This window comes from Streptomyces sp. A5-4 (assembly GCF_051131715.1).
In the GTDB taxonomy this organism is placed as follows: domain Bacteria; phylum Actinomycetota; class Actinomycetes; order Streptomycetales; family Streptomycetaceae; genus Streptomyces.
This window is the reverse complement of the sequence record NZ_CP178591.1, coordinates 8,914,210-9,027,296: the sequence shown is the minus strand read 5'-3', so window position 1 is coordinate 9,027,296 and position 113,087 is coordinate 8,914,210. Positions and strand designations below refer to the sequence as shown.

Genomic DNA, 113,087 nt, shown 5'->3' with positions numbered 1-113,087 from the left:
ACGCCGGCCCGGAGGGCGTATTTGTTCTTCCAGGTGTCGGTCTTCTGCTCGGCGCGGGCTCTGGCGAGGTTCTCGTGGAGTTCCTCGGGCCGCAGGGTGAGCATGCGGCGCCCGGTCTGCGAGGTGGTGCACTGCTTCTGGAAGGGGCATTCCCGGCAGGTCAGGACGCTGAAGGTGATCACGATGGCGTCGGTGCCATGCTGTTTCACCGGGTTCCAGTGGGAGCTGGTCTTGCCGGCGGGGCAGCGGACCTGACGGGTCTTCCAGTTGATGGTGAAGGCGTTCTTGTCGAAGCCCTCGGCGGCCTTGGCCTGCGCGGAGCGGTCCAGGAGGACCGGAGTGACCATGCGGATACCCTGGCCCAGGGCCTTGGTGATCAGGTCCGCGGAGGGGTAGCCGGAGTCGAGGTAGTGCTCGGTCGGCTTCACCCCGTGCGCGGCGAGCTTGCGCTGGATCGGGGCAGTCGCCTTCACATCGGGCACGGTCGCGTCGGTGGTGTGCACATCGGTGATCAGATTCGGCATCACCCCAGCCGCTGCCTCCGCCCCAGCTACGGCGTCGGCGTCGGCGTCGGCGTCGGCGTCGGCGTCGGCGTCGGCGTCGGGGAGAGTGGAGCAGGTTTCCGTGAGGTGGATCTTGTAGCCCATCCAGAACAGGTCATCGCCCTTGGCTGCCCAGCGTGCGTCCGCGTCGTAGGGGGAGGCCAGGCGGAGTTGACCGGGCGGGACGCCGTCGTCGGCGTCCCGCTTCTTGATCACCTGCCGTCCCCGGCTGTCGCTGCGGATGATGTAGGTCTGAACGAGGACCTGCCGCAGCAGGTGCACGGCCTCGATCTGACGGATCCATACCGGGGCGTCATCGGCCCAGGCGGCCCGGCACAGGGCGAGGGCGTCCTGGCCGAAGACCTGGGCGAGGCGGTCGCGTTTCGTTTGCGAGGGCGGCATGCGCCAGCCGTCGACCCGCGGCCCGTACCGCTCGGCGAACTCCGTCACGTCGATCTGCCCGGCCAGCCAGAGGGGGGCCGCGACCGCGAGGGCCTCCAGGGCAGCGCGCACGCTCTCGCCGGCCAGCTCCAGGCGGTTCAAGTCCCGCACCGCGCTGATCACATGGGTGGAGTCGGTGCGCTGCTTGCCCCCGGCCGCCACCAGACCGGCGTCCTTGCAGTGCTCAAGGAGCCGGTCGAAGACCACCCGCTCCATGCCGTTGTCCGCGAGCCGGGCCCTGAACTTGCTGAGCACACTGGCATCGAAGCCGGTGTCGGTGAGCTCCGCCCCGAGCGCGTACTTCCAGTCGATGGCCCGCACCGCCATCGCCGCGGCCTGCCGATCGGTGAGGTCCTCGGCGAACTGCAACACCGTCACCAGCGACAACACCCCAGGCGACAGGCCCGGCGCCCCGCGCACCCCGAACGCCTCGACGAACGGCTCATCGGCGAAGACCTCCGCCAACTGGTCCCGCACCCGTATCGCCAGACTCCCCTTCGGGAACGCCGCCCGCGCCACCACCACGGTCTGCTCCGGGATCCCCGGGAGTCCCACCGGCCGCATCGACATCCGTACCGCCTCCACGGCCGCACGACGGAGAAGCGACCTCAGGAACGATCATCGCGGACCCGCCCTCACCCCCGCAGTGAATTGGGCAGCAGAGTCAACATCACTTCCAAAACCACGTCAGTGGATCAAGGCTAAGGCGGCGGTGTCCATGCTGACCGTCCAGTACGCCCGCGCCTACCCCAACCTCCGCATCAACGTCGTCGACCCCGGCCCCACCGCCACCGACCTCAACCGCTTCCAGGGGTCCCAGACCGTCGAGCAGGGCGCCGCACCCATCGTCGAGGCAGCACTGACCACCCGCCAGGGCCCCAGCGGCACCTTCGTCGACGGCGCCGCCATCAGCCCCTGGTGAACCGCGCTCCTCTTGGAGGTCCGAAAGAGGCGTCGGACGTGTCGGTTGGTGAGAGGGCAGATGACGAGGGCGAGAAAGGCTTCATGGTGTCGTCGTGTCGTTCCCAGCAGACGCGGAGACGAACGATAGCTGTGCAACCAGGCGATCGTGCACTCGACAACCCAGCGGTGACCGCACAGGCCGGAGCCCCGCGGGGAACCTGCGGCGGGCGATCATCGGTTTGACACCCAGGCCCCGAACCGGACGGCGGTCGTGGTCGTGGTCGTGGTCGTGGTCGTAGCCGCGGTCGTGATCGCGGTCGCGGTCGCCGAGCAGGGCATCAGGCCACCGGCGTGGTCGTCCCGTCGGTTACCGACGGGATTCTTCGCGGCAAGAGCATCACCTGGGTAACGTCACCGGCAGATTCCGCAGGTCAGGGACACCGCGAGCGGGATGCTCCGCCCGTCGACGAGGACGTGGCGCTTGCTGCCCAGACGCGCGGCCGACCGGTCTGGGGCAGCTTGGGGCCCCCGAGCGGCCCTGACGTGGGAGGAGCCGATCACGGCCTGCGACCGATCGAGCTCCTTCGCCGTCCGAAGTCACGACCCGGACCTTCGTGGCCAGCGCGTCCAGTGCGTCCAGCGTCGAGAGCGCCGGCTCCAACCCGACCTCCGACCTCGGGGCTGGCTCTGCACATTTTTTGCAGTGCCGATATCCAAGGCCGCGCAGGACAGCGGTTCGCCGCCGGTCCAAGTCCCGCGTCACCAACCATGCGGTGGTCCAACTCAGGGGCCCCGAAGTTTCCGGACAGTGACCCAATAGGGTTGCCCTGTCCAGGAAATGAGGAAGCACGAAGTGGCACGCGTTCCGTACACCCCGGAGTTTCGCCGAGAAGCGGTCCAGTTGGCGCTCCAGTCAAACAGGCCGATTTCCCAGACGGCTCGGGAACTTGATGTGAATTCCGAGACGCTGCGTACCTGGGTTCGCCGGTATGAGCGCGAGCATGGGAAACAGACCGGGCCGCTGCCCGTCGATGAGCGTGCCAGGCTCAAGGAACAGGACCGGCGTATCCGCGAGTTGGAGATGGAGAACGCCTTCCTGAAAAAATGCGCTGCGTACTTCGCGAAGGATCCCCGGTAGGGAGCAAGTACGAGTTCATCGAAACGATGCGACTCGACACTGCGGAGTACGCGTTCCCCGTTGAGTTCATGTGTGAACGCCTCGACGTGTCCAAGTCCGGCTACTACGAATGACGGGTCTTCGAGCTTGGTGGGGGTGCGGTGAGTGCCAACGGCCGCGATGGCTACGCAGCGTGACGTTTAGTCGGGTGTGGCGCCCCCGATGTGAAGAGCCCGCAGGGCTTCGTGATCATGGTTGGTGTCTAGACAACGGATCAAGAAGAACCTGCGGGCTCGACCATCAACGATACAGAGATCAACGCGGCGGCGACGCGCCTGCTGGGGGTAGAGGGGGTGAGTGTGGTGAACGTCGTGGACGACGGGGCGGGCGGCAGCCTGGTGCACGTGGTGACCGCCGACCCGGCCGCGCGGGCCTGTCCTGGCTGCGGGGTGTTCGCCACCCGGCTCAAGGACTACCGCACCACCCGGCCCAGGCACCTGCCCTGCGGGGGCCGGCCCGTGGCCGTCCACTGGCGCAAGGCCCGCTGGTACTGCGCCGAAACCCGGTGCGAGCGCGGCTCGTTCACCGAGCAGATACCGCAGGTTACTGCCGGAATGCGGACGACGATCACGTTGCGCCGGGCGGCTGGGGCGGCGGTGGTCGACGGCGGCCGCACCATTGTCCAGACCGGCCGCGATCTGGGGCTCTCCTGGCCGGTCGTCCACCGCTGCTTCATCTCCTTCGCCGCCACCGCCCTGCCTGCCGAGCCCGAGGCCACCGAGGCGGTCGGGATCGATGAGACCCGGCGCGGCAAGCCGGTCTGGAAGCAGAACCCGGACACCGGCAAGTGGGAACTCCTCGCGGATGCCTGGCACATCGGCTTCGTCGACGCCATCGGCGGACGCGGCCTGTTCGGCCAGGTCGAGGGACGCAACGCCGCCTGCGTCGCCGCCTGGCTCACCCTCCAGCCCGAACACTGGAAACAGCACGTCAAGTACGTCGCCATCGACCTGTGCGCGACCTTCCGGGCCGCCGTGCGCACCGCACTGCCCGATGCGGTCGTGGTCGTCGACTGCTTCCACATCGTCCAGCTCGCCCAACGGTGTTGTCAACTTGGGCTGAGGGTGGTCTGACTGTCATGATCATCGGGTTGGTCGTGGCTGGTGAAGGGGCAGGTTGTGGAGTCGGTACAGGCAGCGTCGTACCGGGGTTTCCGCTACCCGCCGGAGATCATCGCGCACTGCGTATGGCTGTACTACCGCTTTCCCCTCAGCTTCCGTGAGGTGGAGGAGATGATGCTGGAGCGCGGCGTCGTCGTGTCGTACGAGACGATCCGTCAGTGGACCCGCAAGTTCGGCCCTGCCTACGCGGGCGCCCTGCGCCGACGCCAGCCGCGGCCGGGCGATAAATGGCATCTGGACGAGGTGTTCCTCAAGATCAATGGCGAGCTGAAGTACCTGTGGCGGGCCGTCGACGCCGACGGCAATGTCCTGGACATTCTGGTGACCAGTCGCCGTGACACGGTTGCGGCCAGGCGTTTCTTCAAGAAACTGCTGAAGGGGACCGGGTCGGTGCCGCGGGTGGTGGTCACCGACAAGCTCCGTAGTTACGGGGCCGCGCTCCGGGAGGTGCTGCCGTCGGTCGAGCACCGCGCGCACAAGGGATTGAACAACCGGGCGGAGAACTCCCATCAGCCGACCCGGCAACGCGAACGCGCGATGAAAGGCTTCCGCTCCGTCGGCTCAGCCCAACGGTTCCTGGGAGCCTTCAGCCGGATCTCCCCACACTTCCGACCCCGCCGACACCGCCTCACCGCACCCGGCCACCGCACCGAGATGACCGACCGTTTCACCACCTGGAGGCAGATCACCACCGGTGCCGGCCTGCCCGCTGCGGCCTGACCCAGGGACCCCACCGCGGCCAGACACATCCCGAACCCGATCACGCCACCGCAGGCTCCAACAAGTTGACAACGCCCGGTCGTCCTCACTCTCGCCTTGGACCTCTACACGCACTCGTGCTGCGCTTTCCGCCTGACGATGGTCTCGGACACCTCGGTGGACATCGCGATGCTGCTGCGGGACGTGATGATGCCGCTGCCGATGCGGGAGGGCTGGGGCGAGGAGATGCAGTGGCCCTACCCCGGGGTCCCGGCCGACATCATCGCCGACTTCGCCGGCCACAAGGTCGCGGGCCTGCCGTTCTTCGCCCCGGAGACAGTCACCACCGACCACGGCGCCCCCTACAAGAACCACCAGATCGTGCAGGCCCAGGACGAGATCGGCTGCAACATCCTTCCCGCCCGCACCTTGCGGCCGTCGGACAAACCTCGGGGTTCATACTGCGCCTCTTTCGGTTGATGCGGCGGGTGTTGGGTTGTCGACCAGTTCGTAGGCCGGTGGTCGGCCGGTGCGGGGGCGGGTGAAGTCGGGGTCGGGCAGGTGGTATAGGTACTCGCCCTTGTCGTTGGCCAGGCGGCCGCTCAGCAGTCCGTCGTCGCGCCACTTCTTGACGGTCTTGGGGTGTACTTCCAGGCGGCGGGAGATCTCGCGCAGGCTGACCATGCCCAGGTCGGCCAGTCGTTGGGGGTGGCTGAGGAGACGGTGGGCGGTGCGGATGTGCTGAATGATCCGGGCCTGGAGGGGGTGTCCGCTGCCGCTGAGGTGGCCGCGGTCGGTGAGGATCTTGGCGATCTGGCCGTCGGTGTGGTCGTCCAGGAGCTGATCGATGGCGGTGACGACTTCCGGTGGAGTCTGGCGGATCTGCCAGGACGCCAGCGGAACGGGCATCGTCAGGGTGTGTTCCTGGCCGCCACGGAGGCGGACGTGCGCGGTGATCTGCTCGGCGCGGGCCAGGGTGACGTCGGTGATCAGTAGCCTGACCAGGCGTTTGCGTTCCCGCACCGGGGTGGCCGGGTCGTTCCACAGTTTCGGGAAGTCGCTGGCCAGAGCGGTGATTCGGGCCCGCTGAGTGTCATCCAGGGCGCCGATGCCGGAGGCTTTCGTCTTCTCATAGGTGTCGGTGGCCTCGGCGAGTTCACGCAGACAGGCGTTCCAGTCGGCCTCCAGACTGGTGGCGACCAGGCGGTTGTCCGGGTCGACCGCGAGATAGCGGCGCCGGGCCAAGTCGGCTTGGTAGCGGGCACGTTCGACGGTGGCGGCCCGCAGCCGGTCGGCGTCGTCCGCGCGGGTGGCCAGTTCCTCGGCGACGGCCAGGGCGGCCTCCAGCGCGAGCGGGGTCAGTGCCTGTACCAGCAGATGTCCGACGGCGGCGTCGACGCCGGCGCCGTGAACGCGCTGGCAGACGGGGTTGCCGTGCTCGATGCCTCTGGCCTGGCAGACGTACTCGGGCTCGACACGGTCTTTGCGCTGGTGGTAGCGCACGGTCATGCGGCGTCCGCAGATCCCGCAGACCGTGATGCCCTGCAGCAGGGCGGGGCCCTCGCGCGGCGGGCCGTGCCGTCGGTCTTTCCCGTGAGCGGTGGCGTTGGCGACGAGTTTGGCCTCGTTGGCCTCGTACTTTTCGAAGGTGATGAAGCCGGGGTGGTGGCCTGGGAAGAGCGCGATCCACTCCTCGCGTGGTCGCAGCTGTGGCCCGCTCTTCCCGCTGCCGGGGCTGCGTTTGTGCTGGTAGCGGCCGTAGAAGAACGCTCCGGCATAGCGCGGGTTGTGCAGGATCTTCAGAATCCGTGAATGCGCGGCCGGCGCCCAGACGACCTTCCCTTTGTCCGGGCCGTGCTTCAGTCGCCGGGGCAGTCGCAGACCGTCGTGGTTGAACGCCTTCACCACAGCGGTGGCCGAGCCGGTGGCGTCGAAGTAGTCGAAGACCGCGCGGATCGCGGCGACGATCGCGGCATCGGGGTCGAGTACGACCTTGCCCGAAGGGTCGTAGACCAAGCCGATCGGAATAGGACTGATCAGGTCCCCGCGCCGGGCTTTGGACAGCTGTCCGCCCCGAAGACGTGCCTTGAGCAGGTGCAACTCCGCCTCTGACATTGATCCTTTGAGACCCAGCAGCAACCGGTCGTTGAAATCACAGGGGTCGTAGAGGCCGTCCTCGTCCAGGATCAGCGTCCCGGACATCGCGCAGATTTCCAGGAGCCTGTGCCAGTCGGTGTTGTTGCGCGCGAGGCGGGATACCTCCAGGCCGAGCACGATTCCGGCGTGGCCCATGCCGACCTCGGTGACCAGACGCTGGAAGCCCTCCCGGTCGGTGGCGGTGGCGCCGGACTGGCCCTGGTCGGTGTCGATGACGATGATCCGGTCGGCGGGCCAGCCCAGCGCGATGGCCCGGCTCTTGAGCCCGTACTGCCGCACCGTCGACTCGGTGTTGTGCAGGACCTGCTTGATCGAACTCTGGCGGACATAGAGATACGCGTCCCGGGTCAGATGATCAGCAGTCACCTTGAGCGCGGGCCCGAACAGTTGCTCATCCATCTCCCACTCCAGTACGTGAATCGCGCAGGTCAAGGGGCATGCGCCAGGACCATTCGGGACCAGACACGGATGATTTCCGGCTCCACCGGTCCCGGCAGGCTCGGTGGCGCCGCCGAGACCGGAAGCCGTCGCGGGACGGCGCTCACCAGGGCGGCGGTCACCCGCAGGAACGTGACCAGACCCTTGGCGGCCAGCACCGCGAGCCCGTGCCGCGGCCCAGCGGACGCCCCGCGCAGACGCTCGTAGTTCTCAACGCCCGCGGCAACGTCCGGTTCAGGACCGGACTATGGGCTCCTCCGGGTCGCTGGACTCCCGCCGACGAGCCAGTGCCCGTTCCACCGACCGCGGATGGACCGGAAAGCCGAAGACGGCCTCCACCCGCTCGGCCAGCTCCCGGGACTTCAGGGCCGGATCGGTCGCCAGCCAGCCCTCGACCTGCACCATCACCGCCTCGGTGAGCTTCAGCGGACCCTTAGGGCCCGGCTTCCCGGCGGCCAGGGCGCTCGGGCCGCCGGCGTCCAGGGCAGCGGCGACCTCATAGAACGCCTGACGGCAGTACCCGAAGGCACGGGCCGCCTGCGTGACGGGCACCTTGTCGATCCGCACCCGGCGCACCATCTCGTACTTGACCTGCACCACGTCCCTGGCGTCGCAGAACCGCGAGGCCAGAAACACCACGTCGGTCACCTTCTCCGGGCGCGGGTTCAGCGACCGGGTCGCCACCAGCGCCGCCACCTTCGGGTCCTCCACCATCGTCGTCATCAGTCGCCTCTCTGCCCAAATTCCTGTCATCAGGTTCGCGCCGACCCCGTCGGCGGCCAAGGCCGCCGACGGGGCGCACGGAGGCAAACCAGCAGGTGAAACGCGCTACCGCCGACGAGTTTCGCGCGCCCCGCCTTCCAGTGAAGCCCGGTGACGGCGTGGATCAGGCGACGCTCACGGCGCCGATCCGCCGACACCTCGAACCTTCAGGGCATCCAGGTGATCCGCGACGGCGAGCAGATCCGTGATGCGGAACGGGCAGCGTCCCGCGGCCAGCACCACGAACGGATCGACAGGGTCAATATCGGTCCACGCCGCAGGCAGCGAGGTCACCGCCCCGTCCTCACCGACCATCGAGACCCGGTCCTCGTCCCAGGTATGCCGACGATCCACGAACGCGAACTCCTTCCCGAACCACGGGTGGAACCGGTGCGTGACCCGCACAAATCCAGGCCGACTGTCCCGATCGGGTGCAGTCGACGACTCGCGATAAATTCGCGGTCGAGCGGGCTTTCAGCTCGCTGAAGACGATGCTTCTCGAGCACCTGCTGGGGTTCACGGGGACCGACGTCGCCGACCGCGGCGCGGATCCCGAGGCCGACGCGGTGCTGACGATCGGGCAGATGGAACACGTCATCGCGACCTGGATCGTGAAGATCTGGCAGAACCACGCCCTCGGTGAGTACGCCCCCAGCTGGGAGCCCGGCGGGCAGCACAGCCCGAACTCACTGTTCGCCGCAGCGATGCACCAGGGTGGCTGGGCCATGCAGATCCCGACCCCGGACCTCTACTACAAGCTGCTGCGCAAGCACGACGTGATGATCCATCCGCGTCGCGGGGTGAAGATCCTCGGGCTCTACTACTACGACCCGGTGCTGGACGAGCCCCGCTTCCAGGGCCCCTCGGCCCGCGGCGGCCGACACGGAGGGCGATGGGCCGTCCGGAGCGACCGGCGCGATCGCCGCAAGGTCTTCCTCCAGGACCCGGACGACCACGACACGTGGCACGACCTGCGCTGGACGGGACTCTCGTCACAGGGCGAGATTCCTGCCTTCTCGGACAAGACCGTGGAGGCCCTCATGGCCGACGTCCGCCAGCGCAAGCTCAAGCCCCTCGGCGACGCCGAGCTTCTGCCCCTGCTCCTGGAAATCCTCCGGACGGTGAACCCGGTCGATCAGTGGCCCAGCCAGATGACCCGCAAGGAGAAGGTCGCCCGGTCCCGCCTGACCGCCCAAGGCCGGGCAGCGGAATCCGACCGCCCCCCACCGAAGGAGACGGCGGCTGAGGAGGTAAGTCCGTACGTGGCCGCCGAGGAATTGGCCGAACCGTCGTGGTCGCGGGACGTGCGAACCGTCCAGGCCGCCGTCGACGCGGAACTACGCCGGCGCCGCGAAGACCTCGGCCGGCCACCGGCCGCTCCTCAACTGCTCGATGACGCCCTGCGGAAGCGGAGCCTGTTCCTGCTGCCCGATCTGGATGACGAACCGGGGGACGACGCATGACCAACAGGACGGTGGCACGCGATCTGCTGGCTGGTCTGCCCTCCCGGAGGAGGATCGCCGAGTTGATCCTGTCGGACACACCCAGCCGCGACACGTTCGCCGGCTGGCAGCACTTCCGGGCCACCCGCGGTCTGCTGGTGCCGGCCCAGCGGTTGTCCGCCTTGGACTGGGCGACGCTGCCGCTCAGGAGACGTGACGACTACGACACCTTCCGGCAGATGACCAACGTGAATCTGCCGCTGCAGGAGACGCCGATGGAGGCGAAGGTGTCCCGGCTGATCGACCGCCGGCTCACCGCCAACACCCGCAAGAAGGGAGACCCGACTCTGGCCGGGGCCATGGTCAGCGGCTGGGGCCAGCATGGGAAGACCGCCACCGTCTGCCGGGTCGTCGCCGCGTTCGAAGACCGGTGGCTGAAACTTCACAAGTCGGCCAACCCAGCGTCCGTGCCGGGCACGGTCGACCTGCACTCCCCAGTCGTCTACGTCCAGGCTCCGGTCACCGCGACACCCAAGAGCACCTGCGTCACCATCTTGAACTTCTTCAGGGCCCCGTCCCGGAGCCTGACCCTGCCGCAGCTCGTCCGCCAGGTCGCCGAGTCGCTCAGAGACCACGGGGTGAAGGTCTTGATCATCGACTTTACCGACCGCCCGTAGTCCTGCCAGTGATGTCCGTCTGGGACTGTGATCAGCACGTCCTGGGCTTGTTTACCGACCGTGTCCGGGACGTCAGTCATGTTCTGGAGTCGGTACGGAGGACAAGTGGTACGGCACGTCATGGTCGGGGACCTGAGGGTCCAGCGGATCGAGCGGAAGGACGGGCAGCGGTCGTGGACGATCGTCTGGCCCGAGGGAACACTGCACACGGAGGCGGACCGGTTCCTGCGTGAGCACGAGGGCTCGGGCACGCAGAAGACCTACGCGTACTACCTGGTGGACCACCTGCGGTGGCTGGAGCGTGAGTGCCTGACCTTCGGCACGGTCCAACTGCGGGATCTGGAACGGTACATGGGCATCGTCGGCGCCGAGGTTCGCATACCGCTCGGAGAACCGTGGCGGGTGGGCAAGCGCCCCTACGGCCGCTCGGCGCTGTCGACCGCGGCCGCCTGCCTGAAGGGCTTCTACCTGCTGCAGGCTTCTCGCGGCATCAACGGCGAGCTCGGCAAGAAGCTCGACAAGTCCCGCCTGCCGACGCGGGCGGACAGGCGCCGCTCGTTCCTCGGGCATGTGAAGAACACGCTGCCGACCAACCCCCTGGCGCCGAAGGGGCCGCACCGCCGGCACCCGAAGATGCTGCCGGAGGGGGCCAGGGAGAGGCTGCTGGGGACGGTGAACACCGCCCGTGACCGGCTGGTCGTCGACTGGCTCGCCGACGGCGGGCTTCGGATCGGCGAGCTCTGCGGGCTGCACCTCGTCGACCTGCACCTGCGGGAGAACGCGGCCTGCGGCGAGTGCCGCACCCCGCACCTGCACGTCTGCCACCGGCCCGGCAACCTGAACCGGGCCGAGGCCAAGACCAAGCACTCCTGGCGGGTCGAGCGCGGGACGGTGACCGGCGGGCTGATCAAGCGCGTCAGTCCCGCGATGGTGCACTCCTACTTCGAGTACATGACGACCGAGTACCCGCGCGGCGCCGGGCACGGCATGCTCTTGGTCCAGCTGCACGGCGCTGATACCGGCCAGCCGTGGGCGCCGGTCGGCGCCCGGCGGATGCTCGGCCGGGCCGGGAAACGCGCCGGGTTGGGGCTGGTGAAACCCCATGCCTTCCGGCACACGTTTACCTCGGCGGTTCTCGATGCCGCGGACGGCAACACCCTGATCGCCCGCGACGCAGGTGGCTGGGCGTCGGCCGCGATGGTCGATGAGGTCTATGGGCATGTCGATGTCCACGACCCGGTGTTCGATGCCGCACTGCGTTCGGTCTGGGGTGAGACGAAGTGACCGCGAACTCGCTGCTGCCGCTCTACACCGAACGTCCCGACCGCGAGGGCCGGGACCGGCTGGAGATCCTCACCGCGTTGATCGGTGCCCCGTTCTTCGATCCTATCTTCCGTGGAGTACTCGTACGGGTTCCCCAAGACCACCCCGTCTACCAGTGGGGATGCGTCGTCGGCGCCTGCGAACGCGTCCGGTCCGGAGGGACGGACCTGTGCTCCAACCACCTTCATCAGTGGGGAAAGGCGCGGGAGTCGGGCACGACGCGGGCGGAGTTCCTCACCGCGGCACAGCCGCTGTCCCGGGCCGAGTTCGAGCGCGAGGGCCCGTGCTTGATCTGCCCCGATCGGCCGGCGGAGCCGCGAACCGACCTGCGGTTGTGTCGCTACCACTACAGCTCTTGGAAGTACTACGTCGCCCCGCGCGATTCCGCGGCGGACTTCGAGCAGTGGGTTGCCGAGCAAGCGCCCCGCGAGGGTTACGGAAACTGCAAGGCCACGGTCTGCCCCGGGCAGGCAGAGTCGCCGCTGGGTTTGTGCAGCTGGCACTGGCACCGTTACAAGCGCGACCGCCGCCCCGGCGGGGCGGCTCTTCCGGCCAGCTGGTGGCAGCGCTATGAGAGCCAGGGACACTCCGTCCCGGTCTCCTGCACGGACGAGGATGCCTTCCGCGGATGGTGCGCGACGGTCGATCCGGCCCCGCGGCCGGGACTGGTCAACCTGCGCGGTCTGCGGCCGCTGCTGCGAGCCGAGATCCAGTACGCCCTGTTTGCCCATACCCAGCAGGATCGGCACAGCATCTGGCGCCTGGACTGGATCCAGAAGCTCGTCAACCTCGCGCGTGAACGCGACGCCGGCTCGCTGACCGACCTGGACCTGGACGACTTCCCGCGCTTCCACACCTCGATCGTGAAGAAGATGCTCCACTACCTGCGGCTGGTCTATTTCACGCCCGAACAGACGCGGGATGCCGGGTTCCTTGAGACCGACCACTTCGGCATCCGCTTCCCTCACCGGGCCAGCCACATCGACCTGACTCGCATCACTCAGCGCTGGCTGCGTGACCTGCTCTGGGACTACACCGCGGAGCTCATCCGTTCGCCCCACCGCCCGCGCACCGCGGTGCCCATCGACGGCATTCGCCGGGCCTGCACCGAGCTGAGCGCGTTCATGGAGGTCGATGCCCCGGGCGGAGGCCATGACCCGAGCTCTTTGCGGGTGGAGATCATGCACCGCTTCATCGCCGATCAGCAGCACCGTGAACGCCATGGGCTGCCCTCGCTGGTGATGAAGGGGCTCTACGGCAAGCTGTCGACGGTCACCTCCGTCACCCGCACCGACGTGTTCAACGGAGTCCGCAAGCTGCTGCGGCACGCGCTGGAGAACGGCGCGGCCGAACAGCTCGGCCTGGATCGCGAGTTCATCATCGCCATGCCCTTCGCCGGGGGCGAGCCGCTTCGGGCCCGGCGGCCCTTTCCCGACGAGGTCGCCCGGGCCCTGGCCGACGAGGCGAACCTCGCCCACCTCGCACAGACCCACGATCCCGATGACCAGGGGATGCGGGACGTCTGGGAGACCATCGTCGTGACCGGCCGCCGCGTGAACGAGGTCCTCAAAGTGCGCTGGAACTGCATCGGCCGCTACGGCGGTCTGGCGATGTTCTGGCACGACCAGACCAAGGTCGGCAACTACGACACGGCGATACGTATCCCCGACAGCCTCTACGACACTCTCGCCGAGCGGCAGCGCAAGACGCTGGACCGCTTCGTCGCCCGGCACGGACGTCGCCCAACCAGTGCCGAACGCGCCCAACTCGCCCTGTTCACCAGCAAGGTCCGCAACCCCGACGGGTCCACCGCCCTGTCCTACCAGTGGTTCCACCGACGATTCCGGCAATGGATCACCGAGCTCGACCTCGGCCAGCTCGTTCCCCACCAGGCCCGCCACACGCTGGCCACCAGCCTGCTTCGGGCGGGAGCCACCCTGACCCACATCCGCCGCTATCTCGGCCAGGTCTCGGACCGGATGGCAGAGCACTACGTACATCTGACCAGCGAAGACCTGGAAAACGTCCTCCAGCACGTCTGGGTCGCCGGCCCCGGCACCGCCCAACCCGGCGAACTCCTTGCTGGTGACACCACCCCGCTCACCCGCGAGCGGGCCCAGGCCCTCGCCATCGACCTCGCCCGCCGCAGCACCCCCGCCGAGGGCGGGTTCTGCACCTTCCAGCCCGTCGTCGACGGCGGCGCCTGCCCCTGGAACCTCGACTGTCACAACTGCGACAAGTTCGTCCTCTCCGGCGCCGACCTCCTCTACTGGCAGCGCAAGCGCGAACAATGGCGGCTGCTGGCCGAGGGCGCCCCAGACGACGCCACGGCCGACTACCTGCACCGCTACTTCGAGCCCACCGCCCGCGCCATCGACGGCCTGGAGAAGGCCCTGGCCGGCCTCGGCCTACTCGACGACGCTCTCGCCCTGGACCTGCGCAAACCCCAGGACTACTTCCACCGCGTCTGGTCCACCGCCTTCCGCGCCGCCGACCTCGCCGACGCGGGCGACGAAGAGCAGAACGAGTACAGCGATACGTACATAACCGACGACAACGACCCCGAGCAGGACATCGCATGAAGACCGCTGCCGTTCCCGAACCCCGCACCGCCGCCGCCCTGGCCGCCCGCCGCCACAAGACCGAGACCGCCCTGAAGCGGGTCAGCGAGGCCATCACCCGACTCCGGCGCGAGAAGGCCCAGGTCAGCGTTGCCGCCGTCGCCCGTCGCGCGGACGTCTCCCGCACCTTCCTCTACGACAATCCCGAGGCCAGAGCCGTCATCGCCTCCGCGATGGCCGAGGCCGGAGACCGCCGGACCCAGTTGCTCGCCGACCAGGACGAGGAACGTGAGACGACCTGGCGCGAACGCGCTCTGAATGCCGAAGACGCCCTCAAGGCCACCCACGGCGAGATCCTCACCCAGCGGACCCGAATCGGTGAACTCCTTGGCCAGATAAGGGACTTGGAAGCCGAATGGACCGAGGAAGCCATTCAACGGATCACCACCGAGAACACCACCCTCAAACAACGAGTCCGTCAGCTCACGGCCGACAACCGCACCCTCGACGAGCGCCTCAAGGCCGCCCGTTCCAACCTCCGCTTCCAGGACCGCCGCGTCGCCGACCTCGAAGCCCGCATCACCGACCCGGGATCGGCGACCTGATCCTGTTCCTCTGACCAGATCGCGGCCCGTCCACCATCCCGGTGGATGGGCCGCCCCATGAGACCACCCGGACAAACTTCGGCAACGGCCCCAACTCCCCGTCGCGGACATGTAGTCTATGAAACATCGCAGTTCAGAGCCGGTATCCGAGCTCCTGCGGTCGGTAATATCGACGACATCACACGTCTGCGCATGCACCGGGCCGACGACCAGGACACCCTCGACCTGATCCGGGCGTTCATGAGCATGCACGTCACCCTCGTCCTGGTCGGCGTCAACATCCAGGCATCCGGCCTGCTGCGCGAGGGCCTACGCGACGCCGCCACCGGCCAGTGGACGCTGCCGCCCGCCTCGTCGCGCCGGGTCAACGGCCTGGAGGCCACCCAGACCGAGCGGCGCTTCGACCTGGTCGAACTCGGCCCTTTCCGCTACGACAGCCCGGCCAACATCGCCGCTTGGGTCCGTCACCTGACCGGCGTCGAGAACACGCTGCGTCTGCTCGACGCCGGCCCCGGCATGCTGAGTACGGGGACGATGCCCGAGTACCTCTATGAACGCGCCAGCGGAGTGGTCGGTCTCCTTGAACGACTGATCGAGGACGGCTGCCGCGAGGCCATGGACTGCGGGCAAGAGCACCTGACCGAGGCTCTTTTGGACACGATCGCCATCGATCTTGACGGTTCACCCGCCCGCGATGCCGCCGCCGGCGAGATTCCATTCGTCCCGTCCCGGAAGCGGGCCACCAAGCAAGGCCGGAACACGGTCTTCGATGACCGGGGGCCGACCGGGGAGGTGGGATGAAGCACACCAGGATCACCCCGTTGCCGCGCAGCCTGGCTCCCCTGCCCGGCGAATCTTGAGGTTCCCCCGAGATGCGGAAGATGGTGACAGAGGGTCAGATGGTTCTCATGAGAGGAACATCGGCCATGGCTGCCCCCAGAAAGTACTCGCTGGAGTTGCGTGAGCGTGCGGTGCGGATGTATCGCACCTCGGATCCGAAGCCGCAGATCAAGAAACTGGCCGTCGACCTCGGCGTGCATCCGGAGGCTCTGCGTGGCTGGATCCGCCAGGCCGAGGCGGATGCCGGCGAGCGTGATGACCGGCTGACCACCGACGAACACGCCGAGCTCATGGCACTGCGAAAGGAGAACGCCCAGCTCAAGCGGGCGAACGACGTACTACGGACGGCCTCGGCGTTTTTCGCGGCGCAACTCGACCCGACCCGGCCCAGGTAACCGCGCTCCTCGACGAGCACCCCCACCTGGGAGTCGAGTGCGTACTTCGGGAACTCTCCATCGCCTCCTCCACCTACTACCGCTGGCGCCGCGCCGAGAAGGAGCCCTGCGAGCGGCGTCGCCGCGACGTCGAGCTCACCGAGCAGATCAAGGAGATCCACACCGGGTCCGGTGGCGTCTACGGGTCGCCGCGTGTCCACGCCATACTGAAACGCGAGGGCGTCCATGTGGGCCGCAAGCGGGTCGAACGGTTGATGCGCGAGGCCGATCTGGCGGGTCTAAGCCCACGCCGCAAGGGCTTCACGCGCCGCGATCCCAAGGCCACGCTCGCCCCGGACCTCGTCAACCGGGACTTCACCGCCGAGAGGCCGAACCGGCTGTGGGTCACCGACCTGACGATGATCGCGACCAGCGAGGGCCCCTTGTGGCTGTCCGCGATCCGCGACGCGTTCTCCCGCAGAGTGGTGGCCTGGGAGACCTCCGCCCGCGCGGACGCCGACCTGGTCCTGTCCAGTCTCGAGTACGCGCTCGCCTCCCGCGAGGTTGAGCCCGGCAAGCTCGTCCACCACGCCGACCACGGCTGCCAATACACATCCATTAAGCTCACAACCCGCCTTCTACGGGCGGGCGTTGAGGCTTCGATGGGTTCGGTCGGGGACAGTTACGATAACGCCCTCGCGGAGAATCTGTGGATGCTGACAAAGACCGAGTGCGTCCGCGGCCGTGTCTTCGCCACGAGGGCCGAAGCGAACCTCGCACTCTTCGAGTACTTCGACGGCTTCTATAACAGTCGGCGCATCCAGAAGCGGCTCGGCTACCTCAGCCCGATCGAGTTCGAGGAGAGGTACTACTCCGATCAGGCAACGACCAGAAGAGCGAACCTGAAACCCCGTCAACCCTCCCTGACCAGCTGATCAGCATCTCCCGAGTAACGGGGGAACCTCATCTCTCCCTGGGTTCCTGCTCAGGCTGAGTTACCGCCTCGCAGTGCCCCCGGCCGATCTGATCCGCCGAACAGGGCTGGGCCAAGGGTCCACCTATGTCAGTCCAGTCCTTTCCACCGAACTGCCGGCCAGCATGGCGGAAGATTTCGCCTGGCCACCCGACTTTCCCTCGCGGAAGTTGAAGCCCTAACTCTCCGGCCCCTCGCCTCCCGCTTCCCGCCGGTTCGGCAAGCACTTCAAAGAGCAATGTATCTGCATTGGCTCTTCGGGAAGGCCGCCCGGTACTGCCCGCATTGCCTGGCTGGCGACAGCTCCCTTATTCAGCGACGTTTCGGAGGGACATGGAATGCGCTATGGCGGTTGCCCGACGTATTCCTCTGCGCCGAGCACCGATGTTTTTTGGAACACCTTTGTCCTGCATGCTGGCAGCCCGTCACGGGCAATAAGCACCGACGTTTGATCTCACGCAGCGCCAAGGTCGGGTTGCACCCAGCGCAGTGCCGATCCTCTGTGGTATCTGCCTCGGCGCCCTCTCGCGGTCAATTCATCGCGATCTGCGGCGCACGACTTGATCGGTCAACACGTGCGCAGGACGCACCCAGGCAGCAGCATGTCGACTTGCAAGGCCGGATCTTCGCAAAACTCGATCCCCACCACCCAGCGGAGCAGTCGGCCAGCTACTTCACTGAACTCCACCTGCTCAGTTCACTCATCATCGCGACATGGCCGGCAGCCCACCCCAACGTCTCTGACCCGACGACTCTGGCCGCTGACCGGGTCCTGACCCAACGGCGCAGGGGAGAAGCAGCAGGCACCGCCACTTTCACTTCCAACTCCCCTCCCGTCGATGCGCGGGCTTGCGCCGCAATCCTCCTGACCGCAGACACCATGCTCAGCTCCCCCGATATGGCCACCGCATTTGCCCCGCTCATGCCGACCTCTGAACCAGGCATCCGGAGGGCGCAGCTCTACAACACCTGGGAAGTGGCCTTCAAAGGCGTCAGACAGGAATGCTCGCCGGAATTCCAACAGGCGGCAGACACAGTCCTCACCAGATATCGATGCACCGGCCAGAAAGGCCGGAGGCGCCCTCACCCGAAAGCAAAATTCCTTCCTCTGCACGTCCCCGCCTTCCTGCTGGACGACTGGGCAGCCCGCCACCTCGCCGAGTTCCCAGTCGTCAACCCATGTGCATTGCGTCGCTCATCTGCCATTCTGCTCGTCCAGCGAGTCAAGGGCGGCTCAGTTGGCGAGGCTTCGCAGTTTCTCGGCATGAATCAGAGCGGCAAGCGTATCGGGGCAATCCGAGATCTAGTGAACCGTCTGCGCTCAGCGGATCTGATCGATAAGTTCGACGCAGCGATCGACTGCTTGGCAGGAGAGCTCGAAAGAACACCGTCGATCAACTATCACCGACGACGAGAGGCCCTGCTCGGCTGGTCGATCCCCGTCGATACCTGGCAGCAATTGCTTGAACAGACGTCCACGTCCCGCGCGCGGCGCGGCATCGCCAGTGACGACGGCAAACGGCTGGCCTCTTCCATCTACGTCTGGGCAGAGGTCACCAAAGGCGAGCAGCGATTCGCTCCCTTTCCACCGACGGCCAGAAGGGATCCAGGTCGGCACTTCCTCCTACGCGGAGACGAGTACCCCACCTACACGGCCCTCAGGGCGGTTGCAAGTTCCGGGATCGCGTAGATCGTCCGCGCCCAGCGGGAGTTGACGCGGCAACAGCACAGGCACGAGACCGGTGATCATCAGGGTGTCTACGCCAGCTGATCACTTTGAGGTCCCGTGCCTGCCGCTCCATCCTTCCCGGTGCCTGCCGTTCTGGCGAAACTGGGTCCCCTCCACGAGCACGACACCGGTCGCCTGTGCGCCCACCTCCGGCGCGTACCCGATCCGCGTTCGCGTCGCGGTCGGTGGTATCCCCTGGTCGGCTTGCTGCTGATCTGCGCCTGCGCAGTCGTCTCCGGCGCCCGGACGATCACCGAGATCACCGAGTGGGGACAGCGCGCCACCACCACGGTGCTGGAACAGTTCGGCATCCGCCGCCACCTGCCCGGACGTCGGCGAGCCCCGTCCCATGCCACCCTCACCCGGCTCTTGGCCGCCCTCGACGGCGATGCCCTGGACACTGCGATCGGTGCCTACCTGGCCGAACGCGACCACACCGATGTCGGCGGCACCGTCTCGTCGCCGCGGCCGGCGATCGCGGTGGACGGCAAGGCGCTGTCCGGATCCGCGCACCGGCAGCAGCGCCACCGGCACCTGCTGTCCGCCGTCACCCACGCCCCCACCGTCACCCTGGCCCAGCGGGAGGTGGGGGCCAAGACCAACGAGACAGCCGCCTTCCGCCCGCTGCTGGAACCACTCGATCTGGCTGGCGCCGTGGTCACCTTCGACGCCCTGCACAGCGTCAAGGACCAGGTGCGCTGGCTGGTGCAAGAGAAGAAGGCCCACTACATCGCGGTGATCAAGGGAAACCAGCCGACCGCGTCGGCCCAGGTCAAGGCCCTGCCGTGGGAGCAGGTGCCCGTGGCGCACACGGTCTCCGGGACCGGGCACGGGCGGCGGGAGTCCCGCTCGGTCAAGGCCATGGCCATCGCTGAGAACCTGGGCGGGATCGCCTTCCCGGAAGCGCGGCTGGCCTTGCGCATCCACCGGCGCCGCCAGGAGAGCGGCAAGCGGCAGACCCGGGAGACGGTCTACGCCGTCACCAGCCTCGATACCCACCAGGCCAGCCCCGCTGACCTGGGCGGATACGTACGCGGGCACTGGGGAATCGAAAACTCCAGCCACCATGTCAGAGATGTGGTGTTCGCCGAGGACGCCTCCACCGTCCACACCGGCAGCGCGCCGCGGGCGATGGCCGCTCTGCGGAACCTGGCCATCGGCAGGCTGCGACTGCTGGGAGCGGACAACATCGCCAAGACCACCCGAGCGATCCGGGACGCACCCGAACACGCCGTCTGGATCTGGGGCATCACCGACAGCCCGCTCCTACCGGGAACTTGAAGCCGCCCTGCACGGCCCTGAGGCACACACTGGACTCCTACGCAGACCGCCTATCCGTAGCGATCGACACTGGGCACTCAACTGGCCAGATAGCCCGCTCATTGGACAACTAGCACGCTCAGTCACAGGCGGTCACTCGTGCCGGGTGCGGCGTTCGCGCAGCGCGGTACGGGCCTGTGTGATGCCGAGCAGGAGCCCGAATTCCTGGAGCGCAATGTGCTGGACGTCCTCGGCCGTGGCGGGCCGGCCCGCGCTGCTGCGGGCGTGGGCGAGTTCCGCGGCGCCCAGGGCGAGGAGCTGTTCACGGTCGCGCTCGTCGTGCTGGTCGGTGGTGTACGCGGCCAGGACCTGCCGCCAGATCCCGCTCACCGCTCGCTCCCGTCGCGCGGGGCGGGGACAGCAGTGACGTACGCGTCCTGCGCCGGCTCGTCCGTCTCATCGTCGGGCCTGTACACACCGAAGGGGCCGGGCAGTCCGGGGACGGCGCCGAGGACCGGGCAGCCCTTCAGGCGGTGCGGGAAGTCGTAGATCACGGGTTCTACCAGGGCTTTCATCGAGCGGTCACAGTCGCGGGCCGACAGTACCGGGCGTCGGCCGGGCCGGGGTCTGGAACCGGGCCGGGTCCGTCACATCCTGTCCCCGGCCCGGGGCCTGTGTCAGCGGTGTCCGTGTTCTCAGGTCAGGGATACCCCGCGGCCGCCGAAGAACTCGGCGAACTCGGCTGCGGGCAGGCTCGCGTTACGGGCCTGTTCGGTGTGGCCGGACGGGTTGCGGAAGTGCACCGTGTCGCCCTGGCGGCCGGTGACGAGCACGAGGTGCCCGCCCTTGCCGGAGGCGGGGTTCTCCGGGCGGCGGATCTCCTTGTGCACGGAGGCCATCACCAGCCGGCCGGCGTCGAGGAGGTCGAGGAGACCGGGCACGGTCAGGTGCGGGTGCACCTCGGCGCCCAGCGGGTGGACGTCGAGCACGTACTGGACGAAGGGGGCGTAGATCAGGCCGCGGATCGCGCCGGTGTCCGGGTCTTCGGTGTAGGCCCCGTACTTCCGGGCGCCGTCGAGGAGTTCGAACATGGTGGGTGCGTCGCCGGTACGGGCCAGGAGCGCCATGCGCAGGCAGGCGATGCCGCACATGTGTCCGTTCCATCGGCCGTAGGTGTCGCGGTCGGGGGCGCCGGACTCCTCCCAGCGGGGGTCGTCGTCGTGGGCGCGGCCTTCGTAGGCGAAGGCGGTGATGAGGTCCGCGCTGGCGTACTGCGTGATCGTGGGGAACGGGTGGTCAGACACGTACGGGTTCCTTCCGGGAGGCAGCCTGGCTGATCAGCCGGTGGAAGGTGGGCAGGTCCACGCCGCCGCCGGAGATCACCACCCCGATCATCCCCGACTCATGGGGGACGAGGCCGCCGAGAACGGCGGCCAGGGCGCAGGCGCCGCTGGGTTCGGCGACGACTTTCAGGTGCCGGAAGGCGAATGCCATGGCGGTCGTGATGTCCTGGTCGGTCACGGTCACCACAGCGTCGAGGAGCCGGGAGTTGACGGCCCAGGTCAGCGGCGAGGGGCTGGTGTGCCCGAGGCCGTCGGCGATGGTGGTGGGGACCTCGGGCAGGGCGATGCGCCGGCCGCAGCGCATCGACAGCAGGGTGTCGGCGCCTTCTTGCGGTTCCACGCCGATGACCTTGATGCCGGGGTTCAGGTGCTTGGCGATCGTGGCGGTTCCGGCTGCGAGTCCGCCGCCGCCGACGGGGACGACGAGGGTCTCGATCTCGGGGTGGTCGGTGAGGAGTTCCAGGGCGGCGGTCCCGGCCCCGGCCATGATGTGCCGGGAGTTCGCCGAGGGGACGACGGCCAGTCCGTCACGGGCGGCGATCTCGGCCACGAGGGCGTCGCGGTTCTCGGCGTCCCGGCGGTAGGTGACGACCCGGCCGCCGAGCGCGCGGATGCCTTCGACCTTCGGGGTCGGGGCGTCGGCGGGGATGACGACGGTGGCCGGCACTTCGAGGAGCCTGCCGGTCAGGGCCAGGGCCTGGGCGTGGTTTCCGGAGGATGCGCCGATCAGACCGCGGGCGCGTTCCGTGGTGGGGAGGGAGGAGGCGTGGTGGTAGGCGCCGCGGAACTTGAAGGAGCCGGTGCGCTGGAGGCTCTCCGCCTTGCACACCACCGGCCAGCCCGCCGCCTGGTCGAGGGAGAGCGCGGACAGGGCCGGGGTGCGGGCGGCGACCAGGGCGAGGTTGGCGGCGGCGTCCTCGACGTCGCGCGCGGTCAGTTCGCTCACGGCCGGTACCCATCACTGGTGGTGGCGGTGGCGAGGATCATGCGGATGAGCTGGTCGTAGTCGATACCCGCCGCGCCTGCCATGGTGGCGAGGTTCCCGGTGTGGGAGAGGCCCGGCAGGGTGTTGACCTCCAGCCAGACCGGGCTCCCGTCGGGCGTGACGATGAAGTCGGAGCGGGAGTATCCGGTGCAGCCCAGGGCGCTGTGCGCGGTGAGCGAGGCGGTGGTGATCGCGTCGAGGGTGGCGCTGGGGAGTTCGGCCGGGCACCGGTAGTGGTACTTGGTCTTGTCGCGCTTGGTGGCGTAGTCGTAGAACTCGGCGTCGGTGGGCAAGGTCTCCAGCGGCGGCAGGGCCACCGGGGAACCGTCGACCTCCAGGATTCCGCAGGTCACCGGTGTGCCGGTGGTGAACGGCTCGGCGAACCACCCGTCGGCGGCCTTCACCGTGGGCAGAGCGGCGGCGAGCTCGGCGGTGTCGTGGCAGACGCTCATGCCGATCGAGCCGCCTTCGGACAACGGCTTGAGGATCAGCGGGAACGCCATCGCGTGGGTGATGACCTGGGTGATCGTGTCGCGGTCACGGGCCGGGACATTGACGGAGGGCAGGACCGCCACGCCGGCGGCGGCCGCGACGGTCTTGGCGAACGTCTTGTGCATGCCGATCGCCGAAGCCGTCACGCCTGAGCCGGTGTAGGGGATGTTCAGGGACTCCAGTAACCCCTGGAGTTTGCCGTCCTCGGCGTACTGTCCGGCGATGGCCAGGAACGCCGTGTCGGCGCCGCGGACCTGGTCGGCGAAGTCCTTGTCGGCGGCGTCCAGGAACACCGTGGTGTAGCCCTGCCGTTCGAGTGACTCCAGGGCGGCGCGGCCGGACATCAGGGACCGTTCCCGCTCGGTGGACCTGCCGCCGGAGACAACGGCGATCCGGCCGGGTTCGAGAGATTGCGTCATCAGTTGGTGCTCCTGTTCGTGGGTGCTCTGGCCGGTCTCGGATGTGCCGGCCCGTCAAGGCGCTACGGTCGAAAAGCCGAACCGGTGGCCTGCTGGCCGTGCCGGGCAAGCCCTGCTGATGCGGAGTTCGTCTCGTGATCCCCCTCTCGCTCGAAGCCGTCGCGGCCGCCGTCGGCGGCCGTCTGTGCGACGTGCCGGACCCGTCCGTGCTGATGACCGCGCCCGCGGTCGTCGACTCGCGCACGGTTCAGCCCGGTGGCCTGTTCGCCGCGCTGCCCGGTGAGCACGCCGACGGGCATGTCTTCGCGCCGAACGCGGTGAAAGTCGGTGCGGTGGCGGTCCTGGCCACCCGGCCCGTCGGCGTCCCGGCCGTGATCGTCGACGACGTGCTCGACGCGCTCGCAGCACTGGCCCGCACCGTGCTGGCCGCCGTACCGGAAGCAACGGTGATCGGGCTGACCGGCTCGGCGGGCAAGACCAGCACCAAGGACCTGATCGCCCAGGTCCTCCCAGAACTCGGGGAGACGCTCGCCACGGTGCAGTCGTTCAACGGCGAGATCGGCATGCCACTGACGATCACCCACCTGGACCAGGGCGTCCGCTACCTCGTGCTGGAGATGGGCGCCCGCGGTATCGGCCACATCGCCCACCTCACGCGTATCGCCCCGCCCACGGTCGGGCTGGTCCTCAACGTGGGAACCGCCCACGTCGGCGAGTTCGGCGGACGCGAGCAGATCGCGAAGGCCAAGGGTGAACTCGTCGAAGCACTCCCCGCGGACGGCCTGGCGATCCTCAACGCCGACGATCCTCTGGTCACCGCCATGACCTCGCGCACCCGCGCCCGGGTGCTGACCTTCGGCATCGAGGCCGAGGCCGACGTACGCGCCCTGGACGTCGCCCTCGACACCTCGGGCCGGGCCTCCTTCACCCTCGCCGCCGAGGGTGCTCAGGCGCGGGTCGATCTGACCCTGCACGGCGCGCACCACGTCTCGAACGCGCTGGCCGCCGCTGCCGTCGCCATCGGGCTGGGCGCCGGCGTGGAGAAGACGGCCGCCGCTCTGTCCCGTGCGGTCCTGGTCGCGTCGGGGCGCATGGAGGTCACCGACCGGCCCGACGGGGTGCGGATCATCAACGACGCGTTCAACGCGAACCCCGATTCGATGAAGGCAGCGTTCACGGCTCTTGCGGCCATGACCGGCGAGCGCCGGACCATCGCGGTCCTGGGCGAGATGAAGGAGCTCGGCGACGGTGGCAGCGAGGAACACCGGGAAGTCGGCCGTCTGGTTGCCGCCGCCGGCATCGACGTGCTGATCGCGGTCGGCGGCGACGACGCTTCTGCGATGGCCGCCGCCGCCCAGCAGGACAACCCGCAGCTGACGGTGGCCAGCGCCCGCGACCGGGACCACGCCCTGACCCTGGCCCGCGACCTGATTCAGAGCGGGGACATCGTCCTGGTCAAGGGCTCCCACAGCGTCGAGCTGGAACACACGGCGGAGCGCCTGGCCCAGCCCGACACCGTGGCCGTAAGCCAGTAGACGCAGGTCAGGCACTGGAATCACTCCTGCCACCGTGGGGTGCAGCGGGCCGCAGCACATTCCGTCGTGCTGCGGCCCGCTGCCGTGGGGAGCCGCCGTTGGCGACTAAGACCAGTCAACGGCCCGACCGGGTCGGTAGTCGGCTGCCAGGCTGTATGCCAGGGTGTAGGCCAGTAACGAGGGGACGCCCGCGATGGAACAGGCATACACACCAGGGCAGTTGATCAAAGAGGCCAGAGACGCCCGGCACATGTCGCAGCAGGACGTGGCGGACGCGCTGAACACCACCGCGGGGACCGCGAGCCTGGGGCGGCACAGCGTCTACCGGTGGGAAGCCGGGCTGCGGCTGCCCGAGGAGTGGTGGCCCCTGCTCTGCCGGGTCCTGGGCATCAGCGAAGACGTCATGGAAGCGGCGATGGCGCGCGCGGTGGCGCTTCGCGGCGGGAACCGGGCCCCTGTTCCCCTGGTCCTGGCCGGTGGCCTCTGGGACCGGGCTGACGCGGATACGCTCGCGGTCATGCTCGACGGAGACCAGGCGGTGACGGCGGACAACGCGGCCGCCATCGCCCACGCCTGGCTCGTGACGCCGCCGCCCCAGGTCGTGCACCAGCGCGCCGGCCGCCGGATCGGCACGGAGCTCCTCGACGAGCTCGACCAGCGCACCGTGCGGCTGCGGCGCCTCGACGACTTCGCGGGCGTCACCGTGCTGGCCCCGGCGGTGATGCAGGAGCTGCGGGAAACGGTGAAGCTCGCCCGGGAGGCGTCCTACACCGAACAGACCGGACGCCGTCTGCTGGCACTGCTCTCCGAGCAGGCCCAGCTCGCGGGCTGGGTGGCCTGTGACGCGGGTCGCGTGGAGCAGGGCGTGAGCCTGTACCTGGCCGGGATCAAGGCCGCGCACGCCGCCGGGGACCGCACGCTGGCGGCACTGAACCTCGGGTGCGCGGGATACGCCTACGCCAACAACGGCCGGGCGGCCGAAGGACTACTGATGGCCCGCTCCGCACTGACGGGATGCGAGGGGAGCGCGAGCCCCCTGGAGCGCACCCTCCTGCTGGACAAAGTCGCCTGGACGGCCGCCAGGGCGGGCGACGCCCGCGAAGCACAGTGGGCGGTCGGACGCTCGACCGCATCCCACGACCAGGTCGACGACGACGCGGAGCGGCCCGACTGGCTGTACTGGTGCTCACGGGACGAGTCCGACGTGATGGCGGGCCGGGTCTTCACCGAGACCCACCGGCCACTGCGGGCCGTGCCCCTGCTGACGGCCGCGCTGGAGCGCTACGACACCACGCACGTGCGGGAAGTCGCGCTGTACTCGTCGTGGCTGGCACAGGCATACGTCGACGCCAACGAGATCGACGAAGCCGCCGCGGTCGCCTCACGGGTGTACGACCTGGCCGCCGCCTCCGACTCACCCCGGGCCGTCCACCGCCTGGACACCGTCCTGAACGCACTCGCACCGTACCGGGACACTCCCGCGGTGCGCGACCTCCTGGAGCGCGCCGCAGCGTAGCGGGAGCCGCCGCGCCAGTTCGTTCATCGCCGACTTCGTCGCCACCGCCCTGACGACCCGGATCACGACCTGTCAAAACTTCTGACAGCAACACCGGTTTCCTGGTCCGTTCCTACTCGGACCCACAACTCTTCCGGCGGTCGGAGGGCCTGCAGCCCATCCGGTACGTCAGGGATGCGTGGGCAGGGTGCGCAGTCGGGCGGCGACCTCGCCGATCTGGTCCAAGGTCTTCGCCCCGCGCATCTGGTCCATCAAGGCGCCGGCCTGGCGGGCGTCCACACCTCGCGCCAGCATGTACACGGCCCCGCCCCCTTGTCCGCCCCTCCCTGCCATCTGCAGTGCGGTCACGACCGCGGTGGGCTCGGTCCAGTCGTCGTTGCAGACCGTGGCGCTGGGCACCTGGATGGAGAGTGCCCACTGTCCGCCGGTCTGATCGGGAAAAGTCCCTTCCACACTGGCCAGGGAGGCGCGCGGGTGACGCTCGAGGAGTTCTTTCCTGGCCGCTGCGAGATCACGGTGCTCCCAGGCGGCGTAGAAGGCTTCGGTGTCGGGGTAGAGGGCCGGCGGGGCGTGCCAGAGGCTCAATCCGCCGTCCAGCCACAGGTCGTAGAGCGGATCGGCGGAGGCGTGGCGGGCGCGCCAGGCGGTGAAGGCGGGTGTGGTGGCGAGTTCGTCGAACAGGGCCCGTGCGCGCTGTGCGAGCTGGTCGAGTTCGATGGCGAGGTACCGCTCGCCGGCCTGCCCGATCCGCCGAACCCCGCCGACGCCGCCCCAGCACAGGTCCCTGCACCGCTGGTGCGCTTGGTCAAGCTCTTCGCGCGCGGCTTCCAACTCCCCCTCCTCCAGGCGGTCCGGGGCGGTGCGTGCCCTTTCCTGGGCGGCCTCCAGTCGGGCGCGGGCCGCGCTCTGCCGCTCGGCGGCCGTCAAGGCGCCGCGCAGCAGGGCGGCGCGCTCCGCGCACAGTGCGGCCTCGGCTCGCAGGCAGCACACCACGTGAGCCCAGGCCAGCGTGCCGAGCCGGGCCGGCTCGGGAGCCGAGCGCGCACGTCGGCGTCCCGGGCGTTCCTCCGTGTCGTGCCGGTCGTCGATCGCGCGGGCCAGCACCGCGTCGGCCTGACAGGCGCCGTAGCCAACCGGCTGGAGTTGATGAATCAGGTCCCGATAGCGCTCCTCGATCGCCGACTGCTTCTCGTGCTCCTCCCTCCAGGCCAGCTGGAGTCTGCCCGCCACCTGACGGGCATCCCGGGCCAGGTCTTGGATCGCGTAGAGGTGAAGGAGAGCCTCCGGCAGCAGTGGTCCGTTGTCGTCGTCGCCCGGCAGGCTGCCGTTGCGCGAGAGGAGTTCCGCCGGCAGGCGCATCTCGACGGCGCGTTCGTCCGGCGCGTACGGGGAGGCATCGGGAAGCTCGAGGTCGGCGATCCCGCGGCTTCGTGGTTCCCGCCGCAGCGCAGGAACGAGGCGGACGTCGGTGTGGCCCACGATGCGCTGCACCTCGGCAAGCGACGGTTCCCGCAGCCCGTTCTCGTACCGGTTCAACGCGGCCGGCGAGATGTCGGCCGCTTCGGCGAGCCGGGCCTGAGTCAGTCCCTCGGTCCGCGCCCGCGCCATCTTCAGCAGCAACGAGGCGGGCACCGTCACCGATGGATTCGGATAGCGCGCCACAACCAGACCTCCAGAGTCGGAACCAACCAGCCTAGCGAAATTACCATTTCGGTAATCGCCTTGGGAAGGGGCGGGAAGAGAGGGGCCAGGTCCGTCGCGCCGCACCGTACGGGTCGACTGCGCGACCCGGCCCGCCGACGTCATACATGGGTATGCTCATCTGTATGACTACTCGTATGCGCACCACGGTCACCCTGCCGGATGATCTCGTCGCCCATGCCCGCGCCGCCTCCGGTGGCAACCTGTCGGCCTACGTGGAGCGCGCGCTCAGGGCCCAGCAGCTGCGCGATGCGGCCCCCGCCGTACAAGCCTGGCGCGAGCAGGCCGCGAACGACACCGAAGAACTCGCCGACATCTTCGGTGAGGACGTCGCGTGACGCCGCTGGCCCGCGGCCAGGTCTGGCGCGTCCAGCTGGCCACCAAGAGCCGCACCGTGGTCATCGTCGAGTCCAACGCCGCCCTGGACGCCCTGCCCAGTACCGCCGTATGCATGATGATCGACGAAACCCAGGGCGCCCCGGACACCGTCGTCACCATCCCCCTCACCCACCCAGTGCGCGGCACCGCCGTCGCCGTCGACCTCACCGCCCTCACCGACAAGCGCCTGGCCTCCGGCGAGTTCCTCGGCGCTGTCGATTCCGAGACCATGGACCGCATCTCCGCAGCCCTGCGCGTCACACTGGACCTGACGTAGAACGCGGACAAAAGGGCCGGATCTCAGCGCGGGCGTCGGCTCATCCGCCCCTTCTGGCCTCCGGTCGGAGTGCTGATCGGCCATGTGCTGCAGATGCCCACACCTGAGCCTCACGCACGCTCCGCGCTACGGAAGTGTTCGATCAGACTGGCGGGCGCCGCGTGCCGCCGCCGCTTCCGTTAAGCGGGATCAGCGTCGCCAGATGGGCGCCCTTGACCCAGGAGCCGAGCAGGTCGCGGTGCAGGGCCACGATGTCCTGCCGCACTGCCAGGCCCAGGGCGGCCTTCGTGAACGCGCGGCAGGTGGTGACGAACAGGGCGACATCCGCGCCGTGTTCGAGGCGCGCGGTGCCGACGAACTTCTGCATGTCCTGCGAGGACACGCTGCGCTCGGGCGCGTACTTCTTGACCTGGACGACCAGTTTGCGGCCGTCGGCGAGGTAGCCGACGACGTCGGCGCCCAGGTCGCCGCTCTTGCCGCTGACGACGACCCGCGTGCAGCCGTCCCGCCGGCACAGCTCGGCGACGTAGCGCTCGAAGTCCTGCCAGGTCAGTGCGTCGACCTCGGCCATCGACAGTTCCCGCGCCTTCGCCTCCTCCTGCGCGCGCCACTGCCGGTCCCGGTCGACCGCGATCCGGTGCGCCCGCCACAGCCCCCACCCGGCCCCGCCCACAACAGCGATGGCGCCCGCCGCCACCAGGACGGGCCACACCATCGCCCAGTTGCCCGCCACCCACACCGCAGCGAGCACCGCCACCACCGCGCCCCAGCCCTGTAACTGCCTGCGAGTCCGCTTCCTCATGCGTCGGCGCCGTCGTCGTGCTGCCACCACTCCCCCACTCCCCACGCTCGTGATCCGCAGTGTGAAAGCCCTGATCGGCCCCGGCAAGAGGGCCTCGCCACCCGACGCGGGTGCGGTCGTACTCATCGGTCGAACCGGATCGGGTACGAGACGGTCGTCCGCGGCGCGGGCTTCGGGTTGTCCCAGCCCTCGAAGTGCACCGGGTAGGTGACCGTCGATCGCGGCCGGGGCGCCGGCCCCGAACTCCCGCCGCCGAACAGCGTCGCGTACGCGCCTCCGACCGGGAGTACCTCAGCAAAGACGGCGCAAACTGATCCCGCGTGCAGCAGTGCGACCCCGGGCCGGGTCGGCGCCGGACCAGATGATGACCGGCAGTAAAGCGATCCCATGGCCGGGTTCCGCAGGCGGCCTCTGCACGCCGTATCAACTCGGGTGATGCGGGTCGCCGAACTCCTGGTCGGTGAGCATCCCGAGCAGCCATCTTGAAGCACCCCGGAAAGCTAACAGAGAAAGCCCCTGACCTGCGAAAATGGCTCAGTTAGTTCGGTCAACAGGCGGTAGCGGCCGACGTGGATGCGCAGGACGTCGGTGCTGCCGAACGCGCCCTCGGGGCGCGGTTCCCCGCCTGCAGCCGGGCCAGTTCCTCGTCCCGGCTCTCCGCGCTCTGCTCTCCGCGGCTGTGACCGCGGCCCGCGTGTTCGTCGACCTGGCGCACCCAGCTCCGCAAGGCCTCGCCAGTCACCCCGACGTCCGCCGCGACCGCCGCGGAAGTACCCGGCGGCAAGGCCGGTGCCCTCGAACTCCCGACAGCCCACCGCCCGGCACGGCCTCCGACCTCACGTTTAGCTCAAGTATTCGATAAACAGTGAGTAAATCGATCATGGCGGAGGGTAAGATCGACATCAGGCCGGGAGGAAGTAGGGACCAAGCTTCTCGCTGCCCAGACCAACGGGGACTTACGGGGGGGGAACAGCCGCGGACCGCAGACGTGCGGGCCGCCGCGTGCCGTGCAATCGTACGAACACGACGCGCCTCCTCCTGTTGCTGCCCATAACGCACCAGGAAGGCAATCCAATGATGACGCTTCACTTCCGCAAGGCTGCCCAGGCAGTAGCCGTCGCGAGTCTCACGGTGACCGCCCTCGGTACCACCACGGCCGCGACCGCAGCGCCCACGGCGCCGGCCGCCGCGACTCAGAGCTGCCCGAGCAATGGGCACCTGCAGCGTGGATGGAGCTGCACGTCGCTGTCCAACGGCCAGCTCCACCACCGCAAAGGCACTAACCACGTAGCGAACACGTACTACGAGAAGACCAGTGGTGGTAAGACGAACGTCAAGCTCGGTATAAACGCCGGCGCGGGCAACAAGTACAAGGGATCCGTCTCGATCAAGTCCGGACAGACCAAGACGGGTAGCTGGAGTGTCGACTACTGCAAGGTCAGCCTCGGTTTGATGGTGTCGGGTGGCACCTACCAGACCCCGCCGACTCACTGCAACACCTGATCCACACCTAGTCCGTGCCGCTGCCCCCCACTCCGGGGGCAGCGGCACTCGGCACTTCCGCACCCCTTCCGAACGGGATATCAGCTTCGTGTTCTCCGCCATCTTCCAGGACCGTTTCGGCTTCCTCGCAGCCGCCACCGCAGCGGCCCTCGTGATCGCGTTCGGCGCCTACAAGGTCGCCCACCGCAAGGGGCAACGCCCTTACGCGTATGCCGGCCTCGCCGCCGTACTCACCTCCGAAGCGGCGGTCACCCTCTTCATGCCGGGCGGCGGTTACACCAGCCGGAACTGCGTCATCAACCACAATGTCGCCGAACCGTTCTCCACCACCCAAGGCCTCCTGAACCTCGCCATGTTCCTGCCCATCGGCTTCCTCGGGGTGGTGGCGCTGCGCGCTGTCGTGCCCGTGATCGCGGGGGCCGCGACTCTCTCGCTCCTCACGGAAATCGCCCAGACTCTGGTGCCCGGGATCGGCCGCGGCTGCGACTCCAGCGACTTCCTGATGAACAGTCTGGGAGGCGCACTCGGCGCGCTCGCAGCCTGGGCATATCTGCGAGCTTCCAAGCACAAGGTCGACCCTCGCGCCCACATGCGCACCACCACGATCGCCTGCGGCGGCGTTCTGGCTCTCGCTGCGATAGCAGGCGCCACATGGATCACTCCACAGCACCTCGATTCCACCAGCCTCCAGCTCGCCGGCAGCACCGAGAAGCAGGCGGCACAGAAGGCCATGGACAACGCTTTCGGCGCGCGCTACACCGTCGCTGACGTGCAGGTCCAGCCCCCATGGGAGAACTCCCCCGGCAGCCTCCTCATCGAGCTCGCCGACAAGAAGGGCAACGCGTCACTGACCTGGCCCGACGCCAGGGAACTGACCGTCTCCTTCGAGAACTCCGACAAGACGACCAGCGCCAGCTTCCCTGTACCGGGAGCGGACAAGAAGCCCGCGAACGCCGACGACGCCTACGCGATCGCTCAGACGTACGCCCGCCGCTACTTCCCCGCAGCCCTATCCAAATCGAAGCACTTCGCCGACCCGGTCGGCGACCAAGCCGAACTGGGATGGATGGTCAGCTGGCGACGTAAGAACGCCGACGGCGTCCTGATGCCCCTGCGCCTCGACGTGCAGATCAACACCGCAGGACGCATCTCCCAACTGCTCACCGCAAACGCAGAGGACCCCGAGGGACTGCCTAAACCCAGGATTTCCAAGGCGACAGCCGAGACCACCGCACTGAAGTCGATCACGGCAGAAGTGAAGGGCATCAAGCTGAAGGTCGCCAACAGCTCCCTCATGGCGGTGGAAATCTCCGGCGAATGGCGCCCGGAATGGTCGGTCACCTTTGAAGACCCGCAGGGCGAAACGTTCCTGACGGCAACCTACGTCGACGCTGTCACTGGAAAAGCAGAGAACCGCTGACCAGCCGAAGGGCGGCGTAATGTAGCCCAGGCAGCCGCCGCCCGCAAGGGCACCCACCCCGAGATCGCCGCCATGCTGCGCACGGTGATCCAGGAGTGGGACGAGCGGGACGCCCAGCGCAGCGGACCAGGCACCCCGCAGCCGACCACCGCCTGAGCGCGGTCGACTACCGGCGCCGGCGGCCACCGTTACCGCTGCGGTAGCGGAAGAGGATGTCCAGCCGCGCCTGGTGGGAGCCGGCGGGCAGGGTGCACTCGGCATCCGGCTTGGCGTGGCACACCGGGCAGGAGATCTTCATCAGCCGGTAGTGGGGCACCATGCTCGCGCTCCCCCGCTGAGTGCGCCGGTCCTCCGGCTCGCGGGCCTTCTTGGCCTTCGTCGCCGCCTCGCGTTCCCTCACGATCGGTTCGATCCGCTCGTCATGGCCGTGCTCACGCCGGACTGCGTTGCCGCCCGGCGCGCCCGGGTCGGTGCAGTCCTGGCCGGCCTTCGCGTCGCAGAGCGGGCAGTGGCGGCGGATCCAGAACCGGCGGGCGACCTTCTCGTGCAGGGGGACCGTCCGGCCCGTCGGATGCGGCTGGACCGGCCGCACCGGCTTCGAGGCGCACTCGCCGGGCAGGTGCCGCCACGCGTCGTAGGGGTGCCGTTAACGAACGGCGAACTAGGTGACAAGTAACCCGCCAGTAGCCTTCGCAACGAAGGCGCCTCTTCGCGTCGGGTGCAATTGGCGGCGGTTGGGACATCGGTACAGCCGTTGGCGCTGAGAAAGATCTTGTTCTTCTAGCACACGGGCTCGCGATTGTGGGGCCTTGTCCTGGCCTTCGGTAGCGGGGCGCGGTCTGCGGCTATGGTCTCCGGGGTCTTGTATTCATATGAGAGGAACCGCGCGATGGCTGAGCGGATCTGGCACCCCATCAGCAAGCTGGCTTTCTTCCGTGAGCACACCCAGAGGTGGCTGGCTGACGTACAGGCCAACGCCGACACGCTCGAAGAGGCCCGCTCGAAGCCAGAGGGTCCTCAGCGACGCGGACGTGCCCCACATCAAGAAGGTGTACACCGAGCAGGCCGGCGACCTGGTGCTGTTCGAGGACCAGGCCGACAAGTGGGCTGAGCTGCCCGGTCTGACGTTGCAGCAGCGCGAGGGCCTCGCTGACCTGAACACGAACCTGGGCGATCTGCGCCTGCTCAACAAGCAGGTCCTCGACCTGGTCGAGGACCTGTCCAAGGCCACCATCGACAGGGTGATGGCGGCCTCGGACGTGGAGCTGGGCCTGGCGGTGCTGCTCGGCGAACGCGGGGGCAGGCCCTGAGCGGCCGAACTTCCGGGCGCTGACCAGCGGGGTTATGGGGTTACGCCGTCACTTCTGCTTCCTCGGCTTCGGCGAGGGCGCGGTAGAGGGAGGCGACGGAGGGGTGCTTGCCCGCGTTCTTGCCGGTCTTGATGGTGAGCTTCTTGGCGATCTCGGGGACCGGGGTGCCCTTGTCCTTCAGCGCGCGGGCGAAGAGGAGCGTGTCATCGTCGATGACCTTCGGCCGTCCGCCGTGGTTGCCCTTGGCGGCGGCGGTGACTTGCCCTTCGAGGGTCTTCTCGCGGATGTAGTTGCGGTCGAGCTGGGCGGCGACCGCGCACACGGCGAAGAGCATGGAGCCCATGCCGTTGGGGTCGTAGACGCCGGTGAGCGGGCCGGTGAGGAGTTCGAGCTGGATGTCGCGGGCCTGGAGGGTCGCGGACAGGACCATGAGCTCGGCGGCGTTGCGGGCCAGGCGCTTCATCTCGTGGACGGTGAGGATCACCGTCTGCTCTGGCGCGGTCTCCTTGATGTCGCCTGCGAGCTTGAGAGCCTTCTCCAGCTCGGGGCGGACCTTGATGCGGGTGCTGATCTTCTCGGAGAAGATGCGCTTGCACTCGGCGCGCTCCAGGGCGTCGAGCTGGCTCTGGAGTTCTTGCGTGGCGACGGAGCATCTCGCGTACCCGATCCGGATCGGCTTGCCCGCGCTCGGCGCCGGGGCCGCCTCGATGGGCGGGCCCTGCGTCCAGGGCCGGCCGGGGCCGCGGTCAGCGGGCACGGCGATCTGAAGTTCTTCGCGGAGCGCGGGCACGAGGATGAAGCGGGCGGTGTGGTACTTGATGGCGGTCTTGCCCGCCCGGGTGCGGCACGGACTCCCGGCGGGTGCTTCACACTTCGGGCAGTCGTGGCGTTCTACCGCATTGGCGGATTGATCGGGCGTCAGCTCCATGCGATCAGTCTCTCAGAAGTGCTTCTCAGAACGCCTAGGTTTTGAGAGGTCTTCTGCGAGCGATCTCCAGGGCAAACCGGACACGATCCGGGGGCTTGCAGAACCTCGCGCATCTGGCCATTTGTGAGAATGACACTGCGTTACAGCGGCTACGGACAGACACGATGCGCGTCGCGGGCAACTTCGCATGAGACTCGGCCGGACGTCCGCGCCGCCGTCGTACGGTGGTGCGATGTTCTCCAGCTATCACCGAACGAAGGGCGGCGCCGCACTGCTCGGCGTCCGGGCGGCCGGCGAGGTCGGCCCCTTCGGACCGTACGGAGCGATGGGCGACGCTGGAGGCATGGAGATCGAGATCCTGGTCGTGCCCGACTGCCCGAACGGGCGGCCCGCGGCTGAGCGGTTGCGGCTGGTGCTGGACTGCACCGGGCGGGGTAACACCGGTCTCGCCATCCGCGTCGTCGCCGACCAGGCCGAGGCCGAGCGGCTCGGCTTCACCGGCTCACCAACCATCCTCTTCGACGGGCGCGATCCGTTCGCCGAGCCCGGCCGCGTACCCGGGCTCACCTGCCGGGTGTACCGGACTCCGGGCGGCCTCGCGGGCGTTCCCACCCTGGACCAGCTTCGGCAGGCTCTCCGGGCCGCCGCGCGGTAGAGCCGGGGCGGGGACCGTCACAGCCTTTGCCTTCCCGCCCCGGAGATCAGTTCGACGGCTGACGCTACAGCTGCCGTCGCGGGACCTGTGCAGTGGCGTCTACTCGTCTGCGGCCTCGGTGTCTGGGGCTTCGGTCACCCACTGCTGTGCGGCAGCCAGGGTCGGCGCGGTGCCCGTCATCTCGTAGGCGAAGCCGTTCCACACGATCAGGGCCCGTGCCTCGTCGGGCTGTACGTGGCTGCCGCCGCCGTGCAGCGGCCGGTGCTTGCGCCAGATGTCCATCGGCGGGCGTCGCCGCTTGGTGTACGCGGAGAGCGGGTCGTCGGCAGCGACCGGCGGCACCGCGCGGGACGGCTGGTTGGGTGGTCCGGGACGGGAGTGCTTGCCCATGCCTCGATGGTCTCAGGCGGCGATCGTGGTCGGCCGGGCGGCGGCGAGATCCCGCGCCCGCGTGCGTACGTCGTCGACCGCGGTGGTCTCGTACGGGCGAGCGGCGTCCAGCAGCGAGTTGAGCCGGGAGGCCACGAGGGTGGAGTCGACGCGGGCGGCGTCGTCGAGCGCCTGGTGGGCCGCGGCGGCGCCCCGCTCTGCTTCGCCCTCGTCGAACAGGGCGGCGGCCAGGCCGACGCGGTCCATGACCTTCACCCGGTCGAACCCGGGCTTGCGCAGGGCGAGCGCGTCCTCGAAGTGGAGGCTCGCGGCCCGTCGAGGGCCGCCGAGTCCGGCGAGGTCGCGGGCGGAGACAGCGCGGGCGCCGGCGTGCTCGGCGGCGTCGAAGTAGCCCACCCACTCGGGGACGTCGTCGCCGAGCCCGTCCGCCAGGAGCTCGTCGGCGGCGCCGAGGTGCCTGTCTGCCTGGTGCTCGTCGCCAAGGGCCGCGTGCACCCGGCCGGTCTGCGAGGCGACCAGCGCCCGGGTCGCGGGCATCTTCGCCTTCTGCGCGGCGACGCCGAGGAGACCGAGGGCGTCGGCCGGATGGCCGAGGTAGATCATCTGGTGCGACATGCGGGTGACGATCTCCACCCCGCGATCCCGCTGCCCGGCCTCACCCGCGGCATAAATCCCGTAACTCCAGAACCGTTGTGCCACGGGGTATCGGCCTGCGTCGTGGCTGACCCACCCGGCCAGGGCCGCCAGGTCGGCGGTCGCCGCGAAGACCCGGGTCTTCAGGCTCGGCGAGACGCCGTCCTGGATGCGGCGGGCGACCTCGGCGAGCTGGGCGACGATCGCCGAGCGGTACAGGCCGCCGCCCTTGGAGGCGTCGGCCGTGGTGAAGAAGGCGGTCACCTCTTCCAGTGCGGTGACGGTGTCCGCGTCGAAGCCCTTCGCCCGGGTGTTCAGGGCTTGGGCGGTGCCGCCGAGCATCCGCTCGGCGGCGAGGATCAGCGGGGCGCCGAGGGCGAGCTTGAGGGTGTCGCGGCGGTTCATGAACAGGTCCATCTGCGTCCATCCGGCCAGGGCCTGGGCGGCTGCCTCGGTCAGCAGCGGGAGCTGGATGCTATCCAGCTCCGGACCGGCGGCTGTCAGGCCGAGATCACCGGGAGTGAGCGGCTGCCCGACGACGTCGGAGAGGACTTCCGCGAGCAGGGCGGGTACCGGCGGACGGGGCTTCTCGCCGTCGATCCAGCGGCGAACACGGGTCGCGTCGGGTGCGATCTGGCGGTGACCTCGGGCTTTGCCCGCAGCGGCGATGCGCCGGGCGATCTCTCCGTGGGACAGGCCCGTCGCCGCGATCCACAGCTCCAGGTGTGCATTGCCGGACCTGCTGGCCATCGCTGCCTCGCCTTCTCTGCCCGCATATACGGAGCGTGGCATTTTCGCCACGCTTCGCGACCTCTACGGTACTGGTCAGGGTGGGTGCGGGGCACCGATTCTTCTCAGGCGGCAGTCGCTCGGCTGACGTTCGGTACAGGGGAAGGGATTTCGCATGACGACGCTTGCACCCCAGGTTCCGTGGGCGATGCGGCTGGTCACCGACCGGCTGCCGGTCGGCCCGCCGCCGTACGCGGCGGTGGCGCTGGATGCGTCCACGCAGACGGCCCGCTACACCGACACCGCTGGCCAGGTCGTCGCGATGGGTAAACACGGTACGTCGAAGACGACCGGCACCGCGTCGATGTCCGGGGGCGGCGACGGGAACAACCCGCAGCCGCAGACCCAGGACGACAACACCACCGACTACGAGTCGGACTGACCGATGGCCTCCACCGTCCTGGTCGTCACCGCGCTGGAGGACTTCACCGCGGACAAGGTGATCGCCGCGCTGAACGAGCGTGACGTGCCCGTCGTACGCCTCGACCCCGCGGACATCGGGCCTGGCCTGGCCTTCGGGTTCCGTGTCGGCGAGGACAGTCCGGCGTGGGGCGGGCGGCTGCGTACCGGCAGCCGGGAGGTGGAGCTGGGGGAGGTGGCGGCGGTGTACTACCGCCGCCCCACCCCTTACACCGCCCGATTCGGGCATCTGCCGCCCCAGCAGCGGGACTTCTGCGTCGCCGAAGCCCGGCACGGGCTCGGCGGTGTCCTGAACCACCTGCACGGCGCGGCGTACGTGAACCATCCCGCCGCCGTGACCGCTGCGGACTTCAAGGCCGCCCAGCTCCAGCGCTTCGCCGAGCTCGGCCTGACGATCCCCCCGACTCTGGTCACCAACGACATTGAGGCCGTGCACAAGTTCGCCGCCGAGCACGAGCACATCATCTACAAGCCCTTCCGCGGCCTGCCGGCGGGCGAGGACGGGCACGCGGGGGCGATCTGGGCCCAGCGTGTGAACCCCGACAGTTTCGACGACTCCCTCGCGGTGACCGCGCACCTCTTCCAGGCCGAGATCCCCAAGACCGGCGACGTACGGGTCACCGTGGTCGGGCAGAAGGTGTTCGCCCAGCAGATCGCCGCCCCGGACGGTGCGCTGGACTGGCGCCGCGGGGACTGGGACGAGTTGATCCACGCCCCCATCACCGTCCCGGCCCCCGTCGAGGCCGCACTGCACAGCTACCTGGCCTCGTTCAGCCTGGTCTTCGGCTGCTTCGACTTCGCCCTGACCGGCGACGGCGACGATCCCGGGCACTGGACCGCGATCGAGTGCAACCCGAACGGACAGTGGGGCTGGCTCCCGGACGCCGAGCAGATCACCGAGGCGTTCGCCGACATCTTGAGCAGAAATGGAGGCGGCAGGCCATGACCATGCCCGCCGACTGTGAGACCGACGCCGCAGCGCTGCGCGCAACGATGGCGAAGACCCTCGCCAAGGACGTCGTCCTTGGCGATCCGGCCTGGCGGGCGGCCATCGAGGCGGTGCCCCGGCACCGGTTCGTGCCCGGCTTCTACCTCCCCGCCGAGGAGCGCGGCAGATCGGTTGCGCCGGGTGCCCAGGCGCCGTCAGGAGCGCGCTTGGGCAGGAGCGCCGCCAGGTTCGTCAGGAGGTCATCCATGGCCTTATGTATCTCGGCGTCGTCGGGCCTGGTGTAGTCGCCCGCCCCGAGGTGCTCTTGGCGCTTCACTTTCTGGCCCCTGTGACGCTCGTTGAGCCAGGCCGGTGGATGGCCTTGCCCATCAGTAGGCGATCACACAAAGCGCGAGTAGCCAGGTAGTCGTTGATCTGCGCGCGGTCGCTCGTCGGCTCGAACGGATCCAGCCCCAACACGACGGCGACCGGCCCGCCGTTCAAGACGAACTGCGACCAGGCGGGCGCGGGAACGGGCACGCGGAGGACTAACCCTGACCCAGGCAGGCACAGACGAATGTCGGCGTCGTGGGCGACGAGACGGGTGCCGATGTCCGGCATCTGCGCACTGGGTGCAGCGAGACCGAGGTCGGCGGCCAGCCCCCGCATTTGTGCTTCGAGGTGCTCCTGCGGATCGCTGGGGCAGCTGCTGGGGGGATGGGTCAAGAGGAGAAATGCGACATGGCCGCTGGTGGTGTCGTCGATCCACTGCAGAGCCGAGATCGCCGTCAGCAGATCGGAAGTGGGCTTGGTCAGAGGTGATTCCGGAGTGGTCAGCACTGGCTGCTCCCCTGCTGCTTCGCTGCGGGCTGGGTCTGGAGTTCGGTCCATACCGACTTGCCGCCGGCGCGCGGCTCCACCCCCCACCTCTCTGAGAGTTGTTCCACCAAGAAGAGTCCGCGGCCTTGCTCGTCGAGGCGGCTCCGGTGCTTCATAACCGGAAGGCGTTCGGAGCGGTCGTGCACCTCGATGCGTACGGCCTGGTGCCCACTCAGGTGTGTGAGGCACAGCAGGAAATGGGCATCTGCCGTTGCGCTCGCATGGCAGAGCGCGTTTGTTGCCAACTCCGAGATACATAAGAGCAGTTCGTCGAGACGGTCAGTGATTTCCCAGCGGGAGAGGACATTGGACGCGAAGGTGCGTGCCTGCTGCACGGCGCACGGATCGGCGGCGAAGGACCGGGCTGCAGTCCGCACGAAGGCCGGGCAGACCAGACCGAGGTCAGACGGGAGTATGGAAGAGGGCGCTTCGTAGACGGCCTGGATGTCCTCGGTGATGTGCTGCATCGGCCCCTCCCGGATCAGATCGTTCCAGCGACCAGGCAACCGCCAAAGGGGCTCCAGCGGTACCGTGAGAGGGGGTGTTGAAAGGTGTTACTTCCCCATCCCGCGCGTGAAGGGCGAGATCGCAACGTGAAGACGACGCCGAACAGCAAGTTGGCGCACTGGCTCCGACGGTCCGGATTGAGCCGCACGGAGTTGGCCCGTCGTGTCCGCGCCGCAGGTCAGGCATGGGGACAGCCTCATATCTCTACGGATGCTTCCAGTGTTCGCCGATGGCTGGAAGGGGACATTCCGCGCTCTCCTGTGCCGGAGATCTTGGCCGACACCTTCTCTGCGGTAGTCGGCTACCGGGTCACCACGTACGACCTTGGCCTCGGTGATAGCCAGACTGTGGACAACTCCCTCGTCTACAGCAGTTCGTTCGCCACTACGGTGGCATCTGTTTCTGACCTGGGGAGAGCTGACGTGGATCGAAGGAAATTTCTTGCCGCCGCACCGTTCGCTGCCGTCGCGGCAGTGGGGCCATCCCGCGACTGGCTGTTGAACACCTTGGATCAAGAGCCTGAGCCAGGCCCGCGCGTACGTCTCGAAGACGTCTCCAAGGTCAAGAACATGTTCGGCACCTTCCAGGACATGGACGTCTTGCAGGGCGGTGGATCCGGCAGGCTCGCGCTCGCCATGTACATGAACGTGCACGTCTATCCGCTGCTGCGCCGAACCCATACTGACGAAGTGCGCCGCGCCTTGTGTGAAGCCGCTGCCGAGCAGACCTACCTCTTGGGGTGGATGGCATATGACAGCGGTGAGCACGGCGTAGCCCAGCGATACCTCGTGCAGTCTCTGCGACTGGCGGAGGAATCACGCAATGCGGCTCTGGGCGCACACGTCCTTGCTGGCATGGCCGACCAGGCAACCCTGCTCGGCAACCCCACAGAAGGGCGCCGACTGGCGCAGGCTGGTCGAGCCGGCCTCTCCAAAGAGACGTCGCACGCGTGCATGGCGGACCTGTGGTGCTTGGAAGCGAGGGCGCTGGCCAAGGTAGGGGACAAGCGCGCCGCCGCGCACGCTGTGGCCAAATCCGAAGACGCCTTCAGTCGTGTCCGGCCCGAAGAAGAGCAGGAATGGGCTGAGTTCATCGACCACGCGTACCTCAACGGAGAGCATGCCAACACCTTCCGGGACCTCGGTGAAGCGGATCAAGCCGAGGCGCACGCCCGAGAATCCATCGCCCACGCGCAGCGGCAGAAGCGCGCACGCCGCGGCGCGATGTCGCAGGCTGCTCTCGCAGTGTCCTACCTCCAGCGCAAGGAACTGGAAGGCGCCTACAAGGCCGGACTGCGGACGCTCACCCTTGCCGGACAGGTGCGAAGCTCTCGCGCAGTCGAGGCGGTACAGGACCTCCAGCGGCGCATGCGCCCCTTCGGAGACCACAGGCTGGTCGCTGACTTCAACGAACGAGCGCGAGAGCTCACTGCAGCCTGATCTCTGCGCTCACAGGCCGTTGCCAGCATCCGGATGCTGGCAACGGCTTTTCGCGTTCTTGCCCAGGCTTCTCTAGTAGGGCAGCCCAGGGCTTCCGCTCCCCCCGGCGGCCTTGCACCAGTACCGTGAAGGCATGCCCAAGGAGATTCGGATCGAAGTCACGGATGAGGTCTACGACCAGCTGCAGCGGCTCGCAGCCGTTGACCATGTAGAGGCGGACCAGTACGCCGCGCAGCTGCTCACCGCTGATCTCCAGCACGCGCGTTTCCGCGAGTCGGCCGCGGCCTTTGCCGAGCAGTTCGGTCCGGCCTTCGCGGAGCGCTTCGGCGGCGCGGCCGGCACGACCCGCGCCGCCTGATGGCCGGAGTCCTCCAGATCGACGACCGGTGGTTGCTCGATCTCGCGCAGAATTATGTCCCTGGTGATCCTGACGTGCTCGACTACGGGGCACTCCGGGCTGCCGCTGCGCGTCATTGCCACGACGTCATGGGAACGCTGGTGTACGCAGAGGCTCGTCACCGGGCCGCAGCGCTCCTTCATTCCCTGGCTCGTGTTCCTGCCCTGGAGCACAGCAACGCGTTCTTCTCGGCTCAGGTCGCCTACTCCTACCTGCAGGCCAGTGGTCTGCAGGTGACGGTCAGCGTGGAGGAGGCGGTGGGCCTGGTCGCGAGCGTGGTCGAGGGAGCTCTGGACGTGCGGCAGATCGCGACTGCTCTGAAGACGTGGACTGCTTCGTGACACCGGTGCGGCTCTGAGCCGGGGGGGAGATAGAGGTCATGGTTGTGGAGGACAGCTCGATGGGGCACCCGGTGGCGGCTGCGGTGAAGGGTCACGCGCGGCGGCGCGCGCAGTGGGGTGCCGAGACAGCCATCAGGGCTGTGGTGTCTGACCCTGGAGTACGCCGCCTGGCGGAGGAGATCGGTCGGGAAGAGGCACGCCTCGGTCTGGAGTTGCGGCCCCGCTTTCAGGCACTCCAAGATCAGCGGGACCGGGCGGTACGGGACCTGGATCATGATGTTCTCAGCAAGACCTGTGCGGGGAAGCACGGCCGGTGGGGGCGTATCTGTGTCCTGGTGGCGGGGCACGATGCGACTGAAGTGCACTGGGGGATCACAGCCGAGGGGCAGCCCGTCGCATGGGTCGGCAGTGCCCCGGATGACGACTGAGCAACGGAAATGCGAAGGGGGGCGGCCATCGGGTCGCCCCCCTTCGCCATGCTCGGCTGCGGTTGCTCAACCTCCGGTCCTGCCCACAACCTTTCGCGCCGTCTTGTTGGCGTCGGCCAGGAGCTGGGCAGTCTGGTCCGGCGCTGCTTCGTGTGCCTGCTTGATCTTTGCGGGTGCCAGAGCGCGGTGTGCCGCCTCCAGCTGGCTGACAGCTGCGCGCAGACTGTCGAGCGCGGTTGATCCGCTGCCCACCTGGTGGCTGTCACTCTGTGGCGCGGATTCGGTGGTCTGGCTCTGGCGGGTGGCGATCTCACGGGCTAGGGCAGTGAGCTCTTCTTCGGTGAGCTTGTCCTCAGCCTTGCGCGGCAGCTTGCTGACGATGCCGCGCAGCTCCTTGACCGGTACTTTCTTGCCGGTGGCGTCCTCGATGGTCTCGATGACCGCGACGGACATTTCCGCGCCGTAGTCCTTGGTGACCTTGTTCAGGGCGCCGGCCGTTTTCTTGTCGATTGGAGGAGTGTCTGCACGTGCAGACACATCGTTCGAATCGTCTTCGAACACTTTGTCTGCGCGTGCAGACATAAGCTCACCGACGACGTACGCGGTCATTTCCTCGTACGCAGTCGCCCTCGACTTATCCATGGTGTCTTTGACCCAGGCCTCGAAGGACGTGTGCGTTTTGCGGTAGAGGCGCCGGGAGTTCATGTTGGCCATCGACTTGCCCAGCACCCACCACGCAGTTCTGAACTCGTCGACCCCTCGCATGCAGAGGTTGTAGAGGTCCTCTTCCTCGGCGGAGAGAGGGCCCGTGGCGTCGGTCTCCTTAGGCTCGGGAAGATCCGCCAGGCGCAGGGCTGCCCGTGGGCGGCCCTGCGCGATGACTACCGGCTCGGGAACTGCGGCGAGATTTTCCGGGCCGGCAGCCTGCTCGGGCACCCCGCCGGGGCCCCCTTCGTCCAGGTCGTCGTCGTCAAGGTCAGCAATGCTGTTGCGGGGAGTCATGGAAGCAGCCCCCTGTCCTTCATTTCGGTGACTAGTTCGTCCAGGTGCGTTCCGGCGCCCTTGACCGGAAAAGGCATCGCCTGTGAGTACTGCTGGATGAAGGGGACTGTGGTGGTGAAGACGTTCCACTTCCTTTTGGCGAACCAGGTGCGGGCCTCGGGCACGGCCTTGCTATTCGTCTGGGGCGGCACACGGTTGAGCAGTACCCAGGTCTCGGGTGGCTTGGAGTCCACGCGCAACGGTGCGACGTCGTCGATGATCTTCCGCATCGGCAGGTCTCGGATGCGGTGAAGGTCGGCGGTCGACGGCGAGCTGTTGACGATTGCGAGGTCCGCGCAGCGCAGCACGGAAGAGGTGACGTCCTGATGGTCTTCGGCGTGGCCGCAGTCGACCATGCCGTAGTGCCCCTCGGGGACCAGGGCCGGCATCTTCATGTGGAAGACCCCCGTTGCGGCGCCGACGACCGTGAACGGGAAGTTCGCCTTCTCGTCCCACTGCTGGAACTGGCGCGAGTGGTCGGCGTCGAAACCGATCATCGGGTAGCCGCGCTCGTGCATGGCATGGGCCAGGAACGCCGCGTTGGTGGTCTTGCCCATGGTCCTGGGGCTTACGTGCGCGATGAGCATGCGGCGAGCGTACCGACGACCGACTTCTTCCCTGCGTCGCTGGTCGGATTTGGTGCGGAAACTCGTCGTGGTCAATCCCAGTCTGGGGCAGGCGGGGTGACTTATTCAGTCCACAGCAGGTACAGCCCGATGGGTGTGATGTCGGGCTCGGCTCCGGTGATGACCCAGCGGTAGTAGTCGTAGGCCGCGGTCAAGTTGAGGACGATGTCGCCTGCGCTGTCCTGGTACGGCTCGCTGACGGCGCGCAGGTCCCAGGCGAAACCGAGGGGGGCGACCTGGATGATGCGCCGGCCGTGCAGGTGCGTGATGCCGCGCGCCGGGACCGGGGTTCGCACACCGGGCATGTCGGGGCGCGGTGCGAGGCGGCGCAGCAGGGACGCAGGATCCGCGGTGGCTGCGGGAGGGGCGACAACGACGTCGGCGGCGGGCGGGTCGTACGCCAGGCGGTGCTCGATGTAGATCTGGTCGATGGGCAGGCAGCGGGTGGCGACCGGACCGGGGCTGATTTTGGTGCGCCAGTAGTCGAGCTCGGGCACGACGTCGAGCCAGGTGACGCCGTGCTCCTGGCGGGCGCTGCCGAGGATCCGCAGATCGTGGAGGATCCCGATGCCGGGCTCGGAGATCACGGCGCGCTGGCCGTGCAGGTCTACCGGCATCTGGGCCGCTGGCATGGGGACGGCGGACGGGGGCACCGCGCGGTACCAGGTCCCGCCCTCGACCTCCAGCTGCGGCAGTTCATCCATGCCCGCAGTATCCCCCGTGCGGCCCCGCCTGAAGAGTGCCGGGCCCGCTGTCCACGGACAGTGGGACATCCGGGTGAGCGGACAGTTCAGGTCCTCGTGTGCGGACAGCTGATCTCCCTGTCCGGTATGACTATTTGTCCCTCGGTCGGGCTCAGGCCAACGGGGTGACACCCTGGCCTGTGGTGGCTTGGGTGAGCCGAAGCGAGGAGCCCTCGGTGAGGATGATGTGGGCGTGGTGCAGGAGCCGGTCGACGGCCGCGGTCGCCAGGGTTTTGGGCATGATCGAATCGAATCCCGAGGGGTGCAGGTTCGAGGTCACGATCACCGAGCGGCGCTCGTATGCGGCGTCGATGACACGGTAAAACGCTTCGGCGGCGGCCTGTCCGGACGGGAGCATGCCGATGTCGTCGACGACGATCAAATCGCACCGGGTGATCTTCGCGATGGCCTTGGTGACGGTGTTGTCGACGGTGGCCCGCCCCAGGTGGGTGGTCAGCGATTCCAGGGTGAACCAGGCGACCTGCATCCCGGCGTCGATGGCCTTGTGGGCCAGGGCCTCCGCCAGGTGGCTCTTGCCCGTCCCCGACGGCCCGGTGACAGCCAAATTCTCCGCGCGGCCGATCCATTCCAGGGTCATCAGTGCGTGCTGGGTGGGCAGCGGGATCGAGGAGTCGGCTTCCTTCCAGGACTCGAAGGTCTTGCCGGAGGGCAGGCCGGCCTGGCGGTGGTGGTTGCGGCGGGTGGCCTCGTTGCGGCCGTGGGCCTCGGCCTCCAGCAGGATCCGCACGACCTCGGCGGGGTCCCAGCGTTGGGCCCGGGCGGTGGCCAGTACGTCGGGGGCCGCCGCGCGGAGGTAGGGGAACCGCATCCTTCGCAGCACCGCGTCCAGCTCGGCCGGGATCGGCGGCGCGAGAGGCGCGGGCGGGACCGGGGACGGGGCGGGGATCAGCTCGGGCGGATCGATGACGGCTGTGGTGGCCATGGGCAACTGCCTTTCCTTGCTGGATGGTTCGGGACTGTCCGTTCCCGGGCCGCTTCGCGGCCCGGGAACGGGGGATCAGGTGGCGGGGCGGCCGAAGTCGGACCAGGCGCCGGTGCCGGGCTGCGCGGAGTGTGCCTCGTCGGCGACGACCAGGTCGGCGGGGCGGGCGGCCTCTTTGCGGTGCTGGACGATGGACATCAGGTCGCCCTCGGCGAAGCGCCGGTTGATGGCCGCCAGTCCGAGTGAGAGGTCGACTTCGGCGGTGCCGACCAGGGCGGCGAGCTCGACGGCGCCCGCCATCTTGACCCGGATCCGGGTGGTTCCGGCCGCGGCGGCCTCGATCAGCCAGGACTTCGCCCCGGGGCCCAGTGCCAGGAAGGCTTCCTCGGCGTCGTTGCCGGGCTTGACCTTGGGCGGGCGCGGGGACCCGTCCATCTCCTGGGGGTGGTCGGGGTAGTGGGCGGTGTCGATGACCGGACGCCCGGGCAGGGCGATCTGGTGCCGGGCGACCTCGGCCAGGCCGGCCGGGCCCTGCATCCACTCGGGGCGGTGGGCGAGCTGGGACAGGTCGCAGACCACGACGAGCTCGTCGCCGTCGACGCGCACCCACGCTTCCTGGCCGACCAGTCCGGGCGGGGTCGAGTAGCGCACCGACCCGAAGCGCACCGTCTGGTCCCGCAGCACCTGCCTCGACTCGCCCAGTGCGAGGGTGTGCGGGCCGGCGGGCAGCGCGTGCAGGCGGGTGCGCTCGATGTCGAGCATGGTGGAAGGGGCCCGGCCGGTCTCACGGTGGACCCGGTTGTTGACCTGTTGGCAGAAGATCGCGCAGGCCCCGCGCAGTTCGGCGAACGAGTCGTAGGCGGGCCGCAGGTTGGCGTCGGTGGGCACCAGGTCGGCCTTCGCGACGCGGACCGTGGCCTCGCTGCCGCCCTTCGATTCGGGGTCGAACGGCACACACGTATGTACTTGAAGGCCGTAGTGCCGTCCCGCGGCCACGATTTGGGGGTGGCGGACCGCGACACCGGCGACCCTGTCGATGGTCACCGTCTTCTCGTTGTCGGTCAGCGCATAGGTCGGCACTCCGCCGATCGCCCGCAGCATCGAGTCGACGCAGGAGATCAGCGTGGGCAGGGTCCGGTCCCAGACCGGGATCACCACCCGGAACCTGGACCAGGCCAGCCATGCGCAGAACAGCAGTGTCACGCGGGGCGCACCGCCGCCGGGACCAGGGACTTTCGGGCCCCATCCCCAGTCGAATTGGACCCACAGCCCCGGCTCGGTGATCCATGGGCGATACGTTCTGCGGTGCCCTGCGTCCCAGCGGCCCTTGGCGACCGCCACCGCCCGGCGCGTGGTGCGTTCATCGCCGGTGAACCCCAGCAGCACCAGGCGCTCGTGGAGCTTGTCCGCGCGGGCCTTGCCTTGCGAACGTTCCACCCATTCCTCGATCTTGGGAAGGAACGGGTCGATCAGCTTCGGCCGCATCACCGGTGCGTCAGATGGCTGACCGGTGTCCCTCATCCGTGCGTACCTGCGGACGGTCTTCGGGTCGACCCCGGCCAGTTGGGCAGCCGAATGCGCACACCCGGTGGCGTCCAGGGCCTCGTAGATTTCCATGATCTCCCTGCAAGACTTCTTCACGGTCCCTCCGGCGCGGTCCAGCTCGTTGTCCTCACACCAGCGAGCAAACCCCCGGAGGGATCACCAGTTCGGTACCTGGGTTCGAAAACACACGAACGGCCGTACCGACAGGGAGATCAGCTGTCCGCCAAGCGGGATCCAAAATGTCCGCCTACAAGGATCTTGCGCTGTCCGCTCTCAGCCCGCCGGGCCCGCCTGCCCGCCCCTGGCCGGGGCGGGAAGTCTGGTGGTGTTCAGCCCTCGGTGAGGGTGCGGTGGTCGGCGACGATCCACTCCGTGCCGCCGCCCTCGGGACGCAGGAAGATCGCACATGGGGTGACGCGCCGGGTGGCGGGGTCTTCCCACTCGCCGATGAACTGCACGATGCCCCGGCGGCCGTGGCCGTTCTGGTCGACGGCGGCGGCGCCCTCGGCGAGCCAGCCGGGCAGTCGGCGGTGGGAAGCGGGCCGGTGTGCGGTGTTCATCGCGCAACCTCCGTGTTCGGGCTCCCGCAAGGGTGAACCGTGACGAGACCGCCACGGAGGGGCATCTCGGGGGGCATCATGTGCCCATGCCGATCGGACAGTTGATCCGTGATCTGCGATTACTCAGACAGTGGACACAGGCCCGGCTCGCCGAGGAGCTGGCCATCTGTGCAGGTGACCCCACCGGTGCCCCGGGCCGGGACGCGGTCAAGCGTTGGGAGACGGGCAAGGTCATCCCGGGCAGGCACTGGACCGGGTACCTGTCCCGCGTGCTGGGCGTCCCTGACGGACAACTGGCCGCGGAGGCTACCCTCGACCGCGTGAACCGACGAGGCTTCCTGGGACTGTCCGCCTTGGCGCTCTCGCACGGCGCGCTCGCCACCGAGATGGCGGCCAGCATCGCCGGCCGCGACCCGGGCCCGCTGGCCCACGTGCAGACCAAGCACGGCGCGGACATCGTCACCGCCTCGCTCGCGGACAAGGCGTCCACCGCGAACCTGCGCCGGTGGATGCTCGACGGAGACGTACCGATCCTGCGCGTCAACGCCGCGGGCATCCTCGCCAAGCTGCCCGGACAGGGCCAGGCCGACGACGTCGCCCGCGTCCTGGCCCACGACGAGGAGGTCCGCCACCTCTACATGACGGCCGCCACCTCCCGCGTCTGCGCCGTGGACTGGACACCGCCGGCCGGATCGCCTCCCAGCCGACCGCGTACGCCCGCCGCGCGGACTTCCTCGCCGCCCGCTTCGCGAAGGAAGCCCTCAACCCCCGGGACTCTGGCGCACGCTGGTGCTCCTCGGTCATGCTGCGGGAGCTGAGCCCCATGATCGGACGGAGTCCCGCATGATCGTCTTTGAAGTCCCCGCCGGTGAGCTCGTCGACGAGCTGAACCGCCAGGCCGCCGAGGCCGGCGTCACGGACGCGGCGATCGTCTCCCTGGTCGGGGCCGCCGACTCCTTCACCGTCTCCACCATGCCCGCCGGTGACGCGCTCAAGGACACGATCACCAAGTACGACCTGCCCGGCGAGATGACCGGCACCGGCGAGATCCGCAACGGCTTCGTCCATCTCCACGTCGTCATGGGCGTCGAAGGCGACCGCGCGATCGCCGGCCACCTCCACGAAGCCCACATCGGCACCCACTTCGCCCGCGCCTACGTCATCCCCGCCACCTGACCGGCCACCGCATTAGAGTGTCCGCAACCGGCCCCGGCGCCGCCCTCCCCCCGTTATCTTTTTCGTGGCCCCGCAATGGGGCTCCTGGCCCCCGGGTCCGGCATGACTGTCTTCCCCCTGCCGAACGGATGGCCTGGGGGGTGGTGTCACCGGGCCTGGGGCACCGCTTGACCGCTGATGAGGGGCCTGATCGCCACCGTGTCCGGCGCAACGCCGGACGTGCTCGGGGCAGATCTGCATAACGTGGTTGCCGGCGCGCGGTGCCGTAGGGATAGCCGGGACGGATGCTCACCCGCCCAAGGGGACGCGGATGTTCGACACAAGCGGCATAGGCGTATTCCTCGGCATGGACGTCGGCAAGGGCGAACACCACGCCCACGGCCTGACCCCGGCCGGGAAGACCGTGCACGACAAACGCATGCCCAACAGCGAGCCCAAACTGCGAGCCCTGTTCGGCAAGCTCAGAGCGAAGTTCGGCACCGTCCTGGTGATCGTCGACCAGATCGCCAACATCGGCGCCCTGCCCGTCGCGGTCGCCCGCGACACCGGCTGCCAGGTCGCCTACCTGCCCGGCCTGTCCATGCGCCGGGCCGCCGACCTCTACCCCGGCGAGGCCAAGACCGACGCCCGCGACGCGTTCATCATCGCCGACACCGCCCGCACCATGCCCCACACCCTGCGCTCCATCGAGCTCACCGACGAGACCACCGCCGAGCTCGCCATGCTGGTCGGCTTCGACGACGACCTCGCAGGTGAGGCCACCCGCGTCTCCAACCGGCTGCGCGGCCTGCTCACCCAGATCCACCCCTCCCTGGAACGCGTCCTGGGCCCCCGCGTCCACCACCCCGCCGTCCGGGCCCTGCTGGAACGCTTCGGCTCCCCGGCCCAGATCCGCAAGGCCGGACGCCGCCAACTCATCACCCTGCTCAGACCGTTGGCGCCACGCATGTATGAGCGCCTGGTCGACGAGATCTTCAACGCGCTGGACGAGCAGACCGTGATCGTGCCCGGCACGCGGGCCGCCACCACCATCGTGCCCTCCCTCGCCGCCCAGCTCACCGCCGTCCTCGACCAGCGCCGCACGCTGGAAGGGCAGATCAGCGCCCTGCTGGAGGCCCACCCTCTTTCGAAGCTCCTGATGTCGCTGCCTGGCGTGGGCATCAGGACCGGAGCCGCCCTGCTGATCACCGTCGGCGACGGCTCCACCTTCGCCACCGCCGGGCACCTCGCCTCCTACGCCGGCCTCGCCCCCGTCACCAAATCCTCCGGCAGCTCCATCCGCGGCGAACACGCACCCCACCGCGGAAACCGGCAGCTCAAGCGCGCCATGTTCCTCTCCGCGTTCGCCGCCCTCCACGATGCGCCCTCCCGCACCTACTACGACAAGCAGCGCGTCACCGGCAAAACCCACACCCAGGCACTCCTCCGCCTCGCCCGCCAGCGCATCAACGTCATCCACGCCATGCTCCGCAACGGCACCTTCTACGAACCCCGCGAGCCCAAGAACGTCGAACTCGCCGCATGAACCCGACACGGACGAACCGACTCGAAGGGGACAGTCCAGGGTTGACGAAAGACATAGGGGCACCCCCCCCCCCCCCCCCCCCCCCCCCCCCCCCCCCCCCCCGTGGGTCGGCGCCGGGGCCGGTTGCGGTTACAGGCCGGCGCCGGGCTCGTCGGTGGCCACGGTCCGCAGCGGCCGGTGACCCTTGTCGTCGAGCTGGGCGAGTTCTCGCTCGTAGTCGACGGTGATGGAGCCGTAGTAGTTGACCGCGGAGCTGCGGGCCGGGGAGATGTGCGCCAGGACCTCGGCGTCCACCTCGCGGCCCGCTTCGCGCAGTTCGCCGACAGCCAGGCCCAGATACTCGGTGTGCCAGCAGACCACCGCATTGGTCACCACCGTCAGGCACCATGCCTGCTCGTTCTGCTGCTCGGGCTGGCGCCGGGTGACCTTGCCCTCGCGGGCGTAGTGGAGCTGACGGCGCAGCGAGTGGAGCGACTCGCCCTTGTTCAGCTGCCGGGCGATCTTCCGCCGGTACACCGGATCTGACAGATACTTCGCCGCGTAGATCGTCCTGCGGATGGCCCCGTACTCCTTCAGCGAGGCGGTGGCCTGTCCGTACTTCAGCGACCCCGCGAGCCGCAGCAGGTCGTCCCAGTGGTCGGCCACCAGGTCGAGGTTGGCCTTCTTCGTCAGCAGCGGCCCCGCCGTCGGGAACCGTTCCTCGTACTCGGCCTTCGCGCCCATCCGGTACAGGGTGATCTTGCCCAGGTCGCGGATGCGCGGCGAGGGCGTTGTCAACTTGGGAAGCTGATGTTGATCTTCGCGGGAAAACGTCCGGCCGACCGTCCCACCCGAGCGTCAGATCTCTCGTCGGAGACCGTTCAGAGGGTCGGAAACCCGAGAATTTTCCCGTCGCGGGCATGACATTCTTCCCAAGTTGACAACGCCGTCCTCCAGGGTTTTCAGCCGCAGCCCCGCCCGGTCGGGTACGGCGAACCCGCGGGCCGCGAGGAGCGGACGGACCTGACGGATGGCCTCGGAGACGGTGGAGCGGTCCACGTCGAAGAGTTCGGCGAGGACCGCGTGCGGCAACTGGTGGCGCAGATGGACCAGCGTGACCAGGAGCCGGTCGAAGAAGACCAGCTTCGGTTTGCGCCCAGCCCCTTCCGCCCGTCGGCGCGAGCCACCGCGTGCCGCACGCAGCGTGGACTGGCGGGCAGCTTCCCACGGTCCCGCGAGTTCGGCGAACAACTCGCCGAAATGTGCGCGGGAGATACCGGACAGGGCAGGATGGGAACAGGCCGCACGGGGGCGTTGTCAACTTGGGAAGAATGTCATGCCCGCGACGGGAAAATTCTCGGGTTTCCGACCCTCTGAACGGTCTCCGACGAGAGATCTGACGCTCGGGTGGGACGGTCGGCCGGACGTTTTCCCGCGAAGATCAACATCAGCTTCCCAAGTTGACAACGCCTGGAGGACGTCTTCGCCTATGCCGAGGCCGAGGGCGTCGAGCTGCGGATGGACGGGGCCGAGACCCAGGTCCGCCGCCCTCAGGCACGGCGCCCGGGCCGCCGGGCGTTCGTCTCCGGCAAGCGCAGGCAGAACACCATCAAGACCACCACGTTCAGCGACGGCCAGGGCCGCATGCTGCTGTCCGGCGTGGTCCGCCCGGGCCGAATGCACGATCAGACTGCCCTGCGAACCGAGGGCATCGCCGAGCAGTTCCGAACCCGTCCCACAGTCAAGGCCCGGGTCGACTCCGGGTACCAGGGGCTGGCCAAGGAGTTCCCCGACCAGGTCAGCGCACCGCCGAAGAAGCCCGCGGACGAGGCGTGCGATGGCGACAAATACGCCTGGCAGGAGGCCAGGCGCCGTCAGTCCTCGGCCCGGATCTGCGTCGAGCACAGCAACGCCGAGCTCCGCCAGTGGGCGCCCCTGCGCAGGTTCACCGGACGGCTCGACACCTACGTCGAGACCCACCTCGCGATCGCCGGTCTCGTCTCCGACCGATCCGCCCAGCGGGCCACCCGCCGACAGACCAGCACCGAACTCGTCCCCGTCCGCGACACCACCTGCTGATCACCCACCAGCCGAACCGCCAGGCCAGCACGCCCCGACCTCAATTTCCCCCGAGGTCGTAAGCCCGGACCACCGGGCCCCGTGCAGGCACGTGCCGGCCGGTCAGTGTGGCGTGGCCTGGAAGATGTACAGGGCGCGGCCCCGTTCGTCCTTGCCGAGTTCGTAGCGACCTCCGGGGACAACGACGACTTCGGGGAACCGCTCTCCCTTCACGCCGATGTACGTCTCGGTCTCGCGTGGCCCCCCGAGGTACTTGGCGATGCGAGAGACGGGGGGCGGGCTGATCGGATACCGGGCGGGCTCGTCGGTCATCGCTTCCCTCAGACTGTGAACTGCTGAACGCTGTCAACCACTGCCAGGACTGATACCCCTCACGCTACGCCGCCAGACAGACCGGGACCGGGCGGGCCACGGGAGGGGCGGCGCACCTGCGGGTGCCGGGGTGGTCAAGGGGTTTCGGCCTTGATCGTCCGGGGTGGTCAAGGGGCGGTTTCCTGCGATTCGTAGGCTGGGTGTCATCGGCGCAGGACCACCAGCATGAGGCCAGCCAGGCCCACGCCGGCGGTGGCGGCCAGGGTGAGCGGCGTGGCAGCGCCCGGGTGCTGCCACGCCAGGTAGCCGAGTCCCCCGGCGATCATCAGCACCACGAGAAGCGAGAGCACGGCGAGGTGCGGGGAGGATGTGGGCATGACCACGCGCCCGACGCTGACCCAACGGGAGGCCGCCGCGTGCGGCGTCAGCCGTACGACCATCCGCCGCCGCCGTGAGGCCGGCGACCTGCCGGGGGCACTCCAGGATCCGCAGCGCGGATGGGTGATCCCGGTGGACGACCTGTTGGCAGCCGGTTTCCGGCTGAACACCCCAGCCCCGCCAGAGGCGTCAGCCCCGGCGGCCGGGGACGTCGCGCGCGACCAGGAGCACGGCCAGGTCGAGGACGTCGCCGCGCTGCGTGCCGAGCTGGAGCGCGCGCGGCACGGCCGGGAACTGGCGGATGCGGAGGTGACGCATCTGAAATGCCGGCTGACGGAGCGGGGCGAGCACATCGCGGATTTGCAACGGGCGATCGCGGCGCTGATGCCCGGGTGTGCGCGGACTCGATGACCTTCCTGACCATGGGGCTGCCCAGGGCCCACAGGATCTGGACGCTGCCCGGTGCGCGGAAGACGAGATCGCCTCCGGACCACTTCTGGACCGCGTAGCCGAGGCGGGTTGCGCGCTCGGCTTGCGCGGGCGTGTCTCCGGCGGCGAGACGTTCCGTCACCCGGGTGCCCACGGTGATGCCGACTGCGGGCAGAGCCCGGCCCATCCACACGCCGGGCAGGACGCCTGCTTCTTCCTGCGCCTGGTCCAGGTTCTTGCCCCGGGGCCGGCGGCCGTCGCCGACCGCGACCTGGCGCAGGTAGTACCGGTACGCGGAGCCCTTGCTGACTTGCTTGAACGTCATCATGCAACCCAGCTCAGCACGTCAAAAGCGCTGGTCAAGGTCCTGTTGCGCGTGCTCCCGCAGGGTGGGAGGGAAACGTCGACAAGATGCGTGGCCGTCCCGTACAACGGGCGGCCGGCACGCGAACTTCCCACCCAGGCCCCGACCGGCAGAGCTCCGGTGCGCAGGACACCGCCCAGCGAACCGACACACGACAGGGCCACTACGAACACGTAGCAGCCCATCGCTTGGCGGGGCCAGGACACGCTGTTCCGCCGCGGGCTCTACGAACGCCTCTGCGCAGCCGACGTCGACTACCCCGACGACATCTCCATCAGCTGGGCCCCGGCCAACCGGTTCAACGGCCTCACCGACGAAGACATCGTCTCTCTCGCCGTCGTGACCGGGGCCGGCTTCGACGACGTCCGGGCCGCCCACAAAGCGGACTTGGCCGAGTGGGCCCGCGAGCAGCCGCTCCGCGACCATCCTGATCTCGCCGTCCTGGACGCCGACCTGGACCGCATCGCCCGACGGCACTGAGAGTTCCGGCCGGCCCATGACGTGGTGAGCGGCCCGTCGTTCCGGTCCCCGCTCACGACCGGGACTGTCGGATCAAGGGATCAGTACGCAGTGGTTCTCGATGACCCTGCCGCTGCGGTTCAAGCCCCCACAGACGGCCAGCCGTCCAGATCCAGGCTCCCCGAGCTCGCGGTTGACGACGAACCGGTGGTGGTCGTCGTTGAGCTTCTGCTGTGCCCAGCTGCCCGCGAAGGCCCGCAACGTCCCCGGCAGTCCGTCCCTGGTCCAGACAGTGATGTCCTGGACATAGCGGGTGCCCTGGTAGGCGGTTGCCACGCAGATATGGGTGCCGCACGTGGACTTCACCGCAGCGCTCGCCGGTGCTGCGGTCACCAGCCCCACGGCGAGGATTGTGGCGAGGCCAGCCGCGGTCGCCGCCAGCCGTCGCCGTACGGTTGTTGTCAGCTGAAACTTCTCCTGACGCGTGTACATCATGAGACCCCTTTGATCATCTTGTATTGACTGGCTGTGCAACGTATTGAAGTTGTCACGTTCAGTCACGCATGGTGCCCGTATCCGGTGGTGTCACCCCAAAGGGTGACCTCACCGATGACGGGTCGATCCTCGTGCAGTCAGCAGGCTGGTTCCCGCATCGGACCACTTCCAGCGCGCCATTGAGGTTCCCCCGGTGTGTGGGAGGTGCTGATCAGCTGGTCAGGTACGGGGGTGCCTGTACCGAGTCTTTCGCCAGCGACGACCTAGCCGATGATCATGACAGTCAGACCACCGGGAACCCCTCCAGGTCGCCAAAAAGCCCATATGGCCGCATTGAATATCAAACAGCTACAGATCGGGATACACCTGATACGCGACCGACACCCGGCCGCAGAAACGCCCCACAGGAGCCGATCATGAAAACACGCACCACAGCCCGCGCCACCGCAACAGCACTCCTCGCACTCGCACTCGCCATCCCCGCCACCGCAGCCCAGGCCGCACCCCCGACCCCGCCCAGCCCCTGCCCCGCAGAAGCCCAGGCCTACGCCACCATCGCCGGCACCAGCAGCCCCGCCGGGACCCACGGACCCATCCCCGTCGTCCCCCCCGCCTCGGCAGCAGGCGGCCTCCTCGGCCTCGCCGGCCTCCTCCAGCTCGTCCTCAGCAACCTCAACCTCGCCGTCCCCATTCAGGCCCCCACCGACATCAACATCCTCGGAGGAGGAGGCCTCAGCGGTGGCGGTGGCGGTGGCGCCAACAGCGCCAACGGCGCCCCCGGCACCGTCGACCCCACCACCGCCGGCAGCAACGTACGAACAGCATTCACCAAACTCATCACCTGCATCAACAAAGCCACCCCCACCACCCCGTAACACAGCCACCGGCCCGAAAGGGACCAACAGCGCCCGGAGCCCCAACCACCCCACTGGCCTTAACGACGCCATCGGCCCCACCCCACTCGGCCTCGGGTGACAGGTCGTTCGAGCTCCCCGGAACCGGGCGCGGCCCTTTCAAGATCGCCTGAGGGGTGCGGGGTTGGTGATGAGCCGCGTGCCGGCGTGCTGAGCAGGGCGGAGCTCCGGCCGGACGAGGGTTCTCACACCAACTCACCTATGCCGGAGCTCCGTTGCTGATCGAGCCTGCCATCCCTGACTGACGCCCTGCTGCCCGCGTCCGGTTCAGTCCGTGCTGGTGTCCTTGCCGACCAGACCGGACAGCAGCTCGATGATGCGGGCGCTGCCGGTACGCACCTCGTCGGTGAGGGCGTCCAGGCGGGTGTTCACCGCGGTGAACCCGTCACGGACCTCACGGCGCAGCGCGGCCTGGCCCTCGATGACGGCGGCAAGGCCAGTGGCGTCGGTCACCGGGCGGGGTTCGTGCCGCGGAGGATGGTGAGGATCTCCGTCAGCATCTCGCCGTGCTGATCTAGGTCCTGTCTGGAGTCCAAATCATGAGTTCGGTAGATCGCCTGCGCACGGAGGCCCGGTCTTGATAGGCCATCAGTCATGGCGCGAGGCGATCTCACCGACGAGCAGTGGACTCTGATCGAACCCCATCTCCCGATCGCTGCGGTCGGGCCTATCCCCGATCTGCGGAAACACTTCAACGCGGTGATGTGGCGATTTCGCACCGGCAGCCCCTGGCGCGACCTGCCGACCGAGTTCGGGCCCTGGCAGAGTGCGTACGATCGCTTCCGGATCTGGGCGAGGCAGGGCGTCTTCCAGCACCTGATGGAGGCGATGATCGCCGAGGCCGCCGCCCGTGGCCAGACCGATATGGGCTTGGTCAGCGTGGACTCGGCGACTGCCCGGGCCCACCACCACGCTGCCGGGATGGCCCTGGACCCGGAGCAGTTGGCGGCCCTGGAGGCTGCCGTCGAGCCCGAAAAGGGGGCGGCACGAAGGGACAACAGCCGCAGGACGGACAGGTCGAGGACGATGCCCGCGTCGAGCGGCGACGGGTCCTGCGACGACACCGGGCCCGCTTGAAAGCCGCTGAACTGGGACGTTCCCGGGGCGGACTGACCAGCAAGATCCACGTGGCGGCCGACCGGCGGTGCCGCCCACTGGCGTTCGTCCTCACGCCCGGACAGGCCGGCGACAGCCCGCAGTTCACCCCGGTGCTGCAGCAACACGGCCACCACGCAGACCCACTGCCCGTCCGGCTCGTCGACCCCAGCGAACTCGCCGCCTACGTCATGCACACAACATCAACGACAGGCTGACGTGACACGCTCCATCAATTAATCGACGCCCCCTATGACCAGCCGTGCAGCCGTCCGACTGCATTTGCGCTTTATGTATGATCCGATTTTCTTTAGCGGTCTTGCCACGGCACCCGCTGATGCGGGTAGCTAGGGCGCGCACCCGCTTCCTTGTTCCGGGCTTCCGATGAGCCCTGGCGGGGCGGCTGTGAACCGGCCTCCGGTTCACAGCCGCCCCGGGAGGCGGTCGTGCACACCTGTACGTGAGGGAGACGTCATGAAGAAGGCTTACGAAGCGCCGACGCTCGCCAAGCTGGGGACGTTCCGGAAGAAGACCGGGCTCCTGCAGCGCTCCGGCAACGACCGGCTCATCCTGAGCAAGAACTGACGGCCGACGGTTCTGACTCGACGTCATGACTGAACTGCACGAGAGTGCGGGGGCGGGCCCCGGCGACGCGCGCTTCACGGTCTTCACCGACTGTGAGCGCGCGGCCGCCGCGGCCCGCTCCTTCTCCCGCCCCCGGAAGCCGGATCCTCACACATGCCTCGGGCCGTCCCTGGCCCTGCTCGCCCGCGCGGACCGGGGCTTCGCCCGGTTCCTCGCCCAGCGGACCGAGGATCAGGACGACAGGAACGGCGACGGCGAGGAAACCCCGCGGTGACCGCCGGCCACCCGCGCGAGACCGCCCCAGCAGCGAGGCCCGCCATGCACACCAGCACACACACGGTCCTGTACGACCCCGACGGACTGATCGAAGCGGAACTCCCGCTCGACCGCGAACCGTACGAGTGCCTCATCAAGGCCGTCCTCGCGTGGACCGGCCCGGACGCGCTCACGACCCGCGACTACGAGCAGATCGCCCTCCAGCTGACCGGCCACGCCCGCGCGGTCGCCTCCGACGTCCGCCGCCGCGCCGACCAGCTGCCGAAGAACAGCGGGCCCAAGGCGCTCGCCGACGTCGTTCTACGCGAGGCGAAAGGCCGGCTGTCCGCGACGCTGGAAGGCACCGTGCACTGCGTCCAGAACCGCGCCCGGATGGTGCGCGCCCTCTACGAGCGCCTGGACCGCCTCACGGAAGCCGTCCCGGCCGCCCACCCCTGACCCGGCAGCGCACCGCACACAGCGACGGGCTGCGACTTCGAACGCCCGCCCGTCACCCGCCGAGGCCGAGGAGGAGGGGGAGGATGCTGCTGAGGCCGCCGCCGCCGAGGCCGCCGAGGCCGCCGTCGCCGTCGCCGAGCGTGCACTACTGGCTGACGGTATTGCGGGCAGCGATCAGCCGCTGTAGGAGGATTTCCCTCTGCTTCTCCCCCATTTTTTCGATCACGATGTCAGCCACCTTGGCTCCGTCCCGCCAGGGCATCTTGACGACGGCCTGGCGGGGCGCCAGCAATTCCTGGTTGGCCGGGGCGTCGGCCTGACTTGCCTCTTGGAGCATGTCCGGGGGAGTCAGCGCCTCTGCATCGGGATGCTCTGTGGCAGGGGGGGTGCTAACGGCGTTAGCACCCCGATCCTTCTGGCGCCGCAGCTTGCGTTGCGCACGGGATGCCATCGCTTCTTCAGCGGCGTGGTGCTGCTGCTGGGCCGGAAGCTGACCGACGTTGCGGGCGACTTCGACGGGGAGGCTCTTGGCCTCGACGGCTTGCTGTAGTTCGGGGGTGAGCTTGAGCAGAGCGATCCGTTGGGTGACCCAGGGGCTGGATTTTCCGAGGGCGCGGGCTACGGCGCGCTGCGAGCCGTGGACCTCTACGAGGCGTTGCAGAGCCTTGGCCTCATCCAGGGGGTCGAGGTTCTCGTGCTGGACAGCCGCGGTGAGGGCGGACTCCAGCAGGGTGTCGGCGTCTTCGGCAAGGGAGTCGTCGATGTGGACAGGGACATCGTCCAGGCCGGCCATGGTGGCACCGGCGAGACGCCGGTTGCCGTCGACGACAACGAACTCGGCAGATTCGAGGGCCGCCTCGTGGCCGGGGTGCGCGCCGAGGAAGGCGGCGCGGGTGACGACGGTGAGGGGCTGGATGACGCCTCGTGCGGTGAGGCTGTCAGCCATCTCCTCTACCGCTTTGAGTTCTTCCCTGGGGTTGAACGGGTTGTGAGCGATGCGGGTGAGGGACAGGCGTGGTGACGTTGCCGGATTGTCGCTGCCGGCTGCAGGCGTGGGGTCGTCGCTCTGTCCGGCGTACCGGGCGAAGGACGCGGCGCGGCTGCTGAGGGGGTGAGCAACGGCGTCGAAGGTGGCAGATTTTCCGAGGGAGTCAGCCTTGCTCATGCCAGCCCCCGCACAATCTGCCGCATGCCGTGGGCTTGGTCGCACTCAGGTGCGTAGTCCAGCAGTGGCCGCTGCACGCGGACAGCTTCGCGCTGTTCCTTGACGTCAGGGATGACGGACAGTACCGGCGGGCTGCCGAGCGCTTTCCACTTGTCGAGGGAAGAAGTGGCGATGAATCCGCGGCGTGAGTCGTACTTGTTCACGACCAGGCCGAGTTGTTCGACGTCAATGTCGTAGTCGCGGACGAGGGAGCTGACCTGATCGATGAGCATGCCGTAGGCCTGAGCGGAGGTGTCTTCGGCTTCGACGGGGATGACCAGGCCGGAGGAGCCGGGCTTCTCACCGTCGCGCTGGCGGCCGTAGACGAGCCCGGCGTCCATGGCCAGGCCGAGGCTGGGTGGGGAGTCGACGACGATGACGTCGAAGTGCTCTTCGACGGTGACGAGCGCCCTTTCAAGGGCTGCGTGTCGGGGGCCGCGGAAGATGGTGAGGCCGGAGTCAAGGAGGAACGCGTCGAAGGCAGCGGGCAGCACACGCAGCCGGTCGCCGAAGCGTTGTCCCTCTATAACGACGGTGAGGTCGATCAGGGGCTGCTGGGTGTCGTCCCGGTGGAGCATGTGCGTGACCAGGCTTTCCTGCCCGGCGGGGATGGCCTTGAGGCCGAGCTGGTGGGAAAGGTGGCCCTGGGGGTCGTAGTCAACCAACAGGGTCCGGCTGCCCATCTCTGCGAACGCCTGGGCAATGCCGGCAGACACTGCGGTCTTCCCGACGCCGCCCTTCTGGTTGCACACCACCAAGCGCCGTACCGTCTGGGTCTCGTCGGCGGGGTTCTGCTCCAGCCACAAGGCGACGGCTTGCGCGAGGCCTTGGATATAGGAGATGCCGCGGTCGCGGGAGTCGCTCTTGAATGAGTCGTAGAGCCCTTCGGGGAGCCACGTGCCGAAGGACTCCGCGCCGGCGGTCTCGATCTGGGGCAGCGGTGCCGGGTGAGCCTGCCACGCCTGGATGCCGACAGAGACGGCGTCCTGGAGATCTGTATTGAGCTGCGCTGCCCGGACTTTGAGGGCCTGTCGGAGGTGTGCGGGCAGCTTGGAGACGAGCTTCTCGCGCTCACCTCCAGGTTTCGGAGATGACATGACGGCAGCATACTGCCGCAGGGGCAGCCTTGGCCGCGCGCAACGCGCGCCTTTGCACGAACACCGCGTTAGCTGTTGTGGGGTGCTAACGGCGTTAGCACCCCACTAAATCCATTCTTCGTCAGAGTCGTCGGCGCTCGGGGCCGATGAGGAGATCCGGGGGAAGTGGGGAGCGCATGGTGGGGGTGTCCTTGTTCGTGGAAGGTTTGGGGTGCTCCGGGGCGGCTGGCTGGCAATCGTGCTGGTGACGGAACAGCCCGCCCCGGGGCATTGCCGTGATCAGGAGTGCTCGCGCTTGGTACGTCGGGGCTGGGCGTCGGAGACGAACCGCACCTCGGTCGCGTGCGGGGCTCATGTTGCGGTGTTCACATGTGCGGTGCCGGGCCGGCCTTCGCGGCGGCCATTGACGCTGCGTGTGTGAGCGTGGTGGGGGCGGGCCTGAACAATGACGCCCTTGTGTTTTCCCTCGTACATGGCAGCGCCGGCTGCGCGCAGAAGGACCGGCAGGTCTGCCGCGCCGACAGCGTCCGGGGTGGCGGCGCCGGCGGACACCGCGACGGGCAGTTCCTCGCCGTCGAACGTGACGGGTTCAGCGAGCAGCTGCCTCAGGTGGCGCAGGCGCAGAGCAAGACGACGCGGCCGGATGCGGGTCAGGGCGGCGAACTCGTCTCCTCCGAGCCTGCCGACCGCGCCGCGCTTGCCAACCCATTCGGTGAGCCGTGTGCCGATCGCCGCGAGGGCGGCGTCGCCGGCGGCGTGTCCGAAGGTGTCGTTGAGGGCTTTGAAGTGGTCGGCGACTCTGCTGCCCAATTCGTTCAGGCGGAGAGTCGGTAGTTGAGTCGTTCGAGTCGGCTGTGGCGGGTGCGGTCGAGGGGGCCGGTGGTCCAGTGGGCGTCGAGTCGGATCACGTTGAGCGCGGTGGCGGAGAAGGCGTGTTGGAGGCGGACTTTCGGGAGGCCGCGGTAGCGGGCCCGGCGGATGCCTGTGACGTCGAGGGCTTGATTGATGGTGCCCTCGACGCCGGCCCGGAGGGCGTATTTGTTCTTCCAGGTGTCGGTCTTCTGCTCGGCGCGGGCTCTGGCGAGGTTCTCGTGGAGTTCCTCGGGCCGCAGGGTGAGCATGCGGCGCCCGGTCTGCGAGGTGGTGCACTGCTTCTGGAAGGGGCATTCCCGGCAGGTCAGGACGCTGAAGGTGATCACGATGGCGTCGGTGCCATGCTGTTTCACCGGGTTCCAGTGGGAGCTGGTCTTGCCGGCGGGGCAGCGGACCTGACGGGTCTTCCAGTTGATGGTGAAGGCGTTCTTGTCGAAGCCCTCGGCGGCCTTGGCCTGCGCGGAGCGGTCCAGGAGGACCGGAGTGACCATGCGGATACCCTGGCCCAGGGCCTTGGTGATCAGGTCCGCGGAGGGGTAGCCGGAGTCGAGGTAGTGCTCGGTCGGCTTCACCCCGTGCGCGGCGAGCTTGCGCTGGATCGGGGCAGTCGCCTTCACATCGGGCACGGTCGCGTCGGTGGTGTGCACATCGGTGATCAGATTCGGCATCACCCCAGCCGCTGCCTCCGCCCCAGCTACGGCGTCGGCGTCGGCGTCGGCGTCGGCGTCGGCGTCGGCGTCGGGGAGAGTGGAGCAGGTTTCCGTGAGGTGGATCTTGTAGCCCATCCAGAACAGGTCATCGCCCTTGGCTGCCCAGCGTGCGTCCGCGTCGTAGGGGGAGGCCAGGCGGAGTTGACCGGGCGGGACGCCGTCGTCGGCGTCCCGCTTCTTGATCACCTGCCGTCCCCGGCTGTCGCTGCGGATGATGTAGGTCTGAACGAGGACCTGCCGCAGCAGGTGCACGGCCTCGATCTGACGGATCCATACCGGGGCGTCATCGGCCCAGGCGGCCCGGCACAGGGCGAGGGCGTCCTGGCCGAAGACCTGGGCGAGGCGGTCGCGTTTCGTTTGCGAGGGCGGCATGCGCCAGCCGTCGACCCGCGGCCCGTACCGCTCGGCGAACTCCGTCACGTCGATCTGCCCGGCCAGCCAGAGGGGGGCCGCGACCGCGAGGGCCTCCAGGGCAGCGCGCACGCTCTCGCCGGCCAGCTCCAGGCGGTTCAAGTCCCGCACCGCGCTGATCACATGGGTGGAGTCGGTGCGCTGCTTGCCCCCGGCCGCCACCAGACCGGCGTCCTTGCAGTGCTCAAGGAGCCGGTCGAAGACCACCCGCTCCATGCCGTTGTCCGCGAGCCGGGCCCTGAACTTGCTGAGCACACTGGCATCGAAGCCGGTGTCGGTGAGCTCCGCCCCGAGCGCGTACTTCCAGTCGATGGCCCGCACCGCCATCGCCGCGGCCTGCCGATCGGTGAGGTCCTCGGCGAACTGCAACACCGTCACCAGCGACAACACCCCAGGCGACAGGCCCGGCGCCCCGCGCACCCCGAACGCCTCGACGAACGGCTCATCGGCGAAGACCTCCGCCAACTGGTCCCGCACCCGTATCGCCAGACTCCCCTTCGGGAACGCCGCCCGCGCCACCACCACGGTCTGCTCCGGGATCCCCGGGAGTCCCACCGGCCGCATCGACATCCGTACCGCCTCCACGGCCGCACGACGGAGAAGCGACCTCAGGAACGATCATCGCGGACCCGCCCTCACCCCCGCAGTGAATTGGGCAGCAGAGTCAACATCACTTCCAAAACCACGTCAGTGGATCAAGGCTAAGGCGGCGGTGTCCATGCTGACCGTCCAGTACGCCCGCGCCTACCCCAACCTCCGCATCAACGTCGTCGACCCCGGCCCCACCGCCACCGACCTCAACCGCTTCCAGGGGTCCCAGACCGTCGAGCAGGGCGCCGCACCCATCGTCGAGGCAGCACTGACCACCCGCCAGGGCCCCAGCGGCACCTTCGTCGACGGCGCCGCCATCAGCCCCTGGTGAACCGCGCTCCTCTTGGAGGTCCGAAAGAGGCGTCGGACGTGTCGGTTGGTGAGAGGGCAGATGACGAGGGCGAGAAAGGCTTCATGGTGTCGTCGTGTCGTTCCCAGCAGACGCGGAGACGAACGATAGCTGTGCAACCAGGCGATCGTGCACTCGACAACCCAGCGGTGACCGCACAGGCCGGAGCCCCGCGGGGAACCTGCGGCGGGCGATCATCGGTTTGACACCCAGGCCCCGAACCGGACGGCGGTCGTGGTCGTGGTCGTGGTCGTGGTCGTAGCCGCGGTCGTGATCGCGGTCGCGGTCGCCGAGCAGGGCATCAGGCCACCGGCGTGGTCGTCCCGTCGGTTACCGACGGGATTCTTCGCGGCAAGAGCATCACCTGGGTAACGTCACCGGCAGATTCCGCAGGTCAGGGACACCGCGAGCGGGATGCTCCGCCCGTCGACGAGGACGTGGCGCTTGCTGCCCAGACGCGCGGCCGACCGGTCTGGGGCAGCTTGGGGCCCCCGAGCGGCCCTGACGTGGGAGGAGCCGATCACGGCCTGCGACCGATCGAGCTCCTTCGCCGTCCGAAGTCACGACCCGGACCTTCGTGGCCAGCGCGTCCAGTGCGTCCAGCGTCGAGAGCGCCGGCTCCAACCCGACCTCCGACCTCGGGGCTGGCTCTGCACATTTTTTGCAGTGCCGATATCCAAGGCCGCGCAGGACAGCGGTTCGCCGCCGGTCCAAGTCCCGCGTCACCAACCATGCGGTGGTCCAACTCAGGGGCCCCGAAGTTTCCGGACAGTGACCCAATAGGGTTGCCCTGTCCAGGAAATGAGGAAGCACGAAGTGGCACGCGTTCCGTACACCCCGGAGTTTCGCCGAGAAGCGGTCCAGTTGGCGCTCCAGTCAAACAGGCCGATTTCCCAGACGGCTCGGGAACTTGATGTGAATTCCGAGACGCTGCGTACCTGGGTTCGCCGGTATGAGCGCGAGCATGGGAAACAGACCGGGCCGCTGCCCGTCGATGAGCGTGCCAGGCTCAAGGAACAGGACCGGCGTATCCGCGAGTTGGAGATGGAGAACGCCTTCCTGAAAAAATGCGCTGCGTACTTCGCGAAGGATCCCCGGTAGGGAGCAAGTACGAGTTCATCGAAACGATGCGACTCGACACTGCGGAGTACGCGTTCCCCGTTGAGTTCATGTGTGAACGCCTCGACGTGTCCAAGTCCGGCTACTACGAATGACGGGTCTTCGAGCTTGGTGGGGGTGCGGTGAGTGCCAACGGCCGCGATGGCTACGCAGCGTGACGTTTAGTCGGGTGTGGCGCCCCCGATGTGAAGAGCCCGCAGGGCTTCGTGATCATGGTTGGTGTCTAGACAACGGATCAAGAAGAACCTGCGGGCTCGACCATCAACGATACAGAGATCAACGCGGCGGCGACGCGCCTGCTGGGGGTAGAGGGGGTGAGTGTGGTGAACGTCGTGGACGACGGGGCGGGCGGCAGCCTGGTGCACGTGGTGACCGCCGACCCGGCCGCGCGGGCCTGTCCTGGCTGCGGGGTGTTCGCCACCCGGCTCAAGGACTACCGCACCACCCGGCCCAGGCACCTGCCCTGCGGGGGCCGGCCCGTGGCCGTCCACTGGCGCAAGGCCCGCTGGTACTGCGCCGAAACCCGGTGCGAGCGCGGCTCGTTCACCGAGCAGATACCGCAGGTTACTGCCGGAATGCGGACGACGATCACGTTGCGCCGGGCGGCTGGGGCGGCGGTGGTCGACGGCGGCCGCACCATTGTCCAGACCGGCCGCGATCTGGGGCTCTCCTGGCCGGTCGTCCACCGCTGCTTCATCTCCTTCGCCGCCACCGCCCTGCCTGCCGAGCCCGAGGCCACCGAGGCGGTCGGGATCGATGAGACCCGGCGCGGCAAGCCGGTCTGGAAGCAGAACCCGGACACCGGCAAGTGGGAACTCCTCGCGGATGCCTGGCACATCGGCTTCGTCGACGCCATCGGCGGACGCGGCCTGTTCGGCCAGGTCGAGGGACGCAACGCCGCCTGCGTCGCCGCCTGGCTCACCCTCCAGCCCGAACACTGGAAACAGCACGTCAAGTACGTCGCCATCGACCTGTGCGCGACCTTCCGGGCCGCCGTGCGCACCGCACTGCCCGATGCGGTCGTGGTCGTCGACTGCTTCCACATCGTCCAGCTCGCCCAACGCCACCTCGCCGACCTGCGCCGTCGCCTCACCTGGAAACAGCACGGCCGCCGGGCCCGCAAGGGCGATGGCATCTACACCGTCCGCAAGCTGTTGCGCCGTAACAAGGAAGACCTCAACCCCGACCAACTCACCATTCTGAACACCGAGTTGGACCAGATGGGCACCTACGGGCGGCAGATATACGCCGGCTGGCAGGCCAAGGAACTTCTGCGCGACCTGCTCCGCCTGGCCTTCAAGCACACCCACACCCACCCTGACCGCTCCGCGATCTCCGCCGCCCGCCACCGCTTCAACACCCACATCGCCGACCACGCCCACCTCCCCGAACTGGTCACCCTCGCCGAGACCATCGACACCTGGTGGGACGGCATCGAGGCGTACATCACGACCGGGATCACCAACGCCGCCAGCGAAGGCAACAACCGCCTCATCAAGCTCGAAGCCCGCAACGCCTTCGGCTTCCGCAACCGCGCCAACCAACGCCTGCGCTCACGTTGCGCTACAACCCGGCGAGCCCGACGGGAGCAGCACCCCCACTAAATTCGAAGACCCAACAAGCCAGACCGTGCCCGTCCAGGTGTTGGCCACATCGCGCAGTGCGGTGTGGCAGCCTCGGCGGGGACGGAAACCGTGAGAGGAGTTAGAAAACGTCGGCTCGAAGTACGCCTCAAGTAGCAGACGGATCACTTCGCCGACGAGCTTGTCACTCCACGGAGGCAGGCCGAGCGGACGCAGTTTCATGCTGTCCCGCCCTTTCGGGATGTAGACCCTACGAGCTGGGCTCCACCGGTAGCGCTCGTGGCGCAGCGCGTCGATGACGTGCTCGATCTTGCCCAGCGACATGCCGTCCACGGTCTCCCCAGTGACTCCGGGCGTCATCGCTCCTTTGTTGGAGTACAGACGCCCGTAAGCCATGAGATACAACTGCGGATTGAAGAGTTGTCGATACAGTTCATTGCACGGCAGGCCACGCCTGCCGCGTTCACGGAGGACACCCAGTACCGTTTCGGCGCTCTGCATTTCGCATACCTCCCGAGTTTTGAGTGTCCGATCACCTGGCCCCCTTCGCCCGATGTGGACGGCTTTCCCGTCCTCCTTGGCCGGTCGTGACTCCGGCGACTACTACGGGGCCTCCGTCGCCATAGGGAGATCTCACCCCTTAGGCGATCCCATGTTCGTCCTTGTCGTACGTCCTAGCCGGTGACTTCGCACATGGGGCTTTAGGTCTCCAGCCAGCGGGGCCGGGTTTCGTCGATGCCGAGGAGTTCGAGTAGGTGTGCTTGGACTCCTCGGCTGATGAGGATGACGGGTGGGTCGGTGGCGGTGCCGGGGCGGAGCATGAGGCCGTCGAGGTGGTAGAGGATCATGCGGCCGGTGGGTCGGACCTTGCGGTTGTCGGGGTAGAGGCCGGCCATGGTCTGCTCGGGGCCCAGGGCCTGGCGGACCTGGCGTTCGATCAGGCAGTAGACCAGCAGGGCCAGGCAGATCACGGTGATCAAGGCCGTGATGCGGCGGTTGTGCTCCAGGAACAGCGGCGCGACGGCCAGGGGGCCTTTGAACTCGCCGTAGCGGCGTTCGACCACTCCCTGGCCTTTGTAGCGCCGGAAGACCTCGGCCGTGTCGGCCTGCTCCGGAGTCAGAGCGGTGACCAGGGAGTACCAGCCGTCGGCGGCGGCTTCGGCGGCCAGGACGTCCTCGTCGAAGTGCCAGGCCAGAGTGGGTTTCCCGTCGGGGCCGGCGGTGACGGTGGTACGCAGGCAGCTGGCGACCCGGCGGGACTTGGTGATCACCCCGATCCGGGCCTGGACCTTCTCGGCGGTGGTGTAGTACCGGCCGCCGGCCGAGTTTTGCAGTTTCTCCAGATCCTCGGTGGCTCTGGCCAGACGCTTGGCGCGTGCTTTGCGCTGGCCCTCCGCGTTGCCGGTGGAGTGGACCAGGATCCGGCGCAGGTGGTGGACCGGGTCGCGCTTGCGTGGTCCTGCCATGGCGTGGACGTCTTCCAGGACCCGGTAGGACTCGCGCTGGTCGGCGGGGGTCTCCCGCTCGCGGTCGCGGTCGTTGACGTAGTCGACCAGCTCGGCGGCCCCGAGGTCGGCAGTGGCGTAGAAGCCGGCTTTGACCTGGGCCGCGGGTATGGGGGCGACGAATCCGACCCGGGCGTCAAGCAGGGCGGTGACATTCGGGTAGGACACCAGTTTGGAGTCCGCGACGAGCAGGAAGTCCTTGCGGTCGGCGATCTTCCGCAGGGCCTTCATCGCGCCGACGACCTGGGCGACCTCGCCCGCTCCGCCGTCGTAGGCACGGTGGAAGACGGGGATGCCACCGTCGCGGGTGACGGCCAGCCCGGCCTGGACCTGCTTCAGGTCGACCCGCCGGTCCTTGGGGTGACCGTATCTGACTTGCGCGTACTCCTCTTCCTGGTCCGGGTAGGCGCCGAACATGGAGATCGACGTCATGTCCCAGTGGATCTGAGCGGTATCGATGCCGAACTCCGCGATGGCCTGCGCGCCGACCGAGCCGGTGATCTCCTCCAGGTGCGGGGCGATCGCGTCCAGAGCGCGGGCGATACGGTCGTCGTTGAGCAGGTCCGGCTCGATGCCGAAGACCTCCTCGACAGCCCACTTCCGCGCCCAGTCCTCCACCCGCACCATCGAGGTCGGCGAGGACAGCCGGTTGGCGATCAGCGCCTCGACGACCTGCCCGTGCGTCAGATGAGCCACCTCACGGACAGGACACAGCTCGTCGATGATCCCGGCCACGTCCAGCCGGCGCAGAAACTCGGCAGAGGCAGGCAGAGCACCCAGACGCCTCTCCACCACAGGCGCCAACTCCACCGACATGCGGGGGCGCTGGACCCGGGAACGACACGAACGAGATATCGGCACGTCCAGAACAACGACCCGCACTTATCGAAGTACCGGCCAACTCATCAGTTCATCCGATTCAGCTATGTGCGGAGGATCGGCCTAGCGTGATGTAGGTGCCCCACTCATTCCCTTGAATGCCCTCGCTGGGCATCGCTCCGCACTCCGGAAGGTGCGTCGACCCTTCCACCAAGTCATCGCAGGATGCGGCGTCGGTTACGGGCAGTTTTCCGGGGTCTTCGAATTTAGTGGGGGTGCGACGGTGACGACCTGACGGTTGGTCACCGTCCGTGATGGGCCTGCAGTGCGGGTGCCCCGGACGCGAGAAGCCCGCAGGTCTTCGTGATCATGGTTGTTCTCTACGCAACCGATCATGAAAACCCACGGACTTGAGCACTCACGATACCGAGATCAACAGGGACGCGACACGACTGCTGAGGCTGGAGGGGGTGAGTGTGACCAAGGTCAAGGACGACGGAGCGGGTGGATCGACGGTGTACGTCGTGACGAGCGAGGACTCCGCGAGGGCTTGCCCCTCGTGCGGGGTTTTCGCCACGCGGTTGAAGGACTACCGCACCACCGCCCCGAGACATCTGTCCTGCGGCGGGCGCCCGGTGAGTATCCGCTGGCGCAAGGCGCGCTGGCACTGCACCGAAGTAGCCTGCGCGCGCGGCTCGTTCACCGAGGCGATACCCCAGGTGCCCGCCCGGATGCGTACCACTGCCGCACTGCGCGAAGCGGCTGGTGCCGCAGTGGTCGACGGCGGCCGCACCGTGGTACAGGCCGGCCGGGATCTGGGCCTGTCCTGGCCGATCGTCCAGCACTGCTTCGAGCACTACGCCGCGGAGGTTCTGCCCGAGGACCCGCCGGTGACCGAGGCGATCGGGATCGACGAGACCCGGCGGGGCAAGCCGGTGTGGAAGCAGGACCCGGACACCGAGAAGTGGGAGCTGGTGGCGGACGCCTGGCACATCGGGTTCGTCGACGCCATCGGCGGACGCGGGCTGTTCGGGCAGGTCGAGGGCCGCAACGCGGCCTCGGTCGCCGACTGGCTGAGCGCCCAGCCCACCGCCTGGCGCGAGCGGATCTGCTACGTCGCCATCGATCTTTGCTCCACCTTCCGCGCCGCGATCCACCGCGCACTGCCCCACGCGAGGGTGGTCGTCGACTGCTTCCACATCGTGCAACTCGCCCAGCGCCACCTCGCCGACCTGCGCCGACGCCTCACCTGGAAACAGCACGGCCGCCGGGCCCGCAAGGGCGACAGCATCTACACCGTCCGCAAACTCCTGCGCCGCAACAACGAAGACCTCACAGACAAACAACGCGACCTCCTCAAGGCCGAGTTGGAGTCCATGGGCACCTACGGGAAGCAGATCTACGCGGCCTGGCAGGGAAAGGAACTCCTGCGCGACCTCCTGGGCCTGGCCGTCACGCGCCGGCACGTCACCCCCGACCCCTCCGCGATCTCCACCGCACGCCACCGCTTCTTCGCCCACGTCGCCGACCACGCTCACCTGCCCGAACTCGTCACCCTCGCCGAAACCGTCGAGCAGTGGTGGGACGGCATCGAGACCTACCTGACCACCGGCATCACCAACGCCGCCTCCGAAGGCAACAACCGCCTCATCAAGCTCGAAGCACGTAACGCCTTCGGCTTCCGCAACCGAGCGAACCAACGCCTGCGCTCACGCTGTGCAACCACGCGCCGCAGCCGACGGGAAGCACACCCCCACTAAATTCGAAGACCCGTTTTCCGACGGATTCGACCTTCAATCTCCTGGGAATTAGGGTTCAGGCAATTCAGCTTTCACCGTGTCACGCGGGTCCCTCGACGCGTCGCCCTCACTGCCTGAGGTCGGCCGTCGGTTTTCTGGCATGCTCTGGTCCCGTCACCGTTTCCGGATCGGGTAAGCCATCAGACCCAAGAATCTCCTCCCGAATTCATCCCGACTGGGTCGGGGATACGACAAGGCGCCTCATGGCGCACTGCCAGCGGTCGCTGACCTGCACCGCGTCAGGCAGGGCCCGTCGGATGGCCTCGGCGTAGGTGGCCGAGCCGTCCCGGCACACGACTTCGATCTCCTTCTTCCCGCGCAGCCATGCCTCCAATGTGGCGGCCTCGCGGTCGGGCAGCACGTCGAGGCGTTCCCCGGTCTCGGCATTGATGATGATCGTGGCGTAACGGTGGCGGCGCCGCAGGGCGAAGTCGTCGACCCCGATCACCCGCGGCATCGGCACCGCCGGCGGGGGGATGCGCCGCAGCAGGCGCAGGGCAGTGGCGTATGAGACGGGCGTCGCCAGGAACCGGGTGAGACGGGAGGCCGCCCGGCCACATAACTCCTTGACCACCCCCGAGAGCTGGCTGGTCAGACGCGTAGTGCGACGCTGAAGGCGCTCGATCAGCCCTGGGACCTGCTCGCGGAAGGTCTGCCGCCGGCAGCCCCGGACCGGGCAGACCAGGCGCCGCACCCGGACCCGGGCCACCACCTGCCGACCGTCCACCGGCACATCCGCCACCGTCCGGACGTGATACCCGTGCACCTTCGCCGTCGCCACCCCGCACACCGGGCACGGCACAGAAACATCCCGGGTCCGGGCGATGACCCGGATCACCCCGCCGTCATCCGCCACATCCTCGATGACCAGCGCTGAAAGACCCGAAAACACCATTGCCACAAGGGAGTTGACATCTCGCATACAACATCAACGACGCCCGTCACCTGCCGTCACCACCGACTACGGAACAGAGCCAATTTACACTCCCGCCGGCGCCCCCGGAGAGCCGCCGGAGGCTGTAGCGGGACCGGCATACTCACAGGCCAGCCGAGCCGTCGTGGCGGTGTGAATCTGCTGTCTTCTGTTCGGCGTCGGTGGAGGGCGGCTGTCGATGGTCTTGGATCCGCATCGTTGGCTGGAGTTGAGGCGTTTCCGCGGGCTGTACGAGTCCGGTGCGATGAGCCTGCGGCAGATCACGAAGGAGACCGGGCTGAATCGCCGTACGGTCGCCAAGTACCTGGCCGGGCCGGTTCCCATTGCGCCGCCGCAGCGAGAGGTGGGTCTGGGCAAGCCGCCCCCGAGGGCGGCTTGCCCAGGCTCCTGTGGGGCGCTGGAGGGCTCCCGGGGGTGCTTCACCTGGTTTTCTCGTCTTGTGGTGTCGTTGCCGGGCGATCGTCATTGCGCGCGGTGGGTACGGTCACCGGTGGCAGTGCCGGGGCCGTGGGTGCGGCTCGGCGCTGGTGCCAGCGTGCCAGGGGCGCGGGAGCCCACCAGTTGGCCCGGCCCAGCAGGCACATGACCGCAGGAACCAGAATGCCGCGTACGAGGGTGGCGTCAACGAGGACGGCGAGTGCCAGTCCTAGCCCGAGCATCTTCAGGATGGTGAGCTGGGAGGTGATCAGGGGGAGCAGGGCGAGGGCGACCAGGAGGGCGGCGATGGTGATGACGCGTGAGGTGGCCGCGACACCGGTGACGAGGGCTTCTCTCAAGGGGCGGCCCCGGGCGTGCTCTTCGAGGACGCGTGTGAGCAGGAATACCTGGTAGTCGATGCCGAGGCCGAAGGCGACGCAGAACATGAGCAGCGGGACGGGGAGGATGAGCTCGCCGCTGGGTGGGCTGCCGCCGATCAGGGCGAGCAGATGCCCGTCCTGGAAGACGGTGACCAGGGCGCCGAAGGTCGCGCCGAGGCTGAGCAGTCCGACGATGATGGTCTTGAGCGGCAGGACCAGTGAGCCGGTGAGCAGGAACAGCAGTAGGCCCACGGTGGCGGCGATGCAGGCTGCGACGAGGGGCAGGCGGTCGGAAAGGGCGGTCTGGGTGTCGGCCTGGCGCGCGGGCTCTCCGGATACGAGGCGGTTGCCCGGCGATGAGGTGTTGCGGAGTCTGTCGATGAGGGCGGCGTCCTGGGCGCGAGGTTCGGCTGCCACGACGGCGAGCCAGGTGGCGCCGGGTGCGCTGTAGAGGGCCGCGGAGGGGCTGGGCCCGGAGAGCTGCCGCCCACCGCGGTAGGTGCCGGTGGCGCCGTCGACCAGGTTGACGTGGGGCAGCGTGGAGAGGTGGCGCGCGTAGGCGTCCACCTGTTGCTCGTGGGTGAAGGCGTCCGTTTGGGGCAGTACCACCTGCAGGGTGCGGTTCCAGGGCACGTCGAACTCGGCGCCGACCTGCCGGGACACCATGTGCGCTTCCGCGTCCGCCGGCAGGACGCGGGCGTCCGCCGGCCCGAAGCGGATGTGCCCGAGCGGTAGGAGGAGGCACAGGAGCACTCCTGCGGCGCAGCTCGCGGACAGGGCAGGGCGCCGGGTGGCGGCGCGTGCCAGGCGCGCCCACGGCGTGGCGGGCAGGGGGTGGGTGCCCGGGGCGCGCGCGGGGCGCCGCAGGCGTTCGCCCAGAAGCAGGAGGGCGGGAGGCAGGACCAGGAGAGTGCCGGCGGCGGAGAAGGCGACGACGAGCATGCCGGCCAGGGCGATGGAGCGCAGGAACGTCAGGGGGAAGAGCAGGAGCGCGGCCAGGCACGTGAGGATGGTCGCGGCGGAGTAGAACACGGCACGGCTGGTCGCTCGCATGGCGGCGGCTGCCGCGTCGCGTACAGAAGCGCCGGCGGCCAGTTCGTCGCGGTGGCGAGTGACGACGAGAAGGGCGTAGTCGACGGCCAGGCCGAAGCCCAGGGCTGCGGTGAGGTTGGGGGCGAACACCGAGACGGGGTAGTGAGGGGCGAGCAGCCGTAGGGCGGCGAGGGTTGCGGCAACGGCCAGGCCTCCGACCAGGGCCGGGAGCAGGGCGCCTGCCAGGGAACCGAAGGCCACGAGCAGCACGATCACGACCAGGGGGGCGCCGAAGAGTTCGGCTCGGATCAGGTCCGACTGGCTGAGCCGGGAAACCTGGACGCTGGTCCAGGAGGAGCCGGTGGCGGAGATGCTCAGCGGCCCGTGGCGTCCGGTGAGTTGCGGTACCAGTGTCCGAGCGGTGTCCGCCGCTTGTGCATCACCGCCCGCCAGGTCGACGGTGACCAACGCGGTGCGGCGGTCACGTGAGAGCAGCCGTCGGTCCTGTTCGCTCCAGTAGGAGAAGACGCGCTGCACACCCGGACGGCCGGCGACGTTCTCAGCGAGTTGTAACCCGGCGTCCGCGACAGTCGCGTCGTCGGCGTCCCTGGTGCTGTGCACGCGCAGCACCAGGTCGGGCAGTCCGGCCCCGAAGCGCTGTGCCAGCAGGGCGTCGGCGCGGGTGGCCTCGGTGTCCTTCGCCGTGTAACCGCCGGGAGACAGGCCCGCGGGTGTCAGCAGCAGCACCGCCCCTGCCGCGACAGCAGCGAGGAGACCGGAGGCGACGGCGCGGCGCGGGCGACGCAGTACGGCGGCGCTGAGGCGCGAGGCCGTTCTCCCGTTGCCTGTGCGAGGGGAGGGCGAATTCGGAGCGCCGGACCTCAGTTGGTTGTTTCTGACCCTAGACTTGAACACTGCTCGTACACAACCAATGACTAGGAGTGACATTATGGGTGTGAAGTTTTATGCGATCGGCACACCGGCCCAGGGCCGGGCGGCCGGGGCGCTGCGACGAGTGGGGCTCGCAGTAGCGGCCGGCGGGTGTGCGATGCTGGCTGTGCTGGGCGGCCAGAGCGCGACCGCCTCCCCGGCAGCGGCTCCCTCGCGGGCAGCGGCAGCCGCACAACTGACGTGCGCGGCACGGACGGTGACGGGCAACCCGGTCCGCTTCAGTCCCGCGGTGTCCGCACGGGCGCGGTCGGTCCGGGCCGAGGGCACGGTGGCATTGGAACGCTGCTCCTCGCCCAACGGCAGCCAGCGAGCGGTGCGCTCCGGGCGGCTGACATTCCGTGGGACGGGAACAGCCACCTGCACGAGCGTGCGCCAAGTGCGCGGCTCGGCGACGGTGACCTGGTACGACCGGCGGGGCCGGAAGGTGGGCACCTCCACACTGGCACCGCGCGCGAACCCGGGGGCGCCGCTGAACGCGATGGTCTCCGGCTCTGTCACCCGGGGCAAGATGGCCGGTGGACAGATGCGCGGCCGTCTGCAGCCCACCAGTGACGTCCGTAGCTGCGGGACCCGCGGCCTGTCCAGCGCCCACGGCCGCGGCACCCTGTCCATCAGCTGATCCGCCCCCACCCGTGCCGGGTGCCGCCGCGGGAGGCCCACCGGGCCTCCCGCCGCCGGCACCCGGCACGGCCGCGCGGCCCACGGCATGAGCACGGCCCCTGCGCCGGATACGCTCACACCGCCCCCGCAGTGGGCACACGCCCGCCGCCTTGGTACGGCACGCCCGCCACGCTGGGTTCGGGGACCGGCATACGGTACTCCGCGACGTCCACCGGCAGCACGAGACCAGAGGAGCGCAGGTGGTGCAGCCGGGTGCGGTAGGCGGCGCCGCGCAGCAGCAGGTCCGCTACTCGCACCGCGTCGCGGTTGCGCCAGTCGGCCAGCGTACTGCCCTCTACCCACGAGTTGAACGCACCCATGGCCGGTCCGCACCACACCTGCCAGTCGGCCGCCCGCTCCAGCGCACCCTCGCATGCCCACCGCGAGGCATGGGCCAGATACCACCGGAACACGAGCGCCATCCGCTGTTTGGTATCGGCCCGGGCCCGCTCCAGCAGCAACGGATCCTGCTGCGCCAGGTACTCCTCGGTGCGCAGCCATACTTCCTCCAGAGGCTGGCAGAAGATCTGCTGCTCAAGATGTTCACGCTGGCTGTCCGGCAGGTCCTCCAGGCCGCCGTACTCGCTGTAGAGCCGGTACAGGCGGGAGGCGCGCCCGGCGAAGAGAGTGCCGCGCCCGAGCACCTGCACAGTGATGCCCTGTTCGAACATGTCAGCAGCCGGTGCCATGGTGCAGTCGCTGAAACCGGCCTTTCCCAGAAGTTTTTTGACCGCGTCGCTGGTCGCCGCTTGGACGGTCGCCTGGTTCACCGAGCCGGTCACCACATAGTCGGCGCCCAGCGCGAAGGCCGCCTGCACGGCGGCAGGGGTGCCGATCCCACCGGCCGCGCCCAGCCGCACCGGAGTCCCGCCGGGCTCGGCCCGTTCGCGGTGCAGACGATCGCGCAGCCGGCTGATGGCCGGCAGCAGGACGGACAGGGGGCGGCGGTCGGTGTGTCCTCCTGAATCGGCCTCCACCGTGAGGTCGTCGGCCATGGGTACCAGCCGGGCCAGGCGAGCCTGCTCCGCGGTAACAAGACCAGCGGCGGCCAGCTCGTCCAGCAACGGTTGCGGTGCGGGCCGCAGGAACATCTCTGCGGTTTCCATCCGCGACACCTTGCCGATGACCCGGTGCGCCCGCACCACGCGGCCGTCCGGCGCTGTGGTGAGGCCCAACGCCCGGTAGCGCACCAGCGCCGGGGACAGGCGCATGAACGCCGACGCCTCGATGCACCTGACCTGGTGGCGCAGGCACGCCTCGACGCACTCCTGTTCCCGCTGCGGGGCGGCCGGGTGGTGGATTAGGTTGCAGGCGTAAGGCCCCTCCCCGAGCTCCCGGCGCAGCTCGGTCAACGCCTCCTCCAGCCACTGCGCGGACATGCCCGCCGCCCCCAGCGAAGCCAGGTAGCCGGCCCGGGACAGAGCGGTGACCAGTTCCGTACCGGCGATGCCGCCCGCCATCGCGCCGGCCATGTAGGCGGCGCGCACCCCGTGATGGGTACGGAAGGACGCTGCGCCCAAACTCTCGGGCGGCATCGCTCCTGCGACTGCCAGCAATGCCTGTCCCGGGCCGGGGACCTGGTGCGACAGATGGGCGCGGGCCGGGGCTCCCGTGGCGAACACCGGCTGGCCCAGGTCTGCCAGTACCGCATAGAGGCCGTCGGGGCGGGGGAGGGTACTCACGCGGGACTCGTCTCAGGGGCGGACGCCAGTGCTTCGATGGCGAGGTTGTCGAAGTGGTAGATCCGCAGCCCGTCACGCCACAGGTCGCCGTCGGCCTGCAGCAGTACCCGGTCGGGCTCCACGGTGATGTCTGTGAGATGCAGTTCCGCCTGGATGCGGTGGTGCTCTGGCAGAATCTGCCCCCGGTAGGACCAGTGGAGGTCCTGTCCGGCCGCCATACGGAAGGTGGGGTTGGGCAGATGAGCGGTGAGGGGTGTGTACAGGGCGAAGGCCTGGAGCGCCTGGTGGAGCATCTGCAGGCCGGCCGAGCCCGGCATGACGGGATCGTGCAGGAAATGCTGACCGAAGAACCAGTCCGCCGCGTCGACGTGCTTGCTGCACAGGACGTAGCCACGACCGTGCACCCCGCCCGAGGGCGCGATGCTCACCTCATGCAGCAGGGCCATCCGGCCGGTACCCAGCCGGTGGTCGCCCCGGGCGTCGATGTACTGCACCCCCTCCTGGGCATCGTTGCGGGTGAGCAGCCAAGGCTCGGAGAGCTGTCCCTGGTCCTGGCCTTGCTGGGCGGCCAGGGCCTCACGGGTGAAATAGCCGTGCGTCGTCTGACCGGACAGCAGCTCGCCCCGTGCCGTGGCCAGCTTCACCTCGTAGGTGTGCAACAGCGCTCCGGGCAGCGCGGTGGCGGACCGCAGCGACACGTGCTGACGGAGGGTGGTGCCTCGGCAGTCGGCCTGTTGTGAAAGACGCAACCGGCCCTGAAGGTTCCTGCACACGAAATCCTGGTCGGGGTACTGCGCACAGGCTCCCTGCACCGCTGCCAGCAGCCCGGCGGGCTGCAGTGCCATCTCCATCAACGCCAGGCCGGGCAGCGTCGTACTGCCGGTCTCGCGGCAGTACCAAGGATCGGCCGGTACGTCGTACTCCGTCATGCTGTAGGCGCCGCGTCCGCCCGCCCCCTCGCCCGGGTGACTGGAGACCCCCCGGTCGATCATCAGCATGTCACCGCGCGGCAGGCGGGGACGCACCACCGTCGACTGGCGCGCTGCTCCGTCGTCCTGGACGGGGCGGCGCATGCGGTCCGGGTCGTCGCCGGAGGCGATGTGCGCCAGGTGCAGTTCATTGGTCTCGGCCGTCCCGCCTGAGACCACCGAACGTACTGGCGGCTGGTCCCGGTAAAGACGGCTGTCGGCGCGCGGCTTGCCGTGCACGACCAGGCACAGGCCGTGGACGTCGGTTACGGTCTCGCCCGCGAGGGTGGTGAGAGAGCCGTCCACACGCACGTAGGGCCGTGGGTACAGTCCGACAGCACGCACCTGCAGACCCATCTGCACGACGGTGCCGGCGGCCACGGGCCGCCGCACAGTGAGGGTAGTCCGCTCGTCCTCGGCCGGTGCCACCCAGGCGGCGGGCAGGGTCAGATGGTAGCCGCGGTGCAGTGCCACTACGGCCGCGCCCTCGAAGACGGCCGCCAGCATGTCGGCTGCGCCGAAGGCGTCACCGGCCGTCAGGGAGGCGGTCAGCCAGCCCTGCCGGTACTTGCCGTCGTGCAGGCTGATGCCGCTGACACGGTGCAGCGCCCGGCGGTATCCGGGTGCGGCCCGTGCGTCTTCGGGAAGATGCTGCTGGCTGAAGCCCTCCCCGAAGACGCGCGCCACCTCTCCCGCCGCCAGTGCGTCGAGTGCCGCACTGTCACACTCCCGCACGCCGGTATGGGCCAGCGGCCGGGCGTCGGGCGGACAGGGCACCTCCGGAACCTCGGGGCCGGCCGGCGCGGAGGCGGCTGGGCCGCAGGTGAGCTCCGCCACCAGAATCTCGCCGGTGTACACCGCGCAGTCCAACAGCCCGCCGGTGCCTTCTTGCAGGAGGCAGCGCAAGGGGCCATGCACATGGCTGGCGGGCTCGGTGTCCCGCCACACCACGCTGTGATACCTCTCGGCCCATGGCCCGGCGTCTTCAGCGAGTACGTCCAGGGCTGCACGCACCACCGCGTCATGCCCATACCCGCTCTGCTCGGCGTTGGTGAGGGCTACGCCGGTGCCAGTACCAGTGCCTGCGGGGGCAGATGCAAAGGGGGCACCAAGCGCCGTGCGCGGTGGCTCAGTTGAGGTCCGGTGCTGGCGGCGGGAGAGGGCCGCGTGGGCATCGAGCACAGCGGTGTGGGCTCTCTGCACATGCCAGGCCGTCAGGCGACTCAGGGCCCCCGGCTCGCCGAGGGTGGCGGAGGTGGGACCGCCGGGCCCAGGAACGTCCTGGACGGCCTTTCGCCCGGGCGGGGCACCCGAGGGCATGTGGAGCAGGGGGATGCCGGTGAAGGTGAGGGGCGCGGTGCCGGCAGACTGCCGGCCGGGCTTCTCAGGCATGACGCTCTGCCAGGGGTACGCGGGAAGTGGTCAGCATACGGACGGCCGCGTCCTGCGTGACCCACAGAAGACGCAGTCGGTGCCAGCGCTGCAGTACCCGCCCGCCGGTGTCACAGGCGGTCGCATCCGCATATCCGTCAAGGGCGTTGAGCTCCACTGCGGTGGCCACGATGACGAACGGCTCGTTCTCCGGGATCGGCGCGTACAGTTCGATGCGTTCGACGCTGACGGGCCCCCAGAAGGCGCCGTCGAGATGCGAGTAGACCAGCCCGCATGCCTGTGCCATCAAGTCAGCGAGCCCCGGTGTGAACCGCTGCCCGCAAAAAGCTCCGTGCGCCAGTTCGGGCTCGCTCATCCGCGCCATGAAGACGAGCTGGTCCTCCGTACGTTCGACCAGGGTGTGCAGCCCCTGCAGAGCAGGCCCGTGGAAGAGCTTCCCAGTGTGGTAGGCCGGATGCAGTTCCGGTGCCTCAGGCAGGGGCGGCAGGTGCAGCACCGGCGGCTCCTTGAGCTCGGACCAGCTGAAACTGCCAGAAAAGCTCGGCTCCGAGAGGGCTTCGGGTGCAGGCTGGGTGCTCACGTGCGCACTGTCGGGGTGCTCGCCCGCCACGATCCTCAGGTCGATCGTGCTGGGCTGAGTGCCGTCGTAGTACAGGCCCCGCTTGATTCGGAAATCGTGACAGGCGGTCACCGTCGCGCCGCCGCGCACCTGTTCCACGGTGTGGATCATCCAGCCGATCTCGGCGGTCATCGGCATCAGCGGCCGGCCCCCGATGCGATGGTCACGCAGTACCGGCTGTTCCTGCAGACCCTCGACCGAGCGCCGCACCACCAGGCCCTGATCGGGCACACCGGGCAGGACGCGCAGCAAGGGCCGGGATGGGCCGATGAGAGTGACACCGTCGCTCCTGTGCCCCTCCTCCAGCTGCTCCAGGAAGTAGGAGGTGCCTGCCGCCCTGTCCAGCACCGCTACCCCCGCTTCCCGGAACAGGTGATGCACGCGCTTGGCCATGCCGCCCTCCCAGGGTCCCCATGCCAGGGGGGTGACCCGACAGCGCGGATGAGCTGCCTTGAACGCGCACGCGTAGCGGTTCAGTGCCTCGTTGGCGAGGGCGTAGTCGCTCTGCCGGAGGTTGCCGCTGATGCCGCTGACAGAGGTGAACACGGTCAGATGCCGCAGGCGTTCGGGCGCAAGGTTGTCGAGCACGTGGTGCAGGCTCAGCTTGGTGTCGATGACCCGGCTCAGCGAGGCGACCTGCATCTCCGACAGGGGCTGGTCGCCCAGGACGCCCGCCCCGTGGACGACGCCGGTGATGCGTGCCGCATGCGGTGCCAGCGCGCGTTCGACGCTGGCGGCGTCGCGCAGATCGGCAGAGAGGTAGGCCGCCCGGCTGCCCCGGGCACGGAGTTCTTGCAAGGTTGCTCTGATACTCCGCGCGGCCAGTACGCGGCGGACTTGCTCCTCCCGTTCGACCGTGAGCTGTGCCCCGTTCGCATCGGCGGCCCGGTGCTCGGCAAAGGCCCGCGCCAGTTCCTCCTCGCCGTCCTGCCCGTGGGCCCATGCGGGCTCCTCGTCCAGGGGGGTGCGGCCCAGCAACAGCAGTTCGCACCGGTAACGCTCGGCGAGGGCGATGGCACACCAGGCGGTGATGCCCTGCCCACCGCCCGTCACCAGAAGTACGTCATCCGCGGTGAGGTCACCGGCGTCGTCGGCAGTGGGCTGCAGGGTGTGCGGGCGGTCCTCCATGCGGGGTGCCTGCCGCACACCATCGTGGTCGTGTCCCACTTCCCGGATGCCAGTGGCGGCGTCCAGGAGTTCCTCACTGAGCAGGCGGCCGATCCGGGCGGGCGGAAGGCCGGGGTGGAAGTCGAGGGCTCGGGAGAAGACGGGTGAGGTCTCCAGTGCGAAGGACTTGACCAGTCCGCTGAGGCCTGCTGCCATGGCGGCGGGGCCGTCCCCGCCGCTGCCGGCATACCCCAGCGCGCCGTCGAGCTGCGTCATGGTGACGAACGCCGCGCGCGTCTGGCCTCTGGCCGCAGCACGCAGGGGCACTTGCACGTGCTTGGCGATCAACACCGCGTGCCGCAGCCGCGCGATGGTGTCCAGCGCGGTGGCGCAGGAGGTACGGCTGACGGGCAGCAGACTCAGACGCACCTCCCGATGGGCGGCCATGACGCGGGGGAGCACCTGTTGCAGAGCCTCCTCGCTCCAGTCCTTCAGCACCTGATCGGCAGTCTCGGCGGTATTTCCGGGCAGAGCGATCCGGCAGACGCTCCAGCCCTGCGTCACCAGCGCGTGTGCTGCTGCCTCGGCAAGGGCCCCGCCGTCATCGAAAACGACGGCGCTCGGCGCGTCCCCGTAGGCGTCGAGTCTCCGGTCGGGGTGCGGTAGCGGGTGCAGTACGACATGGGTGCGGGCCAGGTCGTTACGGTCAGAGTGGTACAGCTCCGAACTCTGTGAAGCGTGCAGCTTCTCCAGGCACATGGCAGCCAGCTCGCCGATGGTGCGCGCGGCCGTGAGCTCGAACAATTCCTCCCGCTTGAGCGAGGGGTAGGCGGACCACAGTTCCGCGCCGAGCTCGACCATCTTCAAGGAGTCGATCCCCAGCTCCTCTTGGAGCAGCAGGTCCGCCTCCAGCATGTGCGGGTCGTACCCGGTCTTCTCCGCGACGACTGCCCGACAACCGTCGATCATCTCCTCCACCGTCGACGGTAGCGCGCGCTCGTTCTGCTGTGGCGCCGGCGCATTCCCGTCCAGAAAGGCGGCCAGAGCCGCTCGCGGCGCCACCGACTCCACAGACGGCGGCCCCTCCTGACGGCCCACGACGGCCACGTCCGGTACGGAATCCGCCGTGCCCGCCGGCAACGGCACAACGCCAGTGCCAACCACCGGCGGCGAGGCAAGACTCTCCCGCGGATTCGTCCCGCCACCGCCGCTCGACGGGCCGACGAGAAGTTCGGCCACCACCTCAGCGGCACGTGTGTGTGCCTCGCTGAGCGCGCAGCTGTGTGAGGTCACCGCATGCACGGCCGCCGCCACCTGAGAATCACCTGCGTGTGTATCCAGCAGTCGGCTCAGGTGCTGAGTCGTAGCCAGCTGAGTGTCAAGGAACCGGGTATGCGCCTCAAGATGAGCCGTGGCGGCCTGTGCCAGCCCCCCGTCCATGACGGGGGGAGTCTCCACGGTCGGCGGGACGTCTGCCGCAGCGGGCAGGAAGGCCCCCGGAGCCTCTGCGGCGACGCAGCTTTCGTACCGGGGGCGGCGAGCCAGCTCGGCGAAGCGCGGCCCGTGCAGTACCCGGGCGACCGCAGAGGCCGGTGCCGGCGCCACGCCGGTGGCAGCGGCGTGACAGTTCAGATCGGTCAGCGGGCAGCCCAGGACGGTCAGCCGGACCGCGGCAGTCAACAGTGCTGTCGCACCCGTGTCGGGATGTCCGCTGTCGCACGAGATGATGTCCACGTCGGGGTGCGGGAGCGTCCGTCGTGCCAGCTGCCCCAGGATCTGCCGGGGCCCGAACTCGACGAAGACGCGGATGCCGTCGTCGTACATCTCCCGCAGACGCGCCGCGAACTGCACCGGATGGCGCAGCTGCTCAGCCAGCGTCCGTCTGTCCCGGTCCGGCTCTCCGCAGTACACCGCCCCCGTTGTGTTCGGGTAGACCGTGACCTGGGGCGGACTGAAGCCGACGCGCTCGCACGCCGCAGCGAAGGGTTCCACGGCGTGCTCGACCAGGGCCGTGTGGAAGGCGGCAGCCACCGGCAGACGCCGCCCTGTGACCTGGTGGTTGCGACAGACACTCAGCAGGGTTTCCATCGCTGGGCTCGGACCGCCCACGACGTACTCGTCGGCCGCGTTGTGATTGCACACGCTCACTTCGGGGTGCTCCGCGAGCAGCGATGTCAAGGCCGCCTCGTCGCAGTGCAGAGCCGCCATGGCACCCGCGTCGGTGAGTGACGGCCCGGGGGCCATCGCCAGTCCCCTTGCCCGCGCCAGGTCCGTGAAGCCATCGTCGTCCAGCACTCCGGCCGCCCACAGCGCGGTCAATTCCCCAAAGCTATGGCCCAGCACGCCGTCCGGGGCAAAGCCCCGCCGCTGCAAGTACCGGTACTGGCCCGCCGCGAGCGCGCCCAAGGCTGGCTGAGCGTAGGCGGTGCGGCGCAGCCCTTCCTCTGCCGCCTTCTCGCCGCCAGGGCGCGGAAAGACGGCTCCCGCGAGGGTGTCACCGGCCGGGAAAGCCGCATTGGCACGGTCGAAGGCTTCACGCAGGGGCGGGAACGCAAGAACGGCCGCCTGCCCCATGTTCACGTACTGGCTTCCCTGACCGCAGAACAGCGCACCGGCCTTTACATCGGTGCGCGCCGAGGACGCGTAGTACACCCCGTCCGGCCCGGACCACGGCTGCCCCGCGCCAGTCCTGTCCAAAGCCATGACCGCTTGCTGCCTCAACTCGCGAAGCTGAGCCTCGTCCTGGGCCACGAAACCGATCCGTGCGTGCTCTGGAGGCGGCGGGCCCGCGTCGGGCTCCGCACCGCTGTGCAGGCGTTCACGCAGCGTGCTGGCATCCGCGGCGTGCCATACGTACGCCCTGGGCGTCCGGTGAAGCACCCGGAGCTCGTCATTGGCGCTGGGATGCTCCTCCAGCACGGCGTGATAATTCACCCCGCCGAACCCGAAGGCGGACACACCGGCGCGGCGTACTGGGTGCGCCGGGTCCCGCACCCAGGGCCGGGTGGAAGTGTTGACGTACAGAGGCCCCTGGGCGTCACCGGCCGGCGCCCGGGGGGAGTCCACATGCAGAGTCCCCGGAAGGATCCGCTGGTGCAGGGCCAGCGCGGCCTTCATCAGCCCAGCCGCCCCCGCGGCAGCCTTGGTGTGCCCGAACTGCGACTTCACACTTCCCAGCGCTACCTCAGCCACCTCTTCTTGAGTCGTCAGAAGCTGATGCAGCGCACCGAGTTCCACCTGATCCCCGGTAGCGGTCCCGGTGCCATGTGCCTCGATGAGCCCAATCGAAGCGGGCGAACAATGCGCGTCTTCATATGCGCGCCGCAGTGCCACCAGTTGGCCTTCCCCGCACGGGGCGTAGATGCTTTTGGCGCGCCCATCACTGGAACTCCCCAGCCCCTTGAGAACCGCGTAAATACGGTCCCCGTCCCGCTCCGCGTCCTCCAGCCGCTTGAGCGCCAGCATGCCCAACCCCTCACCGATGAGCGTCCCGTCGCCCGCCTCGTCAAACGGACGGATGTGTCCGCTGGGAGAAAGGGCAGGAGTCTTGCTGAAACAGAGAAAGGACAGCAGCGAGTTGTCCGCGTCGCAGCCACCGGTCAGCATGAGATCGGCACGGTGGTCCAGCAACTCGTCAACAGCGGAGCGCACCGCCGCGAGAGAGCTGGCGCACGCGGCATCCACGGTGTGATTGGCCCCGCCGAAATTGAACCGATTAGCGATCCGGCCTGCCACAATGTTGCTGAGTGTCCCCGGAAAGCTGTCCTCAGTCCACTCCGGAAGACTGCTGAGAAACGCTTTGGTGAACCGTTCGATGTCCTCCTCACGGGCACCCAGATCACGCAGAATGCTTGCATTGGTCGGAGCGAAAAGGCGTGCCGCCAGAGGAATTGCGTTACTGGCCACACCCGCCACCCCCAACACCACGCCAGTGCGCGCTGGGTCGTACCAGTCGCCGCGGTCACAACCGGCGTCACGCAGAGTATCTCGCGCCACCACGAGACTGAGGAGCTGCACCAAGCTGACAGAATCACAGGTGGCAGGGGGCATTCCGAACTCGCGGCTGTCGAAAGTTTGAGGCTCCAGAAAACCGCCACGACGAGAGTATGTTCTGTCTGCTGCCAACGGGTTTGCGTCGTAGTGCAGTGATGAGTCCCACCACTCGTCAGTAACGTCGCTCAGGCAATCGCGTCCCGTAACCACAGCATCCCAGAAGTCGCCGAGCGAGGCAGCGGAGGGGAACATACCCGACATGCCGATCAGGGCGATCGGATGGGAGGACAGCGAACGGCCAGGCATTAGTGACCTTTCATACGACAATCGGTCGGGCTCGCGGGTGCTGACGCAGCCGAGGGAGAAAGCAGGGACCTCAGCGAATCGGGTCGGAGGGAAACTCGACCATGTGTCATCCCGGATAAGCAAACCGGACTTCACTCAAAAGTGGGGTGCAGAGGTCTGCACTTCCCATCCCTGCGGGGTATGACTGCCCGCGCCCTCGCACAAGCTGCGGGTGGATCAGGGCTTCGGCGTAGTCGTAGGGCGTCCGGTTCATGACGATCTGCCAGGTTAGGCGGCCCGGGAAGTGAGACAGGAACGGTTTTCAAGATCATGGAGTTCTCGACGCCCCGTGACCTGCTTGGAAGACCGTGCCTGCCGACGAATCATCGCCGATCCCGCCCGCCTTTGACCAACTCCGTGAGCATCCCGTGGTCGCACCCGAAGAGGTGCCAGGGGCTGCTGGAGCGCCCAACGTCGATTGATTAGGCAGCTGGTGCCATCCGGCGATGCTTGGGTGACGTTCCATCAGGTGTCGTGATCTGCAGGATCGCTGGGCTGTTCGGTGGTGCCGGCCGTCGGTGTGCGGGGAAGAGCTGGAGCTTGATGGTGTGGGTGACGTGGGTGGTGGCGGGCTCGTCGGGCCGCAGTGTGCGGTAGCCGGTGCCGCTGCGCTTGGTGGCGCGGGGTGCGGCGCGTCCGGGGCGGGGCTTTACGGCCGCGCGGGCCAGGTCGGCCTGGACGTCACGGGCCTTGGCGGCCAGCTGCCGAGGGGGGGAAAGTCCGCGCCGACGGAGCGTCGGGCGGCGGCGAGGGTCTGCTTGAAGCTGATGTGCGAAACGGGGAGATGCGCGTGGTGGGCGGTTTCGGCGGCCAGGTGGTGGAGGGCCTGGTAGACGCAGAGCATGGCCCACAGTTCCTGCTCGACCATGGCGGGGCTCATCGAGCGCAGGGTCGCGGTGCGCCCGCCACGCTGCTCGATCTTGATGTGCTTGAAGATCGTTTCGCTGGTCCAGCGCGCCGTGTAGAGCTCCGCGAGCTCGCGGGCGGGCGCCGCGGCCGGGTCGAGCAGTGTGGTGATCAGGCTGAACAGTTCGGAGGTCTCCTCGCTGACGCCCTCGGCGTCCAGGGTCGCGGTCACCACCGTGTACTCGACCACCCGCACCGTGGTCCGCTTCCCGCGCGGCCCGTTGAGGTGGGAGAGGTAGGTGCCGTCGGGCAGTACCCGGTCGATCGGCAGGGTGAAGGAGTCCGAGACACGCCACAGGAGTTGGGCCCCCCGCTCCGCGGCGGCCAGCCACAGGCCGAAGGCGGGAAAGCCCCGGTCGGCCATCAGCAACATCCCGGTATGCAGGTGAACCAGCAGGCGATGGGCCAGGGTCCGCTCGCCCACCGCGAAGGAGTCGAAGACCGCGCCGATCATCGCCTTGGTGCCGCACTCCACCAGCGCCAGCAGCCGCACCTGCGGAAACGGTCCGGGCCGGCTCCCGTTGGCGGCCCGGCCGTAGGCCGCGGCATTGGCCTCGCCGGCGGGCACGTCGAACAGTGTGCCGTCCACGGAGGTCAGGCGCAGGCCGCGCCAGAACGCCCCCGGCGTGGCCGGTGTCCCGCTCGCCCCGGCGACCCGGTCGAACAGCAGCCGCAGTGGGGCCTGCCCCAGCCGGGCCCGCGCGCTGGTCAGCGACCCGGACAGGGCCGGCCGCCACGCCTCGCGGCTCCGGAGCGGCCAGTGCTCCACCAACTCCCGCAGCACCAGGCCGTATCCGTAGCTGGTGAACAGCCACATCGTCAGCGTGAAGTAGACCATCAGCCGGGCCGGCAGCCCCCGCGTGCGCTCCTCCCGCGCTCCGGCCTCCTCGATGACGAAGTCGACCAGTTCAGGCGGGAAGGTACGCGTCAGCAGGCCCATCCGGACCCGCTCGGGGAAGCTGTCACCAACTATGTGATCTTGCGGCACAAGACCAGGACTCTAGTCGATCATGGGCTAGCAAAGCGACGTTGCGCCCGCACCCAGGCGGCGAGGTTCCTCGGCTACGACATCACCGTGCACCACAACGACCGCAAGATCACCGGCGGAAAGCGTTCCGTCAATGGGGTCATCAGATTGCGTGTCCCTCGTTCGGTGGTATCTGCCAAGCAAGCCCAGTACATGCAGCGCGGCAAACCCGCGCGTCGGCCCGAACTGCTGAACCAGGACGACCACGTCATCCTCAGCACCTACGGGTCGGAGTACCGCGGCATCGTCCAGTACTACCTGCTGGCCGGCGACGTCTTTCGACTCGCCCGCCTGCAATGGGTCATGGAGACCTCGATGCTGATGACGTTCGCCAACAAGCACCGCTCGACGGTGTCGACGATGGCCCGCAAGTACGCGGCCACCATCGAAACGCCGCACGGGCCCCGCAAGTGCTTCGAGGCCCGCGTCGAACGCGTCGGCAGGAAGCCACTGGTCGGACGGTTCGGCGGGATTCCGCTGAGACGGAACAAGAAGACGGTCATCAACGACCGTCGGCTGGCCCCGGTCAACACCAAACGCAAGGAGCTGGTCACCCGGCTCCTCGCAGGGCGGTGCGAGTCCTGCGGGCGGATCGACGAGGTGGAAGTCCACCACGTCGCCAAGCTCGCCGACCTCGGACGACCGGGCGATCGGCCGCCATGGGCCGATCTCATGGCCGCACGACACCGCAAAACCCTTGTGGTCTGCGGAAGTTGTCACGCGGACATCCACGGTAAGAAGCCCGTCCCGGCACTCACGGAGTAGTCACTGGAAAGCGACGTGCGGTGAAAGTCGCATGCGTCGTTTGGGCTGGGGGCCGTAGGAAAAGGACCTGCTCAGCAGGCACCTCGCCGACGGCCCACCAGTACCCTGTGGCGCAACCTGTGCGACAAGACCCTGGCCACGGTCCGCTCCCACGCCCCGTGCTGGGCCACCATCAATCCGCCCCGCCCCGGCGGGGTGCGCGAGCAGACCACCCGCGAGCGCTGGCACAAAGTCCACGCCCTGCTCGATACGGGCGTCGGCCTGCTGGACTGCGCTCGCCGCCTGGACCTGGCCCCGAACACGGTCAAGCGCTACGCGCGCAACCCCGAGCCGCCCACCGAGCGGATCGCCCCGCGCTATCGGCCCACCCTGGTCGACCCCTACCGCGAGCACCTGCGCACGCGTCGCGCAGCCGAGCCTGGAGTGCCCGTCACGCACCTCCTGCATGAGATCAGGAAACTGGGCTACACCGGCAGCGCCAACCTGCTGGTCCGCTACCTCAACCAGGGCCGCGCCGAAGGCGACCGCCCCGTGACAACCCCCCGCCGCCTTACCCGACTCCTTCTCACCCACCCCGACCACTTGCGGACCAAGGACACCGATCTGCTCCGCCTCCTCACCGCGGCCTGCCCCGAGATGACCCAGCTCACCGCCCTCATCAGCGACTTCGCCACCCTGCTGACACCCGCCAGCGGCAACGACCCCAAACTCACCGAATGGATCGCCCAGGCCCGCTGCGCAGCCCTGCCCCACCTGCACAGCTTCTGCAACGGCCTGGAACTCGACCGTGCCGCCGTCAACGCCGGCCTGACCCTCCCCTGGAGCAACGGCCGCACCGAAGGCGTCAACACCCACACCAAGCGGATCATGCGGCAGATGCACGGCCGTGCCGGATTCGAGCTCCTCCGCCACCGCATCCTGCTGAGCACATAGGCACCCAACGTCACCACCGACTACGGAACAGAGGGGTCTATCAGGATTCAGGTGTGGTTCGTCTGTTTGGCCTACAGGTTTTTCGGTGGGCTGTTCGGTCTACACCCGTCCGGCGGTGAGGCGGCCGTCGAAGAGGACGTCGAACTCGTTCAACGCCGACTTCCAGCGGTTGTTCCAGCGCTGGCGGCCGCGGCCGGTGGGGTCCAGGGCGAGGGTGGCGAGGTAGAGGCGCTTGAGGGCGGCGGTCTCGTTGGGGAAGTGTCCGCAGGCCTGGGCCGCGCGCCGGTAGCGGGCGTTGAGGGACTCGATCGCGTTGGTGGTGTAGACGACCTGCCGGATGGCGTCGGGAAGGCCGAGGAAGGGCACGAACTCGCTCCAGGCCCGCTCCCAGGTCCCGGCGATCGAGGGGTAGCGCTTGCCCCACTTGTCGTCGAAGTCCGTCAGCCGTGTCCGGGCCTCGTCCTCGTTGACGGCGGTGTAGACGGGCTTGAGGTCGCGGGCGACTTCGGCCCAGTCGCGGCGCGAGGCATAACGCAGGCTGGCACGCAGGAGGTGCACCACGCAGGTCTGGACCACGGTCTGGGGCCAGACTGCGTTCACTGCGTCAGGCAGGGCGCTGAGCCCGTCGCAGACCAGCATCAGCACGTCACGGACGCCTCTGTTCTTGATCTCGGTCAGCACCGTCTGCCAGTATTTGGCGCCCTCGCCGCCGTCCCCGGCCCATAGCCCGAGGATCTCGGGCTAGCCGTCGGCGGTGACCGCGACGGCCACGTAGATGGGCCGGTTGGCGACAGAGCCGTCCCGGATCTTCACGTGCACGGCGTCGATGAAGATGACCGGGTAGACCGAGTCCAGCGGCCTCGTGCGCCACTCTGCCATCGATTCCAGGGCCTTGTCGGTGATCGTGGAGATGGTCTCCTTTGTCGTCGTCATCCCGTACGTCTGGGCGAGATGGGAGACGATTTCACCGGAGGTCAGTCCCTTCGCGGTCAGCGAGAGCACCAGGTCGTCCAACGCCCCGGTGCGGCGGGCGTACTTGGGCAGCATCCGGGGCTGGAAGGTACCCAGCCGGTCTCTGGGGACCTGCACCGTGACAGCACCGACCTCCGTCATCACCTTCTTGGCCCGGTACCCGTTACGGGGGTGTTGTCAACTTGGGCTGAGGGTGGTCTGACTGTCATGATCATCGGGTTGGTCGTGGCTGGTGAAGGGGCAGGTTGTGGAGTCGGTACAGGCAGCGTCGTACCGGGGTTTCCGCTACCCGCCGGAGATCATCGCGCACTGCGTATGGCTGTACTACCGCTTTCCCCTCAGCTTCCGTGAGGTGGAGGAGATGATGCTGGAGCGCGGCGTCGTCGTGTCGTACGAGACGATCCGTCAGTGGACCCGCAAGTTCGGCCCTGCCTACGCGGGCGCCCTGCGCCGACGCCAGCCGCGGCCGGGCGATAAATGGCATCTGGACGAGGTGTTCCTCAAGATCAATGGCGAGCTGAAGTACCTGTGGCGGGCCGTCGACGCCGACGGCAATGTCCTGGACATTCTGGTGACCAGTCGCCGTGACACGGTTGCGGCCAGGCGTTTCTTCAAGAAACTGCTGAAGGGGACCGGGTCGGTGCCGCGGGTGGTGGTCACCGACAAGCTCCGTAGTTACGGGGCCGCGCTCCGGGAGGTGCTGCCGTCGGTCGAGCACCGCGCGCACAAGGGATTGAACAACCGGGCGGAGAACTCCCATCAGCCGACCCGGCAACGCGAACGCGCGATGAAAGGCTTCCGCTCCGTCGGCTCAGCCCAACGGTTCCTGGGAGCCTTCAGCCGGATCTCCCCACACTTCCGACCCCGCCGACACCGCCTCACCGCACCCGGCCACCGCACCGAGATGACCGACCGTTTCACCACCTGGAGGCAGATCACCACCGGTGCCGGCCTGCCCGCTGCGGCCTGACCCAGGGACCCCACCGCGGCCAGACACATCCCGAACCCGATCACGCCACCGCAGGCTCCAACAAGTTGACAACGCCCGGTCGTCCTCACTCTCGCCTTGGACCTCTACACGCACTCGTGCTGCGCTTTCCGCCTGACGATGGTCTCGGACACCTCGGTGGACATCGCGATGCTGCTGCGGGACGTGATGATGCCGCTGCCGATGCGGGAGGGCTGGGGCGAGGAGATGCAGTGGCCCTACCCCGGGGTCCCGGCCGACATCATCGCCGACTTCGCCGGCCACAAGGTCGCGGGCCTGCCGTTCTTCGCCCCGGAGACAGTCACCACCGACCACGGCGCCCCCTACAAGAACCACCAGATCGTGCAGGCCCAGGACGAGATCGGCTGCAACATCCTTCCCGCCCGCACCTTGCGGCCGTCGGACAAACCTCGGGGTTCATACTGCGCCTCTTTCGGTTGATGCGGCGGGTGTTGGGTTGTCGACCAGTTCGTAGGCCGGTGGTCGGCCGGTGCGGGGGCGGGTGAAGTCGGGGTCGGGCAGGTGGTATAGGTACTCGCCCTTGTCGTTGGCCAGGCGGCCGCTCAGCAGTCCGTCGTCGCGCCACTTCTTGACGGTCTTGGGGTGTACTTCCAGGCGGCGGGAGATCTCGCGCAGGCTGACCATGCCCAGGTCGGCCAGTCGTTGGGGGTGGCTGAGGAGACGGTGGGCGGTGCGGATGTGCTGAATGATCCGGGCCTGGAGGGGGTGTCCGCTGCCGCTGAGGTGGCCGCGGTCGGTGAGGATCTTGGCGATCTGGCCGTCGGTGTGGTCGTCCAGGAGCTGATCGATGGCGGTGACGACTTCCGGTGGAGTCTGGCGGATCTGCCAGGACGCCAGCGGAACGGGCATCGTCAGGGTGTGTTCCTGGCCGCCACGGAGGCGGACGTGCGCGGTGATCTGCTCGGCGCGGGCCAGGGTGACGTCGGTGATCAGTAGCCTGACCAGGCGTTTGCGTTCCCGCACCGGGGTGGCCGGGTCGTTCCACAGTTTCGGGAAGTCGCTGGCCAGAGCGGTGATTCGGGCCCGCTGAGTGTCATCCAGGGCGCCGATGCCGGAGGCTTTCGTCTTCTCATAGGTGTCGGTGGCCTCGGCGAGTTCACGCAGACAGGCGTTCCAGTCGGCCTCCAGACTGGTGGCGACCAGGCGGTTGTCCGGGTCGACCGCGAGATAGCGGCGCCGGGCCAAGTCGGCTTGGTAGCGGGCACGTTCGACGGTGGCGGCCCGCAGCCGGTCGGCGTCGTCCGCGCGGGTGGCCAGTTCCTCGGCGACGGCCAGGGCGGCCTCCAGCGCGAGCGGGGTCAGTGCCTGTACCAGCAGATGTCCGACGGCGGCGTCGACGCCGGCGCCGTGAACGCGCTGGCAGACGGGGTTGCCGTGCTCGATGCCTCTGGCCTGGCAGACGTACTCGGGCTCGACACGGTCTTTGCGCTGGTGGTAGCGCACGGTCATGCGGCGTCCGCAGATCCCGCAGACCGTGATGCCCTGCAGCAGGGCGGGGCCCTCGCGCGGCGGGCCGTGCCGTCGGTCTTTCCCGTGAGCGGTGGCGTTGGCGACGAGTTTGGCCTCGTTGGCCTCGTACTTTTCGAAGGTGATGAAGCCGGGGTGGTGGCCTGGGAAGAGCGCGATCCACTCCTCGCGTGGTCGCAGCTGTGGCCCGCTCTTCCCGCTGCCGGGGCTGCGTTTGTGCTGGTAGCGGCCGTAGAAGAACGCTCCGGCATAGCGCGGGTTGTGCAGGATCTTCAGAATCCGTGAATGCGCGGCCGGCGCCCAGACGACCTTCCCTTTGTCCGGGCCGTGCTTCAGTCGCCGGGGCAGTCGCAGACCGTCGTGGTTGAACGCCTTCACCACAGCGGTGGCCGAGCCGGTGGCGTCGAAGTAGTCGAAGACCGCGCGGATCGCGGCGACGATCGCGGCATCGGGGTCGAGTACGACCTTGCCCGAAGGGTCGTAGACCAAGCCGATCGGAATAGGACTGATCAGGTCCCCGCGCCGGGCTTTGGACAGCTGTCCGCCCCGAAGACGTGCCTTGAGCAGGTGCAACTCCGCCTCTGACATTGATCCTTTGAGACCCAGCAGCAACCGGTCGTTGAAATCACAGGGGTCGTAGAGGCCGTCCTCGTCCAGGATCAGCGTCCCGGACATCGCGCAGATTTCCAGGAGCCTGTGCCAGTCGGTGTTGTTGCGCGCGAGGCGGGATACCTCCAGGCCGAGCACGATTCCGGCGTGGCCCATGCCGACCTCGGTGACCAGACGCTGGAAGCCCTCCCGGTCGGTGGCGGTGGCGCCGGACTGGCCCTGGTCGGTGTCGATGACGATGATCCGGTCGGCGGGCCAGCCCAGCGCGATGGCCCGGCTCTTGAGCCCGTACTGCCGCACCGTCGACTCGGTGTTGTGCAGGACCTGCTTGATCGAACTCTGGCGGACATAGAGATACGCGTCCCGGGTCAGATGATCAGCAGTCACCTTGAGCGCGGGCCCGAACAGTTGCTCATCCATCTCCCACTCCAGTACGTGAATCGCGCAGGTCAAGGGGCATGCGCCAGGACCATTCGGGACCAGACACGGATGATTTCCGGCTCCACCGGTCCCGGCAGGCTCGGTGGCGCCGCCGAGACCGGAAGCCGTCGCGGGACGGCGCTCACCAGGGCGGCGGTCACCCGCAGGAACGTGACCAGACCCTTGGCGGCCAGCACCGCGAGCCCGTGCCGCGGCCCAGCGGACGCCCCGCGCAGACGCTCGTAGTTCTCAACGCCCGCGGCAACGTCCGGTTCAGGACCGGACTATGGGCTCCTCCGGGTCGCTGGACTCCCGCCGACGAGCCAGTGCCCGTTCCACCGACCGCGGATGGACCGGAAAGCCGAAGACGGCCTCCACCCGCTCGGCCAGCTCCCGGGACTTCAGGGCCGGATCGGTCGCCAGCCAGCCCTCGACCTGCACCATCACCGCCTCGGTGAGCTTCAGCGGACCCTTAGGGCCCGGCTTCCCGGCGGCCAGGGCGCTCGGGCCGCCGGCGTCCAGGGCAGCGGCGACCTCATAGAACGCCTGACGGCAGTACCCGAAGGCACGGGCCGCCTGCGTGACGGGCACCTTGTCGATCCGCACCCGGCGCACCATCTCGTACTTGACCTGCACCACGTCCCTGGCGTCGCAGAACCGCGAGGCCAGAAACACCACGTCGGTCACCTTCTCCGGGCGCGGGTTCAGCGACCGGGTCGCCACCAGCGCCGCCACCTTCGGGTCCTCCACCATCGTCGTCATCAGTCGCCTCTCTGCCCAAATTCCTGTCATCAGGTTCGCGCCGACCCCGTCGGCGGCCAAGGCCGCCGACGGGGCGCACGGAGGCAAACCAGCAGGTGAAACGCGCTACCGCCGACGAGTTTCGCGCGCCCCGCCTTCCAGTGAAGCCCGGTGACGGCGTGGATCAGGCGACGCTCACGGCGCCGATCCGCCGACACCTCGAACCTTCAGGGCATCCAGGTGATCCGCGACGGCGAGCAGATCCGTGATGCGGAACGGGCAGCGTCCCGCGGCCAGCACCACGAACGGATCGACAGGGTCAATATCGGTCCACGCCGCAGGCAGCGAGGTCACCGCCCCGTCCTCACCGACCATCGAGACCCGGTCCTCGTCCCAGGTATGCCGACGATCCACGAACGCGAACTCCTTCCCGAACCACGGGTGGAACCGGTGCGTGACCCGCACAAATCCAGGCCGACTGTCCCGATCGGGTGCAGTCGACGACTCGCGATAAATTCGCGGTCGAGCGGGCTTTCAGCTCGCTGAAGACGATGCTTCTCGAGCACCTGCTGGGGTTCACGGGGACCGACGTCGCCGACCGCGGCGCGGATCCCGAGGCCGACGCGGTGCTGACGATCGGGCAGATGGAACACGTCATCGCGACCTGGATCGTGAAGATCTGGCAGAACCACGCCCTCGGTGAGTACGCCCCCAGCTGGGAGCCCGGCGGGCAGCACAGCCCGAACTCACTGTTCGCCGCAGCGATGCACCAGGGTGGCTGGGCCATGCAGATCCCGACCCCGGACCTCTACTACAAGCTGCTGCGCAAGCACGACGTGATGATCCATCCGCGTCGCGGGGTGAAGATCCTCGGGCTCTACTACTACGACCCGGTGCTGGACGAGCCCCGCTTCCAGGGCCCCTCGGCCCGCGGCGGCCGACACGGAGGGCGATGGGCCGTCCGGAGCGACCGGCGCGATCGCCGCAAGGTCTTCCTCCAGGACCCGGACGACCACGACACGTGGCACGACCTGCGCTGGACGGGACTCTCGTCACAGGGCGAGATTCCTGCCTTCTCGGACAAGACCGTGGAGGCCCTCATGGCCGACGTCCGCCAGCGCAAGCTCAAGCCCCTCGGCGACGCCGAGCTTCTGCCCCTGCTCCTGGAAATCCTCCGGACGGTGAACCCGGTCGATCAGTGGCCCAGCCAGATGACCCGCAAGGAGAAGGTCGCCCGGTCCCGCCTGACCGCCCAAGGCCGGGCAGCGGAATCCGACCGCCCCCCACCGAAGGAGACGGCGGCTGAGGAGGTAAGTCCGTACGTGGCCGCCGAGGAATTGGCCGAACCGTCGTGGTCGCGGGACGTGCGAACCGTCCAGGCCGCCGTCGACGCGGAACTACGCCGGCGCCGCGAAGACCTCGGCCGGCCACCGGCCGCTCCTCAACTGCTCGATGACGCCCTGCGGAAGCGGAGCCTGTTCCTGCTGCCCGATCTGGATGACGAACCGGGGGACGACGCATGACCAACAGGACGGTGGCACGCGATCTGCTGGCTGGTCTGCCCTCCCGGAGGAGGATCGCCGAGTTGATCCTGTCGGACACACCCAGCCGCGACACGTTCGCCGGCTGGCAGCACTTCCGGGCCACCCGCGGTCTGCTGGTGCCGGCCCAGCGGTTGTCCGCCTTGGACTGGGCGACGCTGCCGCTCAGGAGACGTGACGACTACGACACCTTCCGGCAGATGACCAACGTGAATCTGCCGCTGCAGGAGACGCCGATGGAGGCGAAGGTGTCCCGGCTGATCGACCGCCGGCTCACCGCCAACACCCGCAAGAAGGGAGACCCGACTCTGGCCGGGGCCATGGTCAGCGGCTGGGGCCAGCATGGGAAGACCGCCACCGTCTGCCGGGTCGTCGCCGCGTTCGAAGACCGGTGGCTGAAACTTCACAAGTCGGCCAACCCAGCGTCCGTGCCGGGCACGGTCGACCTGCACTCCCCAGTCGTCTACGTCCAGGCTCCGGTCACCGCGACACCCAAGAGCACCTGCGTCACCATCTTGAACTTCTTCAGGGCCCCGTCCCGGAGCCTGACCCTGCCGCAGCTCGTCCGCCAGGTCGCCGAGTCGCTCAGAGACCACGGGGTGAAGGTCTTGATCATCGACTTTACCGACCGCCCGTAGTCCTGCCAGTGATGTCCGTCTGGGACTGTGATCAGCACGTCCTGGGCTTGTTTACCGACCGTGTCCGGGACGTCAGTCATGTTCTGGAGTCGGTACGGAGGACAAGTGGTACGGCACGTCATGGTCGGGGACCTGAGGGTCCAGCGGATCGAGCGGAAGGACGGGCAGCGGTCGTGGACGATCGTCTGGCCCGAGGGAACACTGCACACGGAGGCGGACCGGTTCCTGCGTGAGCACGAGGGCTCGGGCACGCAGAAGACCTACGCGTACTACCTGGTGGACCACCTGCGGTGGCTGGAGCGTGAGTGCCTGACCTTCGGCACGGTCCAACTGCGGGATCTGGAACGGTACATGGGCATCGTCGGCGCCGAGGTTCGCATACCGCTCGGAGAACCGTGGCGGGTGGGCAAGCGCCCCTACGGCCGCTCGGCGCTGTCGACCGCGGCCGCCTGCCTGAAGGGCTTCTACCTGCTGCAGGCTTCTCGCGGCATCAACGGCGAGCTCGGCAAGAAGCTCGACAAGTCCCGCCTGCCGACGCGGGCGGACAGGCGCCGCTCGTTCCTCGGGCATGTGAAGAACACGCTGCCGACCAACCCCCTGGCGCCGAAGGGGCCGCACCGCCGGCACCCGAAGATGCTGCCGGAGGGGGCCAGGGAGAGGCTGCTGGGGACGGTGAACACCGCCCGTGACCGGCTGGTCGTCGACTGGCTCGCCGACGGCGGGCTTCGGATCGGCGAGCTCTGCGGGCTGCACCTCGTCGACCTGCACCTGCGGGAGAACGCGGCCTGCGGCGAGTGCCGCACCCCGCACCTGCACGTCTGCCACCGGCCCGGCAACCTGAACCGGGCCGAGGCCAAGACCAAGCACTCCTGGCGGGTCGAGCGCGGGACGGTGACCGGCGGGCTGATCAAGCGCGTCAGTCCCGCGATGGTGCACTCCTACTTCGAGTACATGACGACCGAGTACCCGCGCGGCGCCGGGCACGGCATGCTCTTGGTCCAGCTGCACGGCGCTGATACCGGCCAGCCGTGGGCGCCGGTCGGCGCCCGGCGGATGCTCGGCCGGGCCGGGAAACGCGCCGGGTTGGGGCTGGTGAAACCCCATGCCTTCCGGCACACGTTTACCTCGGCGGTTCTCGATGCCGCGGACGGCAACACCCTGATCGCCCGCGACGCAGGTGGCTGGGCGTCGGCCGCGATGGTCGATGAGGTCTATGGGCATGTCGATGTCCACGACCCGGTGTTCGATGCCGCACTGCGTTCGGTCTGGGGTGAGACGAAGTGACCGCGAACTCGCTGCTGCCGCTCTACACCGAACGTCCCGACCGCGAGGGCCGGGACCGGCTGGAGATCCTCACCGCGTTGATCGGTGCCCCGTTCTTCGATCCTATCTTCCGTGGAGTACTCGTACGGGTTCCCCAAGACCACCCCGTCTACCAGTGGGGATGCGTCGTCGGCGCCTGCGAACGCGTCCGGTCCGGAGGGACGGACCTGTGCTCCAACCACCTTCATCAGTGGGGAAAGGCGCGGGAGTCGGGCACGACGCGGGCGGAGTTCCTCACCGCGGCACAGCCGCTGTCCCGGGCCGAGTTCGAGCGCGAGGGCCCGTGCTTGATCTGCCCCGATCGGCCGGCGGAGCCGCGAACCGACCTGCGGTTGTGTCGCTACCACTACAGCTCTTGGAAGTACTACGTCGCCCCGCGCGATTCCGCGGCGGACTTCGAGCAGTGGGTTGCCGAGCAAGCGCCCCGCGAGGGTTACGGAAACTGCAAGGCCACGGTCTGCCCCGGGCAGGCAGAGTCGCCGCTGGGTTTGTGCAGCTGGCACTGGCACCGTTACAAGCGCGACCGCCGCCCCGGCGGGGCGGCTCTTCCGGCCAGCTGGTGGCAGCGCTATGAGAGCCAGGGACACTCCGTCCCGGTCTCCTGCACGGACGAGGATGCCTTCCGCGGATGGTGCGCGACGGTCGATCCGGCCCCGCGGCCGGGACTGGTCAACCTGCGCGGTCTGCGGCCGCTGCTGCGAGCCGAGATCCAGTACGCCCTGTTTGCCCATACCCAGCAGGATCGGCACAGCATCTGGCGCCTGGACTGGATCCAGAAGCTCGTCAACCTCGCGCGTGAACGCGACGCCGGCTCGCTGACCGACCTGGACCTGGACGACTTCCCGCGCTTCCACACCTCGATCGTGAAGAAGATGCTCCACTACCTGCGGCTGGTCTATTTCACGCCCGAACAGACGCGGGATGCCGGGTTCCTTGAGACCGACCACTTCGGCATCCGCTTCCCTCACCGGGCCAGCCACATCGACCTGACTCGCATCACTCAGCGCTGGCTGCGTGACCTGCTCTGGGACTACACCGCGGAGCTCATCCGTTCGCCCCACCGCCCGCGCACCGCGGTGCCCATCGACGGCATTCGCCGGGCCTGCACCGAGCTGAGCGCGTTCATGGAGGTCGATGCCCCGGGCGGAGGCCATGACCCGAGCTCTTTGCGGGTGGAGATCATGCACCGCTTCATCGCCGATCAGCAGCACCGTGAACGCCATGGGCTGCCCTCGCTGGTGATGAAGGGGCTCTACGGCAAGCTGTCGACGGTCACCTCCGTCACCCGCACCGACGTGTTCAACGGAGTCCGCAAGCTGCTGCGGCACGCGCTGGAGAACGGCGCGGCCGAACAGCTCGGCCTGGATCGCGAGTTCATCATCGCCATGCCCTTCGCCGGGGGCGAGCCGCTTCGGGCCCGGCGGCCCTTTCCCGACGAGGTCGCCCGGGCCCTGGCCGACGAGGCGAACCTCGCCCACCTCGCACAGACCCACGATCCCGATGACCAGGGGATGCGGGACGTCTGGGAGACCATCGTCGTGACCGGCCGCCGCGTGAACGAGGTCCTCAAAGTGCGCTGGAACTGCATCGGCCGCTACGGCGGTCTGGCGATGTTCTGGCACGACCAGACCAAGGTCGGCAACTACGACACGGCGATACGTATCCCCGACAGCCTCTACGACACTCTCGCCGAGCGGCAGCGCAAGACGCTGGACCGCTTCGTCGCCCGGCACGGACGTCGCCCAACCAGTGCCGAACGCGCCCAACTCGCCCTGTTCACCAGCAAGGTCCGCAACCCCGACGGGTCCACCGCCCTGTCCTACCAGTGGTTCCACCGACGATTCCGGCAATGGATCACCGAGCTCGACCTCGGCCAGCTCGTTCCCCACCAGGCCCGCCACACGCTGGCCACCAGCCTGCTTCGGGCGGGAGCCACCCTGACCCACATCCGCCGCTATCTCGGCCAGGTCTCGGACCGGATGGCAGAGCACTACGTACATCTGACCAGCGAAGACCTGGAAAACGTCCTCCAGCACGTCTGGGTCGCCGGCCCCGGCACCGCCCAACCCGGCGAACTCCTTGCTGGTGACACCACCCCGCTCACCCGCGAGCGGGCCCAGGCCCTCGCCATCGACCTCGCCCGCCGCAGCACCCCCGCCGAGGGCGGGTTCTGCACCTTCCAGCCCGTCGTCGACGGCGGCGCCTGCCCCTGGAACCTCGACTGTCACAACTGCGACAAGTTCGTCCTCTCCGGCGCCGACCTCCTCTACTGGCAGCGCAAGCGCGAACAATGGCGGCTGCTGGCCGAGGGCGCCCCAGACGACGCCACGGCCGACTACCTGCACCGCTACTTCGAGCCCACCGCCCGCGCCATCGACGGCCTGGAGAAGGCCCTGGCCGGCCTCGGCCTACTCGACGACGCTCTCGCCCTGGACCTGCGCAAACCCCAGGACTACTTCCACCGCGTCTGGTCCACCGCCTTCCGCGCCGCCGACCTCGCCGACGCGGGCGACGAAGAGCAGAACGAGTACAGCGATACGTACATAACCGACGACAACGACCCCGAGCAGGACATCGCATGAAGACCGCTGCCGTTCCCGAACCCCGCACCGCCGCCGCCCTGGCCGCCCGCCGCCACAAGACCGAGACCGCCCTGAAGCGGGTCAGCGAGGCCATCACCCGACTCCGGCGCGAGAAGGCCCAGGTCAGCGTTGCCGCCGTCGCCCGTCGCGCGGACGTCTCCCGCACCTTCCTCTACGACAATCCCGAGGCCAGAGCCGTCATCGCCTCCGCGATGGCCGAGGCCGGAGACCGCCGGACCCAGTTGCTCGCCGACCAGGACGAGGAACGTGAGACGACCTGGCGCGAACGCGCTCTGAATGCCGAAGACGCCCTCAAGGCCACCCACGGCGAGATCCTCACCCAGCGGACCCGAATCGGTGAACTCCTTGGCCAGATAAGGGACTTGGAAGCCGAATGGACCGAGGAAGCCATTCAACGGATCACCACCGAGAACACCACCCTCAAACAACGAGTCCGTCAGCTCACGGCCGACAACCGCACCCTCGACGAGCGCCTCAAGGCCGCCCGTTCCAACCTCCGCTTCCAGGACCGCCGCGTCGCCGACCTCGAAGCCCGCATCACCGACCCGGGATCGGCGACCTGATCCTGTTCCTCTGACCAGATCGCGGCCCGTCCACCATCCCGGTGGATGGGCCGCCCCATGAGACCACCCGGACAAACTTCGGCAACGGCCCCAACTCCCCGTCGCGGACATGTAGTCTATGAAACATCGCAGTTCAGAGCCGGTATCCGAGCTCCTGCGGTCGGTAATATCGACGACATCAACCGCCTGCGAATGCATCGCGCCGACGACCAGGACGTCCTGGACCTCATCCGGGCCTTCATGGGACTGGACGTCACCCTGATCCTCACCGGAGTGAACATCCCCGGCACCGGCCTGCTCCGCGAGGCCCGCTGGCACCCCAAGCAACGCTCCTGGGTAATGCCGCCGCTGGAGTCCACCCGGGTCCACGGCCTCGAGGTCACCCAGACTGAGCGCCGCTTCGAACTCGTTGACCTCGACCGGTTCCGCACCACCACAACCGCCGGAAGCGACGCGTTCCTGGACCACCTTCAGGGCATCGAAGAACACCTGCGGCTGCTAAACGCACGTGACGGGATGCTCACCCAAGGGACCATGCCCGAGTACCTGCTCCGCCGGACCGGCGGAGTTGTCGGGCTACTCGGCCGTCTGATCGAGGACGGCTGCCTGGAAGCCATGGCCTCAGGCAGGGAGCTCCTGGACGAAGACCTCCTCGACGAGATCGTCATCGGCCGCGAGGACCTCACCCATCCCCCGGACAGCGAGATCACGGCCCCGCAGCCAAGGCCCAAAAGCCGTTCGCGAGGCCGCAATACTGTCTTCGACGACCACGGACCCCGCAGCGACCGGGCCGCAGGCTGATCCATGGGCCGCCCCCTCGAACAACTGCCCCGGAGCCTGGCACCGCTGCCCGGCGAGGACCTTCACGGCTTTATCCTGCGGCTTGCCCATCGTCTGGATATGAAGCCCACCGCCCTTATGCAGCACACCGGCCTGATCGGACCGCGCAGCCACTCGGCGCCCGCGCGCCATATGTTCATGCTCGAGAGAGACGTCCTCGCCGCGTTCTGCGCCACCACCGGCATGCCGACGCAGGATGCGGATGCACTCACTTTCAAGCCCTACGTCAACAACTACCCGCCCGTGGCCGAAGCCCTCCTGGGCATGCGCGGCCTGGCGCCCGCTCCCCGCGGCGTCTTCCCCGTCTGGCTGTTGACGACATCGACGCGCTACTGCCCCGCCTGCCTCGCCGGCAATGGCTCGGCCATCCAGCAACGCCACGGCGGGCCCTGGAAGCTGGCATGGCGGATGGCGGCCAACTTCGCCTGCCTGGAACACCGCTGCTTCCTTCGCACCACCTGTCCCGCCTGCGGGCTGCCAGCGCAGATGATCCGTGGCAACTCACGCGGCCTGATGACCTCACCGCGCCTTGATCCACTCCATCCAGCCCAGTGCCGCAACGTCGTCGAGCCCGGACGAGGGCCCTGCGGCGCCCGGCTGGACACCGCTCATCTCACCGACAGCGACATCCCATCGGACGACCTACTCGACCTGCAACAACGCCTTCTGCATGCCCGCCCCTACGGCGCCCACAGCCCGTTGGATCCCCTGGCCGGCCACAACCGCATGACGGACCTCCTCGTTCTGGCCGCGCTCATCCGGGCCACCTGGCCGCTAGCAGCCGACCTGGCACCCAGCGGGTCGCTCGCGCAGGCGCTCGATCAGGACCTCAGCCGGCCAGGTCCGGCTCCGTCGCTGAGAAGTTCCACCGCCGTCCATACGCGATGGGACAGCGATGTGTTCTCGGCCCGCGGCACAGCCGCGCACCTGGCGATCTCGGCGCGGATCCTGAACCTGCCCTTGCCGGAGCTCCGCCAGGAACTCGGCCGACTCGTTGCCCACCTGCCTCCTCGCGACGACAGCGCTTGGGGCCACACATGGCTGACCCTTCGGCGGGACAGCTCACCGCTCTTCCGGCACGAGGTTCTACAGCTGCTCGACCAGCGGTTCCCCCAGCCGCTGCCCACTCAGGTTGCCTTGCCAGGGTTCCTGCGGGTCCGCCGGCGCAACTACTCACCGCAGGCGATCCCCCAACAGCTTCCTGCTGAATGGTCGGAAATGATCACGACGCCGCTCGGTCACGCGAGCGGCTCGCCTACGAGCATGGCGATCAGCAGGGGCCTCGCTGCGCATCTCGTCCAGGCCGCGACAGGCATGTCGCTGAAAGAAGCAGGGGCCTACCTCAGGATCGCTCCGGAGTGGATGGACAACTGGGCGAAATTTCGTCCCTTGGAGGAACGCCTACACGGACGCCGAGCAGACCTGTCCCCCCTGTTCCGACGCTTCACCGCCCACGTCGTCCGGCAGCCACCCACCGACTACTTCGCCCGGCGCCAACACTTCTCGGACTGGACCCTTCCCGAATCGGACATGCAGGAGATCATCGAGAACTATCCCGCTCGGCGACGCATCATCTACGCGGGCTCACGGAGTAGCGAACGCTTCCACATCTGCTTCTCCGCCCTGGTCTGGTCCCGAATCACAGGCAGCGAGTGGAGACTGGCCCCCGGCATCGAGTCAACCGCAGCGCCGTACGCAGGGACCTTCGCAATCGACGCCACACTGATCTCGTTCATGAGATGCCCGCGACCGAGTGCCCCCTTTTACACGCACCTCCACAACCTCCTGCCGGTCTACGCCAGCAAGGTCCTCACGCAATCAGGTCACATAACGTCACGGCAGCTTGCCAACTAGGCTGCGTCGTCCTTGCCGACTACGAAGCGTCACAGCACTGGGACCAGCGACCACCTGCGCCGCTCTTTGCCAACAATGCTGCGTCGTCACACTCCACCTGTGACTGAGCGCCGTACTTGGCCGCTCGGGCCAAGTACGGGCTTAGGACGGCTTAGGACATCGGTACAGCGGTTGGCGCTGAGTGATGTCGATCTCTTCTCGCATCGGCACTCCGCCGCTTCGCCACCTGCCACCGCTGCGGGTTGAGTAGGTGGCAGGCACGGTGATGCGCCTACAGAAAGTCTGGCACTGGCGGGCCGAGCATCAGGTCATCTACGCGGCCTCCGCCGATCTCCTCCGTGAGCTGCACCAGGTAGTAAGAGATCACGCGATGTATCGCCTCCCCTTCTCTTCGCAGTTCCTCCAGCTCACCAGCCTGCAAGGCGCTCCTTGCCTGCCGGTGAATGGATCCGATGAGGTGGAGGGAAGTACGCGTCATGAGGTCCGCCCACGGGCGAACGACCGATGTAGAAGCATCGCCTGCGGGAGCCTTACGCCCAGGGATTTGGTACAGCGCGTTCGTGAACTCTCTTATCTCAGCCAGCACTTGCTCCTCGTACTGCTCAGCATCCACGGCGCGGTCAGCTTCAAGGGTGGCGAGAATCCGCTGGACATTGGTCCACCAGGCTCGGGCTGCAGAGCGGGCCGTCGCGACGACCACAAAAGCCATGGCGGTCTCGGTTTCACGCCTCTTCGCCCGCTGAGCCCATAAGGCGCCTGCGGCTCCGATTCCAGCGCCGCCCAGCCCAGTCGCCATGGCCAGTGCCGCTTCCGCCATTCCCATTCTGCGATGGTGGGGCTCCCAGACTGAGTAGACAAGGGCGCACAAACCGCGCTACTCATTCCGCAGGTGGCGGATTGGCGGGCGGCGGGCAGAGGCGGGCGAGCGCATCGAGGGCGACCATGGAACGGACGCTACCGGGACACCAGCCGGTACCCGTGGGAGGGTCGACAGGCCGGGCGAAGATCGGCAGTTGAACCCGGCCCAGGTACCGCTCGCCGGGGTGAAGGCCTCGGCAGCCGAAAGCTGCGTCTGTCGGGTGGTCGATGAGCGCGTACTTGGCCGTTGGGCCAGCGCCTAGTCACAGCTACCCTGCGGGCCACCTACGCCGCTCAGCCGGGCCAACTAGAGCGCTCAGGGGCCAAGTAAAACGCTCAGGCACACCACCTGTGACTGGCCACGCTAGCTGGCGGCTGGCCACGGAGTTGACGAGTCCGCAGCCGAGGATCATATGACCTGCGGATCCGTCCGCGAGGTCGACCGTTTCGACCTGGGAGCGCCAACTATCGCTGCCAGGAAGCGCCGACCGTGAAGATCGATTGCTCACTATCCGCCGGGAGCAGCAGCGTGACCGCGCCCGGCGGCTTCTCAGAGGGCAGTGACGTTCGCCGCTGAGGGGCCCTTGGCCCCCTGTACCACCTCGTACTGCACGCGCTGGCCTTCGGACAGCGTCTTGAAGCCGTTGTCCTGGATGGCGCTGAAGTGGACGAAGACGTCCTTGCCTCCGTCATCGGGGGTGATGAAGCCGAACCCCTTGCTCTCGTGGAACCACTTGACCGTGCCAGTGGCTTTCGCGGGCACCGGGTCTGCCACCGAGGACACGGTGGGCTGAGGAGGAGCGTCCAGAGGTGCGGCGGAAGCTGCGCTCGCAGCGGCGGCAGCACAGACGAACAGGACGGAGGCCGCGGCACGGCCGGCAAAACGGAACACGGGATGTCTCCTGTCTACGGGATCACCCCAGTTTCCCCTCGCCAAGACTCTCCCACTGCGTTCCTGCGCCTGTGCCACACGAACGGGTCACCAACATCCTGGCCGGGAACGCGCTGCGCCCTGCGCCCGACATCCAGATATCGGGCGATGCGGAAACTGCGAGCAGCTGTGGCTGAGATCCATGCGCCGCCAGACGTAGCGACCAAGCCGCCAACCAGCATGTCCAGTCACAAACCGGGCGGGTCTGCGCCGGGTTCACGGAAGACTGAGCTTGTTCTTTATCGTCCTGGCCGCTTTGAAGGCGCGTGCCCAGGTTCGACCGCCTGCTGAGTAAGGTTGTGGCCATGGCTCAGGGAATGCGGCGGCAGCCCAAGGTGGACTTGGACAGCGGTGTCGAGGACGCGACGCTGCTCATCCTGGAGTGGCTCGGCGACCAGGGTGTCGGTGCCATGATCCGGGTCGACGCGGAGCGTGTGCGGGACGGTCGGCCCGCGTGGACGTTTGCCGCTTCTGGTGGGCCGCTGGACGGTGGGATGAGGGCTGACGGGGCCTCGGTTGCCGAGTGCATGGGCAGGGCGCTGCTGCAATTGCGAGAGGCCGGGCTGGTTGTGCCCTTCTGAATGCTGTGCTCAGCATCTGAGTTGGTCGCGTTCGGTGATGCTTTCTGCGCGTCTTACGGTCTTGCCTACGTTGTAACGGGTGGCGGGGTGCCGGTTCTTCGAGCCGCGTGGTCTGCCGGGGTCGGGTCGGTTTCGGTGCCCGGGCAGGACAGGGCAAGTTCGGGCGGAGGTTTCTGAACCCTCGGCGGACCCGGGCCGGGGTGAGCCGACCAGGCTCAGCCGGGCGCTCCCAGGGACGTCGAAGGTCAACGACCAGCGGTCGGGCGAGGCGGAGCTGGGTGTGAGCAGTGACGATCAGCCAGGTCCACCGGTCCGCGGCCTGTGGTGTGCGGAGTCGCGGGCGGGTCCAGCCCAGCGTTTGCTTGATCATTCTGAAGGTGTGTTCAAGGTCGAATCTGCGCAGGAACGCTTGCCAGCGCAGGTCGACGTCCTCTCCGGTCAGTCCGGTGGCCGACGACCACAGCCAGACGGGCAGCGGGTCGGCGCCGCCGGGCAGCCGGTCGACCTTCAGCCGGATCAAGGTGCCCTCGATGAGGGGGAGTTCGCCGGTGTGATCGATCCACGCGGAGCGGGTTGTCAGCCGCGGGTGGATGCGGTCCCACGCCATTGCGCGGGCGATGCCGTAGCGGTCGGTGACCTGCACGGTTGCCGCGCCGGGCTCGCCCCAGGTGTCGGGGAGTGCGAAGCGGAACTCCTTGCCGTGTTTCGGCGGGCGCCCACCTTGTAGCGGTGAGATCCACGGGACCGGAACCGGTTTGCGCATCACGCGGTCCGTGCGCATTCGTCCCAGGACCTCCACCGGCAGACCGTCCAGCAGGTAGGCCATGCGCGGGGCGTCGTACCCGGCGTCGAAGACAACCAGGATGTCCCGGTCACCGACGTTCCACCGTCCCATGTCAATGAGGTCGGTGACCACGCGGCGGACCTGGGCGGCGGTGACCTCGGCGACATCGTCGGCCGGCCCCAGCCGCAGCGCGTCCAGAATCTGGCACCACGAGATCCGACCCGACTCCAGGGCGGCAACGAAGGAGTACGGCCAGCCCGGGATCATCTGGTCCGAGGAACGGCCGCTGCGGCCGTAGACATGGCAGAACAGCCGGTCCGGGCTGCATGGAGCATCGGGGCGCAGCCAGTTGCTGATATCGACAGCCAGCACCAGGCGCCCCTCGGCGGCCTCGGGCAGCGGGAGTCCGGCCAGCACTTGCCGCAGCCTGGGCACGTCCACGTTCCCGCTATTCAGCGCGGAGTACATCGCGCCGTGCCCGCGTCGGTGCTCGGCCGTGAGCGTCAGATCCACAGCCGCGTTCACCGGCCCGTCGGCGCATAGCAGTGCGTCGGTCAGCTCGAACAGCGTGTCCGCGCGGGCGGTCAGGCAGTCGAAGAAGTCCTCCCGGAAACGCGATACCACAGCGAACGGCTCCCATCCGAAACCCGGTTGCAGCACCATCGTCCCTCACGGCCTTTGTTGCGGTCCGGTGTGTCCCTGGACGGAGCACAGGATCGAACGAAGGCCGTGGTCACGTGCGCGGAACTCTCATGTGGGTGAGCACGTCCGGTGCGCTGTTCGAGGCCGGAGGTAAAAGAACAAGCTGAGAAGCTGTTCCTGAACCTCTTTCCGCAGGTCGCGACGCTATGAACCGAACGGCAACGAGGGACGGGCCGTCAGGCGGCTGCGAGTGAGATCGGTGACGGGCCGGTCTGCCGGTGGGGCCGGGCCAGACGTCGGCTCATCAAGGTGATGAAGGCCCACTGGATATGTGCTTCGGCGTGGGCCATCTTGCGTTCGTAGTCCCGCACGTTGCGCCGGGCCCGCATGCCGGAGGCGCGGATCTTGGACCGCAACTTATCTGCTTTCAGGGCGGCTTGAAAGAAGTAAATCTCCGTTGACCGCGCGTCGGCAGGTGTGATGCAGTGCCTGTCGCAGCCTCGGGGGAAGAGGCTGCGACACGCCGAGTCCCCCGCACTGACCACGGGGGACTCATCCCAAGGGGGAAGTCTTGCGTCTCCACTCGTCACGCGCCGTCAAGGCGGCGCTGGCCACCGCAACCGTCATATCAGTGCTGATCATCCCGACGGCCGGTTCCGCATCCGCCGCGATGACGTCGAGCAAGGCGGGAACCACGTCCGCCGAGGTCGCCGCTGCCAGTATCGACGCGAAATGCCGGACCCACGGCCGCAATTACGTCGTGCGGAACTACCACCGAGGGCCCGCCAAGTACACGCTGCGCTGCGGCACTGCCAGGTGGGGCTGGAAGCACATCAAGGCGCGTCATGGCTGGAGCAGTACGATGGACAGGAAGATCAGCGCCGCCTTCTGGTCCGGGTTGCCTAACGGCCGGGGCGGCTTTTCCACCTATACCGCCCAGTGCCCGAGTGTCGAGAAGTTCCGCACCATCATCGGTACGCCTGCTGGGCAAAATGATCTTCTCACCGCATACAAGGTCAACACTCGCGCTGCTGCCATGTGCTAATCCGAGCCAACGGGAAAAGGACAGGTGATGGGCATGCCGACACCGGAACCCACCCCGGCCGAGCGTGCGCTGGGGCGTTCGTACACCACGGGTGACGGGCAAATGACGTTCGACATCTCTGATCTGTCCGTCGCTCATCACCCGAATCGCAGCGCGACCTTGACGTACTCGCTCACCGCGGTACGTCAAGGCCACCCGGACGAGCGCTGGATGTTCACGCTGCCGTGGGACGACAAGTCCTTTGTCGATGTGCTCACCGCGCCGGCCCCCGACCCAGAGCGGCTCCGCCAGCTCGTGCACCTGGTGCGCGCCCTGTTGGAGGAGTGGTGGGACACCAAGGAATACAATCGGCGGTCGGCGAGCATGGGGCGCCGGCTTCCCTGAGCCATTGCCGTTCCGTCGGGCCGGTACGTGGCCCGGGCCAGGCCCCGGACTCCGTATCGGCCGGTTCGTGTGGTCGAGGCCCGGCCCGCTCGGCTGGCTTGTTACGGGGGCGATCATGACCCACCTTGCTCCACGCCCGCATGGCCCCGCCCCGAACGCGCTGACCGACCGCTGAGAGTGCTCCGGGCCGCTCGCTGCCCGGAGCACCGTTCCGTGCCGAGCAAGCCGGAGTGAAGGCAGTGGCGCGGTTCAGGTGCCGGATTCCGTCACGTTGACGTCCGACTGCCCGCCCTTCCCAACGAGGGACGGGCCGTCAGGCGGCTGCGAGTGAGATCGCGCCTACGCCCGCGCTCTGACCGAGGACCTGGACAACCGCCGCCAGTTCGCTGCGACGTCCTCCCACCGGGCGATAGAGGTCGCCCGCTCGATCCGCAAGCAGCTGCGCGACCGGCGGCAGCGCGGGGAGTAGCCGCTGACGGCGGCAAGCCGTTGAGCACAGCATCGCGTGCATGAGCATCCGGCCCCCGCGGATACGCGAGCGAGCCCCGGACCATCAGCGGTCCGGGGCTCGCGGGCTGTTCGGGGCGGCCTCTACAGCTTGAAATCCAGGTGCTGTACGTCGTTGATCTGCACCTCTTGCAGGGAGCCGGCGCGGCGCCCGCCGTCCTGGAAGTACACCTCGCGGAGCGCGTCGGCGGCGAGCTCGCGCAACTGGTCCTCGCTGGCGCCCTGCTCCTGGGCGTCGAAGAGGCGGGCGGCGTACTGCGGCGGGAGGGCCACGGTCAGCTGCCGCAGGCGGTCCTCGTCCGTCGTGTCCACCGGCGCCCCGGCGTAGCCGAGGCGGGCGTGGACGTCGATGACGATGCCGCCGGTCGTCGCGGCCTTCTCCCTGGCCTTGGCCCGGATCTGCGGCTGCCACCGCTTCTTGACCTCGCCCTCCAGCCGGGCGGCGAGGTCGGCGCGCGGCTTCTTGATCTGGTCCTTCACGTACCGCTCGACGGTGCGCTGGGAGATCCGCAGCATCTGGGCGACCGCCTTGGTGCCCTTGTACTGCTTGACCAGGTAGCGCATCTGCGCGCCGGCCGCCTTCGGCGTGGGGCGGGTGAACGCCTTCTGCACCGCCTGGTCGAGGCCGTCCCCGAACTCCTTGTTCATGCTCCCTACTCCCCGGTGTCCTTGTTGGTGACGATGCCGTCCTTGATGTACCGGGCGAGGTTGAGCTCAGGAGACTCGTACTGCTCCCGTACGCCCTCGCCCCACAGCGTGGTCTGCGTGCCCTCGTGCTTGACCAGGCCGGGGTTGACCCCGAGCTTGAAGCCGCCCGGCAGCGGCTTGCCCTCCCGGTAGGGCAGGAAGTCCAGCGGGCTCTCGCCGTCGACCGCGTAGACGACGCAGTCGGAGTTGACCGCGATCGGGTACTGCCCGGTGAACGCCGCGTGCTTGACCATCTTGCGGTGCAGGTTCATCCGGGTGCGGGAGATGACCGCCGCGCGGATGTCGGGCCGCCACGTCGGGCGGGACAGCGCCCGCCACGGCTCGCCAGCCGTCCAGCCCTCGCCGCGGGGGCGCTCACGCAGCTTGCCCAGGCCGCCCTTCACCGTCGCCTTGACGGCGGTCACCACGATCGCCAGCTCCGGGTCACGGCCCTTGTAGCCGACCATCGCCGCCAGGAAGTCCTGCGGCGACAGATCCGCGTCGACACCCAGGTCGGCCATCGTGGTCAGGTAGGCGTCCCGCAGCCGGTTGTACCAGCCGTCCAGGTACCGGCCGTTGTCGTACCGCACCCATGCCTCGGTCGGCGTCACGTCGTACCCGAGCTCCACCGCGTAGGCCACGGTCGGCGTCGCGTACCAGGCCGGCCCTTCCGGGCGGTCACCCTTCGGCGTGAACGGGCTGGGCAGCAGATCACCCTGGAGCTCCGCCCAGTCCTTGCCGGCCTTCACCCGGGACAGGTCGACATGGGACAGGTCGACCAGCCACGAGCCGGGCAGCTTCGGGTCGAACACCGTGTTCTTGACGTGCGTCGCCTCACCGAGGCCGACGACCAGGCCGTTCGCTCCGGCGGCGAAGGCCATGTTCACGTCCAGGCCCACCAGGTGCCGCCGCGTGCACTCGGTGTCGGTCATCGGCCGCGCCCAGTCGTACGCCTCCTCGAACAGCTTCTCCGCCGGGCCGCGCATGTGGAAGCGCGGCAGGTCCTTGAGCAGCGGGTGGCCGTCCGGGGCCTCGCACGGTGCGCAGTCCACCGGGTCCTTGCCCAGCGAGCCGGGGTTCTTGTCGTCGGCCTGCCGCAGGGCGCCGGTCTCCTCATCGCGTACGGCGTAGGTCGGCGGGTGCAGGGCGGTCATCAGCTCCAGGCCGGTGACGGCGGTGGAGCCGCGCGGCGTCATCACCCGGGACGCGTACACGCCCATCACTCGGGCGAGCTCCGCCGGCGGCAGCTGCGCGGCGCTGCCCCAGTGCCGGGTGTCCAGCGCCTTCCACGAAGGGATGCACAGCTGCACACACTGCCGGTCCGAGCCCTTGGCCGGACGGTAGATCCTCGCCCACGGCCCGAACCCGCGCTTCGTGAGCTTCCAGTCGGCACGGACCAGCTGCTTGATCACCTTGTGGACCTCCGGGATCCGCCCGGCGTGCTGCTCCTCCTCGGTGAGGCCGACGGGCAGGCCGTAGCGCTCCAGGGCGGCCTCGGTGAGCACGACCAGCGGGTCGGCCGCCCTGCCCGGACCGGACAACTTCGGCTGCCCGAGCTTCGCCTCCTTCAGGGTCCAGTCCACCAGGGACGGCAGGCTCTTGGCGGGCACGTCCAGGACCAGGCCGCCGACGCAGTACGCCAGGACCTTCCCGTCCTCGACGTCGACGACTGCCAGCGGCCCGTTCTCGAACCGCGGGTCCATCTCGCCCGCCGGGGTCGCGGCCGGGGCCGCCTTCTTCGCACCCGGACGGCGCGACGTCGACGTCGGCCTGGTGGTGCGCGCCGGACGCGGCGCGGCCGCCGGGGTGGTGGTGACGGGGGCAGGGGTGGTCTCGGTGTTCTCGGGTGCAGTCATGACCGCAGCCTCGGGCGCCGGACCTGTGGACAGGGTCTGCGCTTCCGCCGGAGCGGGCACGGCGGCGAACGTGGCCGGCACCGCAGCGTCAGGGACGGGCGCGACCGCGTCGGCTGCGGCGGCCACGTCGCCCGGGGCGGGGTAGAGCTCCGCGAGCTTGTCCAGCAGCCGGGCGTAGGCGTCGCGCTCCGGCGGCCGGGGCTCGGTCTTGCCGGACTCCCACCCGCTGACCGTGGCGCGGCGCACCTGCAGCGTGGTGGCCACCTCGTCGATCGTCAGGCCGTGCGCGGCACGCAGCCGCTTGCGCTCCGCCGGCAGCGGGAGCGTGGCGCGGGACGCGAGCAAGGCGTCGACCGCGTCGAACAACTCGGACATGGGTTACCTCCTGACCAACACCCTACCCCATGAAACGTACGATGTGCGTACGTTTGCCGTACGAACAACGTACGAAGTGCGTTCGAGGATGCAGATATGCCGATGCGGGACGAGTGGGGGGGGTGACCTGTCCCAGCGAAGGTTGGGCGTTCTCATCGAAGGCTGGTCGCCGGGCTTGCTTCTCATCAAGGATTGAGCGGACCGTCGGAAGCCGTTCCGTCTTGATGAGCGGACCGGGCGGGCCCGCCCCACGCTTTCAGCCGCTGGGTAGTTGACCCGATATGGCATGGACGCTGCCGGTGGAACGCCCAGAGACTGAGGCTTCTGGGGGTGTGACACTGGCAACCTCGCGTAATCCGGAGTCGCGTATTCCTCGGCTGTTGAGGGCTCCTGATCACCGGGGGGGCAGAGCGTTCCCGTTTTCGCCCTGGCACACCTGCTGGGCTTCGACCTGATGCCCAGGATCAGGAACTGGAAGGGCCCGATCGGGTTCACCCCGACCGCCCTGCACCACGTGACCAACGCGCTCGACCCGGCGCACGCCACGCCGGTGTACTGCGGCTGACCGGCCAGCCGGTCCTGGGACTCACCGGCTGTCCCAGGCCCGGCCGAGCCGCTCGGCCAGCTCGGTGAGCGTCGCTGCCGGGAGGGTGAACGGCACCCGGATGTGCGTCGTGTCCGGCACGACCTCCACTCCGTGCCGCAGCGCGAGCTGGGCGTAGACCCGGGCGTCCATGTCGGGCAGTTCGATCCACAGCGCCGAGCCGCCGTCCGGGCGGCGCCATCGCCAGTCCGGTAGCCGGGCGCGTAGGGCCGCCTCCAGGTGGGCCAGTCGGCGGAGCGGCTCGGTGTCCGGCGGCGTGGGCCGGCGCAGCAGCCGGGCGGTGAGCGCCTGGTCCAGCACCGGGCTGCCCAGGTCGGCGAGGGTCTTCAGTCGCGCGATCCGCTCGGCGATCGGCGCGGGGGCCCGGAGCCAGCCGACCCGCAGGCCCGACCAGATCGTCTTGGTGACCGAACCGACGCTGAGGACGGTCGCGCCGCCCGGCGCGTACGCGGCCAACGGCGGGGGCGGCGGCGTGCCCAGGGTGGTGCAGTAGGCGTTGTCCTCCAGCACCGGCACGCCGTGCTGCGCGGCCAGTTCACCGATCCGGTGACGGCGGGCCGCCGACATCAGGGTGCCGGTCGGATTGTGGAAGGTCGGCATCAGGTACGCCAGCGCCGGTCCGGCCGCGAACGCCGGCGCGAGCTCGGCGACGCTGGCCCCCTCGGCGTCCAGCCCGACCGG

At 68.5% G+C, this 113,087-nt stretch carries 104 protein-coding genes and 11 pseudogenes (2 of these 115 only partly in view); 62 read left to right on the top strand and 53 right to left on the bottom strand.

The features are described 5' to 3' along the window. Positions 1–1,553, bottom strand: partial view of an IS1182 family transposase gene (locus ACLLJJ_RS42315; RefSeq protein WP_434587476.1) — the 5' portion only. It extends 202 nt beyond the left edge of the window; 1,553 of the gene's 1,755 nt are visible here — the first part of the coding sequence; it begins with the start codon at positions 1,551–1,553; its stop codon lies off the left edge, out of view. A gap of 148 nt (positions 1,554–1,701) precedes the next feature. Between ACLLJJ_RS42315 and ACLLJJ_RS42310 the strand changes: the two genes are divergently transcribed. The 5 genes and pseudogenes from ACLLJJ_RS42310 to ACLLJJ_RS42290 form a co-directional block, all read left to right on the top strand. Next, positions 1,702–1,905, top strand: a complete 204-nt coding sequence (locus ACLLJJ_RS42310; protein ID WP_434600076.1) for a hypothetical protein — start codon at positions 1,702–1,704, stop codon at positions 1,903–1,905. An 834-nt stretch (positions 1,906–2,739) separates the two neighbouring features. Next, positions 2,740–3,024 carry a transposase gene (locus ACLLJJ_RS42305; protein WP_434600075.1) on the top strand — a complete coding sequence of 95 codons (285 nt, stop codon included), beginning with the start codon at positions 2,740–2,742 and terminating at the stop codon, positions 3,022–3,024. 332 nt (positions 3,025–3,356) lie between these two features. Continuing rightward, complete coding sequence (locus tag ACLLJJ_RS42300; protein ID WP_434600131.1) at positions 3,357–4,136, top strand: transposase; 780 nt, start codon at positions 3,357–3,359, stop codon at positions 4,134–4,136. 45 nt (positions 4,137–4,181) lie between these two features. Beyond that, positions 4,182–4,904, top strand: coding sequence for an IS6 family transposase (locus ACLLJJ_RS42295; protein WP_434600067.1), 723 nt, complete (start codon positions 4,182–4,184; stop codon positions 4,902–4,904). A gap of 84 nt (positions 4,905–4,988) precedes the next feature. Beyond that, a pseudogene (locus tag ACLLJJ_RS42290) lies at positions 4,989–5,330 on the top strand (transposase); the annotation flags it as partial. A gap of 9 nt (positions 5,331–5,339) precedes the next feature. On the opposite strand, the gene ACLLJJ_RS42285 reads toward ACLLJJ_RS42290, so the two are convergent. The 3 genes from ACLLJJ_RS42285 to ACLLJJ_RS42275 all read right to left on the bottom strand — a co-directional run bounded on the left by ACLLJJ_RS42285 (position 5,340) and on the right by ACLLJJ_RS42275 (position 8,645). Continuing rightward, on the bottom strand, positions 5,340–7,439 hold the full coding sequence (locus tag ACLLJJ_RS42285) for a recombinase family protein (protein ID WP_434592529.1): 2,100 nt from the start codon (positions 7,437–7,439) through the stop codon (positions 5,340–5,342). A gap of 273 nt (positions 7,440–7,712) precedes the next feature. Then, the gene (locus ACLLJJ_RS42280; protein ID WP_434592526.1) at positions 7,713–8,201 is read right to left on the bottom strand and encodes a helix-turn-helix domain-containing protein; all 489 of its coding nucleotides are present in this window, start codon (positions 8,199–8,201) and stop codon (positions 7,713–7,715) included. A gap of 174 nt (positions 8,202–8,375) precedes the next feature. After that, the gene (locus ACLLJJ_RS42275; RefSeq protein WP_434592523.1) at positions 8,376–8,645 is read right to left on the bottom strand and encodes a DUF5372 family protein; all 270 of its coding nucleotides are present in this window, start codon (positions 8,643–8,645) and stop codon (positions 8,376–8,378) included. An 86-nt stretch (positions 8,646–8,731) separates the two neighbouring features. Here ACLLJJ_RS42275 and ACLLJJ_RS42270 point away from each other — a divergent pair, with 86 nt between their 5' ends. The 11 genes and pseudogenes from ACLLJJ_RS42270 to ACLLJJ_RS42220 all read left to right on the top strand — a co-directional run bounded on the left by ACLLJJ_RS42270 (position 8,732) and on the right by ACLLJJ_RS42220 (position 20,045). Then, positions 8,732–9,703 (top strand): hypothetical protein, encoded by a 972-nt coding sequence (locus ACLLJJ_RS42270; protein ID WP_434600066.1) that lies wholly within the window; start codon positions 8,732–8,734, stop codon positions 9,701–9,703. Next, positions 9,700–10,359 (top strand): AAA family ATPase, encoded by a 660-nt coding sequence (locus ACLLJJ_RS42265; RefSeq protein ID WP_434600065.1) that lies wholly within the window; start codon positions 9,700–9,702, stop codon positions 10,357–10,359. Before ACLLJJ_RS42270 ends, ACLLJJ_RS42265 begins: the two co-directional genes overlap by 4 nt. Positions 10,360–10,464: 105 nt before the next feature. Further along, complete coding sequence (locus ACLLJJ_RS42260; RefSeq protein ID WP_434600064.1) at positions 10,465–11,643, top strand: tyrosine-type recombinase/integrase; 1,179 nt, start codon at positions 10,465–10,467, stop codon at positions 11,641–11,643. Then, positions 11,640–14,264 (top strand): tyrosine-type recombinase/integrase, encoded by a 2,625-nt coding sequence (locus ACLLJJ_RS42255; protein ID WP_434600063.1) that lies wholly within the window; start codon positions 11,640–11,642, stop codon positions 14,262–14,264. Before ACLLJJ_RS42260 ends, ACLLJJ_RS42255 begins: the two co-directional genes overlap by 4 nt. Then, entirely contained in the window at positions 14,261–14,848 is a 588-nt protein-coding gene (locus tag ACLLJJ_RS42250) for a DUF6262 family protein (protein WP_434600062.1), read from the top strand. Before ACLLJJ_RS42255 ends, ACLLJJ_RS42250 begins: the two co-directional genes overlap by 4 nt. 192 nt (positions 14,849–15,040) lie before the next feature. Continuing rightward, on the top strand, positions 15,041–15,649 hold the full coding sequence (locus tag ACLLJJ_RS42245) for a hypothetical protein (protein ID WP_434600130.1): 609 nt from the start codon (positions 15,041–15,043) through the stop codon (positions 15,647–15,649). Positions 15,650–15,774: 125 nt separating this feature from the next. Continuing rightward, positions 15,775–16,083 carry a transposase gene (locus ACLLJJ_RS42240; RefSeq protein ID WP_351285884.1) on the top strand — a complete coding sequence of 103 codons (309 nt, stop codon included), beginning with the start codon at positions 15,775–15,777 and terminating at the stop codon, positions 16,081–16,083. 26 nt (positions 16,084–16,109) lie between these two features. Then, a complete protein-coding gene (locus ACLLJJ_RS42235; RefSeq protein ID WP_434600679.1) occupies positions 16,110–16,997 on the top strand; it encodes an IS3 family transposase in 888 nt (295 codons plus the stop codon). Positions 16,998–17,027: 30 nt separating this feature from the next. Beyond that, a pseudogene (locus ACLLJJ_RS42230) lies at positions 17,028–17,417 on the top strand (TniQ family protein); the annotation flags it as partial. 228 nt (positions 17,418–17,645) lie between these two features. Further along, a complete protein-coding gene (locus tag ACLLJJ_RS42225; protein WP_434600129.1) occupies positions 17,646–18,725 on the top strand; it encodes a hypothetical protein in 1,080 nt (359 codons plus the stop codon). Positions 18,726–18,821: 96 nt separating this feature from the next. Beyond that, positions 18,822–20,045 carry an ISAs1 family transposase gene (locus tag ACLLJJ_RS42220; protein WP_434600128.1) on the top strand — a complete coding sequence of 408 codons (1,224 nt, stop codon included), beginning with the start codon at positions 18,822–18,824 and terminating at the stop codon, positions 20,043–20,045. A gap of 132 nt (positions 20,046–20,177) precedes the next feature. On the opposite strand, the gene ACLLJJ_RS42215 is transcribed toward ACLLJJ_RS42220, so the two are convergent. The 5 genes from ACLLJJ_RS42215 to ACLLJJ_RS42195 form a co-directional block, all read right to left on the bottom strand. Next, entirely contained in the window at positions 20,178–20,414 is a 237-nt protein-coding gene (locus ACLLJJ_RS42215) for a hypothetical protein (protein ID WP_434600127.1), read from the bottom strand. Further along, positions 20,411–20,599: a hypothetical protein gene (locus tag ACLLJJ_RS42210; protein ID WP_434600126.1), complete on the bottom strand. Its 189-nt coding sequence runs from the start codon at positions 20,597–20,599 to the stop codon at positions 20,411–20,413. Before ACLLJJ_RS42210 ends, ACLLJJ_RS42215 begins: the two co-directional genes overlap by 4 nt. Before the next feature lie 120 nt (positions 20,600–20,719). Continuing rightward, a complete protein-coding gene (locus tag ACLLJJ_RS42205; RefSeq protein ID WP_434600125.1) occupies positions 20,720–21,328 on the bottom strand; it encodes a C39 family peptidase in 609 nt (202 codons plus the stop codon). Continuing rightward, a complete protein-coding gene (locus ACLLJJ_RS42200; RefSeq protein WP_434600124.1) occupies positions 21,321–22,313 on the bottom strand; it encodes a threonine ammonia-lyase in 993 nt (330 codons plus the stop codon). Before ACLLJJ_RS42200 ends, ACLLJJ_RS42205 begins: the two co-directional genes overlap by 8 nt. Continuing rightward, positions 22,310–23,263, bottom strand: a complete 954-nt coding sequence (locus ACLLJJ_RS42195; RefSeq protein WP_434600123.1) for a D-alanine--D-alanine ligase family protein — start codon at positions 23,261–23,263, stop codon at positions 22,310–22,312. The genes ACLLJJ_RS42200 and ACLLJJ_RS42195 overlap by 4 nt, the downstream gene beginning before the upstream one ends. Before the next feature lie 134 nt (positions 23,264–23,397). Between ACLLJJ_RS42195 and ACLLJJ_RS42190 the strand changes: the two genes are divergently transcribed. After that, positions 23,398–24,798, top strand: coding sequence for a UDP-N-acetylmuramoyl-tripeptide--D-alanyl-D-alanine ligase (locus ACLLJJ_RS42190; protein ID WP_434600122.1), 1,401 nt, complete (start codon positions 23,398–23,400; stop codon positions 24,796–24,798). A gap of 193 nt (positions 24,799–24,991) precedes the next feature. Next, a complete protein-coding gene (locus ACLLJJ_RS42185; RefSeq protein WP_434600121.1) occupies positions 24,992–26,314 on the top strand; it encodes a helix-turn-helix domain-containing protein in 1,323 nt (440 codons plus the stop codon). A gap of 168 nt (positions 26,315–26,482) precedes the next feature. Here ACLLJJ_RS42185 and ACLLJJ_RS42180 read toward each other — a convergent pair whose 3' ends face one another. After that, positions 26,483–27,952, bottom strand: coding sequence for a helix-turn-helix domain-containing protein (locus ACLLJJ_RS42180; protein WP_434600120.1), 1,470 nt, complete (start codon positions 27,950–27,952; stop codon positions 26,483–26,485). A gap of 188 nt (positions 27,953–28,140) precedes the next feature. Here ACLLJJ_RS42180 and ACLLJJ_RS42175 point away from each other — a divergent pair, with 188 nt between their 5' ends. Both ACLLJJ_RS42175 and ACLLJJ_RS42170 read left to right on the top strand, forming a co-directional pair. Further along, entirely contained in the window at positions 28,141–28,353 is a 213-nt protein-coding gene (locus tag ACLLJJ_RS42175; protein WP_434600119.1) for a type II toxin-antitoxin system CcdA family antitoxin, read from the top strand. Then, the gene (locus tag ACLLJJ_RS42170) at positions 28,350–28,670 is read left to right on the top strand and encodes a type II toxin-antitoxin system PemK/MazF family toxin (protein WP_434600118.1); all 321 of its coding nucleotides are present in this window, start codon (positions 28,350–28,352) and stop codon (positions 28,668–28,670) included. Before ACLLJJ_RS42175 ends, ACLLJJ_RS42170 begins: the two co-directional genes overlap by 4 nt. Positions 28,671–28,812: 142 nt before the next feature. On the opposite strand, the gene ACLLJJ_RS42165 is transcribed toward ACLLJJ_RS42170, so the two are convergent. Continuing rightward, positions 28,813–29,472, bottom strand: coding sequence for a restriction endonuclease (locus ACLLJJ_RS42165; RefSeq protein WP_434600117.1), 660 nt, complete (start codon positions 29,470–29,472; stop codon positions 28,813–28,815). A gap of 1,074 nt (positions 29,473–30,546) precedes the next feature. Here ACLLJJ_RS42165 and ACLLJJ_RS42160 point away from each other — a divergent pair. Together ACLLJJ_RS42160 and ACLLJJ_RS42155 are read left to right on the top strand one after the other, a co-directional pair. Continuing rightward, positions 30,547–30,975, top strand: coding sequence for a hypothetical protein (locus ACLLJJ_RS42160; protein WP_434600116.1), 429 nt, complete (start codon positions 30,547–30,549; stop codon positions 30,973–30,975). An 88-nt stretch (positions 30,976–31,063) separates the two neighbouring features. Next, entirely contained in the window at positions 31,064–32,395 is a 1,332-nt protein-coding gene (locus ACLLJJ_RS42155; RefSeq protein WP_434600115.1) for a VanZ family protein, read from the top strand. Positions 32,396–32,561: 166 nt separating this feature from the next. On the opposite strand, the gene ACLLJJ_RS42150 is transcribed toward ACLLJJ_RS42155, so the two are convergent. Continuing rightward, entirely contained in the window at positions 32,562–32,987 is a 426-nt protein-coding gene (locus tag ACLLJJ_RS42150; RefSeq protein ID WP_434600114.1) for a hypothetical protein, read from the bottom strand. A 439-nt stretch (positions 32,988–33,426) separates the two neighbouring features. Between ACLLJJ_RS42150 and ACLLJJ_RS42145 the strand changes: the two genes are divergently transcribed. Continuing rightward, positions 33,427–33,705 carry a hypothetical protein gene (locus tag ACLLJJ_RS42145; protein ID WP_434600113.1) on the top strand — a complete coding sequence of 93 codons (279 nt, stop codon included), beginning with the start codon at positions 33,427–33,429 and terminating at the stop codon, positions 33,703–33,705. Between the two features lie 40 nt (positions 33,706–33,745). Here the strand turns inward: ACLLJJ_RS42145 and ACLLJJ_RS42140 are convergent, their stop codons facing one another. Beyond that, positions 33,746–34,633: a recombinase family protein gene (locus tag ACLLJJ_RS42140; protein WP_434600112.1), complete on the bottom strand. Its 888-nt coding sequence runs from the start codon at positions 34,631–34,633 to the stop codon at positions 33,746–33,748. 232 nt (positions 34,634–34,865) lie between these two features. On the opposite strand from ACLLJJ_RS42140, the gene ACLLJJ_RS42135 reads away from it, so the two are divergent. Further along, positions 34,866–35,288 carry a hypothetical protein gene (locus tag ACLLJJ_RS42135; protein ID WP_434600111.1) on the top strand — a complete coding sequence of 141 codons (423 nt, stop codon included), beginning with the start codon at positions 34,866–34,868 and terminating at the stop codon, positions 35,286–35,288. A 99-nt stretch (positions 35,289–35,387) separates the two neighbouring features. Here ACLLJJ_RS42135 and ACLLJJ_RS42130 read toward each other — a convergent pair whose 3' ends face one another. After that, positions 35,388–35,678: a DUF6087 family protein gene (locus ACLLJJ_RS42130; RefSeq protein ID WP_434600110.1), complete on the bottom strand. Its 291-nt coding sequence runs from the start codon at positions 35,676–35,678 to the stop codon at positions 35,388–35,390. A 12-nt stretch (positions 35,679–35,690) separates the two neighbouring features. Next, positions 35,691–37,061, bottom strand: coding sequence for a Tat pathway signal protein (locus ACLLJJ_RS42125; RefSeq protein WP_434600109.1), 1,371 nt, complete (start codon positions 37,059–37,061; stop codon positions 35,691–35,693). Between the two features lie 154 nt (positions 37,062–37,215). On the opposite strand from ACLLJJ_RS42125, the gene ACLLJJ_RS42120 reads away from it, so the two are divergent. The 3 genes and pseudogenes from ACLLJJ_RS42120 to ACLLJJ_RS42110 all read left to right on the top strand — a co-directional run. Then, on the top strand, positions 37,216–37,482 hold the full coding sequence (locus tag ACLLJJ_RS42120; RefSeq protein WP_434600108.1) for a putative ATP-grasp-modified RiPP: 267 nt from the start codon (positions 37,216–37,218) through the stop codon (positions 37,480–37,482). Positions 37,483–37,485: 3 nt separating this feature from the next. Further along, positions 37,486–38,466, top strand: coding sequence for an ATP-grasp ribosomal peptide maturase (tgmB, locus tag ACLLJJ_RS42115; protein WP_434600107.1), 981 nt, complete (start codon positions 37,486–37,488; stop codon positions 38,464–38,466). Beyond that, positions 38,463–38,630, top strand: a pseudogene (locus ACLLJJ_RS42110) (ATP-grasp peptide maturase system methyltransferase); the annotation flags it as partial. The gene tgmB and the pseudogene ACLLJJ_RS42110, both read left to right, overlap by 4 nt. A gap of 151 nt (positions 38,631–38,781) precedes the next feature. On the opposite strand, the gene ACLLJJ_RS42105 reads toward ACLLJJ_RS42110, so the two are convergent. Next, positions 38,782–39,288: a hypothetical protein gene (locus ACLLJJ_RS42105; protein WP_434600106.1), complete on the bottom strand. Its 507-nt coding sequence runs from the start codon at positions 39,286–39,288 to the stop codon at positions 38,782–38,784. Further along, positions 39,282–39,794, bottom strand: coding sequence for an ATP-binding protein (locus tag ACLLJJ_RS42100; protein ID WP_434600105.1), 513 nt, complete (start codon positions 39,792–39,794; stop codon positions 39,282–39,284). The genes ACLLJJ_RS42105 and ACLLJJ_RS42100 overlap by 7 nt, the downstream gene beginning before the upstream one ends. Before the next feature lie 126 nt (positions 39,795–39,920). Between ACLLJJ_RS42100 and ACLLJJ_RS42095 the strand changes: the two genes are divergently transcribed. The 3 genes from ACLLJJ_RS42095 (at position 39,921) to ACLLJJ_RS42085 (ending at position 42,011) form a co-directional block, all read left to right on the top strand. After that, positions 39,921–41,273, top strand: coding sequence for a transcriptional regulator (locus ACLLJJ_RS42095; RefSeq protein WP_434600104.1), 1,353 nt, complete (start codon positions 39,921–39,923; stop codon positions 41,271–41,273). A gap of 133 nt (positions 41,274–41,406) precedes the next feature. Next, on the top strand, positions 41,407–41,631 hold the full coding sequence (locus ACLLJJ_RS42090; RefSeq protein ID WP_434600103.1) for a hypothetical protein: 225 nt from the start codon (positions 41,407–41,409) through the stop codon (positions 41,629–41,631). Then, the gene (locus ACLLJJ_RS42085) at positions 41,631–42,011 is read left to right on the top strand and encodes a fic family toxin-antitoxin system, toxin component (RefSeq protein ID WP_434600102.1); all 381 of its coding nucleotides are present in this window, start codon (positions 41,631–41,633) and stop codon (positions 42,009–42,011) included. Before ACLLJJ_RS42090 ends, ACLLJJ_RS42085 begins: the two co-directional genes overlap by 1 nt. A gap of 494 nt (positions 42,012–42,505) precedes the next feature. On the opposite strand, the gene ACLLJJ_RS42080 is transcribed toward ACLLJJ_RS42085, so the two are convergent. The 6 genes from ACLLJJ_RS42080 to ACLLJJ_RS42055 all read right to left on the bottom strand — a co-directional run bounded on the left by ACLLJJ_RS42080 (position 42,506) and on the right by ACLLJJ_RS42055 (position 47,897). Further along, entirely contained in the window at positions 42,506–43,441 is a 936-nt protein-coding gene (locus ACLLJJ_RS42080; RefSeq protein WP_434600101.1) for a hypothetical protein, read from the bottom strand. After that, complete coding sequence (locus ACLLJJ_RS42075) at positions 43,438–44,067, bottom strand: ParA family protein (protein ID WP_434600100.1); 630 nt, start codon at positions 44,065–44,067, stop codon at positions 43,438–43,440. The genes ACLLJJ_RS42080 and ACLLJJ_RS42075 overlap by 4 nt, the downstream gene beginning before the upstream one ends. Before the next feature lie 101 nt (positions 44,068–44,168). Further along, on the bottom strand, positions 44,169–44,810 hold the full coding sequence (locus ACLLJJ_RS42070) for a hypothetical protein (RefSeq protein WP_434600099.1): 642 nt from the start codon (positions 44,808–44,810) through the stop codon (positions 44,169–44,171). 151 nt (positions 44,811–44,961) lie between these two features. Beyond that, positions 44,962–45,792: an IS21-like element helper ATPase IstB gene (gene istB / locus ACLLJJ_RS42065; protein ID WP_267719259.1), complete on the bottom strand. Its 831-nt coding sequence runs from the start codon at positions 45,790–45,792 to the stop codon at positions 44,962–44,964. 75 nt (positions 45,793–45,867) lie between these two features. Continuing rightward, complete coding sequence (gene istA / locus ACLLJJ_RS42060) at positions 45,868–47,409, bottom strand: IS21 family transposase (protein ID WP_283472000.1); 1,542 nt, start codon at positions 47,407–47,409, stop codon at positions 45,868–45,870. Positions 47,410–47,666: 257 nt separating this feature from the next. Further along, positions 47,667–47,897: a hypothetical protein gene (locus ACLLJJ_RS42055; protein WP_434600098.1), complete on the bottom strand. Its 231-nt coding sequence runs from the start codon at positions 47,895–47,897 to the stop codon at positions 47,667–47,669. An 86-nt stretch (positions 47,898–47,983) separates the two neighbouring features. Here ACLLJJ_RS42055 and ACLLJJ_RS42050 point away from each other — a divergent pair, with 86 nt between their 5' ends. The 3 genes from ACLLJJ_RS42050 (at position 47,984) to ACLLJJ_RS42040 (ending at position 50,598) form a co-directional block, all read left to right on the top strand. Further along, positions 47,984–48,715, top strand: a complete 732-nt coding sequence (locus ACLLJJ_RS42050; RefSeq protein WP_434600097.1) for a helix-turn-helix transcriptional regulator — start codon at positions 47,984–47,986, stop codon at positions 48,713–48,715. A 25-nt stretch (positions 48,716–48,740) separates the two neighbouring features. After that, the gene (locus ACLLJJ_RS42045; protein WP_434600095.1) at positions 48,741–49,073 is read left to right on the top strand and encodes a PCC domain-containing protein; all 333 of its coding nucleotides are present in this window, start codon (positions 48,741–48,743) and stop codon (positions 49,071–49,073) included. Between the two features lie 310 nt (positions 49,074–49,383). Next, positions 49,384–50,598: an IS110 family transposase gene (locus tag ACLLJJ_RS42040; protein ID WP_434600093.1), complete on the top strand. Its 1,215-nt coding sequence runs from the start codon at positions 49,384–49,386 to the stop codon at positions 50,596–50,598. Between the two features lie 129 nt (positions 50,599–50,727). Here ACLLJJ_RS42040 and ACLLJJ_RS42035 read toward each other — a convergent pair whose 3' ends face one another. Both ACLLJJ_RS42035 and ACLLJJ_RS42030 read right to left on the bottom strand, forming a co-directional pair. Next, entirely contained in the window at positions 50,728–51,375 is a 648-nt protein-coding gene (locus tag ACLLJJ_RS42035) for a Tn3 family transposase (RefSeq protein ID WP_434600091.1), read from the bottom strand. Between the two features lie 60 nt (positions 51,376–51,435). Further along, entirely contained in the window at positions 51,436–51,828 is a 393-nt protein-coding gene (locus tag ACLLJJ_RS42030) for a helix-turn-helix domain-containing protein (RefSeq protein ID WP_434600090.1), read from the bottom strand. 267 nt (positions 51,829–52,095) lie between these two features. Between ACLLJJ_RS42030 and ACLLJJ_RS42025 the strand changes: the two genes are divergently transcribed. Then, on the top strand, positions 52,096–52,656 hold the full coding sequence (locus ACLLJJ_RS42025) for a transposase family protein (RefSeq protein ID WP_434600089.1): 561 nt from the start codon (positions 52,096–52,098) through the stop codon (positions 52,654–52,656). 102 nt (positions 52,657–52,758) lie between these two features. Here the strand turns inward: ACLLJJ_RS42025 and ACLLJJ_RS42020 are convergent, their stop codons facing one another. Continuing rightward, positions 52,759–52,968, bottom strand: a complete 210-nt coding sequence (locus tag ACLLJJ_RS42020) for a hypothetical protein (RefSeq protein ID WP_434600088.1) — start codon at positions 52,966–52,968, stop codon at positions 52,759–52,761. Positions 52,969–53,171: 203 nt separating this feature from the next. Beyond that, positions 53,172–53,351 carry a hypothetical protein gene (locus tag ACLLJJ_RS42015; RefSeq protein ID WP_434600087.1) on the bottom strand — a complete coding sequence of 60 codons (180 nt, stop codon included), beginning with the start codon at positions 53,349–53,351 and terminating at the stop codon, positions 53,172–53,174. Here ACLLJJ_RS42015 and ACLLJJ_RS42010 point away from each other — a divergent pair. Then, positions 53,344–53,757 (top strand): helix-turn-helix transcriptional regulator, encoded by a 414-nt coding sequence (locus tag ACLLJJ_RS42010; RefSeq protein ID WP_434600714.1) that lies wholly within the window; start codon positions 53,344–53,346, stop codon positions 53,755–53,757. The genes ACLLJJ_RS42015 and ACLLJJ_RS42010 overlap by 8 nt on opposite strands. 31 nt (positions 53,758–53,788) lie before the next feature. On the opposite strand, the pseudogene ACLLJJ_RS42005 reads toward ACLLJJ_RS42010, so the two are convergent. Further along, positions 53,789–54,100: pseudogene (locus ACLLJJ_RS42005) on the bottom strand (relaxase domain-containing protein); the annotation flags it as partial. A gap of 378 nt (positions 54,101–54,478) precedes the next feature. Between ACLLJJ_RS42005 and ACLLJJ_RS42000 the strand changes: the two are divergent. Then, positions 54,479–54,619 (top strand): hypothetical protein, encoded by a 141-nt coding sequence (locus ACLLJJ_RS42000; RefSeq protein WP_434600086.1) that lies wholly within the window; start codon positions 54,479–54,481, stop codon positions 54,617–54,619. 72 nt (positions 54,620–54,691) lie between these two features. Here the strand turns inward: ACLLJJ_RS42000 and ACLLJJ_RS41995 are convergent, their stop codons facing one another. After that, positions 54,692–55,093 carry a hypothetical protein gene (locus ACLLJJ_RS41995; protein WP_434600085.1) on the bottom strand — a complete coding sequence of 134 codons (402 nt, stop codon included), beginning with the start codon at positions 55,091–55,093 and terminating at the stop codon, positions 54,692–54,694. A 416-nt stretch (positions 55,094–55,509) separates the two neighbouring features. Between ACLLJJ_RS41995 and ACLLJJ_RS41990 the strand changes: the two genes are divergently transcribed. Continuing rightward, positions 55,510–55,968, top strand: coding sequence for a hypothetical protein (locus ACLLJJ_RS41990; protein ID WP_434600084.1), 459 nt, complete (start codon positions 55,510–55,512; stop codon positions 55,966–55,968). Between the two features lie 306 nt (positions 55,969–56,274). Here the strand turns inward: ACLLJJ_RS41990 and ACLLJJ_RS41985 are convergent, their stop codons facing one another. After that, a complete protein-coding gene (locus ACLLJJ_RS41985) occupies positions 56,275–56,460 on the bottom strand; it encodes a hypothetical protein (protein WP_434600083.1) in 186 nt (61 codons plus the stop codon). Between the two features lie 141 nt (positions 56,461–56,601). Here ACLLJJ_RS41985 and ACLLJJ_RS41980 point away from each other — a divergent pair, with 141 nt between their 5' ends. The 5 genes from ACLLJJ_RS41980 (at position 56,602) to ACLLJJ_RS41960 (ending at position 58,401) form a co-directional block, all read left to right on the top strand. Beyond that, a complete protein-coding gene (locus ACLLJJ_RS41980) occupies positions 56,602–57,084 on the top strand; it encodes an IS5 family transposase (RefSeq protein WP_434600082.1) in 483 nt (160 codons plus the stop codon). Continuing rightward, positions 57,081–57,320, top strand: a complete 240-nt coding sequence (locus tag ACLLJJ_RS41975; protein ID WP_434600081.1) for a hypothetical protein — start codon at positions 57,081–57,083, stop codon at positions 57,318–57,320. The genes ACLLJJ_RS41980 and ACLLJJ_RS41975 overlap by 4 nt, the downstream gene beginning before the upstream one ends. A 256-nt stretch (positions 57,321–57,576) precedes the next feature. Then, a complete protein-coding gene (locus ACLLJJ_RS41970; RefSeq protein WP_356565628.1) occupies positions 57,577–57,687 on the top strand; it encodes a keywimysin-related RiPP in 111 nt (36 codons plus the stop codon). 25 nt (positions 57,688–57,712) lie between these two features. Next, the gene (locus ACLLJJ_RS41965) at positions 57,713–57,961 is read left to right on the top strand and encodes a hypothetical protein (RefSeq protein WP_434600713.1); all 249 of its coding nucleotides are present in this window, start codon (positions 57,713–57,715) and stop codon (positions 57,959–57,961) included. Positions 57,962–58,005: 44 nt separating this feature from the next. Further along, the gene (locus ACLLJJ_RS41960) at positions 58,006–58,401 is read left to right on the top strand and encodes a DUF6415 family natural product biosynthesis protein (RefSeq protein ID WP_434600678.1); all 396 of its coding nucleotides are present in this window, start codon (positions 58,006–58,008) and stop codon (positions 58,399–58,401) included. 145 nt (positions 58,402–58,546) lie between these two features. Here the strand turns inward: ACLLJJ_RS41960 and ACLLJJ_RS41955 are convergent, their stop codons facing one another. The 4 genes from ACLLJJ_RS41955 to ACLLJJ_RS41940 form a co-directional block, all read right to left on the bottom strand. Next, complete coding sequence (locus ACLLJJ_RS41955; protein WP_434600080.1) at positions 58,547–59,566, bottom strand: ParB/RepB/Spo0J family partition protein; 1,020 nt, start codon at positions 59,564–59,566, stop codon at positions 58,547–58,549. Further along, positions 59,563–60,702 (bottom strand): ParA family protein, encoded by a 1,140-nt coding sequence (locus ACLLJJ_RS41950; RefSeq protein ID WP_434600079.1) that lies wholly within the window; start codon positions 60,700–60,702, stop codon positions 59,563–59,565. Before ACLLJJ_RS41950 ends, ACLLJJ_RS41955 begins: the two co-directional genes overlap by 4 nt. 351 nt (positions 60,703–61,053) lie before the next feature. Continuing rightward, positions 61,054–61,512, bottom strand: a complete 459-nt coding sequence (locus tag ACLLJJ_RS41945; protein ID WP_434600078.1) for a diguanylate cyclase domain-containing protein — start codon at positions 61,510–61,512, stop codon at positions 61,054–61,056. 5 nt (positions 61,513–61,517) lie between these two features. Next, complete coding sequence (locus ACLLJJ_RS41940; protein ID WP_434600077.1) at positions 61,518–63,266, bottom strand: IS1182 family transposase; 1,749 nt, start codon at positions 63,264–63,266, stop codon at positions 61,518–61,520. Positions 63,267–63,414: 148 nt separating this feature from the next. Between ACLLJJ_RS41940 and ACLLJJ_RS41935 the strand changes: the two genes are divergently transcribed. From ACLLJJ_RS41935 to ACLLJJ_RS41925, 3 genes are all read left to right on the top strand, one after another. Continuing rightward, a complete protein-coding gene (locus ACLLJJ_RS41935) occupies positions 63,415–63,618 on the top strand; it encodes a hypothetical protein (protein ID WP_434600076.1) in 204 nt (67 codons plus the stop codon). 834 nt (positions 63,619–64,452) lie between these two features. Then, a complete protein-coding gene (locus ACLLJJ_RS41930; RefSeq protein WP_434600075.1) occupies positions 64,453–64,737 on the top strand; it encodes a transposase in 285 nt (94 codons plus the stop codon). A 332-nt stretch (positions 64,738–65,069) separates the two neighbouring features. Further along, a complete protein-coding gene (locus tag ACLLJJ_RS41925) occupies positions 65,070–66,359 on the top strand; it encodes an ISL3 family transposase (RefSeq protein ID WP_434596753.1) in 1,290 nt (429 codons plus the stop codon). Positions 66,360–66,371: 12 nt separating this feature from the next. Here the strand turns inward: ACLLJJ_RS41925 and ACLLJJ_RS41920 are convergent. After that, positions 66,372–66,839 (bottom strand): annotated as a pseudogene (locus tag ACLLJJ_RS41920) (reverse transcriptase/maturase family protein); the annotation flags it as partial. A 200-nt stretch (positions 66,840–67,039) separates the two neighbouring features. Then, the gene (locus ACLLJJ_RS41915) at positions 67,040–68,659 is read right to left on the bottom strand and encodes an IS1634 family transposase (protein WP_434588209.1); all 1,620 of its coding nucleotides are present in this window, start codon (positions 68,657–68,659) and stop codon (positions 67,040–67,042) included. Positions 68,660–69,072: 413 nt separating this feature from the next. Between ACLLJJ_RS41915 and ACLLJJ_RS41910 the strand changes: the two genes are divergently transcribed. Then, complete coding sequence (locus tag ACLLJJ_RS41910; protein WP_434595814.1) at positions 69,073–70,422, top strand: ISL3 family transposase; 1,350 nt, start codon at positions 69,073–69,075, stop codon at positions 70,420–70,422. Between the two features lie 253 nt (positions 70,423–70,675). On the opposite strand, the pseudogene ACLLJJ_RS41905 reads toward ACLLJJ_RS41910, so the two are convergent. Continuing rightward, positions 70,676–71,383, bottom strand: a pseudogene (locus tag ACLLJJ_RS41905) (ISL3 family transposase); the annotation flags it as partial. 431 nt (positions 71,384–71,814) lie between these two features. Beyond that, entirely contained in the window at positions 71,815–73,971 is a 2,157-nt protein-coding gene (locus tag ACLLJJ_RS41900) for an MMPL family transporter (RefSeq protein WP_434600074.1), read from the bottom strand. Between the two features lie 202 nt (positions 73,972–74,173). Between ACLLJJ_RS41900 and ACLLJJ_RS41895 the strand changes: the two genes are divergently transcribed. Continuing rightward, on the top strand, positions 74,174–74,794 hold the full coding sequence (locus ACLLJJ_RS41895) for a hypothetical protein (RefSeq protein WP_434600073.1): 621 nt from the start codon (positions 74,174–74,176) through the stop codon (positions 74,792–74,794). 115 nt (positions 74,795–74,909) lie between these two features. Here ACLLJJ_RS41895 and ACLLJJ_RS41890 read toward each other — a convergent pair whose 3' ends face one another. From ACLLJJ_RS41890 to ACLLJJ_RS41875, 4 genes are all read right to left on the bottom strand, one after another. Continuing rightward, positions 74,910–76,517 (bottom strand): PfaD family polyunsaturated fatty acid/polyketide biosynthesis protein, encoded by a 1,608-nt coding sequence (locus ACLLJJ_RS41890; protein ID WP_434600072.1) that lies wholly within the window; start codon positions 76,515–76,517, stop codon positions 74,910–74,912. After that, positions 76,514–78,499 (bottom strand): hypothetical protein, encoded by a 1,986-nt coding sequence (locus ACLLJJ_RS41885; RefSeq protein WP_434600071.1) that lies wholly within the window; start codon positions 78,497–78,499, stop codon positions 76,514–76,516. The genes ACLLJJ_RS41890 and ACLLJJ_RS41885 overlap by 4 nt, the downstream gene beginning before the upstream one ends. A gap of 370 nt (positions 78,500–78,869) precedes the next feature. Next, positions 78,870–84,902, bottom strand: a complete 6,033-nt coding sequence (locus tag ACLLJJ_RS41880) for a beta-ketoacyl synthase N-terminal-like domain-containing protein (protein WP_434600070.1) — start codon at positions 84,900–84,902, stop codon at positions 78,870–78,872. A 688-nt stretch (positions 84,903–85,590) separates the two neighbouring features. After that, a complete protein-coding gene (locus tag ACLLJJ_RS41875; RefSeq protein WP_434600069.1) occupies positions 85,591–86,835 on the bottom strand; it encodes an IS4 family transposase in 1,245 nt (414 codons plus the stop codon). Between the two features lie 165 nt (positions 86,836–87,000). On the opposite strand from ACLLJJ_RS41875, the gene ACLLJJ_RS41870 reads away from it, so the two are divergent. Beyond that, the gene (locus ACLLJJ_RS41870; RefSeq protein ID WP_434600068.1) at positions 87,001–87,639 is read left to right on the top strand and encodes a group II intron reverse transcriptase/maturase; all 639 of its coding nucleotides are present in this window, start codon (positions 87,001–87,003) and stop codon (positions 87,637–87,639) included. Between the two features lie 105 nt (positions 87,640–87,744). Then, positions 87,745–88,572: pseudogene (locus ACLLJJ_RS41865) on the top strand (transposase); the annotation flags it as partial. Positions 88,573–88,671: 99 nt separating this feature from the next. Here ACLLJJ_RS41865 and ACLLJJ_RS41860 read toward each other — a convergent pair. Next, positions 88,672–89,712: pseudogene (locus tag ACLLJJ_RS41860) on the bottom strand (IS256 family transposase); the annotation flags it as partial. Positions 89,713–89,791: 79 nt separating this feature from the next. On the opposite strand from ACLLJJ_RS41860, the gene ACLLJJ_RS41855 reads away from it, so the two are divergent. Both ACLLJJ_RS41855 and ACLLJJ_RS41850 read left to right on the top strand, forming a co-directional pair. Next, a complete protein-coding gene (locus ACLLJJ_RS41855) occupies positions 89,792–90,514 on the top strand; it encodes an IS6 family transposase (protein WP_434600067.1) in 723 nt (240 codons plus the stop codon). A gap of 84 nt (positions 90,515–90,598) precedes the next feature. Next, a pseudogene (locus ACLLJJ_RS41850) lies at positions 90,599–90,940 on the top strand (transposase); the annotation flags it as partial. Positions 90,941–90,949: 9 nt separating this feature from the next. Here ACLLJJ_RS41850 and ACLLJJ_RS41845 read toward each other — a convergent pair. The 3 genes from ACLLJJ_RS41845 to ACLLJJ_RS41835 form a co-directional block, all read right to left on the bottom strand. Beyond that, positions 90,950–93,049: a recombinase family protein gene (locus ACLLJJ_RS41845; protein WP_434592529.1), complete on the bottom strand. Its 2,100-nt coding sequence runs from the start codon at positions 93,047–93,049 to the stop codon at positions 90,950–90,952. Positions 93,050–93,322: 273 nt separating this feature from the next. Continuing rightward, a complete protein-coding gene (locus ACLLJJ_RS41840; protein WP_434592526.1) occupies positions 93,323–93,811 on the bottom strand; it encodes a helix-turn-helix domain-containing protein in 489 nt (162 codons plus the stop codon). A gap of 174 nt (positions 93,812–93,985) precedes the next feature. After that, complete coding sequence (locus ACLLJJ_RS41835; protein ID WP_434592523.1) at positions 93,986–94,255, bottom strand: DUF5372 family protein; 270 nt, start codon at positions 94,253–94,255, stop codon at positions 93,986–93,988. Positions 94,256–94,341: 86 nt separating this feature from the next. Here ACLLJJ_RS41835 and ACLLJJ_RS41830 point away from each other — a divergent pair, with 86 nt between their 5' ends. The 7 genes from ACLLJJ_RS41830 to ACLLJJ_RS41800 all read left to right on the top strand — a co-directional run bounded on the left by ACLLJJ_RS41830 (position 94,342) and on the right by ACLLJJ_RS41800 (position 103,152). Beyond that, positions 94,342–95,313, top strand: coding sequence for a hypothetical protein (locus ACLLJJ_RS41830; protein WP_434600066.1), 972 nt, complete (start codon positions 94,342–94,344; stop codon positions 95,311–95,313). Continuing rightward, positions 95,310–95,969 carry an AAA family ATPase gene (locus ACLLJJ_RS41825; RefSeq protein ID WP_434600065.1) on the top strand — a complete coding sequence of 220 codons (660 nt, stop codon included), beginning with the start codon at positions 95,310–95,312 and terminating at the stop codon, positions 95,967–95,969. The genes ACLLJJ_RS41830 and ACLLJJ_RS41825 overlap by 4 nt, the downstream gene beginning before the upstream one ends. A 105-nt stretch (positions 95,970–96,074) precedes the next feature. Further along, positions 96,075–97,253: a tyrosine-type recombinase/integrase gene (locus ACLLJJ_RS41820; RefSeq protein WP_434600064.1), complete on the top strand. Its 1,179-nt coding sequence runs from the start codon at positions 96,075–96,077 to the stop codon at positions 97,251–97,253. Next, a complete protein-coding gene (locus ACLLJJ_RS41815) occupies positions 97,250–99,874 on the top strand; it encodes a tyrosine-type recombinase/integrase (RefSeq protein ID WP_434600063.1) in 2,625 nt (874 codons plus the stop codon). The genes ACLLJJ_RS41820 and ACLLJJ_RS41815 overlap by 4 nt, the downstream gene beginning before the upstream one ends. Next, positions 99,871–100,458 (top strand): DUF6262 family protein, encoded by a 588-nt coding sequence (locus ACLLJJ_RS41810; RefSeq protein ID WP_434600062.1) that lies wholly within the window; start codon positions 99,871–99,873, stop codon positions 100,456–100,458. The genes ACLLJJ_RS41815 and ACLLJJ_RS41810 overlap by 4 nt, the downstream gene beginning before the upstream one ends. A 192-nt stretch (positions 100,459–100,650) precedes the next feature. After that, the gene (locus ACLLJJ_RS41805) at positions 100,651–101,259 is read left to right on the top strand and encodes a hypothetical protein (RefSeq protein ID WP_434600061.1); all 609 of its coding nucleotides are present in this window, start codon (positions 100,651–100,653) and stop codon (positions 101,257–101,259) included. A gap of 3 nt (positions 101,260–101,262) precedes the next feature. Then, positions 101,263–103,152 carry a TniQ family protein gene (locus tag ACLLJJ_RS41800; RefSeq protein WP_434600060.1) on the top strand — a complete coding sequence of 630 codons (1,890 nt, stop codon included), beginning with the start codon at positions 101,263–101,265 and terminating at the stop codon, positions 103,150–103,152. Positions 103,153–103,423: 271 nt separating this feature from the next. Here ACLLJJ_RS41800 and ACLLJJ_RS41795 read toward each other — a convergent pair whose 3' ends face one another. After that, the gene (locus ACLLJJ_RS41795; protein ID WP_434600059.1) at positions 103,424–103,861 is read right to left on the bottom strand and encodes a hypothetical protein; all 438 of its coding nucleotides are present in this window, start codon (positions 103,859–103,861) and stop codon (positions 103,424–103,426) included. A gap of 699 nt (positions 103,862–104,560) precedes the next feature. Further along, positions 104,561–104,785: a transcription antiterminator/RNA stability regulator CspE gene (gene cspE / locus ACLLJJ_RS41790; RefSeq protein WP_434600058.1), complete on the bottom strand. Its 225-nt coding sequence runs from the start codon at positions 104,783–104,785 to the stop codon at positions 104,561–104,563. A 461-nt stretch (positions 104,786–105,246) separates the two neighbouring features. Between cspE and ACLLJJ_RS41785 the strand changes: the two genes are divergently transcribed. After that, entirely contained in the window at positions 105,247–105,522 is a 276-nt protein-coding gene (locus ACLLJJ_RS41785) for a hypothetical protein (RefSeq protein ID WP_434600057.1), read from the top strand. A 9-nt stretch (positions 105,523–105,531) separates the two neighbouring features. On the opposite strand, the pseudogene ACLLJJ_RS41780 reads toward ACLLJJ_RS41785, so the two are convergent. Then, positions 105,532–106,969: pseudogene (locus ACLLJJ_RS41780) on the bottom strand (NF041680 family putative transposase). 215 nt (positions 106,970–107,184) lie between these two features. Continuing rightward, positions 107,185–107,364, bottom strand: coding sequence for a hypothetical protein (locus tag ACLLJJ_RS41775; protein WP_434600056.1), 180 nt, complete (start codon positions 107,362–107,364; stop codon positions 107,185–107,187). 215 nt (positions 107,365–107,579) lie between these two features. Here ACLLJJ_RS41775 and ACLLJJ_RS41770 point away from each other — a divergent pair, with 215 nt between their 5' ends. Together ACLLJJ_RS41770 and ACLLJJ_RS41765 are read left to right on the top strand one after the other, a co-directional pair. After that, the gene (locus ACLLJJ_RS41770; protein ID WP_434600055.1) at positions 107,580–107,993 is read left to right on the top strand and encodes a hypothetical protein; all 414 of its coding nucleotides are present in this window, start codon (positions 107,580–107,582) and stop codon (positions 107,991–107,993) included. A 33-nt stretch (positions 107,994–108,026) separates the two neighbouring features. Continuing rightward, positions 108,027–108,377, top strand: coding sequence for a hypothetical protein (locus tag ACLLJJ_RS41765; RefSeq protein WP_434600054.1), 351 nt, complete (start codon positions 108,027–108,029; stop codon positions 108,375–108,377). Between the two features lie 591 nt (positions 108,378–108,968). Here ACLLJJ_RS41765 and tpg read toward each other — a convergent pair. After that, positions 108,969–109,532: a telomere-protecting terminal protein Tpg gene (tpg, locus tag ACLLJJ_RS41760; RefSeq protein WP_434600053.1), complete on the bottom strand. Its 564-nt coding sequence runs from the start codon at positions 109,530–109,532 to the stop codon at positions 108,969–108,971. A gap of 5 nt (positions 109,533–109,537) precedes the next feature. After that, positions 109,538–111,802, bottom strand: a complete 2,265-nt coding sequence (tap, locus tag ACLLJJ_RS41755; RefSeq protein ID WP_434600052.1) for a telomere-associated protein Tap — start codon at positions 111,800–111,802, stop codon at positions 109,538–109,540. Positions 111,803–112,205: 403 nt separating this feature from the next. Between tap and ACLLJJ_RS41750 the strand changes: the two are divergent. Next, positions 112,206–112,301: pseudogene (locus tag ACLLJJ_RS41750) on the top strand (Tn3 family transposase); the annotation flags it as partial. A gap of 87 nt (positions 112,302–112,388) precedes the next feature. Here ACLLJJ_RS41750 and ACLLJJ_RS41745 read toward each other — a convergent pair. Next, positions 112,389–113,087: the 3' portion of a PLP-dependent aminotransferase family protein gene (locus tag ACLLJJ_RS41745; protein WP_434600051.1), read on the bottom strand. Its footprint extends 675 nt past the window's final position; the window shows 699 of its 1,374 coding nt (coding positions 676–1,374); its start codon lies beyond the right edge, outside the window; the stop codon is at positions 112,389–112,391.

Bases quoted from the DNA above. Each gene is read 5' to 3' on its own strand.
- ACLLJJ_RS42310 (WP_434600076.1), top strand. From the start codon at position 1,702: ATGCTGACCGTCCAGTACGCCCGCGCCTACCCCAACCTCCGCATCAAC.
- ACLLJJ_RS42285 (WP_434592529.1), bottom strand. From the start codon at position 7,439: ATGGATGAGCAACTGTTCGGGCCCGCGCTCAAGGTGACTGCTGATCAT.
- ACLLJJ_RS42280 (WP_434592526.1), bottom strand. From the start codon at position 8,201: ATGACGACGATGGTGGAGGACCCGAAGGTGGCGGCGCTGGTGGCGACC.
- ACLLJJ_RS42270 (WP_434600066.1), top strand. From the start codon at position 8,732: ATGCTTCTCGAGCACCTGCTGGGGTTCACGGGGACCGACGTCGCCGAC.
- ACLLJJ_RS42265 (WP_434600065.1), top strand. From the start codon at position 9,700: ATGACCAACAGGACGGTGGCACGCGATCTGCTGGCTGGTCTGCCCTCC.
- ACLLJJ_RS42250 (WP_434600062.1), top strand. From the start codon at position 14,261: ATGAAGACCGCTGCCGTTCCCGAACCCCGCACCGCCGCCGCCCTGGCC.
- ACLLJJ_RS42245 (WP_434600130.1), top strand. From the start codon at position 15,041: ATGCACCGGGCCGACGACCAGGACACCCTCGACCTGATCCGGGCGTTC.
- ACLLJJ_RS42240 (WP_351285884.1), top strand. From the start codon at position 15,775: ATGGCTGCCCCCAGAAAGTACTCGCTGGAGTTGCGTGAGCGTGCGGTG.
- ACLLJJ_RS42210 (WP_434600126.1), bottom strand. From the start codon at position 20,599: ATGAAAGCCCTGGTAGAACCCGTGATCTACGACTTCCCGCACCGCCTG.
- ACLLJJ_RS42195 (WP_434600123.1), bottom strand. From the start codon at position 23,263: ATGACGCAATCTCTCGAACCCGGCCGGATCGCCGTTGTCTCCGGCGGC.
- ACLLJJ_RS42185 (WP_434600121.1), top strand. From the start codon at position 24,992: ATGGAACAGGCATACACACCAGGGCAGTTGATCAAAGAGGCCAGAGAC.
- ACLLJJ_RS42175 (WP_434600119.1), top strand. From the start codon at position 28,141: ATGACTACTCGTATGCGCACCACGGTCACCCTGCCGGATGATCTCGTC.
- ACLLJJ_RS42165 (WP_434600117.1), bottom strand. From the start codon at position 29,472: ATGAGGAAGCGGACTCGCAGGCAGTTACAGGGCTGGGGCGCGGTGGTG.
- ACLLJJ_RS42160 (WP_434600116.1), top strand. From the start codon at position 30,547: ATGATGACGCTTCACTTCCGCAAGGCTGCCCAGGCAGTAGCCGTCGCG.
- ACLLJJ_RS42140 (WP_434600112.1), bottom strand. From the start codon at position 34,633: ATGGAGCTGACGCCCGATCAATCCGCCAATGCGGTAGAACGCCACGAC.
- ACLLJJ_RS42135 (WP_434600111.1), top strand. From the start codon at position 34,866: ATGTTCTCCAGCTATCACCGAACGAAGGGCGGCGCCGCACTGCTCGGC.
- ACLLJJ_RS42130 (WP_434600110.1), bottom strand. From the start codon at position 35,678: ATGGGCAAGCACTCCCGTCCCGGACCACCCAACCAGCCGTCCCGCGCG.
- ACLLJJ_RS42125 (WP_434600109.1), bottom strand. From the start codon at position 37,061: ATGGCCAGCAGGTCCGGCAATGCACACCTGGAGCTGTGGATCGCGGCG.
- ACLLJJ_RS42120 (WP_434600108.1), top strand. From the start codon at position 37,216: ATGACGACGCTTGCACCCCAGGTTCCGTGGGCGATGCGGCTGGTCACC.
- tgmB (WP_434600107.1), top strand. From the start codon at position 37,486: ATGGCCTCCACCGTCCTGGTCGTCACCGCGCTGGAGGACTTCACCGCG.
- ACLLJJ_RS42100 (WP_434600105.1), bottom strand. From the start codon at position 39,794: ATGCAGCACATCACCGAGGACATCCAGGCCGTCTACGAAGCGCCCTCT.
- ACLLJJ_RS42090 (WP_434600103.1), top strand. From the start codon at position 41,407: ATGCCCAAGGAGATTCGGATCGAAGTCACGGATGAGGTCTACGACCAG.
- ACLLJJ_RS42085 (WP_434600102.1), top strand. From the start codon at position 41,631: ATGGCCGGAGTCCTCCAGATCGACGACCGGTGGTTGCTCGATCTCGCG.
- ACLLJJ_RS42080 (WP_434600101.1), bottom strand. From the start codon at position 43,441: ATGACTCCCCGCAACAGCATTGCTGACCTTGACGACGACGACCTGGAC.
- ACLLJJ_RS42075 (WP_434600100.1), bottom strand. From the start codon at position 44,067: ATGCTCATCGCGCACGTAAGCCCCAGGACCATGGGCAAGACCACCAAC.
- ACLLJJ_RS42070 (WP_434600099.1), bottom strand. From the start codon at position 44,810: ATGGATGAACTGCCGCAGCTGGAGGTCGAGGGCGGGACCTGGTACCGC.
- istB (WP_267719259.1), bottom strand. From the start codon at position 45,792: ATGGCCACCACAGCCGTCATCGATCCGCCCGAGCTGATCCCCGCCCCG.
- istA (WP_283472000.1), bottom strand. From the start codon at position 47,409: ATGGAAATCTACGAGGCCCTGGACGCCACCGGGTGTGCGCATTCGGCT.
- ACLLJJ_RS42055 (WP_434600098.1), bottom strand. From the start codon at position 47,897: ATGAACACCGCACACCGGCCCGCTTCCCACCGCCGACTGCCCGGCTGG.
- ACLLJJ_RS42050 (WP_434600097.1), top strand. From the start codon at position 47,984: ATGCCGATCGGACAGTTGATCCGTGATCTGCGATTACTCAGACAGTGG.
- ACLLJJ_RS42045 (WP_434600095.1), top strand. From the start codon at position 48,741: ATGATCGTCTTTGAAGTCCCCGCCGGTGAGCTCGTCGACGAGCTGAAC.
- ACLLJJ_RS42040 (WP_434600093.1), top strand. From the start codon at position 49,384: ATGTTCGACACAAGCGGCATAGGCGTATTCCTCGGCATGGACGTCGGC.
- ACLLJJ_RS42025 (WP_434600089.1), top strand. From the start codon at position 52,096: ATGGACGGGGCCGAGACCCAGGTCCGCCGCCCTCAGGCACGGCGCCCG.
- ACLLJJ_RS42020 (WP_434600088.1), bottom strand. From the start codon at position 52,968: ATGACCGACGAGCCCGCCCGGTATCCGATCAGCCCGCCCCCCGTCTCT.
- ACLLJJ_RS42010 (WP_434600714.1), top strand. From the start codon at position 53,344: ATGACCACGCGCCCGACGCTGACCCAACGGGAGGCCGCCGCGTGCGGC.
- ACLLJJ_RS41995 (WP_434600085.1), bottom strand. From the start codon at position 55,093: ATGATGTACACGCGTCAGGAGAAGTTTCAGCTGACAACAACCGTACGG.
- ACLLJJ_RS41990 (WP_434600084.1), top strand. From the start codon at position 55,510: ATGAAAACACGCACCACAGCCCGCGCCACCGCAACAGCACTCCTCGCA.
- ACLLJJ_RS41980 (WP_434600082.1), top strand. From the start codon at position 56,602: ATGGCGCGAGGCGATCTCACCGACGAGCAGTGGACTCTGATCGAACCC.
- ACLLJJ_RS41970 (WP_356565628.1), top strand. From the start codon at position 57,577: ATGAAGAAGGCTTACGAAGCGCCGACGCTCGCCAAGCTGGGGACGTTC.
- ACLLJJ_RS41965 (WP_434600713.1), top strand. From the start codon at position 57,713: ATGACTGAACTGCACGAGAGTGCGGGGGCGGGCCCCGGCGACGCGCGC.
- ACLLJJ_RS41960 (WP_434600678.1), top strand. From the start codon at position 58,006: ATGCACACCAGCACACACACGGTCCTGTACGACCCCGACGGACTGATC.
- ACLLJJ_RS41955 (WP_434600080.1), bottom strand. From the start codon at position 59,566: ATGAGCAAGGCTGACTCCCTCGGAAAATCTGCCACCTTCGACGCCGTT.
- ACLLJJ_RS41950 (WP_434600079.1), bottom strand. From the start codon at position 60,702: ATGTCATCTCCGAAACCTGGAGGTGAGCGCGAGAAGCTCGTCTCCAAG.
- ACLLJJ_RS41940 (WP_434600077.1), bottom strand. From the start codon at position 63,266: ATGTCGATGCGGCCGGTGGGACTCCCGGGGATCCCGGAGCAGACCGTG.
- ACLLJJ_RS41935 (WP_434600076.1), top strand. From the start codon at position 63,415: ATGCTGACCGTCCAGTACGCCCGCGCCTACCCCAACCTCCGCATCAAC.
- ACLLJJ_RS41915 (WP_434588209.1), bottom strand. From the start codon at position 68,659: ATGTCGGTGGAGTTGGCGCCTGTGGTGGAGAGGCGTCTGGGTGCTCTG.
- ACLLJJ_RS41895 (WP_434600073.1), top strand. From the start codon at position 74,174: ATGGGTGTGAAGTTTTATGCGATCGGCACACCGGCCCAGGGCCGGGCG.
- ACLLJJ_RS41880 (WP_434600070.1), bottom strand. From the start codon at position 84,902: ATGCCTGGCCGTTCGCTGTCCTCCCATCCGATCGCCCTGATCGGCATG.
- ACLLJJ_RS41845 (WP_434592529.1), bottom strand. From the start codon at position 93,049: ATGGATGAGCAACTGTTCGGGCCCGCGCTCAAGGTGACTGCTGATCAT.
- ACLLJJ_RS41840 (WP_434592526.1), bottom strand. From the start codon at position 93,811: ATGACGACGATGGTGGAGGACCCGAAGGTGGCGGCGCTGGTGGCGACC.
- ACLLJJ_RS41830 (WP_434600066.1), top strand. From the start codon at position 94,342: ATGCTTCTCGAGCACCTGCTGGGGTTCACGGGGACCGACGTCGCCGAC.
- ACLLJJ_RS41825 (WP_434600065.1), top strand. From the start codon at position 95,310: ATGACCAACAGGACGGTGGCACGCGATCTGCTGGCTGGTCTGCCCTCC.
- ACLLJJ_RS41810 (WP_434600062.1), top strand. From the start codon at position 99,871: ATGAAGACCGCTGCCGTTCCCGAACCCCGCACCGCCGCCGCCCTGGCC.
- ACLLJJ_RS41805 (WP_434600061.1), top strand. From the start codon at position 100,651: ATGCATCGCGCCGACGACCAGGACGTCCTGGACCTCATCCGGGCCTTC.
- ACLLJJ_RS41800 (WP_434600060.1), top strand. From the start codon at position 101,263: ATGGGCCGCCCCCTCGAACAACTGCCCCGGAGCCTGGCACCGCTGCCC.
- ACLLJJ_RS41795 (WP_434600059.1), bottom strand. From the start codon at position 103,861: ATGGCTTTTGTGGTCGTCGCGACGGCCCGCTCTGCAGCCCGAGCCTGG.
- ACLLJJ_RS41785 (WP_434600057.1), top strand. From the start codon at position 105,247: ATGGCTCAGGGAATGCGGCGGCAGCCCAAGGTGGACTTGGACAGCGGT.
- ACLLJJ_RS41765 (WP_434600054.1), top strand. From the start codon at position 108,027: ATGCCGACACCGGAACCCACCCCGGCCGAGCGTGCGCTGGGGCGTTCG.
- tpg (WP_434600053.1), bottom strand. From the start codon at position 109,532: ATGAACAAGGAGTTCGGGGACGGCCTCGACCAGGCGGTGCAGAAGGCG.
- tap (WP_434600052.1), bottom strand. From the start codon at position 111,802: ATGTCCGAGTTGTTCGACGCGGTCGACGCCTTGCTCGCGTCCCGCGCC.